Below are 115343 nucleotides of genomic sequence, written 5' to 3'. Positions count from 1 at the left end.
GCGCGGCCCCATGTCACGGTGCGTCAGCTTGAACCACGCGCGGGCAAACGCATCGGCGAATTGATCGGGATTCTGATGGAAACGCCGGGAGATTGCCTCGTATGCCGGATCGAATCGAAGCGCAAGATCGGTTGTCAGCATCGACGGCGAGCGGCGCTTGGACGGGTCGTGCGGATCCGGCACGGTGCCGGCGCCTGCGTCGCCTTTCGGTTTCCATTGATGCGCGCCAGCGGGGCTCTTCGTCAGTTCCCATTCGTAGCCGAACAGATTGTCGAAGAAATCGTTACTCCACTTCGTCGGCGTGGTGGTCCAGATGACTTCCAGGCCGCTCGTGATCGCATCGTCGCCCTTGCCCGTACCAAAATCGTTCTTCCAGCCAAGGCCTTGCTGCTCAAGGCCGGCTGCCTCCGGCTCGGGCCCCACATGAGACGCAGGCGCGGCGCCATGCGCCTTGCCGAACGTGTGGCCTCCGGCAATCAACGCCACCGTCTCTTCATCGTTCATCGCCATCCGCGCGAAAGTTTCGCGAATATCCCGGGCGGCGGCGACCGGATCCGGATTGCCGTTCGGACCTTCCGGATTGACGTAAATCAGCCCCATCTGCACGGCCGCGAGCGGATTTTCGAGATCGCGCTCGCCGGTATAACGCTGGTCGCCCAGCCAAGTCTTTTCGGAGCCCCAATAGATATCCTCGTCCGGCTCCCAAGCATCCACACGCCCCCCTGCGAAACCGAAGGTTTTGAATCCCATCGATTCCAATGCGACGTTGCCGGTCAGTATGATCAAGTCTGCCCATGAAATTTTGCGGCCATATTTCTGCTTGATCGGCCAGATCAGCCGGCGCGCCTTGTCGAGGCTGGCATTGTCGGGCCAGCTATTGAGGGGTGCGAAACGCTGCTGGCCGCTGCCGGCGCCGCCTCGTCCGTCGGCCGTGCGATACGTGCCGGCGCTATGCCAGGCCATCCGGATGAACAGCGGACCATAGTGCCCGAAATCGGCCGGCCACCAATCCTGCGAATCGGTCATCAGCGCCAGCAGATCCTTTTTCACGGCAGCCAGATCCAGGCTCTTGAATGCGTCGGCGTAATTGAAATCCTTGTCCATCGGATCGGACAAGGACGAATGTTGGCGCAGGAGGTTCAGCTTCAGTTGATTGGGCCACCAGTCTTGGTTCGACGTGCCGCCGCCAGCGGTATGCTTGAACGGACACTTCGTTTCTGTCGACATGCTTCTCTCCTTTGTTCGTGGGGCGTGCAACGCCGCGGCTCAGCCTGGAGCCTGGGCACTGCCCGAGAATAGTACGGGTTCTCGTCTATGAGCGGAAATAGGTTTCCTCAATAGCGACGCAACAAAAAAGCTAACGTAAACGCTGATCGCAGCCATCGCTACGATGATTCGATGTTTTCATGACATTTCCTTGATCCGCGGCTGACTTGCCGATCCGCAGCAGGGACGTCCGGTTTCGATCAACGCACGACGCAGCACGAGCACCTTACCGAAAAACAAGCCATCGTGCTTTTTTGGCCGGCTCGCGCCGGTATCCAGGTCAAAAGACGATACGGACTGGTGACTTCATGCGGCACATGCTTGCGTATGTAGCGCAATGCCGAATAGCATGAAGCAAATACGACACGATATCGAAGCAGAAAAATCAGGCGCAACGAACCATGAAGAATTGATAATAATAGGCTGCCATCTCGTTGATGTTTCGCAGAACAGATCGATTGGGACGGGATTTCGGTTCATCTGCTCCCGACGTTCATACGTACCTTCCCGCCATGCAAAAATAACGCCGCACGCCCCACGTGCCTCATCGCACAGCGTCAAGATCTTTTGGCATAAAATGCGACGTCGATGCATTCCCGCCGCACCAGTATCGATCCAACCTGCGGGGCGTCCGATGATCGCAGCGGGTTTGCTCCACAAGAACACGCATCCCCGCTCCCTGGGAGAAGACAATGCCGGCTCACCCGCAATGGTCGACCATTGCCGCGCGAAAGCATGCCGTTCGGACATTCATTGACGGCTATTGCGCCGCACGTAATCAGATAACAGCGATCGTCACTGATCACGCAGACGGCTTTGCTGTCCGATTCAACCCCGAGATGGGCCGGGAATACGAGCATTTCATGATCGAAGGCGCCGCGATGCAAGACGAGCGCGCATTCGCAGCCGGTGCATGGATTACGCAATTCGGAACGATCGCGCTGCCACAAGCGATACGCGATAAAACATGCAGGCTCGCCGCTGAGCATTTCATGGTCGCCGATATCGCCCGGCTCGCGGGCTCCGATGAATTGGCTGCGTCGTTGGCGTGCGCGCTGGATACCGACATCGAGCATTTCAACGCTTGCGGCAAATTTCCCCCGTTTCGCCCGAACCCGCGCGCATTTCTTTTTGCACATCGAATCGATGGCCAGATCGCCGCGACTGCCCGCTACGGCTTCGCATCCGATAACGCCATCGTCATCGACCGGGTAGGCACCGCCGATACGTTCCGGCGCCGCGGCCTAGCATCTCAGTTGCTCAAGGCGATCGTCTCGCATGCGCGGCACCGTGGAGCGCAGCGTGCATGGCTCGTTTCAACCGATGCCGGCGAGCCTCTTTATCGCTCTGCCGGCTTCGCGAATATTGCTTCGGTGATCGTCGATCAGGTAATGGCGTGACTCGGTCGAATCGGTGGAGCGCTACCGCGGGCAGCGCTCGCTGAAATAGCCGTGCGCGGATGATCCAGGCCGCTCGGCCGGAGCGCGGCACGACATCCGAGCCACCCGCCATCATCGAACCAGTAACTTTCGTGGCCCCAGAATAACGCGCGACAGTGGTTCTTCTCATGGAACCTCGAGCCGTTTACGATTGTCGGCGTGGGCGGGCATGCCGCTCCGCCGCCGAAGCGAGAACGACCTTGGTTACCACCACGAACGAATTCCAGCAATCTATCGGGCAAGCCGTTTCAGACTGGTCAGCTCGTCCGCGCCCCGCTGCCGTCACGCGCCAGGGGCATTACTGCCGCATCGAGCCGCTCGACGCCGGCCGCCATGCGGCGGATCTCCACGCAGCCTATGCAACGGCAACTGACGGCCGCGACTGGACCTACATGGCGGTCGGACCGTTCGACGATGAAGCCAGTTACCGGCGCTACGCTGAAAGTGCGGCGGCGAGCACCGATCCGCTGCACTTCGCCGTGATCGATCTCGCAAGCGGCCGCGCGATCGGCACGCTCGCGCTGATGCGCATCGATCCGGCCAACGGCGTCATCGAGGTCGGTTCGGTAGCCTTCTCGCCCGATTTGAAGCGCACGCCGGCGTCGACCGAAGCGCAGTACCTGCTGATGAAATACATATTCGACGAACTCGGCTACCGGCGCTACGAATGGAAATGCGACAGCCTCAACGCACCGTCACGCAAGGCCGCCGTGCGCCTCGGCTTCCGTTATGAAGGCACATTCCGTCAGGCGGTGGTGTACAAGGGCCGCAATCGCGATACCGCCTGGTTCGCGATTCTCGACAGCGAGTGGCCCGCTCTCGCGACGGCATTCGACGCGTGGCTATCCCCCGCCAACTTCGATGTGCATGGCCAGCAACGCCAGTCGCTCACCGCGATCCGCAGCGCGCAGGCCGCCGCGCGCCCCCACGCCGGCCACCCGCACGCCGGCGCGGGCATCGCGATCCGGCCGCTCGATGTGCGCGACGAAGCCACATGGCGCGAGCTGTGGCGCGGCTATCAAGCGTTCTACGAGACCGCACTGAGCGAGGCCGTATTCGCGACGACCTGGGCCCGCCTGCACGATCCGCAGGAGCCGATGTTCGCGCTCGGTGCGTTCGACGAGACCGGCAAGCTGCTCGGCATCGTCCACGCGATCTACCATCGCTCGTGTTGGACGATCGGGCCGTACTGCTATTTGCAGGATCTGTTTACCGAGCCCGGTTCGCGAGGTCGCGGCGTCGGGCGAGCGCTGATCGAAGCGGTTTACGAGCAGGCGCGCGCCGCCGGAGCAAGTCGCGTGTACTGGCTCACCCACGAAACCAATACGGCCGCTCGCGTGCTGTATGACCAACTCGCAGCCAACGCCGGGTTCATTCAATACAGGAAAGATCTGCGTTAGCCGGCACACGCCGGCCGCGGCTTTCGACAAAAATCCATTCGGGTTCGCGCAATCTGCCGCAGCGCCGGCCGTCCACCGATCCATCAGACGGTCGGCAAAAGCGGCGGGCGCACGAACCCACGCGCACCCGCCGATGCCGGCGATACATCGTCCGGCCCAAACGCTGCCGGCCTGGCATCGTGCAGCAACGCCGGGCGCGCACGACTACCCTGCTCAAGAAGGTTCGACGATCTTCAGTACACCGGATAGATGCAGGAATTCGCCGTTCTTCTGCGCGATGTTCGTGTAAACCGTTCCATGTTCGAAGTCCTCGATATGCACGACGTTTGAACCCGTGCTCGGCTCGTGCCAATACACCATGTAAACGTTCGGCCGAATCTCGCGCGCGGTATATTGGACGGTATCTGTCACGCCCTTGAATTGCCCCGCGCTGCCAATGAACGACATGGTGCGCTCATCCTTGAAGTGCAGATCAAATACCACATCACCAAACTGCACGCGCATCTGCTTGCCGAGCGCCGGGAACGGCGCGGGCGCGGGCCACGGCATTTCACCCTTGATCACCTTGGCGCTCATTTCGAGCGAGGGCTTTGCGCCAAGCGCCGGATAGCGGGTTTCCATGGCAGCAATCAACGTAGCGGAATCTTTCGCGCGCGCTGCTTCCTGATCAAACGCTTTCAAGTAATCACGTGTGAAGGCGACTGACGCGGTCGTGAAAGGCAAACTACCATCCGCGTTCGGCAGAAAATGCCCCGGTATGACGCGGGCCGGCTTCAGCGAATCGATCCGCTCAAGCGTCGCCAGCCAGTTCGCGCGCGACAGCGGCGTCTGCGTATCGGCAATCCATACGTGAATATTGGCTGCAACCGGAATGCCACCGGCTACCGTCCGCGCCGACGGAATCCAGACGAACGTGCGATCGGGCGTCGGGCCATCAAGGCCGACAATTTGCAGTTTTTCGCCGTCGATCGTGAGCGTGTTGCCGTCCAGCGGCTGAGGCACGACCAGCGATTTCGGCGCATTGTCCTTAAGAATCGGCCCCCAGTATGCGAGCTTGCCGTCCTTGCTCGCCTGGATTGCCGCGACCGTCTGCGGTGTCGCAACGATCTTTGCGTTTGGAAATGCGGCATGAATGGTATCGAGGCCGAAGTAATAGTCCGGATCGCTATGGCTGATGTACACGGCTTTCAGTGTCTTGCCGCTCGCCTTGATCTTGTCGACCAACGCGGTCGCGTCGCTGCGTTGGAACTGCGCATCGACCAGGATCGCTTCGGTCTTACCCGTAACGATTTCCGACGACACCGGGAAAATACCCTTCGCGCCGGGGTTATAAACATCGACGGCAAGCGGAGCTGCCGCGCTTGCGCAAACCGCGCTCAGCATGGCCGAGATGGAAAATGCCGCCTTGATCAGCGAACGAGTAAACATACGACCTCCTTTGGAGTACTGAATTCATCGCCTCCGGGAACGATGAATGACATGTGCGACGCTCGGCCGTTTCTGTACTTGGCAAGACTGGATCGCCTGCCGGCACTACAGAGCCACGACCCAGTCATACCCGGTATCGCCGATAAAATGAAATCAAAATAGTTACATATTTTGCCGATCGAAATCCAATGCCCATGGAACACGCTACGCAACCATATTCGCCTCCATCCCCTAACGGAAAAACAGATTTTCATTAGAATTTCAGGAAAAATCTTCGATATCCTGAAGACTTCAAATAAAGGTGATGCACGGCGCGCTCCAAATTCCGTTGGAAATTCCGGCTTTCGTCGTACATCAATGCTCGATAACACGGTCTCGCCGTATGTTTTCTACCGCGAACACTCATGCGTAAGAATAGGTCAGCAGCTTGGCCGCATCAATGCACGGCTACCGAATAAATTAATTCCTATTTGTTTTTAATCTTGTATTTTTAACAACTTTACGCCCATCAGATATTCAATTCATCCAGCATGGAGTATCAGATATTTTTGAGATAAGCGGGATAGCGTACCAAAAGCATGCAAATCGGCCACCGAATCAGTTCAAATCCTCGATGCACGCACGGACGTTGACCCATGATGAACGACAAGACGGCCGGCATCGCCGACCGTCGAAAGGCCAAATAAACTTGATCAACCGTGAGCCGCCCTATTGGCGACAAATCGGTACATCTGACTTACACGCGTCGAGATGGTCGGGTCCGTAACAGACGGCGCTTACCCACCGGTATGTTTGCGCACCGCATCCGCCGCCTCGCCAGCTTTCTCCTGGAGCTTGCCGGCAGTCTTTTCGGCGAGTCCCTCGGCTTCAGTCTGGCGATCGCCCGTCACCTTCCCAAGCGCTTCCTTTACCGAACCCTTGACTTGCTTGAGCTTACCTTCGATACGATTTTTGTCCATGATCCACTCCTTCAAAAATCCGCATGATCGACGGTACGGATGGGTAATCGACACCATCGCGACACCATCGAGTCAATATGATCCCAATCGCTCGTCGCCGCCGACAGTGACGAATACCCCAAACAGGCTAGTGCATTCGCACTGTTCATAGTTCCATCGGCACTCGCTCGCGCGTTCTTCCGGGCAACGTCGATTCCGCCTTCGAGCCGCATTTCGCTCACATGGCGGAGCATGGAAACAAAAAATCGGGATGCGAAACAGATTGGGCGCGCCGCTCGGACGAAGCAAAACCTCGTACACGCCCGCTGTCTCCAAAACCGACGGAACCATGCAGGCTCGGCAGCGTCCGCGCTTAACGCTTCGCTTTGGCGCCTTGCTTGCCGTTGGCGCTCACTGCGCCAACAATGCCGCGCTCGCGCGCCCAAACGATCGCTTCGCTGCGGCTGTGAACATCCAGCTTCGCATAGATGGTCGAAACGTGATTGCGTACCGTGTTCGGTGCAAGACCCAGCCGATTCGCGATTTCCTTGTCCGCAAGACCGTCGCAGAGCAAATCAAACACATCGCGCTCGCGCGCAGTGAGATCGGACAATTGCGCGCCGGCATCCGGCGCATTCGCCCGCCGCACGTTCGCCAGCTTCTCGATCAGCGTGCGACTGAACCACGTCGCGTCCTGCATCGCGGTCTCGATCGCGTGGACCAACTCCATTTCCGTGCGCTTGCGTTCGGTGATATCGAGCAACGCAATCAACATGCAGTCTTGGCCGTGGATCGCAACCAGATCGGCGGATACCAGGCAGTTGCGCACATCGCCGTCGCGCCCCCGAATTCTCATATCGACATTGCGCATGCCGCCGTCGCCTCCAAACAGCGCGTCGAAACGCCGGCGCACATCGGCGTCAATCCACAATCCAATCTCGTCGGCGGACTTGCCGAGCACATCCTCATGGGCATAGCCGGTCATCGCGACAAACGCATCGTTCACGTCAAGTAACTCGAAGCCGTTCGAAGTAATGATTGCAGTTGCAACGGGCGACATCCTGAACGCTTTCGCAAACCGCTCCTCGCTTTGCCGCAGCGCTCGCTCTGCCTGCTTACGCGGCTCGAGATCCATGAACGTGAACAACATGCACGCCTCGTCGCCAATGTCGATCGGCTGCCCCGCCACGACGACCGCCTTCGTGCCGCCGCCGGGCAAGGTCAATACCGCTTCCATCTGCGGAATCGTCGCACCCTCGCCTAGACGCTCGATCGCGAGTTCGCGCCGCTCGGCACTTTCGAGCACGTCGACTTCATAAACGGTGCGGCCGAGCACATCGTCTCGCGTGTACCCGGTCATATCGAGAAATCCTTGGTTCACCTTGATATAACGAATATCGCTCAACCGGCAAATCACGGCAGGCGCCGGATTTGCATTGAACGTGCGCTCGAAACGCTGCTCCGCGCTTGCCCACTCTGTTGCGTCGTGCAATACGAGCGCCAGGCAATCCGGCTCGCCCGCCGCATTCGTCAGCACCAAACTGCGAATCCGATGCACACGGCACACGTCCTCGTCTTCGGCATGAAACACTTCGACCGTCACGTCGCTGAACTCTTCGCCTGCGATCACCCGATCCATCGGGTAATGCCCCTCCTGCACGGGATGATTGTTCCTGTAGCGCAGCCGAAAACGCTCGCGATACTCGGTGATATCCGCGCCGAGCTCGCTCAGTTCGCTGACACCGTGCATCTCGAGCGCCGCTTCGTTCGCCCAAACAATCCGCTGATCCGGTTCTACGAGGATCACACCTTCGGTCAGTCCGGCGATGATTTGATGTAACTGGCGCCGGTCGGTATGTGACTTGAGCGCCTGTTCGTCGACTTTCTCGTTCATCGTTTGTATTCCGAATAAGTTGCCGATTGCCGCCAATTCCAGCAAAGCATCCGTTGCGGGATGCCATCGTGCCGGCCGCACGCGCAAGGACCAAACACGCATACACTAATCCGGATAGTACATTCGCGTCGTGTGAGCCAATAGTTCGGTACACCGCGAAACCGGTATTGAACCGGGCGAACCGGCCATCGCCCGTACCGACGGGCCCTCTCTCACAGTCCGATGCGGACGCAACGACACTTGGTGCAAAAGCACTAATCCGTCCGGTGAATTTGCGCGATGACGCTGTCCTGCTACGCCAGTAAGCTGATTCCGTGTCGACGATTCAACACATTCCCCCGAGAATCATTTCGAAGGAGATAACGGATGGAACTGCATCAAACACCCGATCCTCAGCCGGTCAAACAGCCGCCGGCAGGCGATCCACCACAACCGCCGAAAAACGATCGACCCGAACCTGCCCAACCGGGGAAATTCTATTCGGCATTTCATTGCGCCAGTTCGATGCCCGCGCGTTCGGCATGAACTGACGCAAACAGATACCTCTTTCCAACGACGCACAAGGAAATATCGATGACCAAAACACAACACATCTCCTCGCTGCTGGCCGTCAGCACGGCGTTCCTTTTCGGCTCGGCCGTATTGACGAGCGCCTATGCACAGACCGACGCAGCAAGCGATGTTTCGTCAACCGAATCGAATCAACCGATAACGGATACGTGGATCACCACCAAGGTAAAAAGCGAGCTTGCGACCACCGACGGCGTAAAGAGCCTTGACATCAGCGTAAAAACCGTCGATGGCGTGGTTACGTTGACCGGGGTACTGCCGACGCACATTGCGGTGAAGAAAGCGATTGCCGTCACGCGCGCCGTCAAGGGCGTCAAGCACGTTGACGCATCCGGCTTGAAGTCGAAAGCGTAACCGGTCCACCAGTTTCAGCCGTTTGCATTTCCAACTCGTCAATAGGAGTACACGATGAACGAAGACAAGATCAAAGGCCAATGGAAGCAACTCACCGGCAAGCTGAAGGCCAAATGGGGCAAGCTGACCGACGATGATCTCGCAGTGGCCGAAGGCAACCGCGAGTATCTCGCAGGTAAGCTCCAGGAGCGCTACGGGATCGCGCGGGACGAAGCAGAAAAGCAGTTGAAGGATTTCGACCGCGACCTGTAAAACCGCTGTGATGCGCGGCGCCTCCGGGCGCCGCGCCAATCCAATCAAAGCAGCGCTCTTATATCCAATTGCCAGGCAGGCAGATCGCGCTGCTTGCCTCCATCCCCTCGTCTGCCAAGCCAGCCGGTACGAATCTCCGGTTTACGGATTGCCCTCATTTCATTTCCGGATAGTTCCTATACATAGGCCGAACGCCAAATCGGCAAAATTAAATAAGCGGATAAATTAATTATCCAATGATCTCCCGTACCCGCTTATGGAATTTCATATACCGCATTACGCTTACGTTCCAATAGACGTGAACCGTGAACTCATTGCGAATGGTGTTATGCGAAACAAACTGTATTCTCCACATTCCTGCTGACTATCGAACGATCCGTCGCTTACCAGCTGGACGCCCTGGCCGGTCCCACCAGATTACCGTAATGCATGCTCAAAAATTTCAAAAACATAAACCATCAAGTAGTAAAAATTAGAAACATAAATTCTCCCCAACACAATGATCGATAAAAAACAAAATCCCTATTTGTTTAGCACACACAACGCAAAAAATAAATTCAAGATTGCTTTCAATAAAATCCCCAAGTAACATCAAATGAACTTGTAAGGTATTAAAGATACCGAGCAGGTTGCGGCGGCCAGTTCGCCATGTTGAATAACCCCGATTCACCACGCCAGGAGAATTGAGATGCAAGAAAATCAACAAATCGATTTGCTCGAATGGATGCAGGAAGATACGCATCCGCAAGCTGTCGACATGATGGTCGAAGACGCCGTGGTACCGTTCGGCACCGCGCTTTGGCCGGTCTGAGCAAGCCATGATGTTTGGCGGAAGGGCGCTGTCTCTTCCGCCGCTTTCGGAGACATGCATGTTGAACCTGCACCGTGCACTCGGCTTTCACCCGGCGCTGCGCGACAAGCTCGCACGCGGCGACAAGAGCAAGCTGCTGATTGGCTACGATGCACGTAACCGTGATATTGCGTTGCGCGCGTTTTCCGCGCCGCCCGCATCCTTCGACACAGTCCTCGTCTGTTTGGAAAACACGCCGCCCGGCGACATCATCGAGGCGCTCGGTCACACCGACTTGTTCGTTTTGCTATACGACTCGTCGTGCCTGCCAACGCCGTCGCCAAATGGGCCGCCTTTTCTTGCGGCCATTCGGCCAGCGATCGTCGAGCACTGGAGCAAATCAGTACTGTTCAAAGACTATGGCCCACATCTCGACGAAGCGTTCTCGGAATCGCTCGATGACATCGCGATGCGCAACAACCGGCTGATCGACCTAGCCTCGCATGCGTCGGGGATTCGATTCGTCGACGAATCAGGTAATAAGCTGTCGGGCTCCTTGACGCATGACCAGAAGTGGACCAGCGTGAACGGCATGGGCAACCTTGATGTCGTACCGGGCGAAATCGCGACGCACATCACCAATCTCCATGGCTCGGTCGTCTTCAGCGGCACCTTCCTCAGCACAATTCCGTTTGCGGTCAAATACAAAGTTGTCGAGCGGTTCGCGACCTTGCATATCGAGAACAGCACGATCGTCGGTTTCGACAGCGATCACGCGGGCTTTCAGCAAGATTTCGCGTCGTACCTGAACCGGCATGCGAATCATCGCAAGATCGAGGAGTTCGGCATCGGCACGAATCTCGGCATCAAGGGCTTATACGGCCGCAACGCCGGTTTCGAGGAGCGGCATCCGGGCATGCATCTGGGTCTGGGAGGCGGTGAACACGGCAGTCACCATTTAGACCTCATCTTCGCCAAAGGCACGCTGATGTTGGACGACAGAACGGTGTTCGACAACGGCACATTCACCATTTGACGTTATCTCATTCGGGCCGCCCGGTACATGCCGGCGCCTTCCGTGTCGCCGAACCGCGAAGCCGTGCAGGATGAACCTACGCGTGCTCGCCCAACCATTTATACATCACGAGGCTATCGACCAGCCCGAGCCGCGCATGGCGATACGCCCGAGGCAGACGCCCGACGATTTCGAAGCCTAGTTTTTGCCATAGGGCAACCGCAATCTCGTTGGTCGCCACGACCGAATTGAATTGCATTGCCAAAAAACCGCGTTCGCGCGCGATCTGCTGCGAGTGCTCGCACATCAGCCGCGCGATGCCACGCCCGCGCGACGCCTCGCCGACCATGTACCCGCAATTGCAAACATGGTCACCCGGTCCCGCCGCATTCGCCTTCAGAAAATATGACCCTAGCAACACACCATCTTCCTCCACGACCCACGTGCAAAGCGGTGCATCGATCCATTGGGCGCGGGCGGCTTCTTGTGTCGGTGCGGGATCGAACGCGTAAGTTTCCTGTGCGCCCACTACTGCGCGGTAGGTGGGCCAGAAATGCGTGAAATCCTCGCCGGTCATCGGCCGAATCGTCAGCATGCAATTCCTTGTGAATGGATTGGGAAATGGAATTCCGTTGCGATGCAGATTATAGAAGTCGCATATCGGACAAAGATAGCAACACGTAGCAAGCGTACTCACCGAAATTGCGTTGCCGATCCCGGCAGGCGGCAAGTTCGACATCGCAAGCCGTAGCCGCGCAAACTAGGCGGCTCTCCACGCGCCCCCGGCTTTTCCGTTACAGTAAAACCGCTGGCCTCGAATGCGGCCCACGCAAAGCCAATCTTTATGTCAAACCCGTAGGGGTCAGGATGACTACTCCGCAAGCTTATACCGCCGACGCACCTACCCGCGCGGAAATCGACTCGCTCGCCGGCGCCACCGTCATCGAGTTCGGCGCTAATTGGTGCAGCATCTGCGCGGCTGCGCAACCGGCGATTCGCGATTCATTTTCGGCGCATCCAACCGTTCGTCACCTGAAAATCGAGGACGGTCCCGGCCGGCCGCTTGGCCGCTCGTTCCGCATCAAGCTTTGGCCGACGTTGGTGTTCTTGCGTGATGGAGTCGAAGTCGCGCGTATCGTTCGCCCCGCAAATGCCGAACAGATCGAAACCGACGGTTTCACCGCGCTCGCGTAAGCGCACAGCCGCCCAATAGCCATGCAGCAGATTATTCAACACATTACCGTTGAGGCAAACGGACGCGGCCTCGTCGAGTTCACGCCGCAGGTTCGCGCGTTCGTCGCGCAGCAGCCGATTCGCACTGGACTGCTTACATTGTTTTGTCGACACACGTCGGCGTCGCTGCTTATTCAGGAGAACGCAGATCCATCTGTACGTCGCGACCTGGAGCGTTATTTCGAAGTTCTCGCGCCCGAGGATGAAACCCGATACGAGCACGATGCGGAAGGCCTCGACGATATGCCCGCGCATTTACGCACGGCGCTTACAAACGTGCAGTTGTCGATTCCTGTCGAACATGGGCGCATGGTACTCGGCACTTGGCAAGGCATTTATCTTTTCGAGCACCGACGCGCTGCCCATCGGCGCGATATCGTGCTGCATTTGCTTGGCGAGTGAGTGCGATGGCGAACCGGTTATCGACGAAAACGCGATGCCGCAATATCAACGATATGGACCCGATTCGGCAAGCATCGTCTGTATGCGAGCAGCGCCTTCACAAGACGCTCGAGCCGGTGGAATACAGGTGGCCGGCGAGGTGGCGACGTGCCATCGAACATATATCGGCAGCACCACTAGGCCAGTTGTTTGCACATGTGTTCCTCGTCAAAAAAACGTCCGTTGATCTGCATCGCACGAGGTTCGGTGCCAAACGTTCGAAAACCCTAAGACACATAGAGTTCTTTTGCCGCAACGTTTTCAGCGTTCACGCACAGTAGAAGCTGAACGACATTCCAACATTCAGATGCATGGACCGTGGCTGCAGACAAAAGCGCTTGGGCGATTCCCCGCCCCCGGCGCGACGGAATGGCGAACACCCCAGATCGTGGCCTTGTGGCCCTCCTGCAGCAGCGGTTCGCGACACACACCCGTAATACCGACAAGCACGTCTGCGTCGAATGCGCCAAAAACGGCTTGGGGGGATGTTGCTCGAATGCGATCCTGCACTTGGGCGATGGGCCTCGCCATTTCCTCGTCCCAGGTCGGCCATATCGATGTGGGTGAATTTTCAATGGCAAGCAGACGCAACGATTTGAAGCGTTCAGCGTCTTCGGTATCCAGCAGGCGTACCGTGATCATGGATGCCCAACCCTTATGCTATCGGACTGAGTACAGTAAGCGGCACAGAAACATTGCGTCCGTTTCGAAAAACGGTGGTGACAGAATAAACTACGTGCGGGGCAAACTTGCAACCAGCGCAATGCCTGTTCTTCATCCCATCCATCTCGACAGTCAGAGACAACCGCATGTACATACCCGCCCATTTCGCAGAAAACAGCAAGGATGTGCTGCACGACCGCATTGCCCAACACCCGTTCGGTACACTGATCACTCACGGGACAAGCGGGCTCGACGCCAATCACATTCCGTTTGAACTTTCGTCAGGCGAAGGCGAGTTGGGCATGTTGCGCGCACATGTCGCGCGGGCCAACCCAGTATGGCAAGACGTAGCGAATGGCGACGAGGTGCTTGTGGTTTTCTACGCAGGCGATGCCTATATCTCGCCGAACTGGTATCCAAGCAAGCACGAATTTCACAAGCAGGTGCCGACCTGGAACTACATGGTCGTCCACGCGCATGGGCGCATCACCATTCTCGACGACGAGCGCGACATACGTGGGATCGTCGCTCGCCTGACGCGCACACATGAAGCATCGCAGCCGAAGCCTTGGAAGATGGGGGACGCACCCAACGACTATATCGACGCGATGCTCAACGCGATCATAGGCATACAGATAGAGATCACGCGTTTGGTCGGCAAAAGCAAGCTCGGCCAAAATAAGGAGGCTCGGGATATTCGCGGCGCAGGTGAAGCGTTGAGTGCGCGCGGAGCATCCGTCATAGGTGAAGCGATGCTTGCCGAGGCGGCGAGGAAATCGCAATAGAACGAAATCGCGTGGATGGCTCCCCCGCGCGCAGCAAACGCGCTCGCGGTCCGGTTCGTGCGTTGTCGATAGACGCGGCTCGGCTATGCAGTACGGCGGCTTGCATTATCCATGCCACGCGCTGCCCCTCGCTACTACAGCCCGCCCCACATGGACGAAAACGCATCGTCCCGCGCGGCAGTGCCATCCGGCCGGGAAAATTTCTTGATCGTAAATTCCTCGCTAATAATTTTTCGCCACGGCAAATGTTCGAGATAGGTTTGTATACCAATTTCAAATTGGTCGATTCTTTATTTCCGCCAAGTGCGACGATATAGGCTGCCACCATAACCAACCGGCACCGTAGCCCATACATCTCTCGCACGACAATCAAACATCGAATCCTTATGTAGCGTTTAAAAAAATCAAAGTGGATTAAAAAATTAATAAACCTAATTGCATTGCAAATACAAATTTTACTTCGCCTATTTTTTTCGTAATTTCCATTTTGATATCGACTCGAAAAGCACAAGAAGCAGCACATTCTCACGCGCATTCCCACCCAAACCGGTTCCGCTGCCCACCACGAGGAGCAGACATGCCGCCCATCATGCAAGACGTCCTCCGCCAACCGTTCCCGTTACATCGATCGACCGCGGTTCATCAAAGGAACCCGCCGATGAAGAGGCACGCGATGCCGTCGATCCGGATCTTGATCGTCGGCGGCGGCCTCGGCGGCACGATGCTCGCGAATCAACTCGCCGCGAAGCTGTTTGATGAATTGATCGACAAGCGTGTATCGCTGATCCTGTTGTCCGATTCGCCAGATCATTTCTACAAACCCGCTTTCATGTACGTTGCTTTCGGGGCTGCACTGCGCGAGGATCTTGTGCGTTCCGAACGATCGTTGCTGCGGCCCGAAATCGATTTCGTCCTCGACGGCGTCGAGTGCTTCGATTTCCCCGCGCAGCAGGTCCGCACACGCGGCGGCCAAAGATACGGCTACGACTACCTCGTGATCGCGACCGGTTGCATACCCGCACCAGAGCGCATCGAAGGGCTGCCGGAAGCCGGCGATCATTTCTATCAGTACGATCCTGCCCGGCAGCTCGCCCAACGCTTGGCGGCCATTGAACGCGGTCGCGTATTCATCACCGTGACTTTCCGAAAACGCACAACGTGCCGCACCAGTGCGGAATCGCGCCGATCGAAACGACACTGATGCTCGACGACTACCTGCGCCGCCGCGGTGTGCGCGAACAGGTCGAGATCGTCTATACATACCCGAGCATCGCGCAACTTCTGCGCAATTGTCTGTTCCTGCAAAAACCGACTTGCGACATCCTGCCCACGCTTTTTGCGCAGCGGAACATTCGATATCAGCGAAGCTTTACGCTTGCGCGTGTCGATCCGGACAGAAAGATTGCGTACTCGGAGGAAGGTGCCGAGCAACCGTTCGATATCCTAATGGCGACACCGCCAATCCGTGCGGTCGACGCGGTGCGCGCGACCGGAATCTCGGAAGCGACGGACGACGAAGGTTGGTTGCCGATCGATCACGAAACGCTGCAGGTACTCGGCATCGGTAACGTTTACGTGCTCGGCGACACAGTCGATTTACCGGTCAGTAAAGCCGGCGGCGCTTGCCATAACCAGGCGCCGGTGATCGCGAGCAATCTGACTGCGAGAATCCGTCTCAACAAGACCGTGGCGGCCTACGACGGCAAAGTACAGGCCGTCGCCCAAATGGGACTGGATGCAGGCATGCCGCTCTGGTACGACTACCAGCACGACGTCCAGCCAACGCCCCCGACCAAGCTCGGCGGATTACTGCGACACGGCTTCAATCGCGGCATCTACTGGGCCGTCGCCCGCGGCCTTGCGTGATTTATTCAATTGCTCTGTCGCCCATCGAGGTACGCATGTCCACCCCCCCTGTCGCCATCCGCCGCAACATCGCCCGATGATGAACCGCTTTCGGCCGATCAGGCGCTCACCTCCGAATGGTTGCTGTTGGCAGCGAAGCTGCAATCGCATATCAACGGCAGCCGGTTCGACAACATCGTCGATCTACTGTCGATCCTGTCGGACCTTGTCGACTTTGCCGATCCCGCGCTGATCGATAAGTTAAGCAAAACGTTTGAGGAAATCGTCGCGGCATCGACAGCGGCGGGCGGCGCCCTGCGGATCGCGAGTGCCGAGGCCAAGCTAAAAACCGACGCTCCGTCTTTGCGCGCGCTGTGGTCGAGCGCGCGCCATCCCGACACGCGACGCGGCATCGATATCGTGCTGCGCATGCTGGAGATTATCGGACGGCTTCACGCCGTTACGCCGACGCGCTGACGATGACGCGCGCCCGCTGCTTCGCGAAGCGCCGCACGGCCAGCCGTTGCATGTGCCGGGCAACGCAGCCTTCCTGCATATCGAGCCGGAGTCTCGACAGCAATTGCCATGGCTTTAAGCTGTTGAACTGCCCATTCACCAGCGCCGTACCGGTAATCATTCGCAAAATTGGCCCGGTACTGTACAGCTACTGTCTACTAGACTTGCTCTCATCCTCAACGATATTTCAGTGCAAAAAGAGAGCATCACATGGACCACATCACCGCCAGCGCGCTACCAGCCGGCCTGTTGTTCGCACTTGTCACGTCAATCACGCCGGGGCCGAATAACACCATGTTGCTCGCGTCCGGCGTCAATTTCGGCTTTCGTCGCACATTGCCGCACATATTCGGCATCAGCGCAGGCGTAGCGATCCTGATGCTTGCGGTCGGCTTCGGCCTCGGCGAAGCGTTTAAGCGCATTCCGATGCTTTACACCCTGCTCGAGACCGCCAGCATCGTGTATCTGCTATACCTCGCGTGGCGTATCGGCACGTCCGGCGAAGTGCGCGCGCAAAATGGCAAATCGCGCCCGATGACGTTCGTCGAAGCGCTGGCGTTCCAATGGATCAATCCGAAAGCGTGGATGATGGTACTAACCGCCGCGACCACCATTCAGCTCTCGGCCGACTACGGCCTCAACGCCGCATGGATGGCGCTCGTGTTCATCGCGGTAGGTTTGCCGAGCATTTGCGTATGGGCCGCATTCGGCCAGGGAATGCGCGGCCTTCTGTCGAATTCGCGCCGGCTGCGCATATTCAACGGCACGATGGCAGTACTGCTCGTACTATCGCTTTATCCACTGATCTCAAAAATACTGGTGGCTGACTGACGCACCATGCGTTCGCCCTGGTGTCGTCCCTCGTTGTGATCCGTCCCGGCAAGGGGTACGCTGCAATCCTGACGCCGGTTCGCCACGGCGCGAACCCGTCCCGACCGGGAGAACGCTGATGAAGCCATTGCTGAAAGCAGGCGATCGGATCGAAGGGCTGCACTGGATCGCCGAATATCGTCACCGCGCGCATTTGATCCGGGTGGTGCGCGAACGTGTTGAAGTGGGTACTTACGGCGCGCCGTCCGCGCTGTTCGGCAACGAGGAAACGATGGGCGCATCGACAACCGCCGATCGCCGCAGCCGTGAAGCAGCGCTCCGCGCGTACCTGCGCCACTTCGCGAAGGTCCACGACGCCGAGGAATGAGGCTGCCGGCCCGCCGCGCGCCCTACGCCGGAACGATCCGCGCGTATGCCCGATTGTTCCGGAGACGATTCGGTGACGATCCGGCGACGAAACGAACCACGTAGCCGGAATCGTCCGATCGCTCTGCCATCAGGCGATACCGGTCGATACAGGTGCAGCCGCCTGCCGCCGCGCCGCCGAACGCTTGACGAGCAGCGCGCCGGTGGCAATCAGCGCCGGCACCGCGAGCATCGAGAAAATCGTGCTGAATCCGAGTTGCGCCTGCAGCAGCAAGCCCCCCGAAAAAGCCCCCAGAATTCCCCCGAAGCGTCCGACGCCGAGCATCCATGCGACGCCGGTCGCGCGTCCGCTCGTCGGATAAAACGCAGCGGCGAGCGTGGGCAGCGACGATTGCGCGCCGTTCATGCAAACACCCGCAATAAACACGACGGTCGCCAGTAACGCAAGATGTCCGGCCTGCCAGCCGATCATCCAGACGAACAGCGCGGTCAATGCATAGGTGACGGCGATCACGCGATGCGGCTCGAAGCGGTCCATCAGCCAACCGCATACGATCGCGCCGATCCCACCGCCTAGCGGAAACAGCGCGGTGACGAGCGCCGCATCGCGCACGGAAAAACCGCTGTCGCGAATCAGCGTCGGCAGCCAGCTCGTCAGCAGGTAATAAACGAGCAGGCCCATGAAGTAGGTGAGCCACAGCATCGCGGTACCGGTGCGATAGCGTGGCGACAGGACGACGGCGGCTCCCGAGCGCGCTTCGCCCTGCTCTTCAGGCAACACGAAACGCACTCGATCGAACGACACGCCCGGAGCGATCCTGCTCAACACCGCAGCGATCCGATCTGGACGTGCGCCGCGCAGCGTCATGAAGCGGATCGATTCGGGCAACGCAATCAGCAGCGCGACACCGAGCACGAGCGGCGCACTTCCGCCGACGACGAATACGCTGCGCCAGCCGTGCTCGGGGATCAGCGCGGCGGCAACCAAGCCCCCCGCCGACGAACCGAGCGTGAAACCGCAGAACATCGTATTGACGAGAAACGAGCGCTTGGCGCGTGGTGCGTATTCGGCCATCAAGGTCGTCGCGTTCGGCATGGCGGCACCCAACCCGAGCCCGGTCAGCAAACGCAGTACCGCAAGCTCGGCAACCGAATTCGCGAACGCACAGCCGATGCTGAAGAGTCCGAACCATACGACCGACCCGACCAGCACGCGCTTGCGGCCGATCCGGTCAGCCATCGGCCCCGCGGTGAGCGCGCCGAACGCCAGGCCCACCAGCGCCGCGCTCATCACCGGCGAAAGCGCTGCCTTCGTCACATGCCATTGCTGGCCGAGCGCGGGGGCGACGAAGCCGATCGCGGCGGTATCGAAACCGTCAGCCGCAACGATCAGAAAGCAGAGAACCAGAATCAGCCACTGATAAGGCGAGAAGCGCTGCTCGTCGATAAATTGCTGCACATCGAGCTGGCGCGTAAAACCGGTCATGAATGTCTCCTTGAGTTGCCGTGGGCGCTCGTCGCGCCCTCTTGTCTCGCTGCTCTCTCACCACGCCGATTCGATGCCGGCGCTGACCATTGCACACGGACGGCGGCTTCGTTCGGCACGCCGCCCACGCAAGCGGACTCCAAGAGGCCGTTGCGTTGCGCGCGGCCTCAAGCCGAGCGGGCCGACTTAGGCCGGCGCGTCCTCTTCACCGAAGATCCGCTGCGCGAGATGAAACGCCGAATTCGCAGCCGGCACGCCGCAATAGATCGCGGTCTGCAACAGCACTTCTTTGATTTCGTCGCGCGTCACGCCGTTGTTCTTCGCCGCACGCAAGTGCAGCGCAAGTTCCTCGCCGCGATTCAGCGCGACCATCATCGCGATAGTCAGCAGGCTGCGCGTGTGACGCGGCAGCCCTTCACGCGTCCAGATCTCGCCCCATGCGTAACGGGTGATCAAATTCTGGAATTCTTCGGTCAGCTCGGTGCGGTTAGCAAGCGAGCGATCGACGTGCGCATCGCCGAGCACGGCGCGGCGCACGGTCATGCCCGCTTCGTAACGTTGATCGTCATTCATGCCGAGGCTCGCTTCAGGCGGTCAAAAAACCGATCAGCGCGCGGCTGAAATCGTCCGCGCATTCGATATTGGAAATATGAGCGCAATCGAACTCGACATGCTTCGAGCCGGCGATCGCCGCAGCAAGCGCGCGCCCCTGACCGGCCGGTGTCGACTGATCGTGCGCGCCCGTTACAACGAGGGTCGGCACGGCGATGCGGGACACTTCATCACGCAAATCGGCTGCGTTCAATGCATCGCAATTCGCCGCGTAGCCGTTCTGATCCGTGTGAACGAACACATCGCGGATCACATCGATCAGACGCGGCTCGCGCGCGAAGAACGCGGGCGTAAACCAGCGTTGCAGCACGGCGTCGGCAAGCGCGGCCATTCCTTCGCCACGCGCCTTCGCCGCACGCGGCGCCCATACTTCGGGAGAACCGATTTTTGCAGCGGTATTGGCCAACACCACGCGCCCGATTCGCGCAGAATGCCGTGCGGCAAGCGCGGCGCCCGTGAGCCCGCCCATCGACACCCCGCAAAAATGCGCGCGTTCGACGCCGATATGATCGAGCAAACCGAGCACGTCACCCGTCAGCTGCTCAAGCGTGTATGAGCCGGCCGGCGCTTCCGAATGGCCGTGGCCGCGCGTATCGTAACGCAGCAGGTTGAAATGCTGCGCGAGCGCGCCTATTTGCGGCGCCCACATCGACAAATCCGCCCCGAGCGAATTCGAAAACACGAGCCACGGCGCATCGGCGCGCGCGGCGCGGTCGATCCGGTAATGCAGCCGTATTCCATTGACTGACGCGAAAGGCATCGCAATCTCTCCTTAGTGACGGCCCGCGTAAAGCGCGAGCACGGCGTCGACGTAAGTACGCGCTTCGCCGACGTAATGAGCGGGATCGAGCAACCGCCGCAACGCGCTGGGCGCCAGATGCGCGGTAACCTCCGCGTCGGCGGCGAGCACGTCGTATAGCGTCTGGCCGCTCTGCACGGCTTCGCGCGACGCGCGCTCGACGAGATGATGCGCTTCGAGCCGGCCGATCTTGTCGCCGAGCGCGAGCATCACCGCTTCGCCGAGCACGAGGCCGCGCGTCGCATCGAGATTCGCGGCAAGCCGCGCGGCATCGATCTGCAAGCCGGCGGCGATCTGCGCGATTTGCGCAAGCGCGCCGCCCGCAAGCCGCGCGAGTTCGGGCAGCGCCTCCCACTCGGCCTGCCAGCCGCCAAGCGCGCGTTCGTGCTCTTGCACCATCGCGGCGAATACGGTTGCAACAAGCCCCGGCGCCCGCACGGCCGCCGTCAGCACCGCCGCGCAGCCGACCGGATTGCGCTTGTGCGGCATTGTCGACGAACCGCCTTTGCCGGCCGCGGCCGGCTCGGCAAGCTCTCCGATTTCGGTCTGCATCGACAGCGAGATATCACGCGCGATCTTGCCGAGCGTACCGATCAGCATCCCGAAATATCCCGCGACTTCGGCGATCCGGTCGCGTTGCGTATGCCACGGCACCGCCGGCAGCACGAGCCGCAAGTCGTCCGCGAGCGAGCGGGCGACGGCAGGCGACGCATCGCGCAAACTCGCGAGCGTGCCCGCCGCGCCGCCGAATTGCAATACGAGTGCCGTTCGGCGCAGCCCGTCGAGGCGCTCCCGGTGACGCAGCAGCGTATCGAGCCATTGCGCGAACTTCAGCCCGAGCGTGATCGGCAGCGCTTGTTGCAGCCATGTGCGGCCGATCATCGGCGTATCGCGATGCGCGGCGGCAAGCGATGCAAGTGTCGCGCATGCGTCGTCCAACAGCGGCTCGAGGGCATCGAACGAATCGCGTAATTGCAACACTGTCGCGGTATCGATGATGTCCTGGCTAGTCGCGCCCCAATGCACGTACTTTGCCGCTTCGGCATCGTGCGCCTTCACGCGCGCAGTCAGCTGCTTGACGAGCGGAATCGCCAGATTGCCGCCGAGCGCCGCATCGCGTGCGAGCGCCTGCTGGTCGAGCGCGCCGGCAACGCACGCGGCCTCGATCGGTTGCACGGCGCTCACCGGAATCACCTGATGCGCGGCGAGCGCACGAGCAAGCGCCGCCTCGACATCAAGCATCCGCTGCAATGTCGCACGCGGCGACCAGATCGCATTGAACGATTCGATGCCGCAAATCAGGGAACTCAGGCGGGCGCTGTCTTCAAGCATGAGGTCGATTGGAAAATCGGAAAAGCGAAATGCGCTTATTGTCCACCGAAGCGCCGGATGTTGCGCGCTCGTGCGCGCCGGCCGACGCGGGGTCGGCCTGCATGCAACGCCGCGCCCGCCTCTTCTGCCGCAAATAGCGGCAAACGGCGGCAGATGACACACGCCTTCACGTCACGCAGCAGCGGTTTGCGCCGCTTTCGCGCCGCCCGTCGCATCAATCAGCAGCACGCCGGTCAGCCGCTGCAATTCGTCAAACGAAATATCCGCGAAGATCTCCCGCACCGCGAGCCCATCACGTGTCACATCGAGCACGGCGAGATCGGTATAGATGCGATCGACGCAGCGCACGCCCGTCACCGGATACGAGCATTGCGCGACGATCTTGCTGTCGCCCTGTTTCGTCAGATGCTCCATCATCACGAATACCTGCTTCGCACCGATAGCAAGATCCATCGCGCCGCCGACGGCGGGAATCGCATCCGGCGCTCCGGTATGCCAGTTCGCCAGATCGCCTTGCGCGGAGACCTGGAACGCGCCGAGCACGCAGTAATCGAGATGCCCGCCGCGCATCATCGCGAACGAATCCGCGTGATGGAAGTACGCGCCGCCCGTCAGCAAGGTCACGTGCTGCTTGCCGGCATTGATGAGTTCGTCGTCCTCGTCGCCGGGCGCGGGAGCGGGGCCCATTCCAAGCAGCCCGTTTTCGCTGTGCAGGAAAATTTCCTTGTCTGAATCGAGATGATTCGCGACAAGCGTCGGCACGCCGATTCCGAGATTCACGTAAGCACCTTCAGGAATGTCTTGCGCGACGCGCTTGGCCATTTCGTCGCGAGTCAATCGTTTCATCTTGTTCTCCTCGGGAATTCATGCGGCGTGGCCGGCATGCGCGGCGCACGCGGCCAATTCGGCGGCATGCGCGGCCTGTGGCGCCTCGACGATCCGTTGCACGAAAATGCCAGGCGTCACGATATGCTCGGGATTGAGCGCGCCGAGCGGCACGACGGCAGACACCTGGACGATCGTCGTCTTCGCGGCCATCGCCATCACCGGGCCGAAGTTGCGCGCCGTCTTCCGGTAGACGAGGTTGCCCCAGCGATCGCCTTGGAGCGCCTTGATGAGCGCGAAATCGGCATGAATCGGCGCTTCGAGCACGTAATGCTTGCCGTCGATCACGCGCGTCTCCTTGCCTTCGGCGAGCTTCGTGCCGTAACCGGTCGGCGTGAAAAAGCCGCCGATCCCCGCGCCCGCCGCCCGAATCCGCTCGGCGAGATTGCCTTGCGGCACCAGTTCCAGCTCGATCTCGCCCGCACGATACAGCGCGTCGAATACCTGCGAATCGGCTTGGCGCGGAAACGAGCAGATGATCTTGCGCACGCGCTTGGCCTTCAGCAGCGCGGCCAAGCCGGTTTCGCCGTTGCCGGCGTTGTTGTTGACGATCGTCAGGTCGCGCGCGCCCTGGGCGATCAGCGCGTCGATCAGCTCGGCGGGCATGCCGGCCGTGCCGAAGCCGCCGATCATGACCGTCGCGCCATCGTGAATATCGGCCACTGCCGCGTCGAGAGAATCGAAGATCTTGTTGACCATGTCTGTTCCTGATGCGAATCCGTGCACGGCCCCGCGCGGCGGCGGCACGGCATGCGTTCACGGACGGCCACATACGCCGCCGCTTTTTGTTCGAATTATGAACTTAGATTCGATAAACGAACGATTGGCCAATCATAGGGACGCGTGCACCAGCTTGTCAAGGCGCGTTGTCCCCAGCGGCACTTACGCCGCCGCATCGATCGAATACGTCTGCGCCTTGTCGTCGAACGGCAAGCCGACGTAGTTTTCCGCCAATGCGTGAGCGCCCGCGCGTGAATGCGTGACGTACTTCAGCTCGGCGCACTTCAAACGGGCTACGAACGGCGAATCGTCGGCGCACGGATGCAGCATGTTCGTCATCCAGTACGAGAAATGCTCGGCGCGCCATACCCGCTCCAGGCACGTCGACGAATACGTTTCGAGCAGATCATCACGGCCGTCCCGGTAATGCGCGGCGAGCGCTTGTCCCAATACGCGAACGTCGGCAACCGCGAGATTCATTCCCTTCGCCCCCGTTGGCGGCACGATATGCGCGGCATCACCGGCAAGAAAGAGCCGGCCGTATTGCATCGTCTCGGAGACGAAGCTGCGCATCGGCGCCACGCTCTTCTGGATAATCCGGCCTTCGGTCGGCGTCCAGCCGCTGTCGTTCGCGAAACGCCGGCGCAGTTCGTCCCAAATACGCGCATCCGTCCATTCTTCGACGTTTTCATCGGGCCGGCATTGCAGATACAGCCGCGTCACGCTCGGCGAGCGCATCGAGAACAGCGCGAAGCCGCGCTCGTTATGCGCATAAACAAGTTCGTCGAGCGACGGCGGCGCATCGGCCAGGATGCCGAGCCACGCATACGGATAGACCCGGTCGAACGTGGCCAGCCGTTCGGTGGGAATCGTCTGCCGCGATATTCCATGGAAGCCGTCGCAGCCGGCGATATAGTCGCAATCGATCCGGCCCGCGCGGCCATCCGCGTCCGTGAACGTCACCGACGGGCGCCCGGTTGCGACATCGTGCAACGCGACGTCGTGCACGCCGAAATACAGGCGCTGACCGTGCTCGCATGCGGCCGCGATCAGATCGCGCACGACTTCGTGTTGACTGTAGACGGTGATCGCCCGGCCGGGCGTCAGCTCACCGAAGTCGATTCGGTGACGCACGCCGTCGAACAACAGTTCGATACCGCGATGAACGAGCCCTTCGCGCTGCATCCGCGCACCGAGCCCCGCTTCGTTCAGCGTATCGACTGTTCCCTGCTCAAGCACGCCGGCACGAATCCGGTTCTCGCAGTAATCGCGCGAACGCGTCTCGACCACGACCGATTCGACGCCGCGCAAACGCAGCAGATGGGAAAGCAGCAAACCCGCCGGTCCGGCGCCGACGATTGCGACTTGGGTACGCATATTTGTCTCCTTGCCGATCGGAGCGGGCTTTTAGCGCCTCCTCCGGTCGCATGCCTTGATTGATTGGGATTTGCGCTTGCAGCGCCTTATGCCGATCAGAGGAGTGGCCGCTTCGGCACTGTCCGCGCCGCCATATTTCGCACTCCGTCTCACGCCCAGCCCAACGTGCATTGGGTTAGCAGGGCCATTGTCCGCACTACCCCCACTATTCAGCAAGGCAATTCAACAGATAAGTTGTATACAAAATTCAGATAGTATCCCTCTCGATGCCCGACCTCGACCTGAACCTGATTCCATACCTGGTTGCACTCGACGAGACGCGCAATGCAAGCCGCGCGGGCGAACTGCTCGGCGTCGGGCAACCGCGCGTCAGCGCCGCGCTCGGCCGGCTGCGCGCACATTTTGGCGATCCGCTGTTCGTGCGCACGGCGCGCGGCATGCAGCCGACACCCCGCGCACTCGCCCTGCTTCCCGCCGCTCGCGCCGCGCTCGAGAACATCGAGCGCGGTCTCGGCGCGCCGGTTCAGTTCGATCCGGCCACGAGTACGCGCACGTTTTCAATCGCGCTGTCGGATGTCGGCGAGATCGTGTTTCTGCCGCGCTTATTGCAAGCGTTTGCTCAGCACGCACCGCACGCGAACCTGCGCTCGGTGTCGCTGCCGCATCTCGAAGTCGGGCGCGCACTCGAAGAAGGCGACGTCGACCTTGCGGTCGGTTATTTTCCGGATCTCGGCGGCGGCAACGTGTTCCAGCAGCGGCTCTTCACGCACCGCTTCATCTGTCTGTTGCGGCGTGGCCACCCGCTCGCCACGCAACCGCTCACGCTCGAACGGTTTCTCGCGTGCGGCCACGCGGTCGTGCGTGCGGAGGGCCGCAGCCAGGAACTGCTCGAGCGGCACCTCGCGAAACATCGGCTGGTGCGGCGCGCGGTGCTCGAAACGCCTCACTTCATGAGCCTGCCGTTCATCCTGAGCCGCACTGATCTGATCGCCACCGTGCCGCATGCGATCGGCTACGCCTATGCGGCCGAACACGCGGCGATCGCGCTCGTCGAACCGCCTCTGCCGCTGCCTCGCTTCGACCTGAAGCAGCATTGGCATCGTAAATTCCACAACGATTCGTGCATTGCGTGGCTGCGCGGCGTCGTCGCCGGCCTCTTCAACGATGCACTGGATGAATGGCCCAAATGAGCGCGGCCGCGCGGCGGCGCACGCGCAAGGCCAAAGCATGAAACAATGGCCGATCTGGCCGAGAGATCGGCGATACATACACAGGGCACGACACATGGCTAAAGGAAAGACCGCGGACAAAGCCGCCACGCCGACTGCTCACCACGCAGCGGGCAACACAGCCGTTAAAACGGCAAGCAAACAGAAAATCCTCGGCGCGGACCACGCGCGCTCGAACGCGTCCCGGCCCAGCCGGGACGAAGCCGAAGCAGCCGTGCGCGTGCTGCTGCGCTGGGCCGGCGACGATCCCGAACGCGAAGGATTGATCGACACGCCCGCGCGCGTCGTGCGCGCGTATGAGGAGTTCTTCTCCGGCTACGCGCTCGAACCCCGCGACATCCTCGCGCGCACCTTCAGCGAAGTCGACGGCTACGACGAAATGATCGTGCTGAAAGACATTCGCTTCGAAAGCTATTGCGAACATCATATGGTGCCGATCATCGGGCGCGCGCATGTCGCGTATCTGCCGAATCACCGCGTCGTCGGCATCTCGAAGCTCGCACGGCTCGTCGACGCGTTCGCGAAGCGTCTGCAAATTCAGGAAAAGATGACCGTTCAGATCGCCGACACGCTATTCGACGTGCTGCAACCGAAAGGCGTGGGCGTGATTCTCGAGGCGGCGCATCAGTGCATCTCGACGCGCGGCATCCATAAGCCGGGCGTCGAGATGGTCACGTCGCGGATGCTCGGCACGTTCCGCACCGATCCGGCGACGCGGCGCGAATTCCTGTCGATCGTCTCGAATCCTTCCGCTGTCAATCTGACGAACACCTGAATGCAGTCGATGCAGTCGAATCCCCATCCACGCCCCGCACCCGTCGCGCTCGTGACGGGCGCCGCGCGTCGCGCGGGCCGCACGTTCGCGATGCGCTTCGCGCAGTGCGGCTATCGCGTCGCGGTGCATTACGACCGGTCGGCCGATTGCGCGCACGAAACCGTGCGCGAGATCAGCGCCGCAGGTGGCGAAGCCGTTGCGCTGCAAGCTGACCTCGCTCAACCGGACGCGATCGTCGCACTCGTCGATGCCGTCTACAGGCGCTTCGATCGTCTCGACGTGCTCGTCAACAACGCGTCGGTGTTCTGGCAGGACCACTTGCCGAGCTTCGATCTCGCCGCGTTCGATCAGTCATGGGCGGTCAATTGCCGCGCACCGATTCTGCTCACGCGCGCGTATTACGAGCGTGCGAAAGCCGCCGGCGCGCAAGGCGTCGTGATCAACGTCGTCGATCAAAAAATCAAGGAAAATTTTCATCGCGACCACTTCAGCTACACGGTCGCGAAGACGGCGCTCGGCAATCTGACGCAGATGCTTGCGCTGTCGGCGAACCCGGTGCTGCGTGTGAATGCGGTATTTCCGGGGCTGATGCTGCCAAGCGGCGACCAAACGCCGGCCGACTTCGCGCATGCGAGCCGCGCATCGACGCCGCTTGCGCGCATCGCAGGCCCCGACGATGTCGCCGATGCGATCCTGTTGCTGACGGGCGTTGCGTACAACGGCGTCGATTTCGTCGTCGATGCTGGACAGAATCTGATTCGCGTCGATCAGGACGTGCTGTACAAGCACCGCTCGCCCGCCGGCCAGCGCTAGCTGGTTGCCGTTCGCGGGCAAACAGGGGCCGCGAACGGCAAAGGCTCGCGTCAATCCTTCTCGGCCCGCTCCCCTTCGCGAATCTTCCCTTGCGCGACGCTGCTGCCGGGCGGCACGCTATGCGTCAGCCACACGTTGCCGCCGATCACCGAGCCGCGACCGATCGTCACGCGGCCAAGAATCGTCGCGCCCGCGTAGATCACCACGTCGTCCTCGACGACCGGATGGCGCGCATTGCCCTTGACCAAGGTACCGTCGCCATCGGCGGGAAAGCTTTTCGCGCCGAGCGTGACCGCCTGATAAAGCCGCACGCGCTCGCCGATGATCGCGGTTTCACCGATCACGACGCCCGTGCCGTGATCGATGAAGAAGCTCGAACCGATCTGTGCGCCAGGGTGGATGTCAATACCGGTCGCGGAATGCGCGATCTCGTTGATGAAGCGTGCCAGGAGCGGCACGCCGAGCCGATAGAGCGCGTGCGCGAACCGGTGATGCATCATCGCGCGCACCCCCGGATAGCAGAGCAGGATTTCAGTGATGTGCTGCGCAGCGGGATCTCCCGTATACGCGGCGTGAATATCGCTGACGAGCAGCGCACGGATGGCGGGCAACTGCGTACCGAACTCGCGTGCGATCTCGAACGCGCGCTCGACCAGAACGGCGGGCGGCGTTTGCGCGTGCTCCGGCAGGAACGGCAACGCCCGGCGGATCTGCTCGGCCAGCAGGCGCAACGTGCTCTCGAGCGTATGGCCGACGTAATAGTCGACGCTCTCGTCGGTCAAGTCGGGCGCACCATAATGCGTCGGAAAAAGCGACGCGCGCAGCCCGACGACAATCTTGCTTATCGCGTCATACGACGGCAGTTCGCGAATGCCGCGCGGATGACGTGTGCGATGCAGGCTCTCGCGCGATTCGCGCAATTCGGCGACGATCTGTTCGAGGCCCCAGTTTCGGGCAAATTTCGACATAGGCAAAAGCGCATGGCCGCGCGCCGGCGCGCGGCCACCGATAAAAGTGGCGGGTGCCGCAAGATTATCGCGTTTTTGCCGCGTCAGCGGAATGCACGCCAACGTATGCCGGCCGCCTACCTCGTCGGGCTGCTTGCGTCGATCCATCGGACGGCCCAATCGCGCGCATGCGCGATCGCTGCGTCCTCATCGTTGAAATGGAGGTCGGACGGGAAGAAGCGATTCGCGACCAATTCGCCGTCGCTCGATCGGGAGATGACGACATAAGGCTGAAACGAGCCATCACTGGCACGCGCCGGCGTGCAATTCAACAGATAACCGCGATGCATGAATGCCGTAGTCGTAGAGTGCATAAGTCCGCCCACCTTCAGTCCCCTTACTTTCTTGTTCGCTACCCGTCCGTTAAGGATGCTGCGGTGCCCAATCCGGGCGGAAGCCGGTGCGCCGAATGTCGCACACCGCTTTGTAGGAAAAGAATCATACTCTGTAGATAACGCGTCTTCTAGTTGAAATATTTATTAGGAAAACATAGCGCATGGCGCGGCTGCGGCGCTCGCACGTGCGCCTTTTCCTGTCGCGTCCGGCAGCGGATTTTGCCCGCCGCCGGACGCCGCGCCGCGGAAGGTGACTGCGATGAATTCGTTCGAACGCACCATGCCGGCGCCCGCCAACGCCGGGCACTCCAATGCACGCATGCATCCGCGCAGCATTGAGCAATTCAACGACGCGACACACGACAGCACCGTCGACGCCGACGGCAAGAACCGCGAAGCAGCCCGCATCGCGAACGGCGAGCCTATCTCGCCGGACCAGATCACGACGAGCAACGCGTCGCTCGTCAACGCGGTGCCGGAAACGCCCGACGGCTTCGCCGGTTTCGATAGCCGGCCTGGCGGCAATCATCCGCAGTTCGCATTGCGCACCGGCTATACGGTCATCGACAAAGGGTTCGACTCTGCCGCGCCGATCGACGCGATTGCCGACGAAACACGCCCGCCGTTGCGCCGTCCGCTGCAACGGCCTGCGCGCATCGTCGAACTTGTGCCGACTCCGCGCTGACCTCGACGGCCGGGCGGGCAACCGCCTGCTGCATGGTTGCACCGCTGCATCCGCAGGCGGGCGGGCCGCGTTCGCCAACACCCCGGCATGGCATGCGGCATCGGCGCCTACGCGTCGATTGGTCGCGCCGGCCGGTGTCAGCTATCGTTTATTTTGTAAAAGAACGGCGGCGGACGCCATCCGCCAAACGGCCGATCTTTCCCCGAACACGCCACGGAGACATCATGTACAAACGCATCCTCGTCGCAGTCGACGGCAGCGAAACATCCCGCCATGCATTCGACGCGGCGCTCGCGCTCGCGAAGGAGAACGCGGCGGAATTGCAACCGTACTACGTCGTCGAAAACGCCACGATCTACTACAACGTCCCGGGCTACGATCCGGCACCGCTGCGCAATCAACTGATCGAGCAAGGCAACGCGCTCGCGCAGGAGTTCACGCAGAGAATGCGGCAAGCCAACGTTACCGGAACCATGAAGATCGGCGAAGCCGAGACGTCGCTGGCCGATGTGCCGTCGCTGATCATCGAAGGCGCGAAAGCATTCGGCGCGGATCTGCTCGTGCTCGGCACGCATGGCCGCCGAGGCGTCAAGCGGCTCGTGCTGGGCAGCGTCGCCGAGCAGTGCGTCCGCCAGGCGGTGCTGCCCGTGCTGCTGATTCCGGCCGCCGCCCATCAGCCGGCCAACCCGTAAAAATGCGCGCCGCAGCAAACGCGCAGATTCGCCGCAACCGGAATTGCGCGATGTGGCCGAACCCAGCTCGCGCCCGCTGCGGCATTGATCCAACCTACTGAACTTCAAGGCCCGTTCGTCATGCTCACGCCCGTCCCCCGCTCCGCCGCCGCTCCGGCTCACGCATCCGGCATCCGAACGCCGCGCCGGTCCGCGCAGTGCTCGACGTGTGCGATGCGCCACCTCTGCATGCCGCAAGGGCTCACGGCCGAAGCGCTCGCGCATCTCGAGTCCGTGATATGCAGCGCGCGAGCCGTGCGCCGCAACGAAGCGCTATTCCGCGAAGGCGACGCTTTCGACAATCTGTACGCGGTGCGCTCCGGATCGCTGAAGACGGTCGCGACTCGATACGACGGGCGCGAACAGGTCACCGGCCTGCATCTTGCAGGCGAAGCGCTCGGCCTCGACGGCATCTGCGACGACGCGCATCCGCGCACCGCGATCGCGCTCGAAGACAGTTCGGTCTGCGTGATCCCTTACAGCGCGTTGAAGGCACTGTGCTCGAAAGCCAGCACGATGCAGTTGCGGATGCACAAACTGATGAGCGAGCAGATCGTTCGAGAAACGTCGCAGGCAATGGTGCTCGGCTCGCTTAACGCCGAAGAGCGCGTCGCGGCGTTCCTGCTCGACGTGTCGTCGCGCTACATGAAGCGCGGCTATTCGCCGACCGAATTCAATTTGCGAATGACGCGCGAGGACATCGGCAGCTATCTCGGGATGACGCTCGAAACAGTCAGCCGCACGTTATCGAAGTTCCATAAGCGCGGGCTCATTGAAATGCATGGGCGGATCGTCCGGATCGTCGATTTCGACGGCTTGCAGCGTTTGTGATCCATCGCGCCGCGCTGTCGCGTTTCTTTTACCGCAATCAATCGAGGAACAACGCGGCGCGCGCCTTGAGCGCCGCGCCGAACTCGTCGAGCCAGCCGATCGACAATCGCCAGCTCTGCCAGTAAAGCTCGATATCGACACTCTTGCCCGGCGACATATCGATCAGTTCGCCCGCGGCAATCTGGCGCTCGACCATCCGGTTCGGGCACATCCCCCAGCCCAGTCCGGCCTCGCATGCGCGCAGATAGCCAGCGACGTGCGGAATCCAATGCTGCGGCGGATCGAGATCCACGCGCGTCACGCGCCGAATGAAACGCGCCTGCAAGCTGTCCTTCGAATTGAACATCACGCACGGCGCGCGCCGCAGCGCATCACGATTCAGGCCGTCGTTGAAATAGCGCTCGAAAAACGCGGGCGAACATACCGGGTGATAGCGTATCCGGCCAAGGCGCGTCGAGCGGCAGCCTTGGATCGGCTCGGCAAGGGCCGTCACCGCCCCTTGTACGCTGCCGTCGCGAATCCGCTCGGCGGTGTGATCCTGATCGTCGATCACGAGGTCGAGCAGCGTGTCGCTTTGCGTGCAAAACGGCCCGACCGCATCGATAAACCACGTGGCGACGCTGTCATCGTTGACGGCGACCCGCAGCGTCGGCCATGTGCCGGGTAGCGCATCGGGAGCCGCCGGCATATGCGATGACAGTTCCGCCTCGAGCATTCGCACGCGCTCGGTGTGACGGCAAAGCAGCGCGCCCGACGTCGTCGCGACACACGGCTGCCCGCGCTTGACGAGCACGCTGCCGACCCGCTCCTCCAGCAGCTTCACGCGCTGAGACACCGCCGACGGCGATATGTTGAGCGCCTTCGCCGCCCGCTCGAACGAGCCCTGGCGGATCACTTCGGCAAGCGCATCGAGCAATGCGTAGTCGAGCATTAATTTTCCTTAATCGACATTAGCCAATTTAGCTTTGCTTATGCAAAGGGTTATCGGAGACTAGCGTCTTTCGTTTCGTCAGTCCATCCAATCCGCCGCAACCACCATGAATTGGACCGCTTTTTCCCACGGCATGATGCTGTCCGCATCCCTCATCATCACGATCGGCCTGCAGAATGCCTTCGTCCTCAAGCAAGGCATCATGCGCTCGCATGTCGGCAAGATCGTGCTGATCTGCGCGCTGTCGGACATGCTGTTGATCAGCGCCGGGGTAGGCGGCGCGTCGGCGCTCGTCGAGCGTTATCCGGCCTTCGTTCATGCCGTGCTGTATGTGGGTCTCGCTTATCTCGCGTGGTTTGGTTTCGGTGCATTGCGCCGCGCGCTCAAGCCGGCGCACACGGCCCTCGACGCAGCAGCCCCGGCCGCCGCGCAACCCGAGCAGCGCGCGTGGACGATCGTGCTGACGACGCTCGCGCTCACCTGGCTCAATCCGCACGTATATCTCGACACGTTCCTGCTGATCGGCACGGCCGGCGCACGCGAACCCGAGCACGCACGCAGTGCATTCGCGCTCGGCGCGATGGCGGCCAGCGCGATCTGGTTCGTCGGGCTCGGCTACGGCGCGCGGCTTCTTGCTCCATGGTTCAAGCGCGCATTCGCGTGGCGCGTGCTCGACGGTGCGATCGGCGGCATGGTGTTATTCGTCGCGGCCGCCCAGTTGCACTGAGCCATCCGCCCGGCTCGACCCGTTGCGCCGGTTTCATTACGCCTGGCCATTGTCCATTCGACATCCATTCACGAATATGGTGCATGACCGGCCACGCCAAGCATCAAGCGCAAGCGCTAGCCGCGACGCCCAATGCGCGCTGGCCGCGCAAATCGGCGGCAGCTTGCGGCCAAGCAAGCGCTCGCATCGCAGCAAGCGTCATGCGATTTCGATCGACGGCACATGACCGTTACTCAATGCGCCGCGCCGGCAAGCCGGATCGCGAAAGGATTCGGGGAAATCTCAGATTGACCCGTGCATATCGGCATGCTTTATTTCCATATCCTCAACCTATTCGCGCACGGCTCATCAAAAGCTTGGCGGATAAAAAAGGAAGTCGCGAGAACCGCTCGTCACTGAAGAGCGGGATACGCAACGCGACGAAAAGCCGCGAAGAGCATCGCATCACTGGACCATCATGGAGAGAGACATCATGGCCTACCGCAACGCGCGGCGACTGTCGCGATGGATCGCCGGGCTCATTGCGGCCTGCACGCTGGCGAGCCTCTCTTTCGTCACCCGCGCCGCTGTTCCTGCCGGCCCCGGCGCGTGGAGCAGCCAGCAAACCTGGGCCGCCGATACCGTCAACGGCGGCAACCTGACAGGCTATTTCTACTGGCCGGCCACCCAGCCGACGACGCCCAATGGCAAGCGGGCGCTTGTGCTGGTATTGCACGGATGCCAGCAAACAGCGTCCGGCGACGTGATCGACGGCGCCAACGGGGCCGGTTTCAATTGGAAAACCATCGCCGATCAATACGGCGCAATCATCTTGGCGCCCAACGCGACCGGCAATGTTTATTACAACCATTGCTGGGACTATGCGAACACGTCGCCGAACCGCGCATCCGGGCACGTCGGCGTGCTGCTGGACCTGGTCCAGCGCTTCGTCGCCAATTCGCAATACGCGATCGATCCGAATCAAGTGTACGTGGCCGGGCTGTCGTCCGGCGGCGGCATGACCATGGTGCTCGGCTGCATCGCACCGGACATTTTTGCCGGCATCGGCATCAATGCCGGGCCGCCGCCAGGCACGACCACCGCGCAAATCAGCTATGTCCCGCCCGGCTATACCGCGACCACCGCAGCCAACAACTGTAAGGCGTGGGCGGGCTCGAACGCCGGCCGGTTCTCGACCCAGATTGCCGGCGCCGTGTGGGGCACATCGGACTATACGGTAGCGCAAGGATATGGCCCGATCGACACGGCGGCATTGCGGCTCGTCTACGGCGGCACATTCACGCAAGGGGCGCAAGTATCGGTTCCCGGCGGCGGAGTCAACACACCGTATACCGACAGCAGCGGCCACGTGCGCACCCATGAGATCACGGTATCGGGCATGGCGCATGCATGGCCGGCCGGCGCCGGGGGCAACAATGTCAACTATGTCGACGCCACGCACATCAACTATCCGGCGTTCGTGATGGACTATTGGGTCAAGAACAATTTGCGCACCGGCTCGGTAACGACACAGCCCGGCGGCACGCCGACCGGCCTTGTTGTCACGGGGACGACCCAAACCACTGTTTCTCTGGCCTGGAATGCAGTCGCGAACGCCAGCGGCTACAACGTGTACCGCAACGGCGTGAAGGTTGGTTCGACCGCCTCGACGTCCTACACCGACACCGGCCTGAACGCCGCAACGACCTATTCGTACACCGTCACCGAAATCGATCCGCAAGCGGGCGAAAGCGCCCAATCGTCCGCCGTATCGGCCACGACGCAATCGAGCTTTGCCTGCACCGCCACCACGGCCAGCAACTACGCACACGTGCTCGCCGGGCGGGCGCACGATTCCGGCGGCATCGCCTACGCCAACGGCTCGAACCAGAGCATGGGCTTGGACAACGTCTTTTACACGACTACCCTCGCGCAAACGGCGGCCGGCTACTACATCGTCGGCAACTGCCCATGACCGTCGGCGGCTTTTCGACGCCGCGCCGCGAAAATGGCGCGCATCGGCCGCCGCTGCATGCGCGTTCGTCGAATGCGCGATGCGCATCGTGCGCCGAGCGGCTCGCGCGAGCTTCGCTTCGTGCAGTCCCGGCGACGTTTGCGGCGACGGCGCGGCGCAAGTTTCACTTCGCCGTCATCGGCACGCCGGCGACCATGCGAGCGACGATCGCCCGGCTGCTCGGTCCTACGCCCTGTCAGCCCGGCGTGTAGAGCCGAGCGCGGCCAATCGCCGGATCGCGCCTGGCCCGGCGCATCCCGAACGTGTTCACGCGAATCCGCGAAAAATGCCGCGTTATCGCAGCGCGATTCGTCTGGTTCGGAGAATTAACGGCGAACCCTCGGCGCACCGAGCGTCGATGCGCGGGCAAGATCGACAAACGCGGCCAAATAGTCGATCGACGCATCCGCGTCCCGCGTGCCCAGGAATATCTGCTTGGCAATGCCGTCCTTGCCGAGTTTGACCGGCACCACCGGCATCCGGTCCGAGTACTCGTCGGCAAGCCAGCGCGGCAGCGCCGCCACGCCGCGCCCGCTCGCCACCATCTGGAGCATGATGTCGGTCGTCTCGATCGCCTTGTGCCGCTTGGGAACGATGCCCGCCGGCATGAGGAACTGGGTGTAGATGTCCAACCGATCGGTTTCGACCGGATAGGTAATCAAGGTTTCGTCCGCGAGCTGGGCCGCCTTGACATAGTCCATGCTTGCGAGGCGGTGCTGATCCGCCACCACCAGCACCTGCTCGTAGTCGAACACCGGCTCGAAGCGCAGCCCGGGCTTGTTCAGCGGATCGGGCGTCACGAGCACGTCGATGTCGTAGCCGAACAGCGCGCCGATACCCCCGAACTGGAAACGTTGCTTGACGTCCACATCGACATCGGGCCAGCGCGCCAAATACGGCGACACCACTTTCAACAGCCACTGATAGCACGGATGGCACTCCATACCGATGCGCAGCGTGCCGCGTTCGCCGTTCGCATACTGCTTCATCCGCGCTTCCGCATGCTCGAACTGCGGCAGCAGCCGGTTCGCGAGCGCGAGCAGATACTGCCCCGCCTGCGTCAGCCGCAAGCTTCGCCCTTGCCGATCCCAGATCGGCGTGCCGAGCTGCTGCTCGATTTTCTTGACGGTATGACTGAGTGCCGATTGCGTGAGATACAAGGCGTTGGCCGCCGCCGTCAACGACCCTTGGCGCTCCACTTCACGAATGATGACCAGATGAAACCGCTCCAGCATGGCTAGGACTCACGAAAAATTCGCATGAAAAAATTTAATGGATGAATGAAATAATGCCATTTTATTTCATGTCTCGAAAACCCTATCATGGCCGCCGAATCCCTTCAATCCCACTGCAAACGGCGGCTCTCATGGTCACGACACACAATCTCGGCTTTCCTCGCATCGGGGCGACGCGCGAGCTGAAATTCGCGCTCGAAAACTACTGGAAAGGTCAGTCTTCGCGCGACCAGCTCAAGACGCTGGGCACGCAATTGCGCCAGCGCCATTGGGACAATCAACAGGGTCTCGATCTGGTTCCGGTCGGCGACTTCTCGTTCTACGACCACGTGCTCGACATGAGCTTCACGCTCGGCAACCTGCCGGAACGCGTGCAAGACTTTCGCGGCGACACGCTCGACAACTACTTCCGGGTGGCGCGCGGCCGCTCCGCGCCAACCGCGGAAGAACACGGCGCGTGCTGCGGCGGCGTCGCGGCCGGCGAGATGACCAAATGGTTCGATACGAACTACCACTACATCGTGCCGGAATTCACCGCGACGACCCGTTTTTCGCTGGACGCGTCGCGGCTCGTCTCGCAATTGACCGAGGCCCGCGCCGCCAACGTGAACGCCAAACCCGTGATCATCGGCCCTGTCACGTATCTTTGGCTCGGCAAGGCGAAGGACGATTCGGACCGCCTCGCGCTACTGCCGAAGCTGCTGCCTGTCTACGCCGCGCTGCTCGACCATTTTGTCGCCCAGGGCGTCGAGTGGGTGCAGATCGACGAACCGGCGCTCGTCACCGAACTCGATCCCGCGTGGCAACGAGCATTCGTCACCGCATACGAGGCGCTCGAAACGCGGCGCGTCAAGCTGCTGCTCGCGACTTATTTCGGCTCATTGCGCGAGAATCTCGCGCTCGCGTGCTCGTTGCCGGTCGAAGGTCTGCACATCGATGCGATCAACGCACGCGACGAAGTCGCCACGCTCGCTCGCCAACTGCCGGCGGACCGCGTGCTATCGGTCGGCGCGATCAACGGCCGGAACATCTGGAAGACCGATCTCGCCGCAACGCTCGACTGGCTCGAGCCGCTCGCGCAAGCGCTCGGCTCCCGGCTGTGGATCGCGCCGTCGTGCTCGCTGCTGCACGTGCCGGTGGATCTGTCGAGCGAACAGAAGCTCGATCCGGCGATCCGTTCGTGGCTCGCGTTCGCGCTGCAAAAGCTCGACGAACTGAAGGTGCTCGCGTCGGCGCTGAATCACGGCCGCGCATCGGTCGCCAACGAACTCGCCGCGAATGCGGCCGCAATCGAAAGCCGCCGCACCTCGCCGCGCGTTCACAATCCGGCGGTCAAGGCCGCGGTCGAGCGCATCACCGCGGCGCTCGGCCGGCGGCAGAGCCCATACGGCGTCCGCGCACCGAAGCAGAACGAACGGCTCAAGCTGCCCGCGTTCCCCACCACCACGATCGGCTCGTTCCCGCAAACCGGAGAAATCCGCCACGCGCGCAGCCAGTTCAAGGCCGGCGCGCTTGACGAAGCCCGCTACAAGGCCGCGATGCGCGCGGAGATCGCGCGCAGCGTCCGCGAGCAGGAAGCACTGGGCCTGGACGTACTGGTTCACGGCGAAGCCGAACGCAACGACATGGTCGAGTATTTCGGGGAGCAGCTCGAAGGTTACGCGTTCAGCCAGTTTGGCTGGGTACAGTCGTATGGCTCGCGCTGCGTGAAACCGCCTATCCTGTTCGGCGACATCAGCCGCCCAAGCGCGATGACCGTGGAGTGGATCGAGTATGCGCAGTCGCTGACCAGCAAACCGATGAAAGGCATGCTGACCGGCCCCGTGACGATCCTCAACTGGTCGTTCGTGCGCGACGATCAACCTCGTTCGGTGTCGTGCCTTCAGCTCGCGCTCGCGATCCGCAATGAAGTGCTCGACCTCGAGAAGGCCGGCATCCGCGTGATCCAAATCGACGAGGCGGCACTGCGCGAGGGCCTGCCGCTGCGGCGTTCGCAATGGAAGGAATATCTGGATTGGGCCATCGAATCGTTCCGCATTGCCGCCAACGGCGTAGACGACGAAACCCAGATTCACACGCATATGTGCTACTCGGAGTTCAACGACATCATCGCGTCGATCGCAGACATGGACGCCGACGTGATCACGATCGAGACTTCGCGCTCGGATATGGAATTGCTCGACGCGTTCGACAACTTCAAATATCCGAACGAGATCGGACCGGGCGTCTACGATATTCACTCGCCGAATATCCCGACCCAGGAGCATATAGTCCAGCTCATGAAGAAAGCGGCCGAGCGAATTCCGGCGCAACGACTATGGGTGAACCCGGACTGCGGGCTGAAGACGCGCCAGTGGACGGAAGTGATTCCGGCGCTGACGAACATGGTGGCCGCGGCCAAGACGCTACGCAACCAGGTGCAGTAATCGTATTGCCCCGCCGAGCGCGCAGCAGGGCGCGGCATTGACGCCCCGGGCCGGTGCATTCCGGCCCGGGGCGATTCATTTCGTCAAAAGATTTTCTTCCGCCCCCAACCAGTGCGAACAACCCACGCGCCGCCAGCTATACAAAACAGCCAGCCCGGGAACCTGGCTTTGACGGCCCTCTTCATTCAGACAATGCTTAAACGATCCGCCATCACAGTTCACTTATTTACAGCACATTCCCGTCATGAAATTTAATCAGGCACGAAATTACAAACCATCGGGAATTAATAGCGATCGACAAACATTGAATGGATAAAATCGGTTGGTAATAGATTGCGGATCTTGATTCTTTTGGAGCCGTCAAGCCAAGCCGGCTTCAGCACCCCGCCCCGCCAATTCACTTATCTTGGCTATCTCGATAATAAATGACGAACCGGGCATAATTTTTTCTCCACCGGCATCGCAAGCGTCAAGATTGATTTATGTGAGAGCAGCCACGGAATCGAAAAACATTCCGAAAATTCACTTCCAGGTGACGTTGACACCAACGGACAGTGCGAAGAGAATCGGACAAGCACGCTGATATGGCCAACTGCTCGCCATTCAGTCAGCGACGGCATAGTAGCCCCGAGCCATCCGAAACATTTGCCGTTCGCAGCATCGCTGCCAAATCGTCCGCAATGCCGGTTTGAAGCCGCGCCCCAAATCAGAAAAAGCAATGTACGGCAGCACCAAAAGCCCAGTCCAAGCATCCAAGGGAGGCCAGACTATGCACCGGAACACCCATGCCGATTATGAGTTAGATTGCCACAGCAGGTCGGGTTCGATAGCTCTCCATTTATCGAAATTCGAATCCACCATTCTGGCTTGCTCCCCAGGTCTATTTCGCCCGGAGTCTTCCCCATATTTCCATACATTGCCGTTCCACTCGAGCAACCGAATAACCCGTCGCGCCCCTTCAAGTCGATTACATTCATACCATCCACTGCGAATAGGTGCCACGTCAGCCGAAAACCATCGAGTCTTGTTCATTCCCAATCTTCCTCTTATTGGCAATAACGATTGCTGCCCTACATTCGGCGCAGCCACTTCATATAGCATCCTGCGCTTTTCGGCAAACTTATATAAAAACGACGTCCCCGTCACCTGCCAATACCAACAGGATATTAATTTTAAAAATTGGTTTCAGATCGATCGTCCTTTACTGGCAAGCCAAATGCCCGATGAATGATCCAGCCGGACATGAAAATTGGCCATTGATATTACGATATCGCGTTGCAAATTGTCGTAACTTCGCTGGCTACAATGGATATTCTGAAAAATCGATACACCTTGGCATCCAATCGCACGTCTGGATAAAAACAGCCGCCTGAATTCAGCCTTCCGTCATGAATCAGAACACGCCCCCAAACGCCAAAGAACACTGTCTTCTCGCCGACCGGTCATCCCATCCCACTCAGCCCGCCACGCTATCCGAAAAACGGTTTTCCCCGTCCAAGCTGGCGGCCTTGACCGAAGTGGCGCTGGATTTTGGGTTGGATATGCGGGAGGTGCTAGCAGGCACCGGCCTTAGCGCCGAAGATGTCGCCAACCCATTCGTCCTTACGTCAAGGTTGCAATTCTTGACAGCCGCGCGCAATACGATCCGTCGATGCCCACGTTCGGACCTGGGTGTACAAGTTGGCAGGCTGCTCCACGCTTCAAGCTATGGAATGTTTGGGTATGCCGTACTGTGCTCGGAATCCATGGCTGATGCACTTGACTCGGCAATCAAATTTCACCAGCTTGCAAATGGCGTGCTCGGCGTGAGCTGGAACCAGCAGGAGGATTTGGTATTTTGGAATTTTTCCGGTTGGAACGAAACGAAATTGCCTGAAATCGATGCAGATTTATATCATTTTCTCGTCGATATGCAATTTGCATTACATGTGACAGTGGTCAAGGATGTCATGGGATCATGGTGCGTACCGGTGCGTGCGGAATTTATGCGTGAGCAACCACCTCATGCAAAGCTGCTATCGGAAACGCTCGAATGTCCACTTCTGTTCGAACAGCCATGCAACAGAGTCAGTTATCCGTCGGCATGGCTGCCACGCATTCCGCAGCTCGCTCATCCGGTCACGGCAGCACAGGTCTCGCGGCAATGCGCGCGCCTGTTGGACGAAATCCGTAATCAATCGGATATCACGCAGCGTGTCTATCAAATACTTACACGCACGCCGGGTAAATTCCCGGATATTGATGCTGTCGCCAGTGACTTATGTATGACCGCACGCACGTTGCGCCGCAAACTCGACGCGGCGGGAACGTCATATAACGAACTACTGACAAGCGTGCGAAGAGCGCTGGCCATTGATTATCTCAGTACAACCACGCTGAGCATCGAAGACATCGCATTCTTACTAGGATTCAGCGACGCAGTGAGCTTTCGGCATGCATTCAAGCGCTGGATGGGAACGACTCCGAATGATATCCGCCGTAATCGAGAGAAGTGGATTAACAGCGCGGAAACCAGAATTAAACCGGAGTAATTTCGATTGATGGGAACGGTCAATTTTTTTGACCGTTCCCATCATTTTTACAACCTCTGCGGTGATCCATATTTAACCTGCCGAATCAATTTAATTCTTTGCAATCAATATATCGAAAATATCGTCTTATCAGCACTAACGAAGAGTGATCATTAACCTGCGGGAATTAATATTCGCCGCATTCAAGGGAGTACACAGTCATCCAGCGATTTGCAAGTCTTTGGAATTGTATTGCTTCATACTCGATTCGGGCTTGTGCTCGCTTGACTATCGCTACTACGATAGATTGAGACACTCCGTATAGCGGCACTTCGCCCATTCGAGCATAGGAGGTGAAGATAAGTGCACGCATGAAACAAGCCGTTCGATAGGCCAGAGAAGCTGACTTTTCATTTTCGGTATACGGCTCTTGATGCTCATCGCCGCCGCGATGTTCGACTTGTGCGCGCGACATTCATTGGCTGTCGATCGTAGATCGTCGATTCACAGAGCGGCGCGAATCAGTATCGGCATTCGACCTACCAAACCGCCTTATCATCCATCCACAATAGCGCCTACCGTAAAAATCACTGACTCTCAAAGCGCATGAATAGATCGAACTCACAAATCATTCACCACGCCATTTTTCATCAGTCGCCCACACGAGCCTATCTTGATATTTATTTTCATTTCACACGAAAATAAATTCATAAACCAACATTTGAAATTTTAAAAGCATAATCCAAGATGGATCTTTTAACGGCAATGCGCGTTTTTGTCAATGTGGCGGAATTAGGCAGTTTTGTACGTGCCGCCAAATGCATCGGCATTTCAACCGCCGTGGCAACACGCCATATCGTGGCACTTGAAAATCGACTCGAAACCCGTCTTATCTATCGAACCACCCGCAGCCTTTCTTTAACGGAGGCTGGCTCGAAATATCTGATTAGCGCGCGGCAACTACTGGAAGATCTCGAAAAAATCGAGGAAGAAATTTCCTCAGTCAGTCGAGGGCCGATTGGCACTTTGCGCATAGCATCGTCTCCCGGCTTTGCTCAACATTGCCTCACTCCGCTCCTTCCATCATTCATGACGACATTCCCCAATATTTCCCCTGACCTGACGACCACGGAAAGACAAGTGGATTTCATCAAGGAAGGATTTGATATAGGAATATTAACGTCTCAGCAAATACGCCATCCCAGCACGGTAACCCGGTCGATAATTAATATCCGCATGATTGCCTGCGCATCGCAACAATACTTAAATACACATGGAACTCCACATCATCCAAACGAATTGGAAAAACATTCGGCCCTCGTACTATCCAACCTGTATCTCAATGGAAACAAATATAAATTCACGTTTGAAAATGAAATTCACCAACCCAAGCTTTCGAGTCGAATTTTAACCAACAACGACGAGATTATCCGTCATCTTGCACTGCTGGGATTCGGCATCGCGATATTGCCGGAATACACGGTCAATCGAGATATCGAGCTGGGGAATTTGCAGGGAATATTATCGAACTACGAGCTACCCAAACTCGAAATGTATATCGCGTACCCCAATCGTCAACACATGCCAATCAAGGTTCGCTCGTTTATCGATTATTTGCTCGCCAATTTCAATGAATGACCGCAACGAGTCCGGCAGAATTCCGCGGCAAGCCTCGCGGTTAGCGATGAAATACGATACAGAGGCCACCAGCGGCCATTATTACCAGCCCAACGCAAGCCAGGCTGCATCGGCAAATTATCTCGAATTGATTTCATCTGGAACAATGGGCAATCCGGGCGCCGCGTCAACGCGCGGTCAAAACACTCCAGGCGTGGCTCGATACGCTCGGCATAGAACCACGCCTGATTGTCAGACCGATACTGTCGTCACGCTTCGAGGAATGCCAGCAAATCCGCATTGACCTGGTCCGCGTGCGTCACACAAATGCCGTGTGAGCCGCCCGGATACACTTTCAGCGTTGCTTGTTTGATGATCGCCGCGGATAAGCGCGCGGACGCGTCGATCGGCACAATCTGATCGTCATCACCGTGCAGGATCAGCGTCGGCACGTCGATCTTCGCCAAATCCTCGGTATAGTCGACTTCGGAAAACTCGCGCACGCACGCGTACTGTCCCAGTATCCCGCCCGTCATCCCCTGCGCCCAGAATGCGTCGATCGTACCTTGCGACACCTTGGCGCCCGGCCGATTGAAACCGAAGAACGGCAACGCGAGATCCCGGTAGAACTGCGAGCGATTATCCGCGACACCCTTACGAATGCCGTCGAACACATCCATCGGCAGGCCGCTCGGGTTCGCCTCGGTCTTCAGCATGATCGGCGGTACTGCGCCGATCAGCACAACCTTCGCAATGCGGTGCGAGCCATGACGGCCGACATAATGCGAAACTTCACCGCCGCCCGTCGAATGACCGACGAGCGTCACGTCGCGCAAATCCAGCGCATCAATTAGCGCGGCGAGATCGTCGGCATACGTATCCATGTCGTTGCCCGCTGCCGGCTGCGCGGAGCGGCCGTGTCCGCGACGGTCGTGCGCGATCACCCGATAGCCATGCCGTGCGAGAAACAGCATTTGAGCGTCCCACGCATCGGCGTTCAGCGGCCAGCCGTGCGAGAACACAACCGGGCGCCCCGAGCCCCAATCCTTGTAGAAGATCCGCGTACCGTCTTTCGTCGTGATCGTGTCCATCCAAAGGCTCCGTATCGATGAGTATGTGTAGGCAATCGGCACAACGCGCGCCGATCGGACTGCGGGTCATCTGTCGCGGCAGCAGGCTGCCTGGATCATACCGTTCGGGGCTTCTTGAGCGCAGCTCGACAATGGGCAACGAGCCGGATGTGAAGTGCGTCAACGATCCATGCATGGCGTGTCGACCGCCGCATGCGCCGTGTTCAGCGCGCCATCCTGCGCTGCGTCAGCTTACCTGCATTCGAGCTTTCCGTCCGGCCCCGCCACGCCCGTCATGCATTCGGGCCGAGACGGGCGCCGTCACGCTCAACGCGATGCCGAGTAACGAGCAACGCCGTCGGTCATGACCGCAGCGTCCCCAGGGCGTTTGCCGCCCAGCGTGCAGTGCGGAACGGCACGCTGCTCGTGCTGCGCTCCGGCATTGCCTGAGTATTGCCTGAAATTCGCGCAATGAAATCCGCTCAAAACCGAGACTTGGTCTCTCCAATCAGGCACGAGCCGGTTCCAAGCCCCGCTTCGTGGCCGAAGCGCAGGGCGTCCCGCTGGCGCCCGCCCTCGCAAGCGCCAGCCGCAACCGCGCAACCCAATTGCCGCTTCTCGCCGAAGCCCCGATTCGCGGCCGGCAAGCGTGAATGGCCGCTGCCGAAGCCCGTCTGCCACGCCATCAAACATCGTAACGGCCGGCCGCGTCGCCAACCTCATCCAAAGCGGCCGGTTGTGTCATGTGTGGAACGCGAGTGTCTGCACGCGCATCAGAAGCGGTGGCGTAGCCCGAGATTGATGATGCCTTGGGTCCGCGTCCCGCCGTAGCCATAGGAACCGATCGAAGCCTGCGCCACCTGCGTCTGTCCGTCGAGCGTGCGCTGTTCGCCGTTCGCACGCTGCCACGCGCCGACCGCATAAAGATCGGTGCGCTTCGACAGCACGTAATCGGCGCCGGCGGACACCTGATGGTAGGTTGCACTCGTATCGCCGCGGGCGCGCGTGTAGCTATAGCCGACGCCGACGAGCAGGCTGGCCGTCGCCTGATAGTTGAAAAAGCCGCGCACGGTATCGTACTTCTGCGTGCTGCGGAACGCAGACATCGCATCGGCCTTGTACAGCGCATTGCTGTAGTCGATACCGGCGGCGAATGGCGCGAAGTTGTAACGCAACGCGCCGCGCGCGATGTTGATCGATTTCGCCGAGATATAGCCGCCGTTGACCAGCGACCCGTCGAACGTCCCGTCCGATGTGCCGTTCCAGCCGGTCCGGATACCGTTGGCGAGCGATGAACGATTCGCGGCGTGGTAATAGCCGCCCGCGACATCGACCGGACCGTTGCTGTACGAAAGACCCACCGACCAGGTTTGCCCGGCGCCGCTCTTGCCGGCCACACCGCCGAGCGCATACATGCCGACGAACCGGAATCCGCCGATCACGGGCGACGTGTATTTCACTGCATTGTCGGTACGCGACGACGTGTCGTAATTGTCGACATCGCCGGGCGTCGAATAGACGCTACCGAAGTAGAAATCGCCGGTTACCGGCCACGCCACGTCAGCAAGGGAATCGTATTGACGGCCAAGCGTCAGCGTGCCCCAACGTGCGCTTTCGAGACCGACGAACGCCTGCCGGCCGAACATCCGGTTGCCTTGCCCAAGCGCGCCGGTGTTCGGGTTGAAACCGTTTTCCAGCGTGAAAATCGCTTTCAGTCCGCCACCGAGATCCTCCACGCCTTTTACCCCGAAGCGGTTGCCGAGCAGATTGCCGTTGCCCAGACCGACGAGATGCTTACCTTCCGCATTCGCATTCCAAACAAACGACAAGGATGTATCGAACAAACCATAAAGCGTGACTTCCGATGCGCGGGCCGCTTGGCTGATGGTGAAAAAAGTGCCCGACAGCATTAAGAACCGAAGTGAGTTGTTCAAGGTGCGCTCCCCAGTGTTGACAGTGGTTGTCTTATGCGTCGGACGGCTTCCGGTATCGTGCTTTACCGTCCCTGGCGGGGCGGGAAAACTCCGAACGCGCTGCCGATTCTGGAAAGCATTCGCATCGCGGAGATGAGCGACAAATGACAAAAATGTCATTTCCGCGTCATCCCAAATGAGGTGGCAGCGATCTCGAATGCACGCTGAAGAACGGGTTCCGAAGCGAAATGGGGCGGAAGCGGCGATCCGATGCACACATGACGGCGTCATGCGAGCAGCGAAGAAAAGCTACGGCGCACGCTATGTGCAGAATGGGAATCGAAACACAGTCGGCGGCCGGGAAGCGATCGACGCGCGCAGTCGCGATCCGGGCCACGTTCATGTAATACCAATTCACGAAGCTGAGCGACGACAACGCTCCGTTCGAACTGCCTATTACGGGCCAGTGAGTCCGGCCGGCGAAGCGATTGAAAGCCTCCCCTCACGAGCAAAGGAAAAAATGTCCAGGCACAGCCTTAACGCAACCCGCAATTTATTTACGGAAGAGTCAGGAAACCGGGCCAGCGCGATGCGCGATACCGAGAAGACTTTCTCAATGGGGACCGTACCGCGTTACGACCGTAACTTCGCTTGACTCAGGTGATTTTCGAGATTGAAATTTGTGACAACGAGGCGATCAGCGAGCGTTGACATTTTGACTTGATCACAACACGGGGATTGTCATGGACGTTTCGATTCAGCAATCTGCGAGCCATTGGGGCACCGTGCCGGCTGAGTTTGCCATTCCCCTGGTTGAGAGCGCGTTCGTCCGTCGGCATCACGAAGACGGGCCAAGGTTGCGCGAGCATTCCCGTCGCTGGATGCTCGAGCATCGGCTGGTGCCGGCCGATGTCGTGGGAACTCAGGCCGATGGGCTGCGTTACACCGAACTAGTCGCAAGCTATTCAGCCGGTGCGCCCTTTGACGCATTGTGCGCGATCTCGGATTTCAATATCTGGTTCTTCGTGTGGGACGATAGGCACGGCCGATACGCGTTTCATCACCAACACGACCGATGGGAGGCCTTGCGCGACGCACTATATCGTGTCGTTGACGCGCCGGCGGCCTACTCGCACGATGGCGATCCGCTCCTTTGCGGGCTTGCCGATTGCCTGCTGCGTTTTCGTGCGCTGATGAGCGGGCACTGGAATACGAACATCGCGGAGCACCTGCGCGCTGTGATTCGCGCCTACGATATCGAATATCGCGAGCGTATCAACAACTACGTGCCGCCGATTGACGACTATGTGAAGCTGCGGGCCGGCACCTTCGGCTACTGCGTCTGGCTTGATTGCCTCGAACTCGCGGCAGGACGCACATTGCCGGCCGATATTCGTCAGTGGGACGAGTACCGTCGCGCGGGCCTGGCCAGTCAAGAGTTTGCGGGTTGGTATAACGATCTGTGCTCGATCCGCAAGGAACTGGCCGCCGGTGAGTTACACAACCTCGGGATCACGCTGATCAAACATCGTGGACTGTCGGTAGGCGATGCAATCGATGAAGTTCGCGAGCGCGTCATCACACGCGTCGAGGATTTCCTTCTCGCCGAGCGTGCGGCGCTGGACCGGGTGGATCGCGCGAATCTGCCGTCCGAAATCGCAGACACTGTCCGGCATTGTGTGTTCAACATGCGCAACTGGATCTCTTCCGTTTACTGGTTTCATCACGCATCCGAACGTTACAACTTAGACGCATGGGCAGACAGGTCGCATCCACCATACGTCGTCGACGCCTGAGCTGGAAGCAGTTTGTGATGCTCGCACGTCACGTGCAATGAAGCAGTATGGCGTAGCGCGGCAACTTAGAAGCGCGAACCAATGGCGGCGGAACGTTGGGTTATCCAAACTGCATGGCCGGCCGCTCTGTCCGACCGACGATCGTCGCAGGCGGGCTGGCGTGTGCGCAACTCGTGCGCACGCGCCAGCCGGTTACGGATTCGTCATTTCTCCTGCGGTCCCAATGGGCTGCGCGCCGTTTGAGCGCCGCTCCTGCCGGCGGACGACGATACGCTCCCCCCGGCATCCGGAACGACCTCGACGGTCACGTGCGACAGATCCTTGAAGCATTGCAGCAGGCCGTGATAGAAACGCGAATCCCGCGCCGTATCGCCGGTGGAGACGGAAACGACCGCGCTCATATGCCCTGGTCCGAGGCGCCAGACGTGCAGATCGTTGATCCGGTCGCCGCTGCCTTCGATGGCGGCGCGCACGCCGTCTGCCAGCCGACGATCCGAATTCATATCGAGCAGAACGCCGCCCGTGTCGCGCATCAGGCCGAACGACCAGTTCCCAATCACCAGCGCGCCGATGATGCCCGCGAGCGGGTCCATCCAGACCCAGCCAAACGCACGCGCGAGCAGCAGACCGATGATCGTCAGAACCGATACCGCCGCATCGGCAATCACGTGAATGTAAGCGGAGCGGATGTTGTGATCCCGCGCCGCCGCAGACCCGGCGTGATCATGTACGCCGAACGCGAGTTCATGCTCGCGGCCGTTCAGCCGCACGATGGCTCTGAACTGATGAGGCTCGGGGATAACCTCGAGCGACTCCAGATAGCCGCCACGGCTTTCCATCGCAAACTCCTGCCGGGTACCGTCTGGGCGGATCGTCGTCACGGACACGGCATTCGCATCGACGAACGTCGCATCGTTCGTGGCAGGCGCCACGCGGAACACGGGCGGCACGCCGTCTTCGAACACCGATACGAGGAATACACCTCGCTGATCGAAGATTTTGTGCACTTCCTCTTCGTGCCCGTGGCCATCGTGACCGCCGTGCGCATGCGCGTGATGATGGCCGTGGCTATGGTGATCGCCGCTCAACAACCATACGCTCACGATGTTGACGAGCAGGCCGGCAACCGCAATCGGAATCGCCTCACCGAAATGGATCGGAACGGGGGCAAACAAGCGTGCGACCGCCTCATACCCGATCAGCAGCGCGATCATCGCGAGCACGATGGCGCTCGTGAAGCCTGCGAGGTCGCCGAGTTTCCCCGTGCCGAATACGAAACGCGGATCGCTCGCGTGTTTGCGCGCATAGGTATACGCAAGCGCGGCGATCAGCATCGCGCCAGCGTGGGTCGACATGTGCAACCCGTCGGCGATGAGCGCCAGCGAGCCGAAAACCGATCCGCCGACAATCTCGGCCACCATCATGGCCGCGCACAGCCCGATGACCATCCAGGTTTTGCGCTCGTTCTCCTCGTGCGCAGTCCCCAGAAAAATGTGGTCGTGCCCCGCACCGAATGCAGCATCCTTGAATTCGCTCATCTCAGCCCCCGATTACTTGAAATAGCTGTGAACGACTTCAATCAATTGCTCGGTCGCGCTGCCTTCGTCTTCATGCCCTTCAACGTCGACGAGATGGCTGCGAATGTGCTCCTCGAGCACGACCGCGAGCAGCCCGTTCATCGCGCCGCGGCTGCTCGTGATGCGCTGGAGGATTTCGTTGCAGCCGCGCTCTTCTTCCAGCGCACGCTCGATTGCTTCGACCTGTCCCTTGATGCGGCGGACGCGATTCAGCAGCTTCTGCTTGTCCTTGACGGTGTGGCTCATGGTGGCGCCCTCATATAGTGGGGGGGAGTATACGCCACTCCTCATCACGCGTTGCCGCGATAGACGATATATCCAACGCCAACGTCACCGAATGCGCTAAATTCCCGCATCGCGCAGTCTCTGTCTCAGTGCATTCGAGATGACCGGGACAGAGCTCAGACTCATCGCAAGGGCGGCAATCATCGGCGAGAGCAATCGCCCGGTGCTCGAATCCGAGTCCAGGGACATGGACTGCTGTATCGGCCATTCGCCGGTCAGCCCGCTCACTGCCAATCCATTGATGGACAGCATCGCGCAATGCAACTTCTGAGACCGCATCAAACTTGGCCTGGATTGCGCGAGCAGCCTGTCTGCTCGCGTCGAGCGCGAGCCCGCCAGGTCGAAGGCGCGGCCGTTCGGAACGTGCCGCGCCAGGTTTTGGACAGCGGCGCGCACATCAATGTTGGACTGCCCACTTCGGCTCAATCAGCCGGTGGAGTTCCTTGTTGCGTGCGATCGTCGCTTCGCTAGGCGGATAGTCGAGCTTGCTCGTCGGCAACAAACCATCGTGATAGGCCTGGATCAACTCTTGCCGAACCTGCTCCCGAGTCTTGCCTGACGACACGGTATTTGCGCTTTGTGCCTGCGACACCACAGACGAAGTCGCGCTGTCGCCAACGACAGCGCCGCTGTTTAGCGCGACGACAGGATAGGCGTGGCCGCCATCGGCAAATGCGGACGCGGAGGCGAAAGCGGCAATGGCGACGGCGGCAACGATTTCAAGCTTCATGTTTTCTCTCCATTGTGAGGTACACAGCCGAACCTACGGCTCCATGAGCGTCCATTCTGAAGAGCCGGCCCTGATCGAACCGTGACATGAAGATGATTTTTTGATCATGCTGCTTTTATTGTCAGCCGTACCCTGAGGCGCCACGCGCGGTTACCTAAAAAAGGCCCGGCCTGATCAGCCGGGCTGACAAAGACAAAATCCCTTATTAATCGCTATTCCATGAGTGACTCGGCGACGTGCGTGGACGAAATGCATCGGGCGAATCACGTCGCTCCCGGCAACGGACTCGAAACCAGCACGGCAGCGACCGTCAGAACGCCCAGTAGAATCAGGGATTCGACATGAAGCACAGCACCGAAACGCCTAAGCGGCTTGGTAAATTCTGATTTCGTCGGCATCCTGAGCGCCGACAGCAGCGTCGGCATTTCGAAGAAGCGGTTATGTCCGCCGAGCGCGGCCGCAATCAGCACGAGCACAAGTTTCAACAAAAGAATCTGGCCGTATGCCGATCCCCCTATATTCACCGGCGTATCGACCCATCTCCATCCGTTGTATGCCCCGGTACTGAACAAAATCATCAACGCATAAGTCGACGCGTCTGAAAGCGATTGCACGAACGACGCACTGGTCTGCCGTTCGCTTCCAGGCGCGTCAAGCAGGCTCGGCATCACGACGTAGGTCGTCACCAGAACGAGCCCCACCCACGTACTAACGGCCAGCAGATGCAACCAGTCCACCCACACCGGCAGGCTGAAGGGGCCCGTATCGACCGGATGGCCGCTGTTGCTACGCGCCAACGCAACGCAGGCCAATGCAACCCAAATCGCGAACGCGAAGCGCTTCTCGCCGCCCTGGCGCCGGAATACCAATACGACGACGCAAAGCATGAAAATCGCGCCGGCCAGCCACGCATGCCCAAAGCCGGTTCCCACGAGCATGGACCACACGGCGTGCCCAGCCTCGAGCAACGTCGAATCACTCATCAACGCACAATGTGCCCAGAACGACAGCATGCTCGCCAGCAGAGAAAGAACGGACGCCATCCGAATTGTCGTGGCGAGCAGGCGGCCCACGTCGGCTTGCCACGGGGAGTCTCCCCGCACAAGCCAACGGCTGCTGAGTAACGCGCCCACGATCACCGCGAAGCCAACGTTCTGAATCGCCACCGCGATCAGACGCAGAACGCCGAGGAGCCCGTCGTTCATTACTTCACCTTGAACGTGTAGGCACCCTTGGTCTTGTGCGCGTCCGCAGTCATGACAGCCCACTGAACCGTATACGCGCCGGACGCGAGCTTCGGTACGGCGAGCGTCATCACGCGCGGATTGGACGCATCGACCTTCGCTTTTTCCTTCGTCACCGGCGCGCCAGTCGCATCGGCGATTTTCACCGAACTGAAGGTCGGCTCGAGGTCTTCATTGAAAGTCAGCCGCAATGCATCTGGCGTAGTGTCGACGGTACTGCCCGACGCTGGCGTTGCGCTTTCCAGTTTGCCATGCGCGAACGCGGCGACGGGCACGGACGCAACAGCACCGGCGATAGCGAGGCCGGCGAAATGTCTGAGAGTCGAGGACTTCATGTTGTTGCTCATCTCGAAGAATGAGACGGGGGCTGCGGCATGCGCGCCCCGTCGTTTGCCGTCACTGCTTCTGCAGCTTGACGACGGTCAATGCGCCGTCGACTTCCTCGGCGACGAAATCGATCTTGTCGCCGACCTTCACCTGCGACAGCATCGCCGGGTCCTTGGCCTTGAACACCATCGTCATCGCTTCCATGCCGAGGTTGTCGAGCGGACCGTGCTTGATGGTCAGCTTGCCTGCAGCCATATCGATCTTCTTGATTTCACCGTGCGACATGCTGCCCGGTGCGTCGGCGCTTTGCTTTGCGTCGTCGCTCATGGTCATGTTGCTCATATCGCCTGCTGCATACGTCGACGCAGAGAACGCGAGCGCGCAGCCCATGGCCATCGAAAACAGTGCTTTCTTCATCGTGCTATCTCCAGAGTTGAGGTGATGAAACCGATGCTCGGGGGTGGCCCCGGCCTTGTTGTGTCAATCAACTGTCCGGCAGTTCGCCGGCGTATTCGTATGCAACGGTGCCTTTGGGATGCTTGAACCAGCCGGGATCGCGATAGTCGTTCCGCCCGAGTCCGCGCCGAACCTTGACGACCGTGAACATGCCGCCCATCTCCAGCGGCCCGAATGGACCCGTGCCTGTCATCATCGGCAGCGTGTTGTCGGGCAGCGGCATTTCCATCTCGCCCATTGCGCCACCGGTGCTGCCCATTGCCATGTAGTCGGGCACCAGCTTGTTGATGCGCTTGGCCAAGTCTTTCTGCGGCACGCCGATCATGGTCGGCACGCTGTGCCCCATCGCATTCATCGTGTGATGCGATTTGTGGCAATGAAACGCCCAATCTCCCGGCCGGTCCGCGGTAAATTCGATCGCACGCATCTGGCCGACCGCAACGTCGACCGTCACCTCCGGCCAACGGGCCGCTGGTGGAATCCAGCCGCCATCCGTACCCGCCACCTCGAAGTGGTAACCATGCAAGTGAATCGGGTGGTTCGTCATCGTCAGATTGCCAAACCGGATTCGCACGCGATCGCCGGCCCGAACCGGCAACGGATCGATACCAGGAAACACGCGCGAGTTGAAGGTCCACATGTTGAAGTCGGTCATCTCGTTGACGCGTGGCGTGAAGCTGCCCGGCTCGATATCGTAGGCAGACAGCAGAAACACGAAATCGCGGTCGACCGGCATGACGCCACGGTCTTTCGGGTGCACGATGAACATGCCCATCATGCCCATCGCCATCTGCACCATCTCGTCGGCGTGCGGGTGATACATGAAGGTGCCGTGCTTCTCGAGCTGGAACTCGTACACGAACGTCTTGCCGGGCGGGATGTGCGGCTGCGTCAAGCCGCCGACACCGTCCATCCCGTTCGGCAGCAGCATCCCGTGCCAATGGATCGTCGTGTGCTCGGGCAACTTGTTGGTAACGAAGATGCGGACCTTGTCGCCTTCGACAGCCTCGATCGTCGGGCCCGGCGATTGACCGTTGTAGCCCCACAGATTTGCTTTCATCCCGGAGGCCATTTCACGCACCACGGGCTCGGCTGTCAGATGAAACTCCTTCCAGCCATTCTTCATCCGCCACGGCAACGTCCAGCCGTTCAACGTCGCGACCGGTGTGTATGGGCGGCCATTGGGCGGCACGAGCGGCGGCTGCATCGTCGCCTTCGCCATGGTTGGCGCTTCCGGCAACGAAGCCGCGCCGGCCTTGCTGACCATCGCGGCGCCGAGGATTGCGGCCCCCGAGCCGCTGAGGAATTGTCGACGGGACACCATGTTATTTACCTTCCGAATGCGTTTCGTGCGCCGGTTGTGCCGTGGATGCCGGCGCCGGTTGTGCCATCGTTGCCGTGGACGGTTTCACCGACGATTGCACGTCCGTCGGCGTTGGCGCGGCCGGCGCGGCGCCGGCTTGCGGCAGGCGTCCGCCCAGCGCTTGCTGGAGATCCGTTTCCGCGAGCCAGTAATCTTTCAACGCGTCGATATAGCTGTTCACCGCGCCGACTTGCTCGCGCGAGTCGGCGAGTAGTTCGAAAACACTGACGAGCATGCCGTTGTAGCGGAGCAGTAGTTCGTCAGAGATCGTCTTGCGGATCGGCACGACCTCGTCGCGATAGTGCTTCGCGACGTCGTAACTGCTGGCGTAAGCGGAATACGACTCGCGCACCTCCGATCGCGCATCGATCGCCGTTTGGGCAAGCCGGTTCACAGACTGCATGTAGATGGCTTGCGCGCGGGCGACCTTGGCGCTGCCGAAATCGAAAATGGGGATTTCGATACTGATTTCGTAGCCGTGCTCGCGGCCCTTGTCGGTCTCGTAGTTGTTCTGATAGCCGATATCGAGTGCGTTGATGAATCGCGTTGCGTTGCTAAGGCCCAGAGACGAGGCAACCCCCTGCGTGCGCAGCTTCGCCGCCTGGATGTCGAGCCGGTTCTGCATCGCGAACTGCTCGAGATCCTTCAGTTCCGGCCGTTCCTTCGGCAGATCCGGCAAGCGATCAGGCAACGTGTACTGCGTGCCGGTACCCCATACGCCCATCGTGCGCGTGAGTTTCTCCCTAGCCGATACCGCTTGCTGCCGGGCCTTGGCGGCCTGCGCGATCGAATCGGCGTAGAACGCCTGCTCCCGCACATAATCGAGTTTGCTGAAGTTCCCCGCCTGCCGCATGCGCGAAGCCAATTCGGCCCCTGCGTCAGCGGAGTCCCTCACCTGGTTCGCGTAGTTGGCGGCCTGCTCGGCGGCCACTGCGTTAATGTAGGCGCGCCGCGCCTCGGCTGCGAGCTTCAGCATAGCGTCGGCAGTCTCGAGTTTCGTTTGCTCGAAGCGTCGGCCCTCGATATGTGCGGCGAACGGCAAGGTCAGGATGCTCAGTACGTTCGCCGAAAACGCACGGCCGATGCTCAGATCGCCATTGCCCGCTCGCGTGCGGCTGAACGTGAAGCCCGGGTTCGGCAGCCGCCCCGCCTGCACCAGATCGGCTTCCGAAAGCCCCAATTCCGCATACGATGCCTGCAATCCTCGATTGTTCAGCAGAGCGATCTGGACGGCGTCGTCCATCGAGAGCGGCTTGGCAAGCAATTGCTGCGTCCGCTTGGCCACTGCGTCCCGATCGGTATCGGTTTTGACGATGACCGCGTCCTTGCCGAGGCGCTCCGTGGCGATCGACGACACCGCACCAAACCCGCCGTCCTTCGAGAAGGTGGTACAGCCGGCCAGAAACGCCATGAAGGCAACACCCGCGCTCATGCGCGTTGAAACGAATCGTTTCATCATTTGGCGGGCTTTCCATGTTGCGAACGATTCGACTTGCGATCGCCGGCTGACTCGTTCATCTCGCCGCCGTGCGTGATGCCGCCGCCGGCTGGCTTATCCTGGACCGCTTGATTGAGTTGCGGCCAAGTCAGGTTGTCGGCATCGTTGTATCGGCGATAGCCGTCGAAGGCCGGCGCAGCCGAAATCGCCGGGACGGATGCCGCTGCATCCGTCGGATCGGGAATCGTTTTTGTGGCGTGCACGAGCGTCGGCAATGAAGCCGCCGCGCCCAGCAGCGCCGCAGAAATCAGTCGCATAGATTTTCTCGTCGTAAATCATCTGACGGACCCACGCAGGAGCGTCAGTACGAATGGCACATCCCGCGCGCTACCCGCGGGGAAGCATCAGACGAGGGCGTAGCGAGGAGGTCGCTCGATGCCGTCGGTCAGGAAAGACACGACACCGGCACCAGGCGCAATGGATACGACGACGCGTGTTGCGTCCGAGGATATGACGACGGCCGGCACCGCCGGTAACCCTGTGCCGAAGCAGCAGGCCGCACATGTCGAACATGAATGTGCGTGATGGCTGCCGCCGTGGTGACGAGCGTGATGGTCGCCGGCCGCGAGCGCCGTTGCGGGCATGTCGTGATGATGCTCAGACATGCGTTGTTCGGCATGAACGATTGGCGTTTCGCCGGCTTTGGCAAGCACGCTGGCGCATTTCATCGAGGCAGCCGCAAACGACTGAACCGGCAGGCTCAGCGCCAACAGCACGACGATGAAGAAATTGCGCCAATATGACATGGGGGCGGAGCTTAGCACAGGCAGTTCGCTACGATAACTTCGATAACATATCCGGGTGTGGCCACCAGCGGGATAGCCGGGATCTAGCTTATCGGCCGATATGTGACGAAGGCGTGGTCGAAAAATGATCATTTTTTCATCCAGCGATGACGGCCGCGCTCGCCGGCCGCAGCCATCGCGGATTCATGAAAAAATTGTCATCCAGCCGTCATTTTTCACGCCCTTTCCCACCCGTATGCTGGGCGCAGCGCGTGCCCCGCCGAGCCCGTCGATAGGCCTATTGCACTTCCATGCGGATACTCATAGTCGAAGACGAACCCAAAATGGCGTCATACCTCCGAAAGGGGCTGACGGAAGCGAGCTATACCGTCGATGTCGCCGAGAACGGCAAAACCGGATTGTTCCTCGCGCTACATGAAAATTTTGACCTCGTCGTGCTCGACGTCATGCTCCCGGAACTGGACGGGTTCGAAGTACTCAAGCGCCTGCGAGCGGAAAAGCAGATGCCGGTGCTGCTGCTTACCGCCCGCGACGCGATCGAGGACAAAGTAACCGGGCTTGAACTCGGCGCCGACGACTATCTGCTCAAACCGTTTGCCTACGCGGAATTTCTCGCGCGTATCCGGTCGTTGCTGCGGCGCGCACCGAGGAGCGTGCGGGACATTCTGCTCATTGCGGACATGGAGATCGACCTGCTCAAGCGGCGGGTGCGCCGCGGCGACAATCGCATCGAGCTGACCGCACAGGAATTCGCGTTGCTGCAGCTTCTAGCTGAACGGGAAGGCGAGGTTTTGACGCGTACCTTCATCACCTCGCAGATTTGGGACATGAACTTCGACAGCGATACGAACGTCGTCGACGCCGCGATCAAGCGCTTGCGTGCCAAAGTCGATAATTCATATGACAAAAAGCTGATCCACACCATCCGAGGCATGGGATACGTGCTCGAGGACCGCTCATGACGGAAAAGGCGGCGCCTTACTCGCTGCTCACACGGTTGACGCTCGCCTTTGCGGCCGTCGCCGGCATGGCGTTTGCGCTGACTGGCGCTTACCTGTATCGGTCCCTGTCGACTGAATTGCAGCGGCGCGACGATATCGAGATCAGCGGCAAGCTGAGTCAGTTTTTGCAGTTGGCTCACGCCAGCGGTTCGACACAGCGCGTTCGCGCAACTCCCGCAATGTTCCATGAGGCGCTTCTCTCGCACCCCGGCGTCTACCTCGGTATCTACGATGCGCAGAACAATCCGCTAATCGAGCACACGGCCGCGCCGGGCGTGACGTTGAAATCGATCGCCACCGGCGGCCATCCGCCTCGTGTTCCATATACGTGCGAGCCGGAGGGCATCGGGCTGTCGCGCTGCATTTTCGCGCGTGACAGATTGCCCTCCGGCGAAGACATACAGGTCTCGCTTGTGCGAACCGCCACTGACCGGCAGTCGCTGCTGGAAAACTATTGCACCGACATCTGGCTTGCGGTCGCGGCCGGCGCGGCATTGCTCGGCGGCTTGGGTTATGCGATCGCCCGTCGAGGCCTTCGCCCGGTGGAAAGCCTGGGCCGCCAGACCTCGACGATTGAGGCGCACAATTTGAGCGAGCGACTCGACATACGCGGTGGCCCGCTCGAGCTGCGCGAGCTCGCGTCGTCGGTCAATCGCATGCTGGATCGGCTCGAGCGCGCGTTCGTGCGCCTCTCGCAGTTCTCTTCCGACCTCGCTCACGATATGCGCACACCCCTCGCCAACGTGATCAGCTCGTCGCAGATCACATTGTCGCGGCCGAGAACGCGTGACGAATACGAGACGTTGATCGGCTCGAACATCGAGGAATGCGAGCGCCTGCAACGGATGATCGAAAGCATGCTGTTCCTCGCACGTGCCGACAACGCGCGGCAACCCCTCAAGCTGTCAGATCTCGAATCCGGTGACGAACTGATGCGGCTGGCCTCTTACTTCCAGAGCGTCGCTGACGAGAAGCGCATCGATATCGTGGTCCAGGGCAGCGCCCGCGTCTCGGCCGATGCGACGTTGTTTCGCCGGGCGCTCGGCAATCTCGTGTCAAACGCCATCGACCACGCGCTGGCCGGATCGACGGTCGTGCTGGCTTCGAGTTGCTCGGGAAGACATGCCGTCATCGAGGTAACCAATCACGGACAGCCGATCCCGCCCGAGCACATCGACCGAATTTTCGAGCGCTTTTATCGAGTCGACACCGCACGGCACGGGTCGTCCAGGAACGCGGGCCTCGGGCTCGCCATCGTGAAATCCATCATGGAGCTGCACCACGGAAGCATCGACGCAACAAGCGGCGACGCCGGTACGACTTTCACCCTGCGCTTTCCGGATTCCACCGGCATGTGAGCCTTTGACGCAAACGCGCTCAAGGAGATCGACGATGGCGCTCCCCATCCCAGCGCGGCGCCATGCGGAGCCGGCTCGGAACAATTCTCCGGTTTGAGCCGGACAGGCCACTCACGCGAAGCTGATGCAACCTTGGCCATGAATCTTTCCGTGGCCGCAGACCGGCGGCATCGGGACTAGCTCGGTGCCGGCTGCTTCATAGTTTTTACCTATCAATTACTCGAATCCCTCTTCGAGAAAAGCTCGCATTCGTCGAGCACCCGCATCTGCCTAACAAGCGACTTCCCTCCTCCCGTCCCCCAAAAATCATGTTGACTTTATATCTTTCGATATATATCTTTAGATACATCTAAAAACACATTGGAGTCCTGAGATGCGCCATGCTCATCTGTTCTCGCGCCGTATGGGCGGCATGCACGATGTATCCGGCCACGGGCGATACGCCCATGAACATCATCATCGTGAACGGTTCGGCCGCGACCCGTTCCCGTTCAGCCACGAATGGCTTGGTCACGGACCGTTCGCGATGTTTCATCACATGCGGCACATGATCGGCGGTCGCCGGCGCGGCGGCGGCGGCCGGCACGGCTTCGGGCCGTTCGGCGAAGGTTTCGGCAGCGGCTTCGGCAGCGGCTTCGGCGGCGGCCCGAACGGCTTCGGCAACGACGACGCATTGCCACGCGGCCGCCAGTTCAGCGCGGACGACCTGCAACTGCTGCTGCTCGCGCTGCTCGCCGATCAGCCCAGCCACGGTTATGAACTGATCAAGGCGCTCGACACCCGCTCGGGCGGCTTTTACGCGCCCAGCCCCGGCATGGTGTACCCCGCGCTCACGTATCTGGAGGAACTCGGCTACGTAACGGTGCAAGCGGAAGGCAATCGCAAGCGCTACGCGCTTGCCGATACCGGCCGTGCGCATTTGAACGCGCAGCGCGAACGTGTCGAGATGCTGTTTGCGAAGCTCGAGCACCTCGGCCGCAAGATGGAATTCATGCGCCGCGCATTCGCTGGCGACGCACCGGCCGACGACGATACGCGCGGCTGGCTTCAGGAATTCGTCGACGCGCGGATGGCACTAAAACATGCGCTGCTGCGCAAGAGCGGCGCGAGCGCCGACGAGCAACGCCGCATCGCGGCGATCTTGCGGCGCGCCACCGCTGAAATCGAAGGCCGGACAACGGACTGAGCGCCCGCATCGGCTTTTCAAGGAGAACCGCTTCATGACCCAACCGATGACCGAGCGCATGGTCGCACGCGTGCGCCACCCACTGAAATTCCGCTTGCTGCAAGTCAAGCACGTCAGTGCCGTCACGCCGCATCTGATGCGCGTCACGCTCACGGGCGATGAATTGCACGACTTCGAATCCGCGTCGTTCGACGATCACGTGAAGGTATTTTTTCCGCCTCCCGGCGAAGACGCGCCCGCGCGCCCCGAACTCGGCCCGAACGGCATCGTGTTCCCCGAAGACCGGCCGCGCCCCGTTGCACGCGATTTCACGCCGCGCCGCTACGATCGCGACGCGCGCGAACTCGATCTCGATTTCGTGCTGCATCATCCGGGTCCGGCATCGCAATGGGCGGCGCACGCACAGGTCGGGCAAATGCTCGGCATCGGCGGCCCGCGCGGCTCATTCGTTATCCCGAAGGATTTCGACTGGCATCTGCTGATCGGCGACGACACCGCGTTGCCCGCGATCGCCCGGCGGCTCGAAGAATTGCCGGCCGGCGCGCGCGTCACGGTGGTGCTGGAAGTTGCTGATCCGTCTGCGCAGATCGACTTTGCCACCCGCACGAATCTGTATCGGGTTTGGCTCCATCGGAACGATGCGGCGCAAACCACAAACGGTGCGAGTCAACTGGTCAGCGCGCTGCGCGATTTGCCGCTGCCGGCAGGCGACGGCTATGTATGGGCTGCCGGCGAAGCGTCCGAGATGCGCGCCGTGCGCGAGCATCTGTGCGGCGAGCGCGGCATCGCGAAATCACGGATTCGAGCAGCCGCGTATTGGAAGCGCGGCGCGAGCGCGGTTCACGAATCGCTCGACGACTAAGCCCCTGGCCCGCGATAGCCGGCGTCCCCCATCGCGCCGGCAAGCCGCAGGCGCATTGCGATCGGCGGCTGTTGCCGCCGTTGCATCCTCACGTGCAATGTTCTATATCTATTTTGACGGCCTGCGTTTGCGCCGGCGAAGGTGTCACGGCGCACGCCGGCGTGGTTCGTCATGAACGCCGAAGCAAGCGTTCGCGCGTTGTGCATCGTTGCCCGATACACCATGCCCCATCCATCCAACTCCGCCGGTATTGGGAAGAAGCTCAGGATTGCCGGCTATTGCAGTCTTGCCGCAATCGCGATCGGGCTATTCGTCGCGATGTGCGCGATCCTGAAAGACGGTGTGCCCGATCGCGAAGCCGCGCATCGGCGGCAGAATGAAAGCGTCGAATTGCATGGCGGCACGAACGCCGAACACGCCGCCGCAAATGATGCCGCCGAAGCGAAAACGCCCGGTTGATTCGTCACTTCGTGAGCGCCGATCAGCCTGAATAATCAGTCGATGCGAATCGACTTGCCGTGCAGCCGTGCGAATGTGGCGGCATGCACCGCCTCGCCGATCCGATCAAGCAGCGCCGTCAACGGACGGCCGTACAAATGAACGGCTAGCGCACCGGCCGTTCCGACCAACACGCCGCCCGCGATGTCGAACGGCCAGTGCACGCCGACATAAACACGCCCCCACCCGACCACCACCGCGATGAACGCGAGCACGATGCCCGCCGTGCGCGTCGCCGCCGCGACGATAAGGCCCGCCGCAATGCTCGCAACGAAGGTCATGTGATCGCTTGGAAATGAGCTGTCCGGCGCGTGCGGCACGAGTTGCGTGCCGATGCCGAGCGCGAACGGCCGCGCAGAGTACCAGAAATAGCCGATCACCTGCGCGAGCGCGAGCGCCGCGCACGCGCCAAGACCGGCTTCGATTGCCTGCCGTCGAGTTGGGCGCGCGCCCATGATCCAGGTCAGCAGCAGCAGGATCGGCACCGCGTACACCAGCCAGTCAGCGGCAAACACCCCAAAATGGGCAACGGCTGAATTGGGCGTCAAACCCGCGTTGAGCGCGGAAAAAATGGCGAGATTAAGATTTTGCATGGGACGAAAACAGTGGCGGAATCGCACGGCACCGAGTAATGAAGTTCGTCCAATGCTAAAAAGCACATGCTTAAGAACAACTTAATACCCGAAGCGCCACAAAACCAAAGGAAAGTCGAAGATTCTAACAACGCGCGGGTTCGAGAACACAAGTTCGATGAAAGTTCAATCGCGCGGCCTTTCTTGGTAAGCCAGCCCACCTTTCCTTTCCCCGTAATCACTCACCATTCCTTCCCCGAAAAAGCTCACCTTTCTCTTTTATTCATAATATTTCGAACGCCTGACAACCAATCTTCCCGCCTGATATTCGCGCCAAACCGCCACTACACAATTGTCAAAATTTGTCATTTCGTTTTACTAATTTTCGCAATAATCTTTTCCAAGTGCGGCACCGCACAAGTACCGCGGCCGCGCTTAGCATAGCGAGTGCTCTTGCTTGCCAACGAAACGACCACGAAAGGAGTACCCATGAAATCCAGCGACGTTCGATCGAAAGCTTTTGCGATGCCTCTTACAAGCCCGGCATTCCCAATGGGTCCGTACCGTTTCGTCAATCGGGAATTTCTGATCATCACCTATCGCACCGACATCGATCGCCTGCGCGAAATCGTTCCGGAGCCGCTGAAAGTCACCGAGCCTCTCGTCCATTACGAATTCATCCGGATGCCCGATTCGACGGGTTTCGGCGATTACACCGAGAGCGGACAGGTGATTCCCGTCGAATTCAATGGTCAGCCGGGCGGCTACACGCTCGCCATGTACCTGAACGACCATCCGCCGATTGCGGGAGGCCGCGAATTGTGGGGCTTCCCGAAAAAACTCGCACAGCCGACGCTCGAGACCCACATCGATACGCTGCTCGGCACGCTCGACTATGGCCCCGTGCGCGTTGCGACGGGCACGATGGGCTACAAGCACAAGGAACTCGATATCGCCGAGCAAGCCAAGCGCCTCGGTGGAGCGAATTTCCTGCTCAAGATCATTCCACACGTCGACGGCTCGCCGCGCGTGTGCGAACTCGTCCGCTATTACCTGCAGGACATCACGATGAAAGGCGCATGGACCGGCCCCGCTGCGCTGTCGCTCTCGCAACACGCGCTTGCGCCCGTTGCCGATCTGCCGGTGCTCGAAGTTGTCGAGGCGCGCCATCTGATCGCCGATTTGACACTCGGCTTGGGCGAAGTCGTCTACGATTACCTCGCGCAGTGACGCGCGTCATTTTTTCTTCCACCCCATTCTCCATAGGAATTCGATCATGAGCAATCTGAACGGCAAAACCGCAGTCGTGACGGGCGCCGCAAGCGGCATCGGCAAGGAAATCGCGCTGGAACTCGCTCGCGCAGGCGCGGCCGTTGCGATCGCTGACCTGAACCAGGACGGTGCCAATGCGGTCGCCGCGGAAATCGAGCAAGCCGGCGGCAAGGCAATTGGCGTCGCGATGGACGTGACGAATGAGGACGCGGTCAACACCGGCATCGACAAGGTCGCCCAGACGTTCGGCTCGGTCGACATTCTCGTGTCGAATGCGGGTATCCAGATCGTCAATCCGATCGAGAACTATTCGTTTGCCGATTGGAAGAAGATGCAGGCGATCCACGTCGACGGCGCGTTCCTGACCACGAAGGCCGCGCTCAAGCATATGTACAAGGACGATCGCGGCGGCGTCGTCATCTATATGGGCTCGGTGCATTCGCACGAGGCGTCGCCCCTCAAGTCGGCCTACGTAACCGCCAAGCACGGCCTGCTCGGTCTTGCGCGCGTGCTCGCGAAGGAAGGCGCGAAGCACAACGTGCGCTCGCATGTCGTGTGCCCCGGCTTCGTGCGCACGCCGCTCGTCGACAAGCAGATTCCCGAACAAGCGAAAGAGCTTGGCATCAGCGAAGACGAAGTGGTGAAGAAAGTGATGCTCGGCCAAACGGTCGACGGCGTGTTCACCACCGTCGAGGATGTCGCAAAGACGGTGCTGTTCCTGTCGGCATTCCCGAGCGCCGCACTCACCGGCCAATCGTTCATCGTCAGCCACGGCTGGTTCATGCAATGAAACCGCGCGCCCGGACCGAGAAGCAGGCGGTCGACCCGGAAATCCTGCACAACGAAGCAAGTGCACCACACGTGCCGGCCCGCGATCTGCCGTATGAAACGATCGCACTCGTGCTGCAAGGCGGCGGCGCGCTCGGCTCGTATCAAGCCGGCGTGTTCGAAGGGCTTCATGATGCGAGGATTCCGCTCAACTGGATCGCCGGCATTTCGATCGGTGCGCTCAATACCGCGTTGATCGCCGGCAATCCGCCCGAGCGGCGCGTCGAGCGGCTGCGGGAGTTTTGGGAGACGATCTGCCAGCCCGCCTTCTTCCCGTCGCTGCCGGCCGCGTTCGAGCACGCGCTGTTCAACAGCCACGAGCATCTACGTTCGATGCTGACCGCAACGCAAACCGCCAGCGCGTTCCTGCAAGGACAGCGCGGCTTTTTCGTGCCGCGTTTTCCGCCGCTGTTGCCGAACATGACGCAGCCGCCCGAGAAGGTCAGCTATTACGATACGTCTGCGCTGCGTGCGACGCTGCTCAAGCTGTGCGACTTCGACCGGATCAATTCCGGCGAAATCCGGGTATCGGTCGGTGCGGTCAATGTCGGCACCGGCAACTTCGCGTATTTCGACAACACGAAAACGACGTTGCGGCCCGAGCACTTCATGGCGTCCGGCGCGCTGCCACCCGGCTTTCCGCCCGTCGAAATCGACGGCGAGTTCTATTGGGACGGCGGCGTGGTGTCGAACACGCCGCTCATGGAGGTGCTGCGCGCAACGCCGCGCCGCAACACACTCGTCTTCCAGGTCGATCTGTGGAGCGCGCACGGACCGTTGCCGGAATCGCTGAACGATGTTGCCGAACGCACCAAAGACGTCCAGTACTCGAGCCGCACGCGCTTCGTGACCGACATGCTGCAACGCGAACAACGGTTCCGCAACGTGCTGCGCCGGGTGCTCGAGCAGGTGCCCGAAAGCGTGCGCAAGCAGGACCCGTGGTGCCAAAAAGCCGAAGAGCTGTCGTGCAGCCGCAGCTACAACGTGCAGCACTTGATCTACCAACAGAAATCCTACGAGCACCAGTACAAAGACGTTCAATTCGGCTTGTCGACGATGCGCGATCACTGGAATGCCGGGCTCACTGATATTCGCAAGACGCTCTCCGTGAGCGACGGCCTCGACCTGCCCAACAACGACGCGGGCTTCGTCACGCACGATATCCACCGAATCCGGTAACGCTCTTTCAACGTTGCTGCCAATCCGCGGCCGGTTTACATCGGCCGCGCTTTTTTTCTTTCCGTCGACAACCATGCCACTTCTGCTCATTCCACTCGTGCTCGCCGCACTCATGTGGGGCGCCGTTCTCGCCTTCGATGCGATGGCCACTTGGCTGGGCAGCACGACCGCGATAGGCTTGGCCGCCGTTGCCGCCGTACTGCTTGTGGCTGCGATCGCCTTTTGGGTCAGGCGTTACCGTGAAATCGCACCGAACGCGCACGACGACGGCTGGACGCATGTGGTGCAACGCACCTGGGGCTACTTGCGCGTATCGACGACGAAAGGATTACTGTGGCTCTCGCAAAATGGCGTGAACGGCCGTTATACGCTGAGCGACCTCGGCGCTTGCCGCGTTGAGATACGCGACGAGCGTTGGTATCTGATCGTCGCCGTGCGCGACGCAGAGCACGCCGAATGGACGCTGCCGATGCGGAGCAAGCGCGATGCACTGCGTTGGGCGCGCGTGCTCACGCTGGCGAAACAGCAGCGGCTGTAGTGAGGGGCCCGTATTAAAGCCGGCGGCGGCTACCCCGTTCCCAATCCCGAAAGTTCTCACCTTTGGCCGGCGTCGAAATATCACGCGCGCTTCAAGACGAAGCGCCTGTTAGAAGGCGCCCAACGGGGTCGTCCGTCGATGCGCCATCCACCCTTGCGCGCGTACACCAGGATTTCGTTCAAACGTAGTGCCATCCCTTGTAATCCCGCGCCGTCCTGTCGGAGCGCTCTCTCATTTTTAGATTGGCGCCCCATACCGCGCTTTGGATTTCCTTGGGTGTAAATCCGAAGTATTTTTTGAAGTCTCTCGTCAAGGTGGACACGCTATAAAAACCATATTGGTAAGCAATATCTGAGAGCCGCCGCTTCGGCTCGCCTTGCATCGAAAGTATCAAATATATCTTCCGCAGCCTGGCCACCTTGATATATTCATTGACGCCGAGATTATTCTCGGCAAACAGCCGATACAAACTCGCTCTCGATAATCCGACCTCTTTGCAAATCGACTCGACACTCAGCGCGGGCGATGCCAGATTCGCGGCGATGTACTTCTTGATGCGGCCGAACATTTCGACCTTCAACTCGGATTGGGCCTGGTGCAGATTATCCTTCGTCGGCATCAACATCGCGGTCAGCATACCCAAGGTTGCCTGGGCGACATTCGGAACTTCCGCTGCGGAAATGTCCTGTAGCTTCGTCACCAGTGAGTGGAGATACTGACTCGTCAGTGCGGCCAGCGTGCCGCTGACGACCGTGCCGTGGCGCTCGGACAAATCGAATGGAATCAGCTTGCGCGGCACCATAAGCACAACGAAGCTCCCCGCATGTACCTCCACCTGGTAAGGCTTCGTCAAGTCGGCGATGGCGATCTGATGAGGCAGCACGTGTTCGACACTGTCGAACTTGCTCGCACGCCATGCATTTTCCTTGCTCGTTCTGAAAAAATAATGATCAAACCCGTCTTCGCGAATCCGCTTGTCACAGCGAATTGCGTCATAACTCACCGGATCGTCCTGATACTTCGTAGTGTACGTTACATTACCAATCATCAATTGATTGACATGAATGCCGTGAAAATGACTGTCAATCGTGGAATCGTTTGAAATGCCGCGATTTCCGGGTACCACCTGGGCCAATACGTTCTGATCGCGCCATGCATCGAGTTTATCTGAGGATGAATAAGGAGATGTCGAAAACTCAAAAAAAACCGGGTCAGACATATTGCCTCCAATTCTTATAGATATCGATATGTAGAGTGGGGAAATACCAATGCGCATCCCTGCCGATCGAATCGGCGTATAGCCAATGCGGCAAAGCGGTGAGTTTTGAGTTCGGTGCCGTGAATGCCGGCGAGATCGCGCGATGCCGATCTATGGTTCGAACAGCGCCATCGGCACATGATGGCGCATCTGCCAATCACTCATCGGGACACAATGGATCGTGCTGAGTACGACTACGGCATGCCGAACTGGCCACGCGCCCCGCTCATTGCATGCGGACGCCCGAATGCGCGGCCGGCAGGAAAGTCATGCGCCCGGCCGTGCGCGAATGCGGTTGTAAATCCAATACGCTTGATCGACATCGTTTCCCTCGTGGATGAACATCGGCCTGCTTCTTAATGCGTCTCGTCTTCCTGGCGCACGCCAGCGCGACGTCGGCGTCACTCCTTCCGACATCGCACCCCGACTGCATCTGGGTCATCGAGATTTTTCGGCGTGCTGAGCCGCACGCTTCTAGACATATGGGCCGTACCGTCAACGCAGGCGTCTGCGTCGCGGCTGCATTTATATCGGCCGCTCCCCGCAATCCGATACGGGGTACGCACCCCGCGTGTTCGCCCGCACCCAAGGCAGGGTGCGGTTCCGCCCTTCGACTGGCATTGCCGAGGGCATGCTTGATGCAATCGCCGATGCATCGGGCATTGCCTTGCATACGGATACGAACCCTTCCGAAGAGACCGCATGCGAATGTTTGTTCATCAAGAGTTCCGCGCGAATTTGCTCGGCTAACGCGTGGGGCAACACCATGTCGTGACCTGTCCAACGATCAAGAAAATCGGACAACATCTTCAGTATGGAATGACCCGTCGCCATATCGTCTCCTGCATTCATGCGACTCCCCACCGGCCCCGATTACGAGAGATCGGCTCGCACATGACGACTTGGGCACAGATAGCCCTCACCATCACATGGTCGATTCAACGAATGAACATCATGATGAACAGGACCCGTCGGACAAGATCAAATTATATTTATTCAAAGATAAATAATCAAAGATTTTTTTCATTTTTTCTATTATGGAATTTCGCTTCCATAATACGCAGAAGACTACTGAGACTTTTATTTCTAGGCTATGTCAGCATCTGCAATATGAAGGCCGCCTCTAGCGGAACAGCAACTTCCATTACCAATTGAAGCAAAACAATTTATAAAAAATTACATTTCAAACATTACATTTCCAATGAATTTTCATTCCGATTATTTTACAAACCGAATTTCGTGAAATTCCAATTGATGCGATATCGTTTTTGCAACTTTTTGTAAACGCGCGCCTCTGGTCCTGATCGAAGCCGCGTCAGGAAATGAAGCTAACTTGAATCGATATCCCAGCGGCATCGTTAGCTGTACCACCCGCCGCCCAACGCGCGAATCAGATTGACCGTCGAGACGGCCTGCGCGCCCGTCAACTGATTGGCCTGCAACTGCGACTCCAGCACCGAGCGCTCGCTGTCGATCACCTCCAGATAGCTCACCTGCCCTTCCTCGTACTGCGTGCGCGACAGCTTCGCCGCCCGCCGCGACGCATTCACCGCGTCGCTCTGCGCGCGAATTTGCTCATCCAGCAACCGCAGATCCGACAGATTGTCCTCCACCTCCCGGAACGCCACCAGCACCTGCTGCCGGTACGCCGCCACCTGCTCGTCGTACCGCGCACGCGCCTGCTGCACCCCCGCGCTGCGACGGCCTCCGTCGAAGACCGGCAGCGTCAGCACCGTCCCCGCAAACGGCCCCAGCAGGAACGTCCGGCTCGACCACATGAACAAATTCCCCAGCGTCGCCGCCTCATAGCCGAACGCGCCCGTGATATCCAGCTTCGGGAAGTACGCCGACTTCGCCAGCCCCACCCGCGCATTGGCCGCCGCCATCGCACGCTCGGCCGCCGCAATGTCCGGACGCCGCTCCAGCAGCGCCGACGGCAACCCCGCCGGAACCCGCACCGTCACCGGCACCAGCGGCGTCTGCACGAACGCGAAATCCGCCGGCGCCTTGCCCAGCAGAATCGCCAGCGCGTGCTCCGACGCCGCCCGCCGCCGCGCCACCCCCACCGCGTCGGCCTGCGCCGTCGACAGCTCGTTCTTCGCCCGCGATACGTCCAGCTCGCTGATATCGCCCTCCGTGAAGCGCCGCTGCGCCAGCTTCAGCGCCTCCTCCCGCAGCTCCACCGTGCGCCGGTACAGATCCTGGTCCGCATCCAGCCGCCGCAGCTCGAAGTAGTTCTGCGCCACGTCCGCCTGCAGCGCAAGCTGCACCGAGCGGAACAGCGCCTCGCTTTGCGCCGCATCCGCCCGCGACGCCTCCACGTCGCGGCTCACCCGCCCGAACAGATCCGCCTCGTATGACACCGTGCCCTGTGCCCGCCACAGCGTCGTCGTCAGCGGGCCCGTCCCCGACGGCTGAAACTGCGACGCCGACGACAGCCCCTCGCGCACCGGCCCAAAGCCCACCCCCACCTGCGGGAACCATTGCGAGCGCGCCGCGCGCGTGGCCGCGCGCGCCTGTTCCACCCGCGCCGCCGCCGCCTTCAGGTTCTGGTTCGCCGCCAGCGCCTGCGTCTCCAGCGCGTTGAGCACCGGGTCCCCAAACACCGTCCACCACTCGCCCCGATGCGCCCCGTCGGCCGGCTCCGCCTCCTTCCACGTGCCCGCCTGCTCGCCCGGCTCGAGCGCCGGCGCTTCCTTGAACGCCGCCGGCGTTTGCACCTCCGGCCGCTGGTAATCCGGCCCCACCGCGCAGCCCGCCAGCAGCCCCGCCAGCAGCCCGCTCGCCGCCGCCAGCTTCGCCATGCCCGCCACGCGGGTCTGCCCAGTCTTGTCCTTGTTGCCTTGCATCATCTTCTTGTCCTCAAGCATCCGGGGCCGGCACGCCGTAGCCCGCCGCATCCTTGCCCGCCACGTGGATCTTGCCCCCCGCCAGCGTGCGCAGCACCACGTAGAACACCGGCGTCAGCATCAGCCCGAAGCCCGTCACGCCCAGCATCCCGAAGAACACCGCCACCCCCATCGCGTGCCGCATCTCCGCGCCCGCCCCCGTCGACAGCACCAGCGGCACCACCCCCATGATGAACGCGATCGACGTCATCAGAATCGGCCGCAGGCGCAGCCGGCTCGCCTCGATCGCCGCCTCCAGCGGCGTCTTGCCGTCATGCTCCAGCTCGCGCGCGAACTCCACGATCAGAATCGCGTTCTTCGCCGACAGCCCCACCAGCACCATCAGCCCGATCTGCGTGAAAATGTTGTTGTCCCCCTGCGTCAGCCACACCCCCGTCAGGGCCGACAAGATGCTCATCGGCACGATCAGGATCACCGCCAGCGGCAGCGTCAGGCTCTCGTACAGCGCCGCCAGCACCAGGAACACCAGCAGCACGCTGATCGGAAACACCCAGAACGCCGAGTCGCCCGCCAGAATCTGCTGATACGTCAGATCCGTCCACTCGAACTTCACCCCGCGCGGCAGCGTCTCGGCCGCGATCCGCTCCACCGCCGCCTGCGCCTGCCCCGACGAGAAGCCCGGCGCCGGCCCGCCGTTGATGTCCGCCGCCGTGTAGCCGTTGTAGCGCACCACCATCTCCGGGCCGAACGTCGGCGACACCGTCACCAGCGACGACAACGGCACCATCTCCCCCGCCGCGTTGCGCGTCTTCAATTGCAGGATGTCGTCCGGGCGTTGGCGGAACGGCGCGTCCGCCTGCACCCGCACCTGGTACACCCGGCCGAACCGGTTGAAATCGTTCACGTACAGCGAGCCCAGATACACCTGCATCGTGTCGAACACGTCCGTCACGTTCACGCCGAGCTGCTTCGCCTTGACACGGTCCAGATCCACGTTCAGTTGCGGAACGTTGATCTGATAATTGGTGAAAACGCGGCGCAATTCGGGCGCTTGCTTCGCACGCTTGATGAAATCATTGGCTGCATCCGCGAGCTTGGCGTAACCGACCGAGCCGCGATCCTCGATCTGCATCTTGAAGCCGCCGAGCGTGCCGAGACCGAATACCGGCGGCGGCGGGAACACCGCGATGGACGCGCCCTTGATTTTCGAATACTGACGAGTCAGCGCGGCGGCAACGGCATCCGCGGACATGCCATGACGTTGGCTGTACTGCTTCAACATCACGAACACGATGCCCGAGCTGGAGCTGTTCATGAAGCCGTTTACCGACATGCCGGGGAAGGCAGGCGCATGGTCGACACCCGGCTGCTTCAGCGCAATCGATGCCATCTGCCGCATGACGTCCTCGGTACGATCGAGCGATGCGCCATTCGGCAGTCGCGCGAACGCGACGAGATAACCTCGATCCATCGCCGGAATAAAGCCGCTCGGTACGACCCGCGCAAGCAATATCGCCACGCCGATCAACACAAAATAGACGCCGAGTATCGCCGTCTTTCTCGACAGCACGCCGCGCACGCCGCGCCCATAGTTCTGCGCGCCGCGATGGAACACCTTGTTGAAACCCCGGAAGAAACCGCCGAGCACGCGGTTCATCGCGCGCGTGAACCAGTCTTCCTTGTCGCCGTGGCTCTTCAGTAACAGCGCCGACAGCGCGGGCGACAGCGTCAGCGAATTGAACGCCGAGATCACCGTGGAGATCGCGATCGTCATCGCGAACTGTTTGTAGAACTGACCCGTCAGGCCCGACATGAACGCGAGCGGCACGAACACCGCCACGAGCGTCAACGCGATCGCGATGATCGGCCCGCTCACTTCCTGCATCGTCTTGTAGGCTGCCTCGCGTGCGGACAGCCCGTTCTCGATGTTCCGCTCGACGTTCTCGACGACCACGATCGCATCGTCGACGACGATCCCGATCGCCAGCACCATCCCGAACAATGACAACGTATTGATCGAATAGCCGAACAGCAATAGCAGCGAGAACGTGCCGACGATCGACACCGGCACGGCGATCAGCGGAATGATCGATGCGCGCCACGTCTGCAAAAACACGACGACAACGATCGATACGAGAACGATGGCCTCGACGAGCGTATGAATGACGGCATTGATGCTCGAGCGCATATACAGCGTCTGGTCATAGACGATCCGGTAGTCGACGCCTGCCGGAAAATCCTGCTTCAGCTCGGCCATCGTCTTGCGCACTTCGTCGGCAATTTGCAGCGAGTTCGCGCCCGGCAACTGATATACCGGCATCGCAACCGCCGCGTCGTTGTCCAGCAGCGCGCGCAAACCGTAATCCGATGCGCCGAGCTGAATGCGAGCGATATCGCGCAAATGCGTGACGGCGCCATCCGGCGCGGTCTTCACGACGATGTCGCCGAATTCCTCCGCGTTCTGCAACCGCCCGCGCGCGTTCACCGACAATTGCAGCGGCGTGCCCGGCAGCGTCGGCGATGCGCCGATCACGCCCGCCGCGACCTGCACGTTCTGATCGCGAATCGCCTTCACGACGTCGTTGGCCGTCAGATTGCGCTGCGCGACCTTTTGCGGATCGAGCCATACGCGCATCGCGTAATCGCCCGCGCCCCACAACTGCACCTCACCCACACCCTGGATTCGCGACAGCCGGTCCTTCACGTTGATCAGCGCGTAATTGCGCAGATACGTCATGTCGTAGCGGTTGTCCGGCGAGATCAAATGCACGATCATCGTGATCGCCGGAGAACTCTTGATCGTCGTCACGCCGAGCCGCTGCACGTCTTCCGGCAAATGCGGCAACGCCTGGTTCACGCGGTTCTGCACGAGCTGCGTCGCCTTGTCCGGATCGGTGCCGAGCTTGAACGTGACGGTAATCGTCAGATTGCCGCTGCTGTTCGCCTGCGACTGCATATACAGCATGCCTTCGACGCCGTTGATCTGTTCTTCCAGCGGCGATGCGACCGTCTCGGCGATCACCTTCGGGTTCGCGCCCGGATACTGCACCTTGACGAGCACCGACGGCGGCACGACGTCCGGATATTCGGAGATCGGCAATAGGAATATCGCGATCAACCCGGCGAGCAGAATGACGACCGACAGCACGCCTGCGAAGATCGGCCGGTCGATGAAAATTTTGGATGGGTTCATCGAGTCGTTCACTTGGACTGGATTGTGCCTAGCTGCGCGATCACGAGTTCGCGCGCTTCGCCGTTTCTTTTTCGTCAACCGCAGCCGCATCATCGCCGCCCGTCATCGGCACGAGATGCGCCTTCACCCGCTCGCCGGGCCGCACGCGCTGCGTGCCGTTCACGACGATCCGGTCCCCCGCCGACAATCCCCCGACTATCACCCGCTGATTGCCATGCTGCGCGCCCAACTGCACCTCGCGATACGACACCCGCCCCTGTTGATCCACCACGAACACGAACTTCTTGTCCTGGTCCGTGTTGATCGCCGCATCATCGATCAGCAGCGCCGCATGCGGCGCGCTGCCGCCCACCTTCACCCGCGCGTACAAACCCGGCACCAGCACCCCGTCCGCATTGTCGAAGCGCGCGCGCACCCGGATCGTCCCCGACGACGCATCCAGACGGTTGTCCACCGAGTCGATCACGCCCTGCCGCGAATAGCCGCTCTCGTTCGCCAGCCCCAGCTCCACCGGCACCTTGCGCCCATCCTTCGCACTGCCGATGTATTGCAGATACGTCTGCTCGTCCGCGTCGAACGACGCGTAGATCGGCGACACCGACACCAGCGTCGTCAGCGGCGCGGCCGACGCCCCCGCCGACACCACGTTGCCCACCGTGATCTCCGCACGCGACACCCGCCCCGACACCGGCGCGACTATCCGCGTGTAGCCCAGATTGATCTGCGCCGCCTCCAGCGCCGCCTGCGCCGCCTTCAGATTCGCGATCGCCTCGCGCGCGCCGTTCTGCTTCTCGTCGTAATCGCGCTTGGCGATCGCGTTGTCGGTGATCAGCCTCTGCGCGCGCTGCCAATCGCTTTGCGCGTAGCCGTTGCGCGCCTGCGCCGCCGCCAGCTGCGCCGCCGCCCGGTCGACCTCCGCCTGATACGGCCTCGGATCGATCACGAACAGCACGTCGCCCTTCTTCACCAGCGCGCCGTCCTTGAAATTCACCGACACGATCGTGCCCGACACCTGCGGCCGGATCTCCACCTTCTCCACCGCCTCCAGACGCCCCGAATAGCTCTGCCAATCCGTTACCGTCTTCGACAGCACCCCAGCCACGTCCACTTCCGTCAGCGGCGCCTGCGCTTTGTCGGGTGCGCTCGCCCGCACACCGATCACGCCCGCCAAACCGAAGCCCGCGAATGCAACTGCGGCAACTCCGGCCAACACAATGCGAGAGCGGCGAGTATGCAAAATCTTCATCTCGGTATTTCCCGATCGATCGATATTTTTTTAAGTATTACTAACGTACTGAAATTTCGAAATGCCACACTAGTTTCGGCAAGCATTCGAGCATTCAGAACAGCAGCCTGTGCCTCAGGCGCTCCGTGCCCCACACTGCAGCCGACCTGCCGCCATCGCGACAGAATCGGCATTCACTTCGAGTGCAACCAACAACGTTGGCATGGCGCCGCCATCCCGCCGATCGGCGCAGAAGGCGTGCCAGACAACCAAACAATGCAGCTCAACCGTCTACCAACTCCCGCGTCGCAGCGCGGGCCGCCTTTTTCCGGGCGGTAAGCAGCACGATGCCCAGCGAAACCGCTTCGAGCGCCGCGCCGATCAAACCGAGGCTGCCCACCCCTTGCCTGCTCAGCGCAAATCCGCCCAGGGCAGAGCCCAACGAAAAGCCGATGTACATGAACGACGCATTCAACGAAAGTGCGACCGGCGCGACATTCACCCCGCCGATGCCGATGAGCCTGGATTGCTGCGGCGGAATGAACCCCCAGACCGACGCACCCCACAGAATCACCGCAACGATCACCGGAACCACCGCAAGCGGCGGCGGAACATACGCATTGATCGCCGACAACGCCACGAACGCCGCGGTCAGCACGCTCAATGCAAGCACGATGACCCGATGCGATCCAAGCCTGTCGGTCAGGCGGCCGCCCGAGATCATCCCGGTCACGGCCGATACCCCCCAGACGAACAGCACGCCGCTCAGCAGCGATCCATGTACCTTCAGCGTGTCGCCGATATACGCCGCGATATACGTATAGACCGTGTATGCGCCGGCCGCCCAAAGCATCGTCGACAGCAGCGCCATCAATACGGCGGGCCTGCTCGCCACTTGAATCCGCTGCGTCAGCGTCGCCGTCGGCAAGCCTTTGCCGAACCCTTTCGGCAGACCGAACAGCAGACCCACCGTGCCGATCGCCCCGAGCACGGCCACGCTCGCGAACGTCGTGCGCCAACTGCCGAAACTCGCGATGATCGACCCGAAAGGCACGCCAAGCGCGATCGCGAGGCTGGAGCCGCCATTGACGATCGACAAGGCGCGTCCGCGCTGCTCAGGCGCGACCAGCGATCCGGCTACCGCGTTGGCGTTCGGCAGGTAAAGTCCGGCAGCGAACGCCAGCAGGATTCGCGCGCCCATCAATTGGAAGAAGCTGGTCGAATACCACGCCGCCACGTTGGCAACGGTGAATGCGGCAAGACTGAATATCAGCAGGATGCGCCGGTTGAGATTGCCCGTGAGCGTCGTGAGAATCGGCGAGCTAATCGCATAGGCGAATGCGAAAACCGTGACGAGCAACCCCGCGACGCCCACGCTGACCGACAGATCGCTGGAGATGCTCGGCAACAGCGGGGCGATCATGAAACCCTCTGTCGATAGCGCGAACGCGCCTAGCGCCAGCCAATAGAGCGGACGTTTCGAATTGAGCTGAGCTGATTCCATTGCATCTCCCAAAAAATATCAAACTGGCCGGCATGCTGATCGCACAAGCCGCCGCGACCACCGTACCGAAATTCGCTGGACCTGGCTAAACGCAGCCTCGCCACCACGAGCATTTTGTTTAGTGATCCGAATTGATTGTTTCGGAGCGGCCGCTCGCCACAATGCCGCTTTACCGTGCTTCGATATCGATGCCTTCGTTCGAGCCGCGCGCTGCCCGACCGGCCGACAGCTCACCCGCCGTATCGGCCCGAACACCCCCGCCCGTCAGCCGCCGGCGGCATCAGTTGCGTTGTACGACTGTGTCCAGCCACTCGCAGATCTGCTTGACCTCACGCCGGAGAAATACCTCATCGGAATAAGCGTTTGCCAACATCGCGACGCCTTGCGTGCGCGATAGCAGATGCATCGCCAACATATCGGCCTCGGCGTCGGCATCGTGGCCAAGCAGCACGAATTGCTCGCACAGCCACGCCCGAAACGCCGTAAACAGTTCGTTCGCCCGGTTCTGCGCAACATGATCGAGCTTCGTCAGTTCGGCGCAAAGCGTACCGACCGGACAGCCGGAACGGATGATCTTGCCCCGGTTCACGATCAGCATGTTCGCGAAACGCTTGAGGCGGTCGAGCGGCTCCGGCCATTCGGCCTCCCACTCCTCCAGCATCGATTGGATGTTCACCTGACGCACGTCGATCACGGCGTCGAGGATCTCGTCCTTGGTTTTGAAGTGGTAGTAGAAATTGCCGCGCGAAATCTTCACCGCGTCCGCGATATCCGAGAAGGATGTGCGGCCGTAACCGTGCTGGTAAAACAACTCATCGGCGGAATTGACGATGAGATCGCGGGTTGCTTCGGCTTTCATGAACACACCTTTGTGTTGCCGGGCGCCACGCGGAACAAGCCCGGCGATGCGTCCATCTGCCGAACCGTCCGTGTTGCCCTGATTTTGCGCAGCGAAATTAGGATTCTCGTCCTACAATGCCTGCATACTAGGACGCTCGACCTAATCCGTCAAGAACCATCGGGAAGCGCAACCGCGTCCGATGGCTCCCGGCCACCACCCAGCCCGCAGCGGACCGCGAAGCGACCGCGGCCCGCTTGCGGCCAAAAATAGAGACAGGGACTGTCCAATGGACTACTTACAGTCGATACGTACCTTCGTCCGGATCGCCGAACTCGGCAATTATTCCCGGGCCGCGAAGTCAATGAATATCTCCAACTCGCTGGCGACGCGGCAGATCGCGTCGCTCGAGCATCATCTGAACGCCCGCCTGTTCCAGCGCAGCACGCGACGTCTGTCCCTGACCGAGCAGGGGCGGGCCTATCTCGAATGTGTGCGCGAAGTGCTTCGAGATATCGAGCGCGCCGAGCAATTGGTCGCGACCAACTCGCACCCACCTGCAGGCACGCTGCGTATCGTGGCGCCGGTCACGTTCGGGCTGCACGGCTTTTCGTCGATGCTCAATGCTTATACGCAACGCTATCCGCAGGTCACGCTGGACGTCACGCTGACGGACCGGCAGGTCAGCCTGATCGACGAGCGCTTCGACGTGGGCCTGCTCACCGGCAGGCAGACGACGGGCGACCGCATCGTCAGGCGCCGTTTGATCACCCATCACATGACGGTTTGCGCATCGCCGGGCTATCTGCGCCGATACGGCCTGCCGAGTCATCCCGCGGAATTGTCGACGCACGCGTGGCTGCATCTGCCATGCGAGCGGCACGTGGATCAATTGGAATTCTCCGGGCCACACGGGCCGGTGCGCGTGAGCTTCAACAACGCCGCGCGAACCAATAACGCGGATATGCTGCGGCAGTTCGCGCTACTGGAGATGGGGATCGCGATCCTGCCGCGCTATCTGGTCAACGACGATCTCGCCCGCGGCACGCTCGCCAGCCTGCTGGACGACTACCGGTTGCCGTGCGTCGGCATCGATCTCGTTTATCCGTCGCAATACTTTCCGCCGAAAGTGCGCGCGTTCGTCGATCACCTGAACGAATTCGTGCGCAACGACGGGCACGATTCCAACAACCGTTCTGATCAAAGCGCGGCGGAGACGGTCGCGTGACCGGCGCGGCCAATCAACGAACGCGCTGCCCGGCGAGCGGCCCCGCTATCGTGCAGCGTCCGCCCGCCGGATAAAGCAGGTGGCGGTTGCCAATGCGATCTTCTTGCCGTCCGCCGTCGACAGTACGCCCTCGGCCACGCCCAGGCTTCTGGACAAGTGAACGACCTTGCCCTCGGCAATCAGGTCGACAGACTGCGGCGCCGGACGCAGCATCTTGACGTTCAAATCGATCGTCGCGTAGCCGACGCCGGCATCGAGCATCGTGTGAACGGCGCAGCCCGTAACCGTATCGAGCACGGTCGCCACAAAACCGCCGTGCACGGCGCCCTGCGAATTCAGGTGCCGCTCGTCGGCGCGAGCGGTCACTTTTACGTAGCCGGCTTCGATGAGTTCCGCGCGCATCGGCGTTGTCGTCCACATCGGGGCGTGCGGCAATTCGCCGGCCGCCGCCGCGCGCAACATCTGCAGTCCGGACATCGGGATTGGAGCCATGCTCAGCCTCTGCGCGTTAATCGGCCATTCGGATTGACGGCGTCGATTCCAGAGCGTAATGGTACGCCGGATTCGATGCGCAAAACGCGCGGGCGGCGGCGTCGTTCAATCGCGCGGCGCGATGCTTTTCGCAAAGATCGCGCGCAACACGCCGCCTTCGCGCACGTAGCGCCATTCCGCCGCCGTATCGATGCGCAGCGTGCCGACAACTCTGGCGATTTCGTCTCCGTTGCGGCTGACCGTGACGGTCGCGGGCGGACGCGGCGCGCGCGCGGCCGAATCGAATTCGATATCGACGCGCTCGGAGCCATCCCACGCCAGCGCGTCGAGCGCGCCCGACGCGCCGATCTCGACCGGCAGCACGCCCATCAGCGCGAGATTGCTGCGATGGATGCGCTCGAAGCTCTTGGCCACCACCGCCGCGACGCCGAGCAGCGACGTGCCCTTCGCCGCCCAGTCACGCGCGCTGCCGCAACCGTAGAGCGCGCCGGCGACGATCACGCTGGGCGCGCGGTCGGCGAGATTTTCCATCGCGACGTCGAACAGGCTGCGCACCGCGCCGTCGCGCGCCGAACGCGCGAGAGGGCCGGCGCCGAGGCCCGTCAGCCGGTTTTGCAGGCGCGGATTCGCGAACGTGCCCCGGATCATCACGTGGTGATTGCAGCGGCGCGCGCCGTAGCTGTTGAATTCGTGCGGCGCCACGCCCTGCTCGCGCAGATAGCGTGCCGCGTCGCTATCGGCGGCGATCTCGCCGACCGGGCTGATGTGGTCGGTCGTCACGTTGTCGCCGAACACGCCCAGCACGCGCGCGCCGCGAATCGGGCCGAATGGCGCCGACACGCCGGACACCCGCTCGAAGAACGGCGGCTCGACGAAATAGCCGGACGTTTTGCGCCACTGGAACACCATGCCCACCGGGGCTTCGATTTGCTGCCACGCGGCGTCCGGATCTGAATCGGCGTGGATGTTGCGATCGCCGGGGTTGTCGCCGACGTCGCCGCGCTCGCGCAGCGCGCCGCCGGGTTCGCGCGGATAGAGACCGGCATAAGCGCGCTCATCGACCACCTCGCCGACAAGCGCAGCGATTTCCGATTTGTCCGGCCACAGCTGCGCGAGGAAAACGGGCGCCCCCGACGAATCGAACGCGAGCGGCTGCGTATCGAAGTCGATGGAAATGGTGCCCGCCAACGCATAAGCGACGACGAGCGCGGGGTTCGCCAGATAATTGGCTTTGATCGACCGGTGGATTCTTCCGTCGAAGTTCCGATTTCCGGACAGCACCGCCGCCACCGACAAATCGCGCTCGCCGATAGCCGCTTCGACGCCCTCGGCAAGCGCGCCGGTATTGCCGACGCACGACGCGCACCCGTATGCGGCGACGAAAAAGCCGAGCCGCTGCAACGCGTCGAGCAAGCCGGCGCGCTCGAGGTAGCGCGTCACCGCGCGAGAGCCGGGCGCGAGCACGGTCTTCACATAGGATGGCGGGCGCAATCCGCGCGCAAGCGCGCGTTGCGCGAGCAGGCCGGCCGCCAGCATCGCCGCCGAATTGGCGGTGTTGGTGCAGGACGTGATCGCGGCCAGCACGACGGCGCCGTGATCGAGCCGGGCGGGTGCCTGCGCCGGGCGCCCGGCGGCGGCGCTGCTGGCGCTCACCTGCGCGAGCGTGAGCTTCTGATGCGGCCGGGATGGACCGGCCAGCGTGGGCCGTACGCCGGACAAATCGACATCGACGACCGCCGAATAATCGAACGGCTCGGCATCGGGAATCCCGAACAGCCCCTGCTCGATGCAGTACGCTCGGATCATCTCGACCTGCTCGGCCGAGCGCCCGGTTTGCCGCAAGTAGGCGAGCGTGGCGTCGTCGATCCCCCAATACGCGCTCGTCGCGCCATACTCCGGCGCCATGTTCGCGATCGTCGCGCGATCCGGCAGCGACAGGCCGCGCGCCCCCGGACCGACAAATTCGAGCAATTTGCCGACCACGCCGAATTCGCGCAGCGCGTGCGTCAGGTGCAGTGCGATATCGGTCGCATACACCCGGCCGTCGGGCCGCCCCGTCAGCCGCACCGCGACGACATCCGGCACGCGCTGATAAAGCGGCTCGCCGAGCAGCGCGATCTCGGCCTCGAGGCCGCCCACGCCCCAGCCGAGCACACCCAGGCCGTTGATCATCGTCGTGTGCGAATCGGTGCCGACAATCGTTTCGGGATAAATCCAGCCGTCGCGCTGCACGACCACGTCAGCGAGAAACTCGAGGTTGACCTGATGAACGATACCGCGCCCCGGCGGCACCACGCGCACGTTCCGGAACGCCTGCGCGGCCCATTTGACGAACTCGAAGCGCTCGGCATTGAGCCGATGTTCGGCGGCGAGATTGGCCTGCCGCGCGTGCGCATCGCCATAGGCGTCGACGACGACCGAATGATCGATGACGAGATCCACCGGCAACGCCGGCTGAACGGCCTGTGGCCGCGCGCCCGCCCGCACGGCCGCGCTGCGCATGGCCGCGAGGTCGCCTAACAGCGGAATGCCGGATGCGTCCTGCAGCAGCACGCGCGACACCCAGAGCGCGATGTCGTGGCTGCACCCCGGACGCCAGTCGAGTATCGCGTGCGCTTGTTGCGCCGTGGCGGCCGTGCCGTCGCAGCGGCGCAATGCGGCTTCTAGCAGGATGCGTATCGACGCCGGAAAGCGGCTCACCTGCGCATGGCTGCGCGCCACCTCGCGCAGCGACACGAAGCGTGCGCGCGAGCCGTCCGGCAGCGGCATGGGAAACGTCTGATGGAAATGGCTGAAGTGCGTCATGGAGCGTGATCTGTCAGGAGGCGTGCGCGAATCGGATCGGATCGAATAGGCCGCCTTGTCTTACGCGGTGACCGTCGCCGGCTTCCATCGGCTCACCAGCTTGCCCAGCTCCGGCCGGCTGCGCTCGGGCAGCTCGCCGCGCGCGTCGCCCAGGTGCACGAAACCGATCACCTGTTCGTTCGGCATCAGGCCCAGCAACGCGGCGACTTCGGGATCGTAAGCCGCCCAGCCCGTCAGCCATTGCGCGCCGAGCCCGATCTGCGATGCGCCGAGCAGCAGGTTGTACGCGACGCAGCCGGCGCTGAGCTGCTGCTCCAGCGCCGGCACCTTGTGCGCGGGATCGATACGCGCGATCACGGCGATTACGAGCGGCGCGAACGTATAGCGCAGCCGCTCTTTTTCCTGCTGAGCGGCGGACAATCCGGGCTCCCGGCGCAGCGCCCGTTCGACGAGCCGCTCGCCGAAGTCCAGCTTGGCCTCGCCTTCGAGCAGAATCAGCCGAAACGGTTCGAGCTTGCCGTGATCCGGCACGCGAATGGCGGCCTCCAGCAGACGATTCAGCGTCGCAGGATCGGGGGCTGAGCCGCCAAGTTGACGAATCGGCGTGGAGCGCCGCTTGAGAAGAGGAGCAAGAAAATCGGTCATGAGCGAATCAGCCTCGTGGGATTTCGTTTGCATGCGTCATCGTGCCGACGGCGGCCGGCTGAAATTTGCCGCGGCAGCGGCGCACCGGAATGGCCCGCCGGTGCGCCGCCGCGCCGCGGACGCTACGCGTCGCCGTAAAACGACGCATCCAGATAGCCGCCTAAGCGGCTTCTGAGATGATCGCGAAACAACACCATGCTCGGCCACGGTTGCATGAAGGCGGTCCATTCGTCGATGCGCTCGTCGCTATCGAGATGCGCGATGCTGACGATTTCGAGCGGCAAGCGCTTCGACGTGAAGGCCCGCAGAAAATGCGCGCCGTTGCGCAACGCCGGGCCGTATTCGCATTCGCCGTACACCGCGCCCGCATGACCGAGCACGTGAGACACGGCGGCCGCTCCGTACACCGGCCGCACGAACGCCGGGCCGTGGAACACGGCCTCGTCGCTCAACGGAAACGGCAGCCGCCGGGGCACGGGCTCGCTGTCGGCCGCCTCGGCGGAGCCGACCGGATCGAGCGTGCGCTCCTCGTTCCATGCCGTCATCACGCGCCGCAACCGGTCCCGCCAGGGACCGAGCCATTGCAGCGGCCGCACCGCGACGCGCACGTCGTCGATCATCCCATCGGCGTTGATCAGCGCGAGCGTCACGCCTTCGATGCGCCGATCCGGCTTGCCGGCGCGCCATGCCACGGCAGCGGCGGCGTCGCCACGGAATTCGAGGTACGCGCTGGCTTCGTCGCCGAGCGCCTCCTCGAGATGACCCAGGCTGCGCACGACCGCGTCCGCGCCCTCGATCCGTTCACGCAGAAACGGATGCGCGAGCCGGGCTTCGGGCGCAAGCCCGCGCGTGGCCGCCTCAAGCGTGGTCAGAAAGAATGACTGTCGCATTGCGCTCCTCCTCTTTTCGCGGACCGTCCGCTTGTTGCGAACCGGCGTCGTGCTTGCCGGACGTGTCGCCGTCGAGCGACGCGACAAACTCTGCCACCTGCGGCCCGAAGCGCTGCACGTTTTCGCGATCGAACAGCGCGATGTGCTCGGCAAAACGCGAGAACGGCGTGAGCTGCGGCGCCTCGACAGCGTCGATGCGCACGTCCAGCTCGCGGATCGGCTCGGCGAAGTGCCGCTCCCAGCCGCGCGAGAACACGTTGCCCTCGACGTTGATCGAGAATGCGCGCGCCGCCAGCGTGACGGGTCCGTCGATTTCGCCCATCGTCATCCGGTAGAAACGCCGGATCGTGAACAGCGTTTCGAGCGCCTCGGTCGTCTCGCCGCTCGGATCGGGCAGCATCAGACCACGTCCGTTCTCGGCGAGCTGATCGAGGAACCATTGCGCCGTTTGCGCCATCCCGGCGCTCGCGAGCTGCGGCGGCGCGGATACGTGGGGCAGCACGAGCCGCGCGAGATGCAAGACGTCGCTGGCGCTCGCGAGCCGGATGTCCGTGCCGAACACGGTGACCAGGCGCTCGATCGGATGCATACCCGCGAGCGCATCGTGCGACGGATCGGCATCCATCAGCTTGCGCGCTTCGATGAATTTCTCGAGCCGCACGCCCGTCTGCCGATAAACGTCGAACATCAGCACGCCGAGCACGCGCTCGCCCTGGCGCTCGAGCAACGCCGCCACCTCGAACGCCAGGCGTCCGCCAGCGGACCAGCCGCCCAGCAGATAAGGGCCATGCGGCTGGCGGCTCCTGAGCGTCTCCACCAGCAAAGCGACGTATTCGGGCAGCGTCTCGCCGCCGAGCACCTTGTTGAGCAGCGTGATCGGCCGGTCCCCGAGGTACTGACGCAACGGCAAGTAGGACCATGCATAGCCGCCCATGCCGTGAACCAGCACGAGCGGCGTCTTCGACGCATCGCCCGGCAGCGACACCACGTTGGACGCCTCGCCCGCCGCCGCACCGCCAGCGGCGCCCGCGCGCTCCGGCGTCTGGCCGCCCGCCGCGCCGGCGTGCGCGCCGCCGGCAATTGCACCATCGGCCCGCGCCTGTGCTTGCGGCGCGAGCGCCGGCAAATCGCGCATCAGTTGATCGGCCATCGCGGCGACGCTCGGATGATTGAGCGTGAACGTGCTCGGCAATCGCTTGCCGCCCATCGCGCTGCCGAGCTTCAGCCGCAATTCGACGGTCATCAGCGAATCGAGCCCGAGATCGACGACGGGCTGATCGTCGGGAACGTCACCCACCGCCTTGCCCGACACCGCCGCGACCGATTCCCGCACGAATTCGCGCAGCGCCGCGAGCCGCTCGTCGGGCCCCATGCTGGCGAGCCGCTCAAGCAAGGCGGTGGCCGCCGGGGCCTGGGTGGAAGCGGGGCTGTTCTGCGCCGTGGTGGTCGGCACCACGACTTGCGGCACGTTCGCGCCGGCATCGAGCAGGCCGTCGAGCACCTGCAGCCCGATGCGCGGATCGATCGTCAAGCGCTCTTTCGCGAGCTTCGCGCGCACGGCCAGGCCGACCTCGGCCCACGGCCCCCAATTGATCGCGAGCGCGGGAAGCCCGTGGGCGAGCCGGTAATGCGCGAAAGCGTCGAGGAACGCGTTCGCCGCCGCGTAATTCGCCTGACCGCCCAAGCCGACAAGTGCGGAATTCGACGAGAACAGCACGAAGAAGTCGAGCGTATCGGCGAGCGTTTCCTGGTGCAGATGCCATGCGCCATCCGCCTTTGGACCGAATACGTCGTTGAAGCCCGCCCATGTCTGCCGTTCGAGCGCGCCGTCGGCCGTCAGCCCCGCGCAGTGCATCACGCCGCGCAGCGGCGGCAGCGTGCGGCGCACGTCGGCAAGCACGCGCGCCACGTCGTCGGCGCGCGACACGTCGGCGCGGTACACCGAAACGCGCGCGCCCTGCGCGTGCATCCATTGCAGCACCGGCTCGGCCTCCTGCGTGCTGCCGCGCCGTCCGACGAGCGCGAGCGCGCGGGCGCCGCGCTCGACGAGCCGCCGCGCAGCAGCAAGACCCAGCCCGCTCAGCCCGCCGGTGACGAGATAGGTCGCGTCAGGCCGCACGCGGTTCTCCGGCACCGCCGCGCCCGGCCGGAAACGCGCGAGCCGCGGTGTATAGCGCGTGCCGGCGCGCACCGCCACTTCCGCGCCTGCGCCATCCTGAGCGCCGGCCGGCGCATCGCGCAGCTCGTTCGCGAGCCAATCGGCCTGAGCGTCGACCGTGTGTTGCGGATCGAGGTCGATCAAGCGGCCTTCAAGCTCCGGATGCTCGCGCCTGACGACGCGCGCAAAACCCCAAAGCGGCGCCTGATCGAACGCCACCGGCGCGGCGCCGGCAGGTTGCGCGCCACGAGTCGCGAACGATATGCGCAGCGCGGCGCCGCTCTTGTCCATGTACGCGAGCGCGCCCTGCACGACGTGCAACGCTGCGCGGCCGTTCGTCTCGAGCGATCGGCGCCAATCGTGCGGCCCGTCGCCCGCGTCGGCGTCGGCGTCGGCGTCGACCGGCCACGCATAGACGATATCGGTCACCGGCCCGCTGTGCGCCGCCTGCCGCACGATCTGCTCGAATTCGTCCGCGTCGTTTCCGGTTGCGACGAAACGGCCGTCACGCAGCCGCGCGTAGTGATCGCCGTGCACGACCAGCGTGCAAGCATCGCCCGCGGCCGCGAGCGAGCGCTGCAGGCCCGCCGCGAACTCGCCGCGCGCCAGCACCAGCCAGTGGCGGCCGCCGGCCGCCGGTGCGCGCGCCGCGACTCTGACGGCGGCAGCAGGGCTCCACTCCTGTTGCCAGACCCAACGCGCCCAATCGGCGGATGCGCCAATCAGCGTTTCGGGCCGAACCGCGCGCTTGACATAGCCTTCGATCTCGATCAGCAAGCGGCCGTCCGCATCGAAGAAACGGACATCCGATTTGATGTGCGGCCCCTGCTGCTCGCGAATCCGCGCATGGCAGCGAACGCGCTTGCCGGGAGACGCGAAAAACGTGATGCGCTCGACGCCGACCGGCACCGACAATCCCTGCATCACGCGCTGTGCGACGCCGCTCAATTGAAAGCCGCAATCGAGCATCGCGGGATGGATCAGATACTGACCGATCTCGCGGCTTCGCGCGTCGTCCAGCTCGATTTCGGCAACGGCTTCGCCATCTCCGCGCCAAATCTCGCGCATGCCCTGAAACGCCGGCCCGATCTGCAAGCCGAGTTTGTGTAGGCTTTGATACTGGTCGGCGGCGGACACGCGCTCGTCGCAGCGCGCACGCAATGCGGCCCAATCGATGTGCGACGGCGTGGCGTCGCCGGCGCGCTGTACGTCGACGCGCACATGCTCGCTCGGCGGCACGCTGTCGCCCGCCGCCTGCTCTCCGCCGCCGGGCGTGCCGCTGAAGATGCGCACGTGCAGCGTATCGTCGCCGTCGGCAAGCGCATGAATGTGCAGATGCCGCTCGTCGGCGTCGCCGACGACGAGCGCCGCCATCAGATTCACGTCGGACAGCCGGTACGTTGCCGCGCCCCAGCGCGTGCGCGCCAGCGCCAGCGCCGTTTCGATGAAGCCCGCGCCTGGAAATACCACGCGGCCGAACACGTGATGTTCGCCGATGAACGCAGGCAGCGCGGACAGCGGCTGCTCGAACGCGCCGAGGATGCCGAGCGGCTGGCCCAGCAGCGGATGGCCCGCGCCGCCGGCCCGCACCGCCGGCGCGCGCGCGGCGGCCGGCCGATCGTCGCTGACCCAATAGCGGCGGCGCTGAAACGGATAGGTCGGCACCGGCAGGCGCCGATGGCGCTCGCGCGGATAGAACGCGGACCAATCGACCGGCCCGCCGTGCGCATAAACCGCGCCCAGGCTCTCGGCCAGTTGCTCATCGCTGCCGCGCCCCTTGTGAACGGACGGCAGCCACACGCCTTGCGCGTCGCCCGCGATTTCGCGCGCGAGGCCGAGCAGCGTCGGACGCGGCCCGACTTCGATCACGATGTCGCACCGGCTGTCGAGCAGCGTCTCGATGCCTTGCGCGAAGCGCACGGTATCGCGGATATGCCGCCGCCAATACTTCGGCGAGCAGATGTATTCGGCCGATGCAACGGTGCCCGTCAAATTGGAGATAACCGAGATGCGCGGCGGCCGGAATGTCACGCGCGACGCAACGGCTTCGAACTGATCGAGGATCGGGTCCATCAGCGCCGAGTGCGCGGCGCCGGACACCTGCAAGCGCGTGCATTTGACGCCTTCGGCCTCCAGTTGCGCCTGCACGGCGCCAATGGCCGCGCCCGTGCCCGAAATCACGATGCTTTGCGGCCCGTTGAGCGCGGCGATCGCCAGCTCGTCCGGATACGCGCGCACCGCCTCTTGCGCGCGCGCAAGATCCGCGACGATCGACAGCATCTCGCCCTTTTGCGGCACCGATTGCATCAGTAGCCCGCGCGTGGCGACGAGCCGCAGCCCGTCCTCCAGATCGAACACGCCGGCGACGCAGGCCGCGACAAGCTCACCGAGGCTGTGCCCGATGACGACGTGCGGCTCGATGCCCCACGAGCGCCACAGCTCGGTCATCGCGTATTCGAACGCGAACAGCGCGGGCTGAAGGTACGCCAGCTCGTCGATCAACGTCTTGTCGACACCTTCGCCGAACATCACCGAGGTCAGCGGGAAATCCAGCACGTCCGACAGGATGCGCTCGCAGCGATCGAGGGCGTCGCGAAACACGGGCTCGGTATCGTAGAGATCGCGGCCCATTCCCGCATATTGCGCGCCGCTGCCCGTGTAGAGAAACGCGATCTTCGGCGCGGCCCCGGCGGGCACGCGGGCGAACGACGAGCCGGCGCGCGCATGGCCTTCGGCAAACGAGCGCAGCGCGCCGGCCATATCGGCACTTGTCGCGCCCGCCACCGCGAGCCGATACGGCAGATGCGAGCGCGCCGTCGCGGCGGTGAAGCACACGTCGGCAAGCTGCGCCGCATCCGCGTGCGTCAGATACTCGGCATAGCGGGCCGCCAGTTCGCGCACCGCGCCTTCGTTCGCGCCGGAAAGCGTCAGCACGTGCCGCGAGCGCACGGCGTGCGGCGCGCGCGCATCGGCGGCGGCATCGGCATCGCGGGCCGCGGGCGCGTCCGGCGCGGGCTCGGGCGCTTGCGCGAGCGTCACATGCGCGTTCGTGCCGCTGTAGCCGAACGAACTCACGCCCGCGACGCGCGCAGACTCGACGTGCCACGGCTCGGTGCGCTGCTGCACGACGATCGGCAGCTCGGCGAACCGGATGTTCGGATTGAGCGTCTTGAGATGCAGCGTCGGCACCAGCGTATGCCGATGCAGGCACAGCGCGGCCTTGATCAGCCCGGCGATGCCGGCCGCCGCCTCCAGATGGCCGATATTCGATTTGAGCGAGCCGATCGCAAGCGGCGCGGCTCTCGGGCCGTCCGATGCGAATACCGCGCCGAGCGCCTCGACTTCGATCGGATCGCCCAGCGCCGTGCCGGTGCCGTGAGCCTCCACGTAATGCACGTCGCGCGGCCGCAGGCCCGCACTGCGCAACGCGGCGCGCACGACTTCGCGTTGCGCGAGGCCGTTCGGCGCGGTGAGGCCGTTGGTCTTGCCGTCCTGATTCACCGCGCTGCCGCGGATCACCGCGTAGATCCGGTCGCCGTCGCGCACGGCTTCGTCGAGCGACTTGAGCAGCACCACGCCGACGCCCTCCGAGCGCACGTAACCGTTCGCGCTCGCATCGAACGGCTTGCATTTGCCGTCGGGCGAGAAAAACGTGCCATGGCTCAGCGAGATGGTGCGCTCCGGCGTGAGGATCAGGTTGACGCCCGCCGCGAGCGCAAGGCCGCATTCGCCGTTCGCGATCGCGCGGCACGCATGATGCACGGCGACGAGCGACGACGAGCACGCGGTATCGATCGACATGCTCGGCCCGTGCAGATCGAACGTGTACGACAGCCGCCCGGAGGCGACGGCCGGGCTCGCGCCAGTCGATACGAACGGGCTGGAATCGTGGGTGCGCGCGAGCGTGATGCGGCCGTAATCCGATTGCGAGATTCCGACGAACACGCCGGTCGGACTGCCGGCAAGCGCCGCCGGCGCGATGCCCGCATCCTCGATCGCGGCCCAGGCCGCCTCCAGCAGCAGCCGGTGTTGCGGATCGGTGTCGGTCGCGGCCCGCTCGGACAGGCCAAACAGCTCGCGGTCGAACTGGTCGACGCCGTCGACGAATCCGCCCCAGCGGCTATTGGTCTTGCCGGGCGCGCCCGGCTCGGGATCGTATAACGCATCGGCGTCCCAACGCGACGCGGGCACCTCCGTCACGGCATCGATGCCTTCGCTCAACAGCCGCCAATAATCGTCGAGGCCCTCGCCGCCCGGAAACCGGATGTACATCCCGATGATCGCCACCGGTGCGGCCGTATCGCTCGACCGGCGAACCGCCGGCACGGCGGCGGGCGCGCTCGGTGCGGCCGTGTCGCGCTCGGTCAAATACCGGACCAGCGCGTCGACGCTCGGGTGGTCATACAGCGCGACAGGCGGCAACGGCCAGCCGAGATGCTCGCTCAGCTCGCCTGCCAAGCTCACGAGCCCGAGCGAATCGAGCCCGTATTCGGCAAACGGACGATCGCCGATTTCGTCTTCCGGCAGATCCACGCGCTCGGCAAGCGCGCGACGGATATAGGCGCGCAGATCGGCGCGCGCGCGCTGCGCATATTCCGCCGCCCGCGCGCTGCGGCGCGGCGCGCGCGCGATCGCGTCAAGCTCGCCGGCAATATAGCGGGCGCGGCACAGCGTGCGCTGCAGCTTGCCGCTGCCGGTGCGCGGCAGCGATCCCGACGCGACGAACACGATGTCGCGAATCCGCAGGCCGTGCTTGCGGCTCACCACTTCGCGGATCGCCGCCACAGCCTCGTCCGTGCGGCCGAGCGCGTCGGCCGCCAGCTCCGCGGCCACGACGAGCACTTCCTCGCCGGCGACCAGATGCGAAAACGCGGCCGCGCGTTCGACGCCGGCCTGCGCGGCAGCGCGCTCGACATCCTGCTCAATGTCTTGCGGAAAATGATTCGCGCCGCGAATGATGATCAACTCCTTCAGGCGTCCGACCAGGAACAGTTCGCCGTCGAATGCGACGCCGAGATCGCCGGTACGCAGATAGGCGCCGGTATCGTCCGCGAGCGTCGCGCGGAAAATCTGCTCGCTGTCGTCGGGCCGGTTCAGATAGCCGAGCGCGACGTCCGCGCCGGACAGCCAGACTTCGCCGACCTGGCCGTCCTCGCAGCGGCGCAGCGTTTGCGGATCGACGATCCGGATCGTGCGGCCGGGCCGCTCGAGCGGCCCGTAGCCGAGCGCCTCGATGCCCTCGTCCGACGCGCCGCCGTCGGCCACGGCAATCGCCCGGCCTTGCCCCAGCGCGTGGACGTCAAACTTGCGCACGAGCGGAAACCGGCCCGCCGGCGCCTCGGCCACCCGCATCGTCACTTCCGAGATGCCGTAGCACGGCTGACACGCGGCAGCGTTGAAACCGCTCGGCGCCGCCGCTTCGGCAAAGCGCCGCAGCGTCTCGGCGCGCACCGCCTCGCCCGAGCTGTACGCGTTGCGCCAGCAGTCGAGCCGAAGCGCCTGCCACTGCTCGGGCTTCACGCGCTGCACGCAAAGGTCATACGCGAAGTTCGGGCCGCCCGAATGCGTCGCGCGAAAATGCGAAATCGCGCGCAGCCAGCGCACCGGCTGCTCGATGAACAACTGCGTCGCCAGATGGATCGCATGAAAACCGATGCTGACCGGCAGGCACGCGCCATACATGAGCCCGGCCGCGTGCGACATGGGCGACCACGTCACCAGCACGCTGTCGCTCGCGAACCCGGAGCCCGCAGCCGAACGTTCGCTGTTGGCGAGGAAATTGGCGTGAGAAAGCATCACGCCCTTGGCCGTGCCCGTCGAGCCGGACGTGTACTGCAAACACGCGATGCGCTCGCCGCTCGGCTCGAGCGCCTGCCAGCGGCTCGCCTGCGACGGCTCGATCCGGTCCGACGCAATGCGCGGCAGATCGCGCAGCGCGGGCGACGCGGCGAACAGCGTGGCGAGCTGCGCGTCGGCATCGGCTGTCGTCAGTGCGCAATGCGGTTTTGCATCGCCCGCGACGCCCTCGATGCGCGCGAGCGCGCCATCGTGCCCCGCACGCTCCGGCAGCGCGAGCGGCACGGCCATTGCCCCGGCGTACAAGCACCCCCAGAACGCCGCGATGAAATCGAGCCCCGACCCAAAGATCAGCAATACGGGCTTGCCCGCCGCGCCGCGCGCCACGAGCGTCGCGCCGATCGCGCGCGCGAGGGTATCAAGCTCGCCGTAGGAAAGCGTCTTCGCGTCGCTCAGATTGTCGTCGCTGACGTAGGTGAACGCCCGGCGCTCGCGCTCGTGCTCGCCCCGCCAGCGCAGCACGCTGACGAGATCGGCAAAATCGCGACGCAAGGTGGATGCGGTGATCTGCATGAAAGAGACTCCTCTTCCGGTTCAGTTGCGGCCCTGCGCCGGTTGGCGGTATTCCTTGGACTCGGCGTCTTGCGGCCGGTAGGCGCTCAGCTCAAAGTAGTTGCGGAACAGCCGGTCGAGCGAGCGGTACGCGCCGTCGCCGGTCGCGAAGACCGCCTGGATTTGCGCCGGCGCATCGAGATCGGCCAGCTCGCGCTTGAGAACGTCCCAAACCTGCGCGAACGCATCGACGAAAATGCGCTGGAACCACGGAATGCCCGCTTCGGTGCCGATCAAGTACCAGCTGATCGACTGCGTCAGCTCGCGCACGCTCTGGCGCACCGCGAAATCCAGCTCGCCGGGCGCACGCATGGTCGACACGTGGCGGATGCTGTTCACGTCGACGATCCCGCCGTCGAGCACCAGGTTCTGCGCCATCAGGCAATTGCCGCGGCCGAAGTGCGACGGATCGGTCGGAATCCAGCCGAGCGCGAGAAACTCGGCGGTCAGGCGAATCCAGCGCTGAATCGCCGTATCCGGGTCCGACAGTTCACGCAATACCGAATGGCGCTTGTCATACGACACTTCCGGGCCCACGTCGCCGCCTCGCACGTGCATCGCGCGCAGCGGATAGGACGGGTAGTAGTACACGTAAGCGCCCAGATCGTCGCGGATCATCGCTTCGACCAGGGTGGCCGTTCTCGGCGACAGTTGCGGACGCAGCACGTCGAGCGCACGCTCGCGCACCTCGGTCGGCCAGCGGTACACGAACAGCGGCGTGGGAATCCGGGCCAGGCGCCCGAAGCGGCGGTAATACGCGCTCTGCAATTGAAGCGCGCAGCGCGCTTCGTCGTCCGCGTCCCACAGCGGATGCACGCCCGGCGGCTTGCCCTCGCTGATCGGGAAACGTTCGAGCTGGTTCATCAGCGTCAGATCCTCGAGCACGTGGCGAGCCTGTCCGCCGATCGTCCAACTGAAGATGTTCCACATCTCGCCCATGCGCTTCGTGATGCTGCCGAAGTTCTCGGACACCGGCTCGGTGCCCTTGATCGCGATGTAGCCCTGGCCGTTCGGCACGCTCTTGAGCTTGCCGAGATCGAGATAGAACGCGCGGACGTGGCGATCCGGCCGCGACACCGGGCCGTAGTCGCCGAACGCCCATTGCTGCTGCACCGGCAATTCGCTGCCGAGCAGGTCGTAGACGTCCTTGAGCGCGGGCTCGACGGCCGACAGCGCGTCGAAAATTTCCGTCGACTGCTCGCGCAGCGTCCAGATCGGTTCGAGCGAAACGGTTTTCAGGCCGCTTTCGCGGCTCAAAAGTTCATCCTTGATACGCACGTTGTCCACCTCTTCGATGTCGCGGCCAAACGCGTCAACGGGCGTTCGGCCGCGCAATGTTGGTCGCAGGACGTCGGAGCCTTCGCGGCGTCACACGAGCGAGACCCGGTACTCCGACATCCATAGGTCGATCTGATACAGATAGGCGAGGAACTGCGCGTCCTTCGCGTACATGCCGAACCAGTGCCGGTCTCTCGCCTCGTCGTCGGGCGCGGCGAGCACGCGGTCCAGTTCGGCCGCATCGAGCAGCGGCCGCAGCGGCGACGCCGCATCGCGCAACCGCTCGGTCAGCAGCGCACGCACGTCGTGCAGATACTTCGGGTTGTGCGTGGTCGGAAACGGGCTCTTCGGCCGCCAGATCACGTCGTCAGGCAAAATGCCCTGCATCGCATGCCGCAACAGCCCTTTTTCACGGTCGCCGGCGTTCTTCATGGTCCACGGCACGTTCCACAGATACTCGACGATGCGGTGATCGCAGAACGGCACGCGCACTTCCAGCCCTTCGGCCATGCTCGCCCGGTCCTTGCGATCGAGCATCATCGGCAGCCAGCGGGTGAAGTTGATGTAGAACATTTGGCGGCGGCGCGCCTCGCCCAGCTCCTCCCCCGGTAATGCCGGGCATTCGGCGATGGTCTGCCGATAATGCTCGGCCACGAACGCATCGGCATCGAGCCCGTCGCGCAACGCCGGCGAGAGCAGCCGCTCGCGGCCGTCCACCATGCGCACCCAAGGAAAGCGCTCGACTTCGTAATCGCGTGCCTGATGAAACCAGCGATAGCCGCCGAAAATCTCGTCGGCGGTTTCGCCCGACAGCACCACCGTCGAATGTTTCTTGATCTCGCGGCAAAAGAGTTGAAGCGACGCGTCGACTTCCCACATCCCCGGCAGATCGCGCGAGCGCATCGCGGCGCCGAGCTGCGAAATCAACTCGGACGTATCGAGCAACACGCGACGGTGATTCGTCTGCAAATGGCGGGTGACCTTGTCCGCCCACGGCGCATCCTCGTCGGGCACGTAATCGGTCGGCTTGAAGTGGGTGCTGTTGTCGACGAAATCGATCGAATACGTATCGAGCTGCTTGCCCGCTTCCTTGAACACGCCCGCGGAGATCGCGGTGATCGAACTGGAATCGAGCCCGCCCGATACCATCGTGCCCACCGGCACGTCGGACACCAACTGGTTCGTCACGGCATCGACCACCAGCTCGCGCACGCGCTCGACGGTCGTCTCGAAGCTGTCCTCATGCGGATGGCTTTCGAGTTTCCAGTACTGCCACGTCTCGATTCCGCTCGGGCTGTACGTCAGGCACCAGCCCGGCTTCAGTTCGTCGATCTGGCGAAACACGCCGGAGCCCGGCGTGCGCGCCGGCCCGAGAAACAGTAGCTCGTGAAACGCGTCTACCTTGACTTCGCGCGACACCTGCGGATGCGCGAGAATCGCCTTCATCTCGGAGCCGAACAGCAAGCCGCTATCCAGTTTCGCGAAGAACAGCGGCTTCACGCCGATCCGGTCTCGCGCCATGAAAAGACGCTTGTCGCTTTCGTCCCAAACGGCGAACGCAAAAATGCCGTTGAGACGGTCCAGGCAAGCCGGCCCCCATTCGATATACGCCTGCAGCAGCACTTCCGTATCGCAATGCGTCTCGAACCGGCAACCCCGGCTTTCCAGCGCGCGCCGCAATTCGGGCGTGTTGTAAAGCTCGCCGTTATAGGCAATGACAAAGGTGCGATGACGCGCGTGACGCACCATCGGTTGCGCGCCGTTGGCGGGATCGATGATCGACAGACGGCGATGGCCGAGCGCGGCGCGCGCGCTCACCCATTCGCCCGACGCATCCGGACCGCGATGCACGAGGCACGCCGTCATGTTGCGCAACGTCGCGACGTGCTCGCGCAAATCGTGACCCCAGTCCACCCAGCCCGTGATGCCGCACATGATTACCTCCCGTTGTCTGCGAACGCGGATTGCCGGCTGTCGCTGGCCGCCGACACGAGATTGCCAAGCGTCTGCGGATTGGCCTCCGGCTGCGTGAACGTGCCGAGATCGCCCATGCACAGCCGATACTCGAGCGCCTCGATCGTCGCGTTCAGCGTGGCATTGGCGACGCTCGAATTGACCGCGCCCATCTTCCACGTCCGGGAACCGTCGGTGAACTCCAGCACGACGCGAACGCGGCGCGTGCGGTCGTTGATTGCGCGAATCTTGAAATCGACGAGCCTCGTGCCCGCCAGCTCGGGGAAAAACTCGCTGCAGCGTGCGACGAAACCCTCGACCAGATGATTGAGCGACGCCTTGTCGTTCGTCAGTGAAAATTGCACGCGCTCGCCGACGATCGGATCTCGGCCGGACATAAAGTCGAAAACGCCGTCGAACTCGATCGTGCTGGCGCCGATCGGCACCCCCCAGTCCGGCAGATCGGCGCGGTTGTCCGCCAACGCGGAAATCGCGCCGCCAATGGCCGCGTCCGGCGCGGCCTCGTCCGCCAATTTGACGGACAGCCGGTTCACCTGGATACGGCGGCTCGTCTTCCCGCAATGCCGCAGCAGCATCAGGACGAGCGATTCCTCGGACGAGTTGAATTCGAAACCGCCGAACTCGAGTTCCTTGACGAGCCGCACGAGCCCTTCGAGATCGCGGTCGGCGAACAGATGGTCGAGCCGATGCTTGCGCAGGAAGCTGTTCAGGTTGCTCTTGCCCGAAACTTCCGACACGACAATGTCGCTGCGATTGCCGACGAGTGCGGGATCGATGTGTTCGTAAGTTCGCTTTAGCTTCAGGAAGCCGTCGACATGCACGCCTGCCTTGTGCGTGAACGCGAGCGATCCGACATACGGATGGAACGCGGGCGGCTCGGCCTGCAACAGCTCCGCGACTTCCTGCGACAGCCGCGTCAATTGCTGCAGCTTGCCCGGCTCGAGGATCGGGTAGCCGAGTTTCAGTTGCAGATTGGGAATGACCGTGCAGAGGTCGGCCATCCCGCAGCGCTCGGAATACCCGTTGACCGTCCCCTCGACGATCTTCACGCCGTTCTGCACCGCGGCGATCGTGTTGGCGACGCCGCAGCCCGTATCGTTATGGCAATGAACGGCGAACTCGATATCGAACGACCGGGTGACAGTGGATACGATCGAGGCCACTTCGTGCGGAAAGCAGCCGCCGTTCGTATCGGCCAGATCGATCCAATCGACGCCGGCTTGAACCGCGGTCTCGATCAGCTTCATCGCGCCGGCCGGATTCTCCTTGTACGCGTCGAAGAAATGCTCGAAGCCGAAGCTGACCTCTTCCATGTGCTTCTTGAGGAAGCGGATCGATTCGTACACCGATTCGAGATTCTCTTCCGGCGAGATGCCGAGCACCTCGCTCACGTGCAAATCCCAGCCCTTGCCGAAGATATGCCCGTAAGGAATGCCGGTGCGCACGAGCGCGTTGAGGCTCGCGTCGTCCTCCGCCCGGCTCGACGCGCGCTTGGTGCGCCCGAAGGCGACGACCTTGATCTTCTTCAGCGGCAGCGCCTTCAGCTCCTGGAAAAAGAGCGTGTCCTTGGCGTTCGAGCCGGGCCATCCGCCCTCGGTGTACGTGAACCCGATGTCGTCCAACAGCTCCGTGATTCGCAGCTTGTCTTGTACCGAAAAGGAGACTCCGGACGCCTGAGCCCCCTCCCTCAACGTGCAGTCGTAGATCTTGATCATGCTGCCCCCGGTATGCGGCCGCTCAGTTTTTGAGGATGCCGTAGAAATGGCCGGCGTTCTCATACGTGATCTTGCGCATCACGTCGTCCGACAGTCCGCTGAACTGCTCGGCGAACACCTTGGCCGATTCGGGCCACGTGCCGTCCGAGTGCGGATAGTCGGAGCCCCACATCAGCGTTTCGACGCCAAGATCCTCGACCAGCTTGAAGCCGATCCGGTCGGTCTGGAAGCACGCCTTGCACTGGCGCCGCCAGTATTCGCTCGGCAGCATCTTCAGTTCGAGATCCTGGAAACGCCCCTTGAATTCGTGATCCATCCGCTCGAGCACGTAAGGCAGCCAGCCCAGGCCGCTTTCGCCCAGCACCACGCGCAGGTTCGGATGACGCTCGAGCACGCCCGAGCCGATCAGCGCGGCCAGCGGATGCACGAGACTCATCTGGAAGCCGGTCACGCTCGTGAAGAACGCGGCGCGCTTGGCTTGCCCCTGGACGTCGATTTCCTCGAGCGTCAACGGCAGCGAGCGGAAGCAGTGAATGTGCAGCGGCAAGCCCGATTCCGCGATCGTGCGCCACAGCGGCTCCCAGCTCGGATGCCAGAGCGGACGCGTCTCACGGCTCATCGCGAGATTCACGCCGACGATGCCGGACTTGCGATATTCGGCGATGCGGCGTACTTCCTGAACGGCGGCGTCCACATCCGAATCATTCAACGCGGCCAGGCCGTAAAGCCGGCCGCTCGAGCCCTTGCAGAAATCGACGAGCCAATCGTTGTAGATGCGGCACATTTCGATCGCGGCTTCCGGATCTTCCATGCGCATCAGCGTTTCGGCGGCAAGGCCGTACACGACGTCGGCGTCGACTCCGTCGAGATCCATGTCCTCCTGCCGCAGCACCGGATCGCTCACGCGGCGGCGGCCGTTCGCGGCATCCCGATACAGGCCGGTCGCAGCCATGATGTCGATCTTCGCATTGCTGCCCGGCACGTATTTCTGGCCATACGGACCGAAGCCGCACACGTAGCCCAGCCAGGTTTTCTTGTGGTTCGTCCAATACGGATCTTCCGCTTCGACCACGAACGGCATCCGGTCTTTCAAATCGGACCGGGCATTTTTGGTGAATAAATCCGACGGCAGCCAATGCAGGTCGATATGCGAGTCAGCGGAAATTCTATTGAAGGTCATGGCAATTCGTCCTATTTTGCGTTTGAGATCAGGTGCTCAAGAAATAATCTATGAAGCATGGCCAGCTAAACACTCGCCAATCACTTTCATAAACTGAATTGGAACGCCTAATTCCCGGATTCGGCGTATTGCTCTGATTCCGATCCGATTATTTTTAATACAACTCTCCGTCATAACAGGAGATACGGCTTTACCACTCGAACCAGCTCTCGACGTGCGAATGGCCGATAGAAAAAACACGATGGCGACCGCCAGCCTCCCTGGTATCAGGGACGCGGGAATCACGGCATATGGCGTTCGCGGGCACGGACCGTCAGCCAACGCGCGCCGGCACGCGGCAGCGCGTTTGCATGAATTTTCCGTTTAAGATGTCCTAATTCCGGATAACATCACCCTTTCAAATATCCGACTATTTGAACAGCATAAAAACACCGTCATTTTTTCCGGTTTATTGGCGTCAGTAAAATCCATCCCGATTTATTTGACACCGTCTCGGCCAATCGACGGGAAAAAGAATAATCAGAAACCAAATCGGGTGAAAGTTTGTTTTGTCTCAAGATTCGGCCGTTTTGTCTCATTGGATCTCGCACCCTGTTTCCCTCTCTGATGCGCCGCCGTCGCCCCGCATTGCGCGGGCCCCACGCGTGCATTTGCGGCTTCGCGGCGGCGCGCTCAACCCGCGAACGGCAATTTCCCAACGCTGCTCGCACGCTCACGCGCGAGACTCGACCAAAAGGTCACAGGCGATACAACGCCCTGATAGGCTCGATGCACGGTTTGCCGCTCAGCATCGAAGGGTGATGCGCCAACCCACGTCAGCAGGATTTCGACGGCGAGCGAACGTCCAACCAGCGGCTCCCGAAAAATCTCACCTTTAAAAAAACCGGTATCCATTGAAACGTCACGCCAGCTCCGAGCCGGAACGCGTGGGCGCTCCGGCTCGACACGGAAACGGCCGTGCGGCTCAAGGCACGTTGTTGTATTCGATGAAACCTGGCCGCGCGGCGAGCCGCTCAAAGTATGCAGACACGGCCGGCAATTCCGGCTTGTCGAACGGCGTGCGCAACCAACGATTCACCGACAAGCCGATCACGATATCCGCCAGCGTATAGTCCGGCCCCACGACGAAGGCGCCCGTCTTGCCGAGTTGCGCATCGAGGAGCGTCATGCGCTGCGCCCACGCATCGCATGACGCGCGGATCTGCGCGGTATCCTGATACGCCGGTTGCTGACGTATCAGCCCGAGAAACGCGTAGACCCAGGCGGGATTGAGCGTCGTTGCCTGCCAGTCGAGCCATTGGTCGACGCGCGCCCGTGCCTGCGGCTCGTCCGGATACAAATGCGTGCCGCCGTAGCGGTTCGCGAGATAGCGGATGATCGCGTTCGATTCCCAAAGCACGAAATCGCCGTCCTCGAGCACCGGCACGAGGCCGTTCGGATTGCGCGCAAGGAACTCGGGCGTCTGCGTCGACTGAAACCCGATGCCCCAATCCTCGCGCTCGTAGTCGAGCCGCAGTTCCGCGCATGTCCACAGCACCTTGCGCACGTTGATCGACGATGTCTTACCGAGTACTTTCAGCATCGGACGCCCTTTGATCGAGAAGAGTGGAAAACGATTGTAGAAACGCGCCGCGTGCACTGACAGATACAGTTCCCACGGGCGCGGGCAGGACAGCGGAACAGGAGGAATGCAGGCCGCGAATGGCAAGCGCGCGATGCAACGCTCACCAGAGACCCGGCACGAGCCGCCAGCGCACCGTATCGCAATACGCGCGACAGCCTTCAAGATGCGTGTTCAGATAGCGTTCCTCGTCGATCAGCCGCACAACGATGACGGCGGCGAGCAGCACCGTCAACACAGCCGCCCAGCGCGATCGGGCTCCCGAAAAGTATCACCATTGCCGCCGAGTACAGCGAATGGCGGACCCGGCCATACGGCCCGGTCGACATGACCGTCTGCTCCTGGCTGACCTCGATCACGCTCGATGCAAAGCTGTTTTCGCGCAGCGTATAGAAGCACTGCACGGAACCCGCCGTCACCAAGCCATTGCCAATGAACACCGCCACCCAACGCAGAGCCGATTCTAATCTTCCGTAAACCCATAAAATGCACGAACCAAGGATGAGACGTGTGAAGACGAGACGACCCAACCATCGCTCACGCCGCCCGGCCGCGCGATGCGCCGCCCGGCCGGCTCAAGCCCGCAGGAGGATGGACACGATGAGGCACCCAGCATGAGCGACGACACCTATCGAATCGCCGTGATTCCCGGCGACGGCATCGGCGTCGAAGTGATGCCCGAAGGGCTGCGCGCGCTCGACGCGGTAAGCCGCCGCTTCGGCTTGCGCTTCGATTACACGCCGATCGAATGGGCAAGCTGCGACTACTACGCGCGGCACGGCCAAATGATGCCCGACGACTGGAAAGCCCAGCTATCGGGCATGGATGCGCTGCTGTTCGGTGCCGTCGGCTGGCCCGCGACGGTGCCCGATCACGTCTCGCTGTGGGGTTCGCTGATCAAGTTCCGCCGCGAGTTCGACCAATACGTGAATTTGCGGCCCGCGCGCCTGTTCGACGGCGTGCCATGCCCGCTCGCCGGCCGCCGCGCGGGCGATATCGATTTCATGATCGTGCGCGAGAACACCGAGGGCGAATATTCAGCCGTCGGCGGCACGATGTTCGAGGGTACCGAGCGCGAATTCGTCGTTCAGCAAGCCGTGTTCACGCGGCGCGGCACCGAGCGCGTGATGCGGTTCGCTTTCGAGCTGGCGCAGCGCCGCGCCAAACAGCTCACCGTCGCGACGAAAAGCAACGGCATCGCAATCAGCATGCCGTGGTGGGACGCGCGCGCAGCCGAGGTGGCCGCGCATTACCCGGACGTCACGTGGAACAAGCAGCATATCGACATCCTTTGCGCGCGTTTCGTCATGCAGCCGAACCGGTTCGACGTCGTCGTCGCATCGAATCTGTTCGGCGACATCCTGTCCGATCTCGGACCGGCCTGCACCGGCACGATCGGCATCGCGCCGTCGGCCAATCTGAATCCCGAGCGCGCGTTTCCGTCGCTGTTCGAGCCGGTACATGGTTCCGCACCGGACATCGCGGGCCGCAAGATCGCCAATCCGATTGCGATGATCTGGTCGGCCGCGATGATGATCGATTTTCTCGGCCACGGCGAAGGCCCGGCGCGCGAAGCACACGACGCGATCCTCGCCGCGATCGAGCACGTGTTGAAGCACGGCCCGCGCACGCGCGATCTGGGCGGCCAAGCCTCGACGAGCGAAGTCGGCAGCGCCATCGTTGCGCATCTGCTCGGTGAAACGGCATCGGCCTGACGATCGGAGGCCATAGTCTGACGTGCCGATCATCACGCGAAGGCTGCATCGAATCTCCGGCATTTCGACCCGTTCCCGCAAAGGCTCACCATGATCGAACCGGCTCCCGAATTTCCTCACCATTCTCCTTATCCGGTCGAAGTTCGCTTTCCTGATCTCGACGCGCACCGCGCCGGCAACACCGGTGTCGATTACGTGCATCGTTTCGATTCCGGCGTGCCCGGCCCGTGCGTGATGGTCAACGCGCTGACGCACGGCAACGAAGTGTGCGGCGCGATCGTCGTCGATGCGCTGCTCAAGCGCGCGGTGCGCCCGCGCCGCGGGGTGCTGACGTTGTCGTTCGCGAACGTCGCCGCCTACGCGCGCTTCGATCCGCAAGCGCCGGATGCCGCGCGTTTCGTCGATCAGGATTTCAATCGCGTGTGGACGCCCGCTCTGCTCGACGACCGGTCGCAGCGGTCGCTCGAACTCGATCGCGCGCGCGCATTGCGGCCGTTCGTCGACGAAGCCGATTGGCTGCTCGATCTGCATTCGATGCACGAACGCAGTGCGCCGTTGATCGTCGCGGGCCCGCTCGACAAGGGCGCGGCGCTTGCGCTGCGCATCGGCGCACCATCGACCGTGATTCGGGACGCGGGCCATCCGGAAGGCACGCGCATGCGCGACTACGGCGGCTTCGGCAACCCCGTCAGCGAAAAGAATGCGCTGCTGATCGAATGCGGGCAGCACTGGGAAGCGCGGGCCGTCACCGTTGCGTGCGACAGCACCGCGCGGTTTCTAAGCGCATCCGGCATCGTCGATGCGCAAGATCTGCCTGCCGACTGGTTTCAACCGCTCGCGCCAACCGTGCGCGTCGTACAGGTGACGCACGCCGTGGTCGCCGCGAGCCTCGATTTCCGCTTCGCCGATGCATACACCGGCCTCGAGCATTTTGCCGAAGCAGGCGAGGTGATCGGCTGGTCAGACGGCGCTCCCATCACGACGCCTTACCCCCATTGCGTGCTCGTGATGCCGTCGCTGCGCCAATTGCGGCCTGGGGTCACTGTAGTACGGCTTGGCCGTCTCGAACGCGAGATGCCGCAACGCGGCTGACTCGGCTGAGCGCAGCCGCACGGGCACCACGCCTGCATGGCGCCCGCGCGGCCACGGCAATTCAAAGCCCGAGATCCGACAACCCCGGATGATCGTCGGGCCGCCGGCCGAGCGGCCAATGGAACAGCCGATCGGCTTCCCGTATCGGCAAATCGTTGATGCATGCATGCCGATGCGCCATCAGCCCGTGTTCGTCGAATGCCCAATTCTCGTTTCCATACGAGCGGAACCAGTTGCCGGCATCGTCGTGCCATTCGTAGGCAAAGCGCACGGCGATCCGATTGCCGCCGAACGCCCACAATTCCTTGATGAGCCGGTAGTCGAGTTCGCGCGTCCACTTGCGCCGCAACAGCGCAACGATCTCCTCGCGCCCGGTGGCGAATTCGGCTCGATTGCGCCATCGGCTGTCCCGCGTATAGGCAAGCGACACACGCTGCGGGTCGCGCGTGTTCCATCCGTCTTCGGCCGCGCGCACCTTCTGGCGCGCGGTCTCCTCGGTAAATGGCGGAACCGGCGGACGGATTTCGACTGAATCAGACATGACGTTCTCCAAATTGAAGGCGTGAAAGGCCTGCCCGGCTTGCCAACGGACGGCGGGCAGATGAATGAACCGCGATTCGATCGAATGAAGGGAAAAGCGGATCGGCAACGATGAAAACCGGTATCAGCCGGGTTGGCTGGGTAACGTCGCATCGAGCAGCATGGTTGCCGCCGCCTTCGCGTCACGCGCGGCCGACGCATCGCCGCTCACGAGCGCGACGCCGATCGCGCCGTCGATCAATACGAGCCATTGGCGCGCGAGCCGCGCAAGCAGTCGCCGATCCGCGCCCGTGCCGGCCGCGTGCGCGTCAAGCTGCTCGCGCACGAACTCGAGCAACCGTGCCTTGTGCGCGCGCGCGACGAGGCGAATCGGATCATCCGGCCGCTCGATCTCTCCGGACACGTTGAGAAAAGCGCAGCCGTGAAAATCCGGTTGCTCGAACCACTCGCGCAACACGTCGAACATGCCGACGAGCCTCGCGCGCGGCGTCTTGCCGCGTTTTACCGTCGCTTCGGCGAACCATGTCATCCAGCGCTCGTCGCGCCGCTCCAGCGCGGCGGCAACCAGCGCCTCTTTCGATTCGAAGTGCGTATAAAAGCTCTTGCGTGCCGCGCCCGACAGCTTGACGATCGCATCGACGCCCGTCGCATGAATGCCGCCTGCGTAGATCAGCGTGTCGGCCGCATCGAGCAAACGCTCACGCGCGCCGCTTGAGGAAAGATCCGGTTTCGTATCCATCCGCCTAAGGTAGAACGATCATTCTCCTTTGTCAACATCCGGCCGATGCGCTATCGTCTGCGCACGTTTCCGATCAAGGGATGCGAATGAAACCAGTGCAATGGGCGGCGTCGATCGCCAGCATCGCCGCGCTTGCAGCAACGATGCCCGGCTGCATGCCTTGGCGTGTCGTCACCCATCATCCGACAGTGGCGCAGGCCGCCGTTCCGGCGGGCCGCTACACGCTCGATCCACATCACTGGAGCATCGTGTTCGATGTCGATCACTTGAAGTATTCGCGCTTCACGATGCGCTTCGACCGCGCGAACGCGCAACTCGACTGGCGCGCGGGCGGTCTTACCGAAAGCAGCGCAACCGTGTCGATCGATGCATCGAGCATCGATACCAATGTGCCGCTGCTCGACAAGCTCGTTGCCGGCAACGACGCGCTCGATGCCGTCCGCCATCCGAGCATCCGCTTCGAAAGCACGCACTTCACGCGCATAAGCGACACGCAAGGCACGCTGAGCGGCAATCTGACGATCCGCGACATCACACGCCCCGTCACGCTCGCGGTCACCTTCAACGGCTATGGCCGCAATCCGCTGACGACGCAGGACACGCTCGGCTTCTCCGCAAGCGCCGCGCTCAGCCGCGCCCAGTTCGGCGTGACGAGCTGGTATCCGGCGGTGGGAGACGAAGTGCGCGTGCGAATCGAAGCGGAATTTGTCAAGGAAGGTGAGGCGGCACGTTCGTGACGACACAGCCGCCACGATCCGTTTTTTTACGACATTTTTTCTTGAAAGGCCCGCTTGCGTCTCCCTACACTGCGAACAACCATCGAGGTTACGGAGGCATCATGCAGCAGCGGGCAACTATCGAACGGCCTTTGCGTATCGCCTGTGCAAAGCGTGTGGATGGACGAGTCGTGCTGAGACGTTTCAATCCGGCATACGATTCGTATGACAAGCTGACCGCGCTCTTGCATCGCGCGTTCGCGCGGCTCGGTCAGATGGGGCTCAACTGCGTATGCGTCGACCAGCCCGCCGCGATCACACGGCAACGGGCGCTTGCCGGCGAATGCTACGTCGCCGTCTGCAACGGCCATTTGATCGCGACGATGACGCTGCACACGCGCGACGCCCTGTCCGACTGCGAGCTTTATCGCCGTTGCGGCGTCGCGACGCTGCGCCAATTCGGCGTCGATCCGATTTGGCAAGGGCGCGGCGTGGGGCGCGCGATGCTCACCTGCGCCGCACACTGGGCCGCGGCACGCGGCTATACGCGTCTTGCGCTCGACACGCCGCAACCCGCTGCGCACCTCATCGATTTCTACACGAGCCAAGGATTCCGCGTGGTCGATGTCATGCATTTCGCGGGTAAAGGCTACGATAGCGCGATCCTCTGCAAGCCGACTGCGATTTCGCCATTGTTCGCGCGCAGCGCACGCGAATTTCCGCTCGCGCTGACGCCACTGCGGCACGCCGCATGAAACGCAACAGCGGCCTACGCAAGCACGGCCGCTCGCTCCCATCGGGCCGACGCGATGCGCGAACGCCCACACTCGCGAAGGCTGCCATGCGCGCGCGTGGGATGGCGAAAATCGTTTTCGTCACGATCGCGGCGAGCCAGGCGCTGAGCGCCGCGTTTGCCGGCCTCGCGCGCGCCATCGGATACGACGCCGATCCCACCGTGTTGCTCGGATTCAATTTCATCAGTTGTGCGCTCGTCAGCTTCTGGTTGCAATCCGACGCGCAACGCGCGTACCGCGACGCGCTGTCGAGCGGCCGGTTGAAGCGCCAAGCACCGCGCGCCGGAGCCGCGCATACCGTCCCGGCCGACTGCCCGAAACGTTGGCTCGTCATTCTGCATATCGAATTGAATCCGCATCTGCTCGACGATGCGCGATGACGAACGAGTCCACGCCGTTTGCTCGCGCGACGTTGAAATTTTGATATCCCGTTTACTCTCACCTTTGAGTTCTTTCGATCGAATAGACGGCCGTTGCGTTGTAACGAAATCGTGCAGCACGGCCGAAATGTCGAACGATGGATCTATCGCGCCACGCGCGTCGATGCCGCGCGCTCAATCGCAACCGGACGACGGTGTAGGTCGCCGGGCTGCTATTGAAGGTCGTTGCGCGATCGTTCCCTCTGCGCGGCCGATGCGATGCACGATGCGCCACGCCGCTCGGCGGGTCCGCGCGCCGCAAGCGCGCCGCAGATGCTTCGTTACTGCGTCCAGTCGAGAATCACCTTGCCGCTCTCGCCCGAAATCATCGCCGCGAAGCCCTTTTCGAACTCGTCGACCGGAAAGCGGTGCGTGAGGATCGGTGACAGGTCGAGCCCGCTTTGCAGCATCGCGACCATCTTGTACCAGGTCTCGAACATCTCGCGGCCGTAGATGCCCTTGATTTCGAGCCCCTTGAAAATCACTTGATTCCAATCGATCGCGGTCTGCGCGGGAGGTATACCGAGCAGCGCGACCTTACCGCCGTGATTCATCGCCTCGAGCAAGCTCGTGAACGCGCTCGGCGCACCCGACATCTCGAGCCCGATATCGAAGCCTTCGGTCATTCGCAGATCGGCCATCACGTCGCGCAGCGATTCGTGCGATACGTTCACGGCGCGTGTCGCGCCCATCTTGCGCGCAAGCTCCAGCCGGTAATCGTTGACGTCGGTGATCACGACGTTGCGTGCGCCGACATGCTTGGCGATCGCCACCGCCATCACGCCGATCGGCCCCGCTCCGGTGATCAAGACGTCCTCGCCGACGAGGTTGAACGACAGCGCGGTATGCGCGGCGTTGCCGAACGGATCGAAAATCGCGGCAAGATCGTCGGAGATCTCCGCCGGAATCTTGAACGCGTTGAACGCGGGTATCGCCAGATACTCCGCGAACGCCCCTTCGCGGTTCACGCCCACGCCCACCGTATTGCGGCACAAATGCCGGCGCCCCGCGCGGCAGTTCCGGCAGAATCCGCAGGTAATGTGGCCTTCGCCCGACACGCGATCGCCGATTTCGAAGCCGCGTACCTCCTGGCCCATCTCGACGATCTCGCCCACATATTCGTGCCCGACGTGCATCGGCACGGGAATCGTCTTGCGCGCCCATTCGTCCCACTTCCAAATGTGGATGTCGGTGCCGCAAATCGCGGTGCGGCGAATCTTGATGAGCACGTCGTTGTGGCCGACCTCGGGTTTCTTCACGCGCGTAAGCGTCAGGCCCGGCGCGGGATTCAGTTTGACAAGCGCTTTCATCGCCATCTCCCTACACCACGCCGAGCGTCTTGCCGACGCGCACGAACGCGTCAACCGCACGGTCGATCTGCTCTGGCGTGTGCGCAGCGCTCATCTGCGTGCGGATGCGCGCGCGCCCGCGCGGCACGACCGGATACGAGAAGCCGATCACATACACGCCTTCGGCAAGCAGCGCATCGGCCATCTTCGTGGCCACTTGTGCGTCGCCTAGCATCACCGGAATGATCGGATGCTCGCCCGGCACGAGCGTGAAGCCCGCCGCGCCCATTTTCTCGCGAAAGCGCGCGCCGTTCGCACGGACGCGCTCGCGCCGCTTCGCACCTTCGTCGCTCGCCAGCAATTCGAGCACGCGCAACGACGCCGACGCAATGCTCGGCGCGAGCGTGTTCGAGAACAGATACGGGCGCGAACGCTGCCTGAGCAGTTCGACGACTTCGCGCCGCGCGGCCACATAGCCGCCCGATGCGCCGCCCAGCGCCTTGCCGAGCGTACCCGTCACGATGTCGATCCGGCCTTCGACGCCGCAATGCTCGGGCGTACCGCGTCCATGCTCGCCGATGAAGCCGACCGCATGCGAATCGTCAACCATCACGAGCGCACCGTAACGATCGGCCAGATCGCAAATGCCTTTCAGGTTCGCGATGATGCCGTCCATCGAGAACACGCCGTCGGTGGCAATCAGCTTGAAGCGCGCGCCTGCGGCGTCGGCCTCGCGCAGCTTCGCCTCGAGGTCGGCCAGATCGTTATTCTTGTAACGAAAGCGCTTCGCCTTCGACAGCCGGACGCCGTCGATGATGCTCGCGTGGTTCAGCTCGTCGCTGATGATTGCATCCTCTTCGCCGAGCAGCGTTTCGAACAGGCCGCCGTTCGCGTCGAAACAGCTCGAATAGAGAATCGCGTCGTCGGTCTTCAGGAATGCGGACAGCGCGGCTTCCAGTTGCTTATGCACGGTTTGCGTGCCGCAAATGAAACGCACCGACGCCATGCCGAATCCATCCCGCTCAAGCGCCGCCTGCGCGGCGGCGATCAGCCGCGAATCGTCCGCGAACCCTAGATAGTTGTTCGCACAGAAATTCAGCACCTGCTTGCCATCGGCGAGTCGGATATCGGCGGCCTGCGGGCTCGCGATCTCGCGTTCGGTCTTGTAGAAACCGTCCGCGCGAATCTGATCGATCGTCTGGCGCAGATGGGCAAGGTAAGCATCACGCATCGCATAGCTCCTGAAATGAACAGCTCCCGCATCCCAGTCGACCGCCGCGTCGAACGCCGCCACCGTGCTTGGCGGCCCCGGCGCATGCCCGCGGGAGCCATGATCCGGCGCTCGCCCGCACTCTCGGCGGCGGTGAAGCGGCCTGCTGCTGTTATAGTCGGCTGTTGGGTTTAGCGTATTTTTCTTATATTTCGAACTAAAATTCGGAATATCGAACAACTCTAAGCGAACGGAATTCAAATGGCAAGCTCTTCCGGCGCACGCCGCGCCACCTCCGCGCCTGCAACGCCGCCGCGCGTCGGCGAACAGATCCAGCGGCTGCGCAACGAACGCAAACTGACGCTCGACGATCTGTCACGTGCGGCGGGCGTATCGAAGTCGATGCTGTCGGAAATCGAGCGCGATAAGGCAAATCCGACGATCGCCGTTGCATGGCGGCTCACGAACGCGCTCGGCATCAGTCTCGACGAATTGTTTGCGCAGCCGAAAACGCCCGAAACGATTCGCGTTGACGGTCCACACGACATTCCAACCCTCGCCGGCCACGAAGCCCACTATTTGCTGCGCGTTTGGGGGCCGATCGAACTCGCGGGCAAATTCGAATGGTACGAACTCACGCTGCCGGCAAACGGCGCGCTCGCGTCGAATCCACACGAACCGGGCACGCGCGAGCACCTCACCGTGCTGCACGGGACGCTCGAAGTCGACGCGGCAGGCGGCACACGGCGCCTCAAGGCCGGCGATACCGCCCGCTATCCGGCCGACGGCCCCCACGCAATCCGCAATGCCGGCAAGAGCGAAGCCAAAGCGCTGCTTGTCGTGATCCACCGGCAGCACAGCGCGTAACCAGTTGACCTGTCTGTTTAGCCAGTTGCACAAAATACTGTATATTCGTACAGTATACGCAAATCAGGAGCCCGCGATGACCGAACATGATTTGGCCGCGCTCAGCTTCAAGGCTGCGGCGCACGATATCGAGACAATTGTCCGCCACATTGCCGACCGCTATATCCGTCAGCATGTTCCGCTGACGTGGCGGCTCCTGCATGCGATCGAGGCCGAAGCGCTCGCCGATCTCGGCTTTGCCAGCCGGCACGATCCGATCGTGCGCTGTTTGTTCGAACGCCCGGCCGACATGCACTTTCCCGAAACCGACGATCCCGTCGACTTTGGGCAATCAAACGCACTGCCGGCAGTGTTCTCGTTCGCCGTGGCCGCCTACGAGGCTGCGGCGCATGTCCGCGGCGACGTGAACCCGCCTGCGCGGCCGATGCGCATGACGCGAACCTGGGGCGACTAGCCGACGCGGCCGACTCTTCACTGAGCTATCGCGACAAGTTACGATCAATGCAACTAACGGAATCATTTACATGTCGCCGCCCGTGACGCACGCCTCCCCCATGCCCGATATCCAAAACGATCTGTTCGATCGCGGCACGTCGGACTGGCTCCATCATCCGGACACCGCCTTCGATGCATGGCTTGCCAGTCAGCAATTCCGCCATTCGTCGGCCGAAGTCTATCGCGCACAATGGGGTGCGTTCCTCGGCTGGCTTGCGAAACGGCAGAAGACACTTGCTACGGTCGATACCGAAACGATCTCGCATTTCGTCGGCGAGTTGCCCATCAAGAAAACGCAACGGGTACGCTATTTACGGCTGATCGAGCGCGTACTCGATCACGTGCGCAAAAGCGAACTCGGTTCGACCAATCCCGCTCGCTTCATTGCTCAGGATGGCGAAGCAACTTGGCGCCGCGCGCGCGACAACGAACCCACGAGTTTTTTGACGCCGGCCGAACGTGCCGCGTTGCTCGCCTATTTGTTTTCTCCATTGCCTTCGATCGGTGCGACGCTCTGGAAAGAACGCCGCGATCGTGCGCTCGTTGCAGCATTCCTCGGAGCGGGATTGAAAACCGGCGAAGCTCGCTCTATTACGATTAGTTGCGTAAATCTGGGATCGACCATGCTGACGGTGCCGGCCGCTCAACCGGAATTCACCCGCGACACCCATCTTGCCTCGTTCGCGATCGCGTTATTTGACGCGTGGCTCGCCGAACGCCAACGCTGCGAGATCCCGGGCGACTTGGTTTTTCCGGCGTCGCTATCCGGTCGACCCATGCACAAGGCGACGATGCTGCGCGCCGTCGACACCATTATCGAGGCCGCCGACATTGCGTCGTCGCGCGAAGCGCGGGCAAGCCCTCAGACGTTGCGCAATACGTTCGCGGCCGAATTGTTCGAAAACGGCGTCGAGCCGGAAAAGGTCGGCCAATGGTTGGGGTTCGCCCAATCGATTTCGGCAAATCGGCTGCATCGTGCGTGGAAAAACTGGCAAGAAAACCTCGTTCACGCATTACCCGACGCGAAACCTTCTGCCGATGACGCTGCCATCGCGCCGCGCCGTGCTTGAAACCGCCGTTTGTTTACCCCCGAAAACGCTCACCTTTCGACTCCCGAATACTCTCACCTTTGAAGGTGTTGGGTCACACTACTCATCGCGAGCGGAAAAATGAGCTGCGGCAGCAAAGCGCGACGGTTGAACGTCAGACGTGTGCTCACAATCTGGGCAGAGTAATTCATACCCGTCCGTGCTGTGCGACAGTTCAGGTTCGCCATGACCACATTTCGGACAACGGGCAGGAAGCGTCACATGCTGATCAAGTGATGTACCGATCGCATCGAATGCAGCGGCATCGAGTTGGCCGGCGTCGGCCAAACGTCGGATCAGCGCGGCAAGTTCAGGCGTTATTCCTTGGCTTGCCCGTAAAATCTCCACTTCTTTGATGGCTTCGGCTAGATCGTCACTTTGTTCGCGCAATTGCTCGTCGAGGCGATCCGCACGAGCCTTGGCCGCGCTGAGTTGCTGCAGGAAATCGAATTCCTTGCGATTGACGTCCCGCAGCCCTTGTTGATAAGTCGACGCCATGCTCCGCAACGAGTCCAGCTCGACCAGCATCGGCTTCACGCGGCGTTCTGCTTCCGCGACCGCGTCTTTGATTTGCCTTGCATAGTGCTCGGTATTTTCGCGCAATTCCGTATGGAGAGCGTCAATCCGCTCGCGCAGCGCAGCATTTTGCGCCTGCTCGGATTCGATGCGGCGGTTCAGTAGGGCGTTTTCGTTTTCGAGCCGACGAATCAGATCCTGCGACGAATCCTGGCGAGCGGCTTCTTCCGTCGAAACGGACGCGAGCTTGATCTCCATCTCAGTCAACTTGTTTTGCAAATGATCGGCGCGAGCGTCGCTGCGAGAGAGCGCAGCCTCGAGCGATTCCTGGCGAATCAGCGCGTCACGATATTTTTGTTCGACCGCGGCTATCTCATTGTTTGCCTGTTGGTGTTCGATCTCGAAGCTTTGACGGGCTTGTTTCAGTGCTTCCTCATATAGCGTTCCCAACAATGCGGCGGCCTTTTCCTCCAGAGGCTTGGGTATAGCCGCGCCTTCAAGCCGGATTTTCGATGCGGCTCGGATGCGTTCCCAAAAGTGATCGATGTCCTTCGGGATATCGCTGGCACTGCCGGTTTGGGTCAAATCGCGGACGTTGGCGCTGGACGGACGAATGCCGAGATCGAAAAACAATCGCTTGCATGCGTGTAGCGACAATTCCTGACGACGTGCTCCAGCTGCGCGCATCGTGTCGAGTTCGTCACGAATAGTTTGTCGGATCTGATCAAGCATGATAGCCCGTGGAAGGAGATAGTTCGTATCAATAATAACAAAACACGTTTTATTTGGTACGCTTCTGAAGAGACTGTCGCTTGTTTGCTACTTGAATCGCCTTTTGGACAGATTGAGCGGGGTGCTGGCTGCCTGGCTCTTCCAAATCCGTGAAACAAAACGAAGAATCGCCATTAACTCTTTGTTTATAAAAGGTTCTTCGATAAGGGCCGAATGATCCCAATTGTTTCACATGTTGAAAGGGAAGATCTCGAGAGCTTATCTGGAGAGGGGTGAGGTTTCTGTGGAAAACTCGACGGGGGAATCTTGAGAGTATTAGAAGTAAACACCCTTGAAACCCTTGTTAAAAACGTTAACGCCACCCCAAAGCCTTACGTGACAAGGGTTTCCAGCCGATAAGGTGAAGCTTTACGGGAGCCAAGGTGACATCCTGCGGGAATCGACGTGATGGGGTTCAGGGATCAGCGTGAGCCGATGCGGGAAAGATCGTGAGCGGGTTCAGGACCACGTCGCACCGACCAATTTAGCAAAGGTGAGGTTTTTCAGGGGACTGGCAGCGGTGAGGCCACACAGAGCCTGAAATGATCCGTTTGCTGTGGATATGCACAGGTGAAGCTCTACGGGATGCATCTGCGACACTGATTCTGCCCTTCTTTTAAGCAGTTTTGACCAATAGGTGAGCGTTCTCGGGATTCCAGTCTGATCACGCGTGAGCATTTTCGGGAAAGGAAGCCGATTTGGCGGGGTTTTGAGGCTTTCAATCGCGGTGAGGTGAGGTTTTTCGGGAGCTTGATAGTGGCTTGGGGTGGCGATTCCGCGCAAAGGTGAAGTTTTTCGGGAGCGTGCTGTCAGTCGGTGCCAGCGCTTTAGGTGAGGGTTTACGGGTAACAAAATTCTGTGGAAATTTGCCAAAGGTGAGGGTTTTCGGGAAAAGTGAGCATCCACTTGCCCGAAAAGGCCCGTGGATACTGGCTATGAGACAGTTCTATGCCACGTGATTTTCATTAAAGGTGAGAGTTTTCGGGGGAAGGCATTCGGATCGCATCGATGGCGTGCCTTCTGCTAGGTGAGGAAATTCGGGAGTGGATACCGCTCGATCGATGCTTCAAAAACAGCGCTTAAGTCCTAGAGTTCATTAGGTTTTTTAGGCGCACTGCGAGAATGGTGAGCTTTTTCGGGAATGCAGGCGGCTTTAAAGACGTGGACCCGATTGTGTCAAAGGTGAATGTTTTCGGGAGCGAATTGCTGGCAATCGCCCGTGTGCTGGTTCTGTGGTGACGAGTAACTATACGGACACAAATAGCGAATGGTGAGCTTTTTCAGGACTTCGGATGGAATGACAGCCTTGATGCGGCGCGACCAGGGCGCGAGTGGACGCGAAAGCGCGGTTTGAGTCCGCGGACCGGCAAGCTGGACGTTACCGAATGGTCGAATCGCAGGTGAGGTGAAATCATATCCACGTGTTCACGTTAGTCGATGTCGCGTTGGCGGGACTGAGCGTATGGGGCGGCCAATTCGTTAGCGGTGAGAAGTGCGCGGCATGGGCGACTCACGTTGTGGACGGGGCTTGGGTCTCCCGCTGTGGGGCAACGGGAGCTGAAAGGGTTTAGGCAAGCTCATACGCGCCGTTACAGGCGTCTTTATGGTTCTGTTGCGAGTCTGGATGGTGAATCGAATCCGGCGATGATGCTCACGCTAGCGTTTGTGCCGCTTGCGCCGGCTGGCTATGGCGTCAGGGCAGCTTTGCCTGCCCGCTCCGATATCTGCCTGCGTATTCGGGTGCTTGTCCCTGGCGGAGTTGACGCAAGGGCTTGGCCAGTATTTGGGGCAACGCCGCCGTCGCAATTTTGCGACAGGATTTGAGGTGAGACGTTACGGGAGTGGTTGGGTCACAGTTCGCATTAGCCGGGAAACCCTCGTTATCCGCGTTTTCCGCGACACATAAAGGTGAGTCGGAGATCGCCGGATTTTGGACCGGTGAGCTTTTACGGGATTGCAATCGGGTGAGTCGTGGCGAATCGGCGGGCTTCACCGGATACGGTGAGCATGCCGTTCTGGACTCGCATCACCACAGGCGCTATTCTTTCGGGAAATTTCTCCTCCGCCCTGACGCATGGCTACGAAGCGCGCCAAGAAAACCGATGTAGATGTGGTGAGCGCCAGCTCAGCCGAATTGCGCAAGGCCGTCGAGGCGATCGCGATTCAGCCCAAGAGCGGCAAGATTACCCTCTTGACCCGCAAGCTGTTCAACGTGCTGCTCGCCGTTGCCCAGCAAGCGGACGATTCCGGCGATACCTATCGCGCGTTGCTGTCGGATATCGTTGCGAATTCGGCTTTCGACTCCAACGATACGGCGCTCGTCAAGGAGCACTTGCGGCGGATGGTGTCGGTGCAAGTCGAATGGAGTACCGGCACGTCGAGCCAGAAGCCCGGCCGCAAATGGGGGATCTCGACGCTGATTGCCGATGCGGAAATTCTGGAGGATCCGACTACGCGCCGCGTATGGGTGGAATTTTCGTTTGCGCCGAAGATTAAAAAGAAACTGCTCGATCCGGTTCAGTACGCGCGGCTGAGTCTGCAATTCCAGAGCCAGTTGCGAAGCAGCGCTGGGCTCGCATTGTACGAAATCTGCGTGCGTTATTTGACCAATCCGAGCCATCTGACCATGCGCGAGCCTTGGGAGTGGTGGCGGCCGATCTTGTCGGGGACACCCGATACCGAAGCCGGTGACGAGGCGAAGCGCGAGTACAAGTATTTCAAGCGCGATTATTTACGCCCGGCCATTGCCGAGGTCAATGCGGTTACCAACATCTTCGTCGAGTTGGTCGAGCACCGCGAGGGGCGGCGGGTCGCCGAAATCCAGTTTCGCGTGTCGGAGCGCAAGCAGCCGATGCTCGCGCTTGACGAGCACCCGAACGTTTTCGACAGCACGCTCGTGGACCGGATGGTGAAGATCGGCATTCCGTTGAAGGAAGCACAAACGCTGTATGCGGATAGTGAGGAAAATCGCATCCGTGCCGCGTTGCAACTGACCGAACAGCGGATGCGCAGCACGACGTTGCCGCCGGTGCGCAGCGGCGCTGCGCTTTTCAAGGATGCGTTGAAGAAAGGCTATGCGCCGCCCGTCGATACGGTGGAGTCGTTGCCGAACAGTATTGGCGCGGGCGTCGGTAAAGCCGGCGGTACGGCGGCTGCCGGGCCGGTGGATGATCCGAAAGCGCGCCTGCGCAGCGAATATGACGCTTATCGCCGTAAGGAAGCGAAGCAGCTTTACGAAGAGCAAGGTGAAGCGGAACGGGAGGTTGCGCGAGCGTCGTTCGAAGCCGATGTGTTGCCTGCATTGGGCTCGCATCTGCGCGACGATTGGCGGCGGCGGGGATTGGACTCGAAACTTGTCGAAACCGCGTTTTTCGATTGGCTGGCTCAGAAAACCTGGGGCGAACCGACGGATGGCGATTTGCTGTCATTTACGCTCAGCCAATCCCGCGCAGCTTGAGCGATGGCGTGACTCGAGCCCACTCGGATTGATTTCGTTGCATCAAAAAGGGGCCCGGTTTTTGATCTGCACTCCAAAGATGGGACGACAGTCCGATCTTTGGAGCAGTTCAGGTTCCGGGCCCCTTCTTATTGTTTGACTCAATTTCTCGATCAATTCGGCAGCAACATCCGCTCAAGCTGAAGCAGAATCTCGTCGCGCTTTTCCTTCGTCAGACCGCGTAGGCGGAGTTCCAAGCGGTCGTCGCCATACGATTTCAGATCACCCACCGATACACCGTCGAGCTTGATTTCGTGGCGTTGCGCATAGCGCTGCCTGCCCGCAGATTTGGGATTTTCCTGCGCAGTCGCTCTGCCCTTCACGATATCGGCGACTTGGCGAGTGCTGAGGTCATCGGAAAGAATCTTGTTGATGAGACGCAATGTCGCGTCGGTACCGCGCGCCGCATGATAGCGACCTACTTGGTAGGCCATGTTCGAGCCGAAGCGATCAGGGCGAGAGACCATTTCCTGCATCACTGCCTCCGGCAGTTTGCCGATCGATAGCGCTACCGCAACCGTAGATTCGTCGAGCCCGAGGTGCTCAGCGAGCTCCTTCTGGCTCTGAAAATACTTTTCCTCGAGAAAGCGCTTCCAGACCACCGCGTTATCGAAGACGGTTTGCGAATCACGCTGGACATTCAAGTCATAGCCAAGCTTATAACTTTGAAGGCCGATGGGTAAATCGATGACGATCGCCTTCACCGATTCCTTGTTCGCTTCTTTCAACGCACGAACCCGGCGTCCGCCGTCACTGACGAAATAGGTGCCAGGATTGTCGTAATCCGGGATGACGTGAATCGCCTGCTGTTGGCCCTGTTTGGCCAGGTTGACCGCCAGTTCGGCGATCGACGACTTCAGGTAGAAATGTCTCGGGTTGAACGGACTTGGCTTAATCGCCTTCAACGGGAGTTCGATGACCTGCCCAGGTTGATAGCGGTTTTCGATTCGCCAC

The 115343-nt window shown here is 61.5% G+C and carries 99 protein-coding genes and 1 pseudogene (2 of these 100 cut by a window edge); 45 read left to right on the top strand and 55 right to left on the bottom strand.

Annotated elements, in window-relative coordinates; translation table 11 throughout:
- A protein-coding gene (gene katG, locus AQ611_RS16845; protein ID WP_059519518.1) for a catalase/peroxidase HPI crosses the window boundary here: on the bottom strand, positions 1-1227 show its 5' portion. It extends 954 nt beyond the left edge of the window; 1227 of the gene's 2181 nt are visible here — the first part of the coding sequence; it begins with the start codon at positions 1225-1227; the stop codon falls past the left edge of the window.
- Positions 1228-1958: 731 nt separating this feature from the next.
- Between katG and AQ611_RS16840 the strand changes: the two genes are divergently transcribed.
- Together AQ611_RS16840 and AQ611_RS16835 are read left to right on the top strand one after the other, a co-directional pair.
- On the top strand, positions 1959-2666 hold the full coding sequence (locus AQ611_RS16840; RefSeq protein WP_083237426.1) for a GNAT family N-acetyltransferase: 708 nt from the start codon (positions 1959-1961) through the stop codon (positions 2664-2666).
- A gap of 239 nt (positions 2667-2905) precedes the next feature.
- Positions 2906-4105, top strand: coding sequence for a GNAT family N-acetyltransferase (locus AQ611_RS16835; RefSeq protein WP_069235438.1), 1200 nt, complete (start codon positions 2906-2908; stop codon positions 4103-4105).
- A gap of 213 nt (positions 4106-4318) precedes the next feature.
- Here AQ611_RS16835 and AQ611_RS16830 read toward each other — a convergent pair whose 3' ends face one another.
- From AQ611_RS16830 to AQ611_RS16820, 3 genes are all read right to left on the bottom strand, one after another.
- On the bottom strand, positions 4319-5533 hold the full coding sequence (locus AQ611_RS16830) for an MBL fold metallo-hydrolase (protein WP_069235437.1): 1215 nt from the start codon (positions 5531-5533) through the stop codon (positions 4319-4321).
- Positions 5534-6309: 776 nt separating this feature from the next.
- A complete protein-coding gene (locus tag AQ611_RS16825; protein WP_059519510.1) occupies positions 6310-6492 on the bottom strand; it encodes a CsbD family protein in 183 nt (60 codons plus the stop codon).
- Positions 6493-6844: 352 nt separating this feature from the next.
- Positions 6845-8365, bottom strand: coding sequence for a helix-turn-helix transcriptional regulator (locus AQ611_RS16820; protein ID WP_069235436.1), 1521 nt, complete (start codon positions 8363-8365; stop codon positions 6845-6847).
- A gap of 366 nt (positions 8366-8731) precedes the next feature.
- Here AQ611_RS16820 and AQ611_RS25645 point away from each other — a divergent pair, with 366 nt between their 5' ends.
- The 5 genes from AQ611_RS25645 (at position 8732) to AQ611_RS16805 (ending at position 11367) form a co-directional block, all read left to right on the top strand.
- Entirely contained in the window at positions 8732-8890 is a 159-nt protein-coding gene (locus tag AQ611_RS25645) for a hypothetical protein (RefSeq protein WP_156789229.1), read from the top strand.
- Positions 8891-8938: 48 nt separating this feature from the next.
- Complete coding sequence (locus AQ611_RS16815) at positions 8939-9289, top strand: BON domain-containing protein (RefSeq protein WP_069235435.1); 351 nt, start codon at positions 8939-8941, stop codon at positions 9287-9289.
- A gap of 54 nt (positions 9290-9343) precedes the next feature.
- On the top strand, positions 9344-9541 hold the full coding sequence (locus tag AQ611_RS16810; protein ID WP_069235434.1) for a CsbD family protein: 198 nt from the start codon (positions 9344-9346) through the stop codon (positions 9539-9541).
- Between the two features lie 688 nt (positions 9542-10229).
- The gene (locus AQ611_RS26555; protein ID WP_059519501.1) at positions 10230-10352 is read left to right on the top strand and encodes a hypothetical protein; all 123 of its coding nucleotides are present in this window, start codon (positions 10230-10232) and stop codon (positions 10350-10352) included.
- Between the two features lie 58 nt (positions 10353-10410).
- Positions 10411-11367, top strand: coding sequence for a leucyl aminopeptidase (locus AQ611_RS16805; RefSeq protein WP_069235433.1), 957 nt, complete (start codon positions 10411-10413; stop codon positions 11365-11367).
- 76 nt (positions 11368-11443) lie between these two features.
- Here the strand turns inward: AQ611_RS16805 and AQ611_RS16800 are convergent, their stop codons facing one another.
- A complete protein-coding gene (locus AQ611_RS16800; protein ID WP_069235432.1) occupies positions 11444-11941 on the bottom strand; it encodes a GNAT family N-acetyltransferase in 498 nt (165 codons plus the stop codon).
- 272 nt (positions 11942-12213) lie between these two features.
- Between AQ611_RS16800 and AQ611_RS16795 the strand changes: the two genes are divergently transcribed.
- Together AQ611_RS16795 and AQ611_RS16790 are read left to right on the top strand one after the other, a co-directional pair.
- Positions 12214-12540, top strand: coding sequence for a thioredoxin family protein (locus AQ611_RS16795; protein WP_069235431.1), 327 nt, complete (start codon positions 12214-12216; stop codon positions 12538-12540).
- Between the two features lie 21 nt (positions 12541-12561).
- The gene (locus AQ611_RS16790) at positions 12562-12981 is read left to right on the top strand and encodes a secondary thiamine-phosphate synthase enzyme YjbQ (protein WP_059519493.1); all 420 of its coding nucleotides are present in this window, start codon (positions 12562-12564) and stop codon (positions 12979-12981) included.
- 266 nt (positions 12982-13247) lie between these two features.
- Here AQ611_RS16790 and AQ611_RS26755 read toward each other — a convergent pair whose 3' ends face one another.
- Together AQ611_RS26755 and AQ611_RS16785 are read right to left on the bottom strand one after the other, a co-directional pair.
- Entirely contained in the window at positions 13248-13352 is a 105-nt protein-coding gene (locus tag AQ611_RS26755) for a hypothetical protein (protein ID WP_374755072.1), read from the bottom strand.
- Positions 13324-13662, bottom strand: a complete 339-nt coding sequence (locus AQ611_RS16785; protein ID WP_374755073.1) for a hypothetical protein — start codon at positions 13660-13662, stop codon at positions 13324-13326. The genes AQ611_RS26755 and AQ611_RS16785 overlap by 29 nt, the downstream gene beginning before the upstream one ends.
- A 167-nt stretch (positions 13663-13829) precedes the next feature.
- On the opposite strand from AQ611_RS16785, the gene AQ611_RS16780 reads away from it, so the two are divergent.
- The 5 genes and pseudogenes from AQ611_RS16780 to AQ611_RS16760 all read left to right on the top strand — a co-directional run bounded on the left by AQ611_RS16780 (position 13830) and on the right by AQ611_RS16760 (position 18027).
- Entirely contained in the window at positions 13830-14468 is a 639-nt protein-coding gene (locus AQ611_RS16780) for an FMN-binding negative transcriptional regulator (RefSeq protein ID WP_069235430.1), read from the top strand.
- 673 nt (positions 14469-15141) lie between these two features.
- Positions 15142-16334, top strand: a pseudogene (locus AQ611_RS16775) (NAD(P)/FAD-dependent oxidoreductase).
- 126 nt (positions 16335-16460) lie between these two features.
- Positions 16461-16790, top strand: a complete 330-nt coding sequence (locus AQ611_RS16770) for a helical membrane plugin domain-containing protein (protein ID WP_231936056.1) — start codon at positions 16461-16463, stop codon at positions 16788-16790.
- A 249-nt stretch (positions 16791-17039) separates the two neighbouring features.
- Positions 17040-17660: a LysE family translocator gene (locus AQ611_RS16765; protein ID WP_069235429.1), complete on the top strand. Its 621-nt coding sequence runs from the start codon at positions 17040-17042 to the stop codon at positions 17658-17660.
- Between the two features lie 118 nt (positions 17661-17778).
- A complete protein-coding gene (locus tag AQ611_RS16760) occupies positions 17779-18027 on the top strand; it encodes a hypothetical protein (protein WP_059519484.1) in 249 nt (82 codons plus the stop codon).
- Between the two features lie 129 nt (positions 18028-18156).
- Here AQ611_RS16760 and AQ611_RS16755 read toward each other — a convergent pair whose 3' ends face one another.
- From AQ611_RS16755 to pobA, 7 genes are all read right to left on the bottom strand, one after another.
- The gene (locus AQ611_RS16755) at positions 18157-19512 is read right to left on the bottom strand and encodes an aromatic acid/H+ symport family MFS transporter (RefSeq protein ID WP_059519482.1); all 1356 of its coding nucleotides are present in this window, start codon (positions 19510-19512) and stop codon (positions 18157-18159) included.
- A gap of 186 nt (positions 19513-19698) precedes the next feature.
- Complete coding sequence (pcaC, locus tag AQ611_RS16750; RefSeq protein WP_069235428.1) at positions 19699-20085, bottom strand: 4-carboxymuconolactone decarboxylase; 387 nt, start codon at positions 20083-20085, stop codon at positions 19699-19701.
- Positions 20086-20098: 13 nt separating this feature from the next.
- Positions 20099-20884, bottom strand: a complete 786-nt coding sequence (gene pcaD / locus AQ611_RS16745) for a 3-oxoadipate enol-lactonase (RefSeq protein ID WP_069235427.1) — start codon at positions 20882-20884, stop codon at positions 20099-20101.
- 12 nt (positions 20885-20896) lie between these two features.
- Positions 20897-22255, bottom strand: a complete 1359-nt coding sequence (locus AQ611_RS16740; protein ID WP_069235426.1) for a 3-carboxy-cis,cis-muconate cycloisomerase — start codon at positions 22253-22255, stop codon at positions 20897-20899.
- A 171-nt stretch (positions 22256-22426) separates the two neighbouring features.
- The gene (locus tag AQ611_RS16735) at positions 22427-23101 is read right to left on the bottom strand and encodes a CoA transferase subunit B (RefSeq protein WP_069235425.1); all 675 of its coding nucleotides are present in this window, start codon (positions 23099-23101) and stop codon (positions 22427-22429) included.
- Positions 23102-23119: 18 nt separating this feature from the next.
- Positions 23120-23839, bottom strand: coding sequence for a 3-oxoacid CoA-transferase subunit A (locus AQ611_RS16730; RefSeq protein WP_059519473.1), 720 nt, complete (start codon positions 23837-23839; stop codon positions 23120-23122).
- A 183-nt stretch (positions 23840-24022) separates the two neighbouring features.
- Positions 24023-25237, bottom strand: coding sequence for a 4-hydroxybenzoate 3-monooxygenase (pobA, locus tag AQ611_RS16725; RefSeq protein WP_069235424.1), 1215 nt, complete (start codon positions 25235-25237; stop codon positions 24023-24025).
- A gap of 266 nt (positions 25238-25503) precedes the next feature.
- Here pobA and AQ611_RS16720 point away from each other — a divergent pair, with 266 nt between their 5' ends.
- The 3 genes from AQ611_RS16720 (at position 25504) to AQ611_RS16710 (ending at position 28054) form a co-directional block, all read left to right on the top strand.
- The gene (locus AQ611_RS16720; RefSeq protein ID WP_069235423.1) at positions 25504-26427 is read left to right on the top strand and encodes a LysR family transcriptional regulator; all 924 of its coding nucleotides are present in this window, start codon (positions 25504-25506) and stop codon (positions 26425-26427) included.
- 94 nt (positions 26428-26521) lie between these two features.
- Positions 26522-27241: a GTP cyclohydrolase I FolE gene (gene folE, locus AQ611_RS16715; RefSeq protein WP_059519467.1), complete on the top strand. Its 720-nt coding sequence runs from the start codon at positions 26522-26524 to the stop codon at positions 27239-27241.
- 9 nt (positions 27242-27250) lie between these two features.
- The gene (locus AQ611_RS16710) at positions 27251-28054 is read left to right on the top strand and encodes an SDR family oxidoreductase (RefSeq protein ID WP_069236351.1); all 804 of its coding nucleotides are present in this window, start codon (positions 27251-27253) and stop codon (positions 28052-28054) included.
- 50 nt (positions 28055-28104) lie between these two features.
- Here the strand turns inward: AQ611_RS16710 and epsC are convergent, their stop codons facing one another.
- A complete protein-coding gene (epsC, locus tag AQ611_RS16705; RefSeq protein WP_059519530.1) occupies positions 28105-29022 on the bottom strand; it encodes a serine O-acetyltransferase EpsC in 918 nt (305 codons plus the stop codon).
- A 116-nt stretch (positions 29023-29138) separates the two neighbouring features.
- Positions 29139-29375, bottom strand: coding sequence for a hypothetical protein (locus tag AQ611_RS16700; RefSeq protein WP_059519465.1), 237 nt, complete (start codon positions 29373-29375; stop codon positions 29139-29141).
- A 271-nt stretch (positions 29376-29646) separates the two neighbouring features.
- Here AQ611_RS16700 and AQ611_RS16695 point away from each other — a divergent pair, with 271 nt between their 5' ends.
- From AQ611_RS16695 to fnr, 3 genes are all read left to right on the top strand, one after another.
- A complete protein-coding gene (locus tag AQ611_RS16695) occupies positions 29647-30081 on the top strand; it encodes a DUF3005 domain-containing protein (RefSeq protein ID WP_069235422.1) in 435 nt (144 codons plus the stop codon).
- A 224-nt stretch (positions 30082-30305) separates the two neighbouring features.
- Positions 30306-30773: a universal stress protein gene (locus tag AQ611_RS16690; protein ID WP_059519461.1), complete on the top strand. Its 468-nt coding sequence runs from the start codon at positions 30306-30308 to the stop codon at positions 30771-30773.
- 120 nt (positions 30774-30893) lie between these two features.
- Positions 30894-31643, top strand: coding sequence for a fumarate/nitrate reduction transcriptional regulator Fnr (gene fnr, locus AQ611_RS16685; protein WP_069235421.1), 750 nt, complete (start codon positions 30894-30896; stop codon positions 31641-31643).
- 37 nt (positions 31644-31680) lie between these two features.
- Here fnr and AQ611_RS16680 read toward each other — a convergent pair whose 3' ends face one another.
- Positions 31681-32574, bottom strand: a complete 894-nt coding sequence (locus AQ611_RS16680) for a LysR family transcriptional regulator ArgP (protein ID WP_069235420.1) — start codon at positions 32572-32574, stop codon at positions 31681-31683.
- A gap of 106 nt (positions 32575-32680) precedes the next feature.
- On the opposite strand from AQ611_RS16680, the gene AQ611_RS16675 reads away from it, so the two are divergent.
- Both AQ611_RS16675 and AQ611_RS16670 read left to right on the top strand, forming a co-directional pair.
- Positions 32681-33301: a LysE/ArgO family amino acid transporter gene (locus tag AQ611_RS16675; RefSeq protein WP_059519456.1), complete on the top strand. Its 621-nt coding sequence runs from the start codon at positions 32681-32683 to the stop codon at positions 33299-33301.
- A 472-nt stretch (positions 33302-33773) separates the two neighbouring features.
- A complete protein-coding gene (locus tag AQ611_RS16670) occupies positions 33774-35255 on the top strand; it encodes an extracellular catalytic domain type 1 short-chain-length polyhydroxyalkanoate depolymerase (protein ID WP_069235419.1) in 1482 nt (493 codons plus the stop codon).
- Positions 35256-35620: 365 nt separating this feature from the next.
- Here the strand turns inward: AQ611_RS16670 and AQ611_RS16660 are convergent, their stop codons facing one another.
- Positions 35621-36529: a LysR substrate-binding domain-containing protein gene (locus AQ611_RS16660; protein ID WP_059519450.1), complete on the bottom strand. Its 909-nt coding sequence runs from the start codon at positions 36527-36529 to the stop codon at positions 35621-35623.
- A gap of 131 nt (positions 36530-36660) precedes the next feature.
- On the opposite strand from AQ611_RS16660, the gene metE reads away from it, so the two are divergent.
- The 3 genes from metE (at position 36661) to AQ611_RS24885 (ending at position 43103) form a co-directional block, all read left to right on the top strand.
- Positions 36661-38955, top strand: coding sequence for a 5-methyltetrahydropteroyltriglutamate--homocysteine S-methyltransferase (metE, locus tag AQ611_RS16655; protein WP_069235417.1), 2295 nt, complete (start codon positions 36661-36663; stop codon positions 38953-38955).
- Between the two features lie 1388 nt (positions 38956-40343).
- Positions 40344-41486 (top strand): AraC family transcriptional regulator, encoded by a 1143-nt coding sequence (locus AQ611_RS24890; RefSeq protein WP_083237424.1) that lies wholly within the window; start codon positions 40344-40346, stop codon positions 41484-41486.
- Between the two features lie 726 nt (positions 41487-42212).
- A complete protein-coding gene (locus tag AQ611_RS24885) occupies positions 42213-43103 on the top strand; it encodes a LysR family transcriptional regulator (protein ID WP_083237423.1) in 891 nt (296 codons plus the stop codon).
- 248 nt (positions 43104-43351) lie between these two features.
- Here AQ611_RS24885 and AQ611_RS16645 read toward each other — a convergent pair whose 3' ends face one another.
- Both AQ611_RS16645 and AQ611_RS16640 read right to left on the bottom strand, forming a co-directional pair.
- A complete protein-coding gene (locus AQ611_RS16645; RefSeq protein ID WP_069235415.1) occupies positions 43352-44173 on the bottom strand; it encodes an alpha/beta fold hydrolase in 822 nt (273 codons plus the stop codon).
- A 752-nt stretch (positions 44174-44925) separates the two neighbouring features.
- Positions 44926-46062, bottom strand: a complete 1137-nt coding sequence (locus AQ611_RS16640) for a porin (protein WP_069235414.1) — start codon at positions 46060-46062, stop codon at positions 44926-44928.
- 746 nt (positions 46063-46808) lie between these two features.
- Between AQ611_RS16640 and AQ611_RS16635 the strand changes: the two genes are divergently transcribed.
- Positions 46809-47861, top strand: a complete 1053-nt coding sequence (locus AQ611_RS16635; protein ID WP_197517148.1) for a terpene synthase family protein — start codon at positions 46809-46811, stop codon at positions 47859-47861.
- 203 nt (positions 47862-48064) lie between these two features.
- Here the strand turns inward: AQ611_RS16635 and dmeF are convergent, their stop codons facing one another.
- The 10 genes from dmeF to AQ611_RS16585 form a co-directional block, all read right to left on the bottom strand.
- Entirely contained in the window at positions 48065-49399 is a 1335-nt protein-coding gene (dmeF, locus tag AQ611_RS16630) for a CDF family Co(II)/Ni(II) efflux transporter DmeF (RefSeq protein ID WP_083237422.1), read from the bottom strand.
- Between the two features lie 12 nt (positions 49400-49411).
- Complete coding sequence (locus tag AQ611_RS16625) at positions 49412-49684, bottom strand: metal/formaldehyde-sensitive transcriptional repressor (RefSeq protein ID WP_059519444.1); 273 nt, start codon at positions 49682-49684, stop codon at positions 49412-49414.
- 436 nt (positions 49685-50120) lie between these two features.
- Positions 50121-50453: a DUF4148 domain-containing protein gene (locus tag AQ611_RS16620; protein WP_069235413.1), complete on the bottom strand. Its 333-nt coding sequence runs from the start codon at positions 50451-50453 to the stop codon at positions 50121-50123.
- A 263-nt stretch (positions 50454-50716) separates the two neighbouring features.
- On the bottom strand, positions 50717-51658 hold the full coding sequence (locus AQ611_RS16615; protein ID WP_069235412.1) for a copper resistance D family protein: 942 nt from the start codon (positions 51656-51658) through the stop codon (positions 50717-50719).
- Positions 51658-52032, bottom strand: coding sequence for a copper homeostasis periplasmic binding protein CopC (gene copC / locus AQ611_RS16610; protein ID WP_059519526.1), 375 nt, complete (start codon positions 52030-52032; stop codon positions 51658-51660). Before copC ends, AQ611_RS16615 begins: the two co-directional genes overlap by 1 nt.
- Positions 52033-52093: 61 nt before the next feature.
- Complete coding sequence (locus AQ611_RS16605) at positions 52094-52441, bottom strand: copper-binding protein (protein ID WP_069235411.1); 348 nt, start codon at positions 52439-52441, stop codon at positions 52094-52096.
- Between the two features lie 67 nt (positions 52442-52508).
- Positions 52509-53804: a copper oxidase gene (locus AQ611_RS16600; RefSeq protein ID WP_069235410.1), complete on the bottom strand. Its 1296-nt coding sequence runs from the start codon at positions 53802-53804 to the stop codon at positions 52509-52511.
- Between the two features lies 1 nt (position 53805).
- On the bottom strand, positions 53806-55302 hold the full coding sequence (locus AQ611_RS16595) for a TolC family protein (protein ID WP_069235409.1): 1497 nt from the start codon (positions 55300-55302) through the stop codon (positions 53806-53808).
- The gene (locus AQ611_RS16590; RefSeq protein WP_069235408.1) at positions 55299-55598 is read right to left on the bottom strand and encodes a hypothetical protein; all 300 of its coding nucleotides are present in this window, start codon (positions 55596-55598) and stop codon (positions 55299-55301) included. The genes AQ611_RS16595 and AQ611_RS16590 overlap by 4 nt, the downstream gene beginning before the upstream one ends.
- An 87-nt stretch (positions 55599-55685) precedes the next feature.
- Positions 55686-56087: a hypothetical protein gene (locus tag AQ611_RS16585; RefSeq protein WP_069235407.1), complete on the bottom strand. Its 402-nt coding sequence runs from the start codon at positions 56085-56087 to the stop codon at positions 55686-55688.
- A gap of 290 nt (positions 56088-56377) precedes the next feature.
- Here AQ611_RS16585 and AQ611_RS16580 point away from each other — a divergent pair, with 290 nt between their 5' ends.
- The 5 genes from AQ611_RS16580 (at position 56378) to AQ611_RS16560 (ending at position 60953) form a co-directional block, all read left to right on the top strand.
- Positions 56378-57049 carry a heavy metal response regulator transcription factor gene (locus AQ611_RS16580; RefSeq protein WP_069235406.1) on the top strand — a complete coding sequence of 224 codons (672 nt, stop codon included), beginning with the start codon at positions 56378-56380 and terminating at the stop codon, positions 57047-57049.
- Positions 57046-58446, top strand: a complete 1401-nt coding sequence (locus AQ611_RS16575; protein ID WP_069235405.1) for a heavy metal sensor histidine kinase — start codon at positions 57046-57048, stop codon at positions 58444-58446. The genes AQ611_RS16580 and AQ611_RS16575 overlap by 4 nt, the downstream gene beginning before the upstream one ends.
- Positions 58447-58972: 526 nt before the next feature.
- Entirely contained in the window at positions 58973-59632 is a 660-nt protein-coding gene (locus AQ611_RS16570) for a PadR family transcriptional regulator (RefSeq protein ID WP_374755071.1), read from the top strand.
- A gap of 34 nt (positions 59633-59666) precedes the next feature.
- Entirely contained in the window at positions 59667-60494 is an 828-nt protein-coding gene (locus AQ611_RS16565) for a siderophore-interacting protein (RefSeq protein WP_059519423.1), read from the top strand.
- A 222-nt stretch (positions 60495-60716) separates the two neighbouring features.
- Positions 60717-60953, top strand: a complete 237-nt coding sequence (locus AQ611_RS16560) for a hypothetical protein (RefSeq protein WP_059519419.1) — start codon at positions 60717-60719, stop codon at positions 60951-60953.
- A gap of 35 nt (positions 60954-60988) precedes the next feature.
- Here AQ611_RS16560 and AQ611_RS16555 read toward each other — a convergent pair whose 3' ends face one another.
- A complete protein-coding gene (locus AQ611_RS16555; protein ID WP_069235404.1) occupies positions 60989-61585 on the bottom strand; it encodes an undecaprenyl-diphosphatase in 597 nt (198 codons plus the stop codon).
- A gap of 468 nt (positions 61586-62053) precedes the next feature.
- On the opposite strand from AQ611_RS16555, the gene AQ611_RS16550 reads away from it, so the two are divergent.
- The 4 genes from AQ611_RS16550 (at position 62054) to AQ611_RS16535 (ending at position 65381) form a co-directional block, all read left to right on the top strand.
- On the top strand, positions 62054-62794 hold the full coding sequence (locus tag AQ611_RS16550; protein WP_059519416.1) for an acetoacetate decarboxylase: 741 nt from the start codon (positions 62054-62056) through the stop codon (positions 62792-62794).
- Between the two features lie 46 nt (positions 62795-62840).
- A complete protein-coding gene (locus AQ611_RS16545; protein ID WP_059519414.1) occupies positions 62841-63626 on the top strand; it encodes a 3-hydroxybutyrate dehydrogenase in 786 nt (261 codons plus the stop codon).
- The gene (locus tag AQ611_RS16540) at positions 63623-64843 is read left to right on the top strand and encodes a DUF3734 domain-containing protein (RefSeq protein ID WP_059519412.1); all 1221 of its coding nucleotides are present in this window, start codon (positions 63623-63625) and stop codon (positions 64841-64843) included. The genes AQ611_RS16545 and AQ611_RS16540 overlap by 4 nt, the downstream gene beginning before the upstream one ends.
- 73 nt (positions 64844-64916) lie before the next feature.
- The gene (locus AQ611_RS16535; RefSeq protein ID WP_069236348.1) at positions 64917-65381 is read left to right on the top strand and encodes a hypothetical protein; all 465 of its coding nucleotides are present in this window, start codon (positions 64917-64919) and stop codon (positions 65379-65381) included.
- Positions 65382-65559: 178 nt separating this feature from the next.
- Here the strand turns inward: AQ611_RS16535 and AQ611_RS16530 are convergent, their stop codons facing one another.
- From AQ611_RS16530 to AQ611_RS16505, 6 genes are all read right to left on the bottom strand, one after another.
- Positions 65560-66600 (bottom strand): AraC family transcriptional regulator, encoded by a 1041-nt coding sequence (locus AQ611_RS16530; RefSeq protein WP_159935898.1) that lies wholly within the window; start codon positions 66598-66600, stop codon positions 65560-65562.
- Between the two features lie 1397 nt (positions 66601-67997).
- Positions 67998-69488, bottom strand: coding sequence for an efflux transporter outer membrane subunit (locus AQ611_RS16525; protein ID WP_069236347.1), 1491 nt, complete (start codon positions 69486-69488; stop codon positions 67998-68000).
- Positions 69489-69501: 13 nt separating this feature from the next.
- Positions 69502-72681 carry an efflux RND transporter permease subunit gene (locus AQ611_RS16520; RefSeq protein ID WP_069236346.1) on the bottom strand — a complete coding sequence of 1060 codons (3180 nt, stop codon included), beginning with the start codon at positions 72679-72681 and terminating at the stop codon, positions 69502-69504.
- A gap of 40 nt (positions 72682-72721) precedes the next feature.
- On the bottom strand, positions 72722-73927 hold the full coding sequence (locus AQ611_RS16515) for an efflux RND transporter periplasmic adaptor subunit (protein WP_069235403.1): 1206 nt from the start codon (positions 73925-73927) through the stop codon (positions 72722-72724).
- A 262-nt stretch (positions 73928-74189) separates the two neighbouring features.
- A complete protein-coding gene (locus AQ611_RS16510) occupies positions 74190-75410 on the bottom strand; it encodes an MFS transporter (RefSeq protein ID WP_069235402.1) in 1221 nt (406 codons plus the stop codon).
- Between the two features lie 280 nt (positions 75411-75690).
- Positions 75691-76269, bottom strand: a complete 579-nt coding sequence (locus tag AQ611_RS16505) for a TetR/AcrR family transcriptional regulator (RefSeq protein WP_059515583.1) — start codon at positions 76267-76269, stop codon at positions 75691-75693.
- Positions 76270-76537: 268 nt separating this feature from the next.
- Here AQ611_RS16505 and AQ611_RS16500 point away from each other — a divergent pair, with 268 nt between their 5' ends.
- On the top strand, positions 76538-77476 hold the full coding sequence (locus AQ611_RS16500; RefSeq protein WP_083237420.1) for a LysR family transcriptional regulator: 939 nt from the start codon (positions 76538-76540) through the stop codon (positions 77474-77476).
- Positions 77477-77521: 45 nt separating this feature from the next.
- On the opposite strand, the gene AQ611_RS16495 is transcribed toward AQ611_RS16500, so the two are convergent.
- The 12 genes from AQ611_RS16495 to AQ611_RS26750 all read right to left on the bottom strand — a co-directional run bounded on the left by AQ611_RS16495 (position 77522) and on the right by AQ611_RS26750 (position 98877).
- Entirely contained in the window at positions 77522-77968 is a 447-nt protein-coding gene (locus AQ611_RS16495) for a PaaI family thioesterase (RefSeq protein ID WP_069235400.1), read from the bottom strand.
- Positions 77969-78073: 105 nt separating this feature from the next.
- Positions 78074-80773: an aconitate hydratase AcnA gene (gene acnA / locus AQ611_RS16490; RefSeq protein ID WP_069235399.1), complete on the bottom strand. Its 2700-nt coding sequence runs from the start codon at positions 80771-80773 to the stop codon at positions 78074-78076.
- A gap of 60 nt (positions 80774-80833) precedes the next feature.
- Positions 80834-81451: a nitroreductase family protein gene (locus tag AQ611_RS16485; RefSeq protein WP_197517147.1), complete on the bottom strand. Its 618-nt coding sequence runs from the start codon at positions 81449-81451 to the stop codon at positions 80834-80836.
- An 89-nt stretch (positions 81452-81540) separates the two neighbouring features.
- Positions 81541-82308: a hypothetical protein gene (locus AQ611_RS16480; RefSeq protein ID WP_146011759.1), complete on the bottom strand. Its 768-nt coding sequence runs from the start codon at positions 82306-82308 to the stop codon at positions 81541-81543.
- A complete protein-coding gene (locus AQ611_RS16475) occupies positions 82277-90835 on the bottom strand; it encodes a type I polyketide synthase (protein ID WP_083237419.1) in 8559 nt (2852 codons plus the stop codon). Before AQ611_RS16475 ends, AQ611_RS16480 begins: the two co-directional genes overlap by 32 nt.
- 21 nt (positions 90836-90856) lie before the next feature.
- Positions 90857-92131: a hypothetical protein gene (locus AQ611_RS16470; RefSeq protein ID WP_146011758.1), complete on the bottom strand. Its 1275-nt coding sequence runs from the start codon at positions 92129-92131 to the stop codon at positions 90857-90859.
- Between the two features lie 111 nt (positions 92132-92242).
- Positions 92243-94087: an asparagine synthase (glutamine-hydrolyzing) gene (gene asnB / locus AQ611_RS16465; RefSeq protein WP_069235394.1), complete on the bottom strand. Its 1845-nt coding sequence runs from the start codon at positions 94085-94087 to the stop codon at positions 92243-92245.
- Between the two features lie 2 nt (positions 94088-94089).
- Complete coding sequence (gene cimA / locus AQ611_RS16460) at positions 94090-95841, bottom strand: citramalate synthase (protein ID WP_180978119.1); 1752 nt, start codon at positions 95839-95841, stop codon at positions 94090-94092.
- A 22-nt stretch (positions 95842-95863) separates the two neighbouring features.
- The gene (locus AQ611_RS16455) at positions 95864-97021 is read right to left on the bottom strand and encodes an amidohydrolase family protein (protein WP_059515604.1); all 1158 of its coding nucleotides are present in this window, start codon (positions 97019-97021) and stop codon (positions 95864-95866) included.
- A 672-nt stretch (positions 97022-97693) separates the two neighbouring features.
- A complete protein-coding gene (locus AQ611_RS25635) occupies positions 97694-97915 on the bottom strand; it encodes a hypothetical protein (RefSeq protein ID WP_146011757.1) in 222 nt (73 codons plus the stop codon).
- Positions 97916-97985: 70 nt separating this feature from the next.
- The gene (locus AQ611_RS16450; protein ID WP_069235392.1) at positions 97986-98603 is read right to left on the bottom strand and encodes a glutathione S-transferase family protein; all 618 of its coding nucleotides are present in this window, start codon (positions 98601-98603) and stop codon (positions 97986-97988) included.
- A 142-nt stretch (positions 98604-98745) separates the two neighbouring features.
- Positions 98746-98877, bottom strand: a complete 132-nt coding sequence (locus AQ611_RS26750) for a hypothetical protein (protein WP_257785475.1) — start codon at positions 98875-98877, stop codon at positions 98746-98748.
- Positions 98878-99256: 379 nt separating this feature from the next.
- On the opposite strand from AQ611_RS26750, the gene AQ611_RS16445 reads away from it, so the two are divergent.
- Together AQ611_RS16445 and AQ611_RS16440 are read left to right on the top strand one after the other, a co-directional pair.
- Complete coding sequence (locus AQ611_RS16445) at positions 99257-100357, top strand: tartrate dehydrogenase (RefSeq protein WP_069235391.1); 1101 nt, start codon at positions 99257-99259, stop codon at positions 100355-100357.
- Positions 100358-100447: 90 nt separating this feature from the next.
- Complete coding sequence (locus tag AQ611_RS16440) at positions 100448-101449, top strand: M14 family metallopeptidase (protein WP_069235390.1); 1002 nt, start codon at positions 100448-100450, stop codon at positions 101447-101449.
- 61 nt (positions 101450-101510) lie between these two features.
- On the opposite strand, the gene AQ611_RS16435 is transcribed toward AQ611_RS16440, so the two are convergent.
- On the bottom strand, positions 101511-101990 hold the full coding sequence (locus AQ611_RS16435) for a nuclear transport factor 2 family protein (protein WP_069236345.1): 480 nt from the start codon (positions 101988-101990) through the stop codon (positions 101511-101513).
- Between the two features lie 123 nt (positions 101991-102113).
- Positions 102114-102728, bottom strand: coding sequence for a TetR/AcrR family transcriptional regulator (locus AQ611_RS16430; RefSeq protein WP_069235389.1), 615 nt, complete (start codon positions 102726-102728; stop codon positions 102114-102116).
- A gap of 86 nt (positions 102729-102814) precedes the next feature.
- Here AQ611_RS16430 and AQ611_RS16425 point away from each other — a divergent pair, with 86 nt between their 5' ends.
- The 3 genes from AQ611_RS16425 (at position 102815) to AQ611_RS16415 (ending at position 104618) form a co-directional block, all read left to right on the top strand.
- Positions 102815-103465, top strand: a complete 651-nt coding sequence (locus AQ611_RS16425) for a YceI family protein (protein WP_069235388.1) — start codon at positions 102815-102817, stop codon at positions 103463-103465.
- Positions 103466-103566: 101 nt separating this feature from the next.
- A complete protein-coding gene (locus AQ611_RS16420; protein WP_083237417.1) occupies positions 103567-104199 on the top strand; it encodes a GNAT family N-acetyltransferase in 633 nt (210 codons plus the stop codon).
- A 101-nt stretch (positions 104200-104300) separates the two neighbouring features.
- Positions 104301-104618, top strand: a complete 318-nt coding sequence (locus AQ611_RS16415) for a hypothetical protein (protein WP_231936055.1) — start codon at positions 104301-104303, stop codon at positions 104616-104618.
- A gap of 320 nt (positions 104619-104938) precedes the next feature.
- Here the strand turns inward: AQ611_RS16415 and tdh are convergent, their stop codons facing one another.
- Together tdh and AQ611_RS16405 are read right to left on the bottom strand one after the other, a co-directional pair.
- The gene (tdh, locus tag AQ611_RS16410; RefSeq protein ID WP_069236344.1) at positions 104939-105967 is read right to left on the bottom strand and encodes an L-threonine 3-dehydrogenase; all 1029 of its coding nucleotides are present in this window, start codon (positions 105965-105967) and stop codon (positions 104939-104941) included.
- Positions 105968-105977: 10 nt separating this feature from the next.
- Complete coding sequence (locus tag AQ611_RS16405; RefSeq protein WP_374755061.1) at positions 105978-107396, bottom strand: glycine C-acetyltransferase; 1419 nt, start codon at positions 107394-107396, stop codon at positions 105978-105980.
- A gap of 21 nt (positions 107397-107417) precedes the next feature.
- On the opposite strand from AQ611_RS16405, the gene AQ611_RS16400 reads away from it, so the two are divergent.
- The 3 genes from AQ611_RS16400 (at position 107418) to AQ611_RS16390 (ending at position 109588) form a co-directional block, all read left to right on the top strand.
- Positions 107418-108023, top strand: a complete 606-nt coding sequence (locus AQ611_RS16400; protein WP_059515618.1) for a helix-turn-helix domain-containing protein — start codon at positions 107418-107420, stop codon at positions 108021-108023.
- 76 nt (positions 108024-108099) lie between these two features.
- Positions 108100-108477 carry a DUF2471 family protein gene (locus AQ611_RS16395; protein WP_059515619.1) on the top strand — a complete coding sequence of 126 codons (378 nt, stop codon included), beginning with the start codon at positions 108100-108102 and terminating at the stop codon, positions 108475-108477.
- 70 nt (positions 108478-108547) lie between these two features.
- Positions 108548-109588 (top strand): tyrosine-type recombinase/integrase, encoded by a 1041-nt coding sequence (locus AQ611_RS16390; RefSeq protein ID WP_069235385.1) that lies wholly within the window; start codon positions 108548-108550, stop codon positions 109586-109588.
- Positions 109589-109666: 78 nt separating this feature from the next.
- Here AQ611_RS16390 and AQ611_RS16385 read toward each other — a convergent pair whose 3' ends face one another.
- The gene (locus AQ611_RS16385; protein WP_069235384.1) at positions 109667-110857 is read right to left on the bottom strand and encodes a DNA-binding protein; all 1191 of its coding nucleotides are present in this window, start codon (positions 110855-110857) and stop codon (positions 109667-109669) included.
- A gap of 2110 nt (positions 110858-112967) precedes the next feature.
- On the opposite strand from AQ611_RS16385, the gene AQ611_RS16380 reads away from it, so the two are divergent.
- Positions 112968-114350: a replication initiation protein gene (locus AQ611_RS16380; RefSeq protein WP_059515626.1), complete on the top strand. Its 1383-nt coding sequence runs from the start codon at positions 112968-112970 to the stop codon at positions 114348-114350.
- A gap of 152 nt (positions 114351-114502) precedes the next feature.
- Here AQ611_RS16380 and AQ611_RS16375 read toward each other — a convergent pair whose 3' ends face one another.
- Positions 114503-115343, bottom strand: partial view of a ParB/RepB/Spo0J family partition protein gene (locus AQ611_RS16375; RefSeq protein WP_069235383.1) — the 3' portion only. It continues 224 nt past the right edge of the window; the window shows 841 of its 1065 coding nt (coding positions 225-1065); the start codon falls outside the window, past its right edge — the gene reads right to left on this strand; it ends in the stop codon at positions 114503-114505.

The organism is Burkholderia singularis, assembly GCF_001718875.1.
GTDB classification, from domain to species: domain Bacteria; phylum Pseudomonadota; class Gammaproteobacteria; order Burkholderiales; family Burkholderiaceae; genus Burkholderia; species Burkholderia singularis.
The sequence above is the reverse complement of the archived record's forward strand: the minus strand, read 5'-3'. Positions and strand labels throughout refer to the sequence as shown.

Coding starts and splice junctions, on each gene's coding strand:
- AQ611_RS16445 (WP_069235391.1), top strand. CDS start 99,257: ATGAGCGACGACACCTATCGAATCGCCGTGATTCCCGGCGACGGCATC.
- AQ611_RS16605 (WP_069235411.1), bottom strand. CDS start 52,441: ATGAAGAAAGCACTGTTTTCGATGGCCATGGGCTGCGCGCTCGCGTTC.
- AQ611_RS16810 (WP_069235434.1), top strand. CDS start 9,344: ATGAACGAAGACAAGATCAAAGGCCAATGGAAGCAACTCACCGGCAAG.
- AQ611_RS16565 (WP_059519423.1), top strand. CDS start 59,667: ATGACCCAACCGATGACCGAGCGCATGGTCGCACGCGTGCGCCACCCA.
- AQ611_RS16680 (WP_069235420.1), bottom strand. CDS start 32,574: ATGCTCGACTACGCATTGCTCGATGCGCTTGCCGAAGTGATCCGCCAG.
- AQ611_RS16450 (WP_069235392.1), bottom strand. CDS start 98,603: ATGCTGAAAGTACTCGGTAAGACATCGTCGATCAACGTGCGCAAGGTG.
- AQ611_RS16580 (WP_069235406.1), top strand. CDS start 56,378: ATGCGGATACTCATAGTCGAAGACGAACCCAAAATGGCGTCATACCTC.
- AQ611_RS16400 (WP_059515618.1), top strand. CDS start 107,418: ATGGCAAGCTCTTCCGGCGCACGCCGCGCCACCTCCGCGCCTGCAACG.
- cimA (WP_180978119.1), bottom strand. CDS start 95,841: ATGATCAAGATCTACGACTGCACGTTGAGGGAGGGGGCTCAGGCGTCC.
- AQ611_RS16830 (WP_069235437.1), bottom strand. CDS start 5,533: ATGTTTACTCGTTCGCTGATCAAGGCGGCATTTTCCATCTCGGCCATG.
- asnB (WP_069235394.1), bottom strand. CDS start 94,087: ATGTGCGGCATCACGGGCTGGGTGGACTGGGGTCACGATTTGCGCGAG.
- AQ611_RS16530 (WP_159935898.1), bottom strand. CDS start 66,600: ATGTCTGACCCGGTTTTTTTTGAGTTTTCGACATCTCCTTATTCATCC.
- AQ611_RS16505 (WP_059515583.1), bottom strand. CDS start 76,269: ATGAAAGCCGAAGCAACCCGCGATCTCATCGTCAATTCCGCCGATGAG.
- AQ611_RS16825 (WP_059519510.1), bottom strand. CDS start 6,492: ATGGACAAAAATCGTATCGAAGGTAAGCTCAAGCAAGTCAAGGGTTCG.
- AQ611_RS16815 (WP_069235435.1), top strand. CDS start 8,939: ATGACCAAAACACAACACATCTCCTCGCTGCTGGCCGTCAGCACGGCG.
- AQ611_RS16425 (WP_069235388.1), top strand. CDS start 102,815: ATGAAACCAGTGCAATGGGCGGCGTCGATCGCCAGCATCGCCGCGCTT.
- AQ611_RS16805 (WP_069235433.1), top strand. CDS start 10,411: ATGTTGAACCTGCACCGTGCACTCGGCTTTCACCCGGCGCTGCGCGAC.
- AQ611_RS16540 (WP_059519412.1), top strand. CDS start 63,623: ATGAAACCGCGCGCCCGGACCGAGAAGCAGGCGGTCGACCCGGAAATC.
- AQ611_RS16500 (WP_083237420.1), top strand. CDS start 76,538: ATGGACTACTTACAGTCGATACGTACCTTCGTCCGGATCGCCGAACTC.
- AQ611_RS16570 (WP_374755071.1), top strand. CDS start 58,973: ATGTTTCATCACATGCGGCACATGATCGGCGGTCGCCGGCGCGGCGGC.
- AQ611_RS24885 (WP_083237423.1), top strand. CDS start 42,213: ATGGATCTTTTAACGGCAATGCGCGTTTTTGTCAATGTGGCGGAATTA.
- AQ611_RS16615 (WP_069235412.1), bottom strand. CDS start 51,658: ATGAACGACGGGCTCCTCGGCGTTCTGCGTCTGATCGCGGTGGCGATT.
- AQ611_RS16590 (WP_069235408.1), bottom strand. CDS start 55,598: ATGCGACTGATTTCTGCGGCGCTGCTGGGCGCGGCGGCTTCATTGCCG.
- AQ611_RS25645 (WP_156789229.1), top strand. CDS start 8,732: ATGGAACTGCATCAAACACCCGATCCTCAGCCGGTCAAACAGCCGCCG.
- AQ611_RS16390 (WP_069235385.1), top strand. CDS start 108,548: ATGTCGCCGCCCGTGACGCACGCCTCCCCCATGCCCGATATCCAAAAC.
- AQ611_RS16660 (WP_059519450.1), bottom strand. CDS start 36,529: ATGCTGGAGCGGTTTCATCTGGTCATCATTCGTGAAGTGGAGCGCCAA.
- AQ611_RS16525 (WP_069236347.1), bottom strand. CDS start 69,488: ATGCAAGGCAACAAGGACAAGACTGGGCAGACCCGCGTGGCGGGCATG.
- pcaD (WP_069235427.1), bottom strand. CDS start 20,884: ATGCCTTTCGCGTCAGTCAATGGAATACGGCTGCATTACCGGATCGAC.
- copC (WP_059519526.1), bottom strand. CDS start 52,032: ATGAAGTCCTCGACTCTCAGACATTTCGCCGGCCTCGCTATCGCCGGT.
- AQ611_RS16480 (WP_146011759.1), bottom strand. CDS start 82,308: ATGCGACAGTCATTCTTTCTGACCACGCTTGAGGCGGCCACGCGCGGG.
- AQ611_RS24890 (WP_083237424.1), top strand. CDS start 40,344: ATGAATCAGAACACGCCCCCAAACGCCAAAGAACACTGTCTTCTCGCC.
- pcaC (WP_069235428.1), bottom strand. CDS start 20,085: ATGAATGACGATCAACGTTACGAAGCGGGCATGACCGTGCGCCGCGCC.
- AQ611_RS16755 (WP_059519482.1), bottom strand. CDS start 19,512: ATGACCGGTTTTACGCGCCAGCTCGATGTGCAGCAATTTATCGACGAG.
- AQ611_RS16765 (WP_069235429.1), top strand. CDS start 17,040: ATGGACCACATCACCGCCAGCGCGCTACCAGCCGGCCTGTTGTTCGCA.
- AQ611_RS16495 (WP_069235400.1), bottom strand. CDS start 77,968: ATGGCTCCAATCCCGATGTCCGGACTGCAGATGTTGCGCGCGGCGGCG.
- AQ611_RS16700 (WP_059519465.1), bottom strand. CDS start 29,375: ATGCACTCTACGACTACGGCATTCATGCATCGCGGTTATCTGTTGAAT.
- tdh (WP_069236344.1), bottom strand. CDS start 105,967: ATGAAAGCGCTTGTCAAACTGAATCCCGCGCCGGGCCTGACGCTTACG.
- AQ611_RS16475 (WP_083237419.1), bottom strand. CDS start 90,835: ATGCAGATCACCGCATCCACCTTGCGTCGCGATTTTGCCGATCTCGTC.
- AQ611_RS16800 (WP_069235432.1), bottom strand. CDS start 11,941: ATGCTGACGATTCGGCCGATGACCGGCGAGGATTTCACGCATTTCTGG.
- AQ611_RS16600 (WP_069235410.1), bottom strand. CDS start 53,804: ATGGTGTCCCGTCGACAATTCCTCAGCGGCTCGGGGGCCGCAATCCTC.
- AQ611_RS16730 (WP_059519473.1), bottom strand. CDS start 23,839: ATGGTCAACAAGATCTTCGATTCTCTCGACGCGGCAGTGGCCGATATT.
- AQ611_RS16560 (WP_059519419.1), top strand. CDS start 60,717: ATGCCCCATCCATCCAACTCCGCCGGTATTGGGAAGAAGCTCAGGATT.
- fnr (WP_069235421.1), top strand. CDS start 30,894: ATGCTCACGCCCGTCCCCCGCTCCGCCGCCGCTCCGGCTCACGCATCC.
- AQ611_RS16690 (WP_059519461.1), top strand. CDS start 30,306: ATGTACAAACGCATCCTCGTCGCAGTCGACGGCAGCGAAACATCCCGC.
- metE (WP_069235417.1), top strand. CDS start 36,661: ATGGTCACGACACACAATCTCGGCTTTCCTCGCATCGGGGCGACGCGC.
- AQ611_RS16820 (WP_069235436.1), bottom strand. CDS start 8,365: ATGAACGAGAAAGTCGACGAACAGGCGCTCAAGTCACATACCGACCGG.
- AQ611_RS16640 (WP_069235414.1), bottom strand. CDS start 46,062: ATGCTGTCGGGCACTTTTTTCACCATCAGCCAAGCGGCCCGCGCATCG.
- AQ611_RS16795 (WP_069235431.1), top strand. CDS start 12,214: ATGACTACTCCGCAAGCTTATACCGCCGACGCACCTACCCGCGCGGAA.
- AQ611_RS16670 (WP_069235419.1), top strand. CDS start 33,774: ATGGCCTACCGCAACGCGCGGCGACTGTCGCGATGGATCGCCGGGCTC.
- AQ611_RS16735 (WP_069235425.1), bottom strand. CDS start 23,101: ATGAAACGATTGACTCGCGACGAAATGGCCAAGCGCGTCGCGCAAGAC.
- AQ611_RS16535 (WP_069236348.1), top strand. CDS start 64,917: ATGCCACTTCTGCTCATTCCACTCGTGCTCGCCGCACTCATGTGGGGC.
- AQ611_RS16435 (WP_069236345.1), bottom strand. CDS start 101,990: ATGTCTGATTCAGTCGAAATCCGTCCGCCGGTTCCGCCATTTACCGAG.
- AQ611_RS16575 (WP_069235405.1), top strand. CDS start 57,046: ATGACGGAAAAGGCGGCGCCTTACTCGCTGCTCACACGGTTGACGCTC.
- AQ611_RS16740 (WP_069235426.1), bottom strand. CDS start 22,255: ATGCTTGAAGACAGCGCCCGCCTGAGTTCCCTGATTTGCGGCATCGAA.
- AQ611_RS16510 (WP_069235402.1), bottom strand. CDS start 75,410: ATGGAATCAGCTCAGCTCAATTCGAAACGTCCGCTCTATTGGCTGGCG.
- folE (WP_059519467.1), top strand. CDS start 26,522: ATGGCTAAAGGAAAGACCGCGGACAAAGCCGCCACGCCGACTGCTCAC.
- AQ611_RS16645 (WP_069235415.1), bottom strand. CDS start 44,173: ATGGACACGATCACGACGAAAGACGGTACGCGGATCTTCTACAAGGAT.
- AQ611_RS16440 (WP_069235390.1), top strand. CDS start 100,448: ATGATCGAACCGGCTCCCGAATTTCCTCACCATTCTCCTTATCCGGTC.
- AQ611_RS16625 (WP_059519444.1), bottom strand. CDS start 49,684: ATGAGCCACACCGTCAAGGACAAGCAGAAGCTGCTGAATCGCGTCCGC.
- AQ611_RS16415 (WP_231936055.1), top strand. CDS start 104,301: ATGGCGAAAATCGTTTTCGTCACGATCGCGGCGAGCCAGGCGCTGAGC.
- AQ611_RS16585 (WP_069235407.1), bottom strand. CDS start 56,087: ATGTCATATTGGCGCAATTTCTTCATCGTCGTGCTGTTGGCGCTGAGC.
- AQ611_RS16840 (WP_083237426.1), top strand. CDS start 1,959: ATGCCGGCTCACCCGCAATGGTCGACCATTGCCGCGCGAAAGCATGCC.
- AQ611_RS16675 (WP_059519456.1), top strand. CDS start 32,681: ATGAATTGGACCGCTTTTTCCCACGGCATGATGCTGTCCGCATCCCTC.
- AQ611_RS16620 (WP_069235413.1), bottom strand. CDS start 50,453: ATGAAGCTTGAAATCGTTGCCGCCGTCGCCATTGCCGCTTTCGCCTCC.
- AQ611_RS16785 (WP_374755073.1), bottom strand. CDS start 13,662: ATGATCACGGTACGCCTGCTGGATACCGAAGACGCTGAACGCTTCAAA.
- AQ611_RS16520 (WP_069236346.1), bottom strand. CDS start 72,681: ATGAACCCATCCAAAATTTTCATCGACCGGCCGATCTTCGCAGGCGTG.
- AQ611_RS16455 (WP_059515604.1), bottom strand. CDS start 97,021: ATGACCTTCAATAGAATTTCCGCTGACTCGCATATCGACCTGCATTGG.
- AQ611_RS16635 (WP_197517148.1), top strand. CDS start 46,809: ATGGACGTTTCGATTCAGCAATCTGCGAGCCATTGGGGCACCGTGCCG.
- AQ611_RS16395 (WP_059515619.1), top strand. CDS start 108,100: ATGACCGAACATGATTTGGCCGCGCTCAGCTTCAAGGCTGCGGCGCAC.
- AQ611_RS16595 (WP_069235409.1), bottom strand. CDS start 55,302: ATGATGAAACGATTCGTTTCAACGCGCATGAGCGCGGGTGTTGCCTTC.
- AQ611_RS16760 (WP_059519484.1), top strand. CDS start 17,779: ATGAAGCCATTGCTGAAAGCAGGCGATCGGATCGAAGGGCTGCACTGG.
- AQ611_RS16380 (WP_059515626.1), top strand. CDS start 112,968: ATGGCTACGAAGCGCGCCAAGAAAACCGATGTAGATGTGGTGAGCGCC.
- AQ611_RS16555 (WP_069235404.1), bottom strand. CDS start 61,585: ATGCAAAATCTTAATCTCGCCATTTTTTCCGCGCTCAACGCGGGTTTG.
- AQ611_RS26555 (WP_059519501.1), top strand. CDS start 10,230: ATGCAAGAAAATCAACAAATCGATTTGCTCGAATGGATGCAGGAAGAT.
- AQ611_RS16430 (WP_069235389.1), bottom strand. CDS start 102,728: ATGGATACGAAACCGGATCTTTCCTCAAGCGGCGCGCGTGAGCGTTTG.
- dmeF (WP_083237422.1), bottom strand. CDS start 49,399: ATGAGCGAATTCAAGGATGCTGCATTCGGTGCGGGGCACGACCACATT.
- pobA (WP_069235424.1), bottom strand. CDS start 25,237: ATGCGTACCCAAGTCGCAATCGTCGGCGCCGGACCGGCGGGTTTGCTG.
- epsC (WP_059519530.1), bottom strand. CDS start 29,022: ATGTCGAAATTTGCCCGAAACTGGGGCCTCGAACAGATCGTCGCCGAA.
- AQ611_RS16550 (WP_059519416.1), top strand. CDS start 62,054: ATGAAATCCAGCGACGTTCGATCGAAAGCTTTTGCGATGCCTCTTACA.
- acnA (WP_069235399.1), bottom strand. CDS start 80,773: ATGACGCACTTCAGCCATTTCCATCAGACGTTTCCCATGCCGCTGCCG.
- AQ611_RS16790 (WP_059519493.1), top strand. CDS start 12,562: ATGCAGCAGATTATTCAACACATTACCGTTGAGGCAAACGGACGCGGC.
- AQ611_RS16720 (WP_069235423.1), top strand. CDS start 25,504: ATGCCCGACCTCGACCTGAACCTGATTCCATACCTGGTTGCACTCGAC.
- AQ611_RS25635 (WP_146011757.1), bottom strand. CDS start 97,915: ATGGATACCGGTTTTTTTAAAGGTGAGATTTTTCGGGAGCCGCTGGTT.
- AQ611_RS16545 (WP_059519414.1), top strand. CDS start 62,841: ATGAGCAATCTGAACGGCAAAACCGCAGTCGTGACGGGCGCCGCAAGC.
- AQ611_RS16485 (WP_197517147.1), bottom strand. CDS start 81,451: ATGCAAACGAAATCCCACGAGGCTGATTCGCTCATGACCGATTTTCTT.
- AQ611_RS16420 (WP_083237417.1), top strand. CDS start 103,567: ATGCAGCAGCGGGCAACTATCGAACGGCCTTTGCGTATCGCCTGTGCA.
- AQ611_RS16710 (WP_069236351.1), top strand. CDS start 27,251: ATGCAGTCGAATCCCCATCCACGCCCCGCACCCGTCGCGCTCGTGACG.
- AQ611_RS16780 (WP_069235430.1), top strand. CDS start 13,830: ATGTACATACCCGCCCATTTCGCAGAAAACAGCAAGGATGTGCTGCAC.
- AQ611_RS16515 (WP_069235403.1), bottom strand. CDS start 73,927: ATGAAGATTTTGCATACTCGCCGCTCTCGCATTGTGTTGGCCGGAGTT.